Below are 115343 nucleotides of genomic sequence, written 5' to 3' on the forward strand. Positions count from 1 at the left end.
CAAAAGGCCGATACCATATGGTTGGCCAGCGATGAGGACCGGGAAGGAGAAGCCATTTCTTGGCATTTGGCGGAGACACTGAATTTGGACAAGGATAAGGTAAAGCGGATTGTTTTCAACTCCATTACCAAATCAGCAATCCAAAAAGCGATAGAGAATCCAAGAGAAATCAATTACAACTTGGTAAATGCCCAGCAGGCCAGAAGGGTCTTGGACCGATTGGTAGGGTATGAACTTTCTCCGGTATTGTGGAAAAAGATAAAGCCGGGACTCTCCGCAGGTCGGGTACAGTCGGTGGCGGTTCGGCTGATCGTGGAACGCGAACGCGAGATTGATGCCTTTACACCCGAAGCATCCTTCCGAATTAAAGCTGAATTTAAAACAGAAGAAGGAAGTGTTTTTTCGGCAAAGCTCAACAAGACCTTTCCAAGTAAGGAAGCAGCAGAAGCATTCTTGAAACAAAATATGGGAGCCGATTTTTCGGTGGCTAACTTGGATAAAAAGCCGGCCAAGAAATCGCCAGCACCACCATTTACCACTTCCACTTTGCAACAGGAAGCTTCCCGTAAGCTGTACTTTTCGGTGAGCAGAACCATGCAAGTGGCCCAACGCTTGTACGAAGCGGGTCTCATTACTTATATGAGAACGGATAGTGTAAATCTTTCCAATGAAGCTTTGGCCGCGGCCAAGGATGCCATTTTGGAGAATTATGGGGAGGATTACAGTCAGGTGCGGAACTATACAGGAAAAACGAAAGGAGCGCAAGAGGCCCATGAGGCCATTCGCCCTACAGATATGAAATTGCAGTCCCCTTCGTTGGAGCGGGACCAGTCAAAATTATATGAACTGATTTGGAAGCGAACCCTTGCTTCGCAAATGAGTGATGCCCAGTTGGAACGTACCAATGTTAAGATTCAGGCGAATACACACCAAGAAGAATTTACCGCCAATGGAGAGGTGGTTAAGTTTGATGGTTTCCTTAAAGTGTATTTGGAAGGAACCGATGACGAAGACAGTGCTGAGGAACAAGAGGGAATGCTTCCAGCCATGAAAGTGGGCGAAGCATTGCAAAATGTTTTCATTTCTGCCACCGAACGATTCACAAGACCGCCGTATCGATACACGGAGGCTTCCTTGGTAAAAAAACTGGAAGAATTGGGAATCGGACGACCATCCACTTACGCACCGACCATTTCAACCATTCAAAACAGGGGGTATGTGGAAAAAGGAAGCGTGGAAGGTTCAGAGCGGAACTATATTCAATTGCTTTTGGAAGAAGGCAAACTTGCTGAAAAGAAACTATCTGAAATGGTGGGTTCCGACAAAGGAAAATTGGTGCCAACCGATATCGGAATGATCGTGAACGATTTTTTGGTGAGTCACTTTACCAAAATCCTCGATTACAATTTTACGGCACAGGTAGAAGAAGACTTTGACGAGATTGCTTCGGGCGAGGAAGATTGGCAACACATGATGAAGTCTTTCTACAAGGAGTTTCATCCCAATGTAATCGAAGTTGAGGAGAATGCGGAACGTGCCAGCGGGGAACGTGTGTTGGGTACGGACCCAAAATCGGGCCGACAAGTGGCTGCAAGGTTGGGCCGTTTTGGCCCCATGGTCCAGATAGGAACTGTGGATGAAGAAGAAAAACCATTGTTCGCAAGCTTATTGCCCGATCAATCCATCAATACCATCACCTTTGAAGAAGCCATGGAGCTTTTCCAATTGCCACGCAAGCTCGGTGTTTATAAAGGAGAAGAGGTGGAGGCCAATGTAGGCCGTTATGGTCCTTATGTTCGATTTGGGAAAAAATTCATTTCACTCGGTCAAGGAGAAAGTGCTTTTGATGTAGATTTGGATAGGGCCATTGAATTGATCAAGGAAAAGGAAAAAGCAGATGCCCCTATCGCAAGTTATGAAGGGAAGGAAGTTACCAAAGGTAAAGGTCGATTTGGACCGTTCATCAAATGGGATGGAATGTTCATCAATGTGAACAAAAAATATGATTTTGATAATCTTTCCCAATCCGATATTGAACAACTCATTGAGGACAAAAAGAAAAAAGAAGCCGAAAAGGTAGTGCAGGAATGGCCAGATGAAAAAATTAGGATTGAGAAGGCCCGATGGGGAAGACACAATATTATTAAAGGTAGGGTAAAAGTGGAATTGTCCAAAGATGTGGATGCCACCAAAGTTTCGTTGGAAGAAGCCAAGGCCCTATTGGAAAAGAAAACTCCTAAGAAAAAAGCCAAGTCAAAAGCTAAGAAATAATATGGCATTCGATTTTTTGGTTCCTGTGAAGGATAAAGTGTTGGCACATTCTGAGTTGCTGCCGGAACAGTCATTGGGCAAAAACATCCACGTACATACCGAAAAGGATGGACTCCCAGTGTTTGCCCACGCCGATGTAGCCATTTTTGGCGTATTGGAATCTAGAAATGCATTTGAGAAAAAAACCGAGCTATTGAATGTGGATGAAATCCGGATTCAGCTCTACCGCCTTATGATGGGCAATTGGAACTCCACTATCATCGATATTGGGGATGTGGAAGAGGGTGATACCGTGGATGACACCTATTTTGTGGTGAAGGAGATTGTAGCAGGCCTACTTGAAGAGAACATCATACCTATTATAATTGGTTGCACCCAAGACATCACCTTTCCTACCTATCGGGCGTTTGACAAGATCAAGGAAATGGTGAATCTGGTCTCCATAGATAGTCGGTTCGATTTTGGCGAGGATGACGAATTGATTTCTTCGCATTCCTATATGAGTAAGATTATTACGGATAAACCCAATAATCTTTTTAATTTTTCCAACATTGGTTACCAGAGCTATTTCAATGCACAAGAAGAGATAGATTTAATGGAGCGTCTGTTCTTTGATGCCTATCGCCTGGGAGACATTGCTGCCAATTTGGAGCTGACCGAACCGGTTTTACGAAGCACGGATATTGTTAGTTTGGATTTACGTGCCATTCGCGCCTGCGAAATGGGATTGTCCAAAAACTTTTCCCCCAATGGTTTTACTGGAAGGGAAATCTGTACCATTGCCCGATATGCTGGTATCAGTGACCGTGTCTCCTTGTTTGGCATCTACGAAGGGGAGAATTCCCATCAGGCGTTTCAAATGATTGCCCAGATCATTTGGTACTTTATAGAGGGGTTGAGCTTTAGGATCAAGGAAACCCCAACTTCAAAGAGTGAGGATTTTACAAAGTTCACCGTACCCACCGATACCGAGGAACTGGTATTTTATAAAAGCCATGTTACCGAAAGATGGTGGGTAGAAGTCCCATCAATTTTACCTGAACATACTAAAACAAATTCGGTTGCGTTATTACCTTGCACCGAAGGGGACTATTTGGATGCTTGCAACCAAAACATTCCAGAAAGGTGGTTCAAGGCCTACAGAAAGGGCTTTAACTAAACAAATTAATTTTTGAGCATTAATTGGTTTTACACAATAATTCATTCAAAAAGTAGTTTTGAGAGTAATGAATTTGTGTAGAGCAGTTTATAATCTTGAATCGAATAATTTAACCTAAAGTATGAGAAAGCTATTCTTATCATCTATAGCACTTGTTTTTTTACTCAGCAGTTGCGGGTCTAAATCAAGGTCAAAAGGTGAGTTAGTTGGGGCCCCTGGAAAAAAATGGCATCCGGAGAAACCATATGGAATGGAACTGATTCCTCGAGGCGCCTTTGTTATGGGAAAAGCCGATGAGGATCAAGCAAAAGTTTTGAACGCACCTACAAGAACGGTTACCGTACGTTCATTTTATATGGATGATACGGAAATCACAAATAGTGAGTACCGTCAGTTTGTAGAGTGGGTAAAAGATTCCATTGTTAGAACCAGATTGGCCATTTTGGCCGATGAATTGGGCATAGGCCCAGAAGATGAAGGTATTGGTGAGTATGCTTTTAAGGATACGGACACCACCGAGCTTTCTGTGTATGACAAGTATATGCTCGATAACTATGCCGGAATGGGAGCCACAGGATATGAAGGCAGAGCATTGAATACTGATGTTGATTTGGTATGGGATACGTCTGAATACCCAGATGAGTACTATGCCGAGGTAATGGATTCCATTTATCTTCCAGAAGAAGAGAGCTACAATGGGTTAAGGTCTATAGACGTTACCAAATTGAAGTACAAATACAGCTGGATGGACATTGAGGCTGCTGCCCGTGCCAGAACCGGAAGTAGAAAGGATTTCATAAAACATGAAGAGCTAGGGATTTATCCAGACACCACCGTGTGGATCAGGGATTTTGAATATTCCTATAACGAACCCATGCACAATGATTATTTTTGGCATGATGCGTACAGTGATTATCCCGTTGTGGGGGTAAACTGGATGCAGGCCAAAGCATTTTGCAATTGGAGGACCAAGTTTAAGAACGATGACCAAAAAAGCCGAGGAAAGCAATTCGTGAACCAATTTAGGTTGCCAACCGAAGCCGAATGGGAATACGCCGCCAGAGGTGGAATTGAAGGAGGAACATACCCATGGGGTGGACCGTACGTAATTAGTGATACGGGATGCTTTATGGCCAACTTTAAGCCTCAACGTGGTGATTACGCAGCAGATGCTGCATTGTATACCGTGGAAGCAAAATCTTTTGAGCCCAACGATTACAACTTGTACAACATGGCCGGTAACGTATCGGAATGGACAAATTCAAGTTTTGATGCAGGTGCTTACGAATATTTGTCCACCATGAACCCGAACATCGGTTCCCAGAACAATCAGCGAAAAGTGATTCGTGGTGGATCTTGGAAAGATGTGGCCTACTTCCTGCAAGTAAGTACACGTGATTATGAGTACCAAGATTCAGCAAGAAGCTACATCGGGTTCAGAACCGTTCAGGATTACATGGGAGAGGAAGACTCCACAAACGGAGCACGAAGCGGATTATAACAGATTAAAAGAAAAAAAGAACACTATATAAATAAACCAGTAACCAAATACTTATTTATATAACTTAATTAAAACTAGAATTATGGCACAGTCAAAATCAACAAAAAAGCTGTTTAACATGGCCTACGGGCTTGGAGCATCGGTAGTAATTATTGGTGCATTGTTCAAGATCCTTCACTGGGAGTTTGGACCACTTACAGGTGGACTTCTTCTTGCAGTTGGACTTATTACTGAAGCATTGATCTTTGCGATCTCTGCATTTGAACCAGTAGACGACGAATACGATTGGTCTTTGGTATACCCAGAATTGTCTGGTGGTCAAGCAGATTCTAAAAGAAAGCAAGATGCTAAAGACGCCAAAGAAGCTGAAGGAATCCTTTCCAGAAAATTGGATGACCTTTTAAAAGAGGCCAATATTGATTCTGAGCTTTTCTCAAGCTTGGGTGAAAGTATCAAGAGTTTTGAAGGTGCTGCCAAGAATATTGCTCCTACCACAGATGCAATCCAGCACACCAAAAAATACTCTGAGGAATTGTCTCATGCCGCTGCTCAAATGGAATCTTTGAACAGCCTTTACAAAGTTCAATTGGAAAGTGCTAGTCGTCAAGCTTCCATCAACGAGGAAGTAGTTCAGAATGCTGGTGCATTAAAAGAGCAAATGGAATCTTTAGCTACCAACCTATCTTCTTTGAACGGAGTATACGGTAATATGCTAACTGCCATGGGCGGAAGAAACTAATTAGGGTTTTTAGTTGATATACCAAACCCCAAATCAAATTAATTTATAATTCTAATTAGATAAACATGGCATCAGGAAAACAAACGCCACGTCAGAAGATGATCAACCTTATGTACTTGATCTTCATCGCGATGTTGGCCCTTAATATGAGCAAGGAAGTACTTGCCGCTTTCGGACTTATGAATGAAAAGTTGGAAACTTCCAACACCAATATGGACGAAAACAACTCTAACTTTTTTGCAAGCTTGGAAACCAAAGCTTCAGAAAACGAGGAGGAGTATGGCGAGCTGTACAAAGACGCTCAAGAGATCAAACAACTTTCAGATAACTACTACAGCTATTTGGAAGGATTGAAGAAAGAAATGACCGCAGATTTGGAAGATCCAAAAGACTATGTGGTTATGGATAAATCAGACTACTTGGACCAGAAATTTTTCCAGGGTGACAATTTGGGCCCAGAAGGAAAGAAGTTCATGGACCAAATCAATGCCTACCGTGAAGGTGTGATCAACGCTTTGCCAGAAGGTGAGTTTGAATCATTAAAATCTGCAGTAAAAGCTCGTTTTGCTACTGGAGATGAAGATGGTAAAGTTGAGAAAAGAGACGGTACACGTCAAGATTGGATCAACTATCACTACGAAGGTTTCCCATTGGTAGCCTCTTTAACAAAGATGACCCAGTTGCAGGCCGACATTAAAACCACTGAGCAAGAGGTATTGAAAACCCTTTTGGAAGGTGAGTTGACCGAGGCTGTATCCTTGACCAACTTTGCCAGTGCATTGTCTGCTCCAAAAACGGCTTACTATTCAGGCGAAAAGTATGATGGTAAGATCATTGTTAGCAAAACTGACAAGACGTCCACTCCTGTAAAAGCTGAATTGACTTTGGACGGAAGACCCTTGACCGAAGGTAAAGATTACGAATTGGAAGCTGGTGGGATCAAAATGTTGATCAGTGCTGGTACACCTGGTGATCATACCATTAAAGGAACCATGACATACATGCAAGATGGTAACGAGGTGCCTGTAGAAGTGAACAATACTTTTGCAACCATCTCCATGCCTAACGCAGCGGTTATCTCTGCTGATAAAATGAACGTAGTGTACCGTGGTGTGGCCAACCCAATGACTATCTCCATCCCTGGTATTCCTGATAACAAAGTGAATGCTTCTGCACCTGGTCTGACCAGAAGAAGCGGAAGCCAGTATGTGATGAACCCAGGTACAGGTAGAAGTGTAACCATTACTGCTTCAGGAACATTGCCTGATGGTAAAGGTATCTCTACCAAGTCTGAGTTCCGTATCAAGGATATTCCAAGACCAGCAGGTACTGTACGTGGTGAATCCGGTAGTATTCAAATGCCAAGAAGAAACTTGGAGATTTCTACCATCGGAGCCATGTTGGAAGACTTTGATTTTGATTTGAACCTAGCCGTTGGCCAGTTCAAGTTCAAAGTACCAGGTCAACCTACAGTAGTGGTTAACGGTAACAAATTGGACAACAGAGCTAAATCTGCCTTGAGTAGAGCTGGTAGAGGTGATGCTGTTCAGATTTTCGATATCCAAGCTTACATCACCAACAACAAGACGTACAAGTTGAAAAAGGTATCTCCTGTTGTGGTTGAGATTACAAACTAATAAAGTATACAAGTGATCATGAATTGGAAAAATGCATTAGTAATTGGATTGTTGGCGGTATTACCCGTATCAATGATGGGACAGGCAAATATTTTAAATGCCAAGTTGCCCGAGGATATCGGTAAGAAGACCAAAGCTCAAATTGAGCAAGATGCTGATGAACCCCTGCCTTATGGTTATGTGGATGATAGGGATATCCTTTGGTCCAAGACCGTGTGGGAAATCATCGATCTTGACGAGAGAGTAAACTTTCCACTATATTACCCTACCGATACCATAGGTATTGGAAAGGACAGAAGGTCGCTCTACCATGTTTTGATGAAAAACATCAGAAATGGTAAACTGACAGAGGTCTACACCGACTCTTACTTTACGGAAAAGCGAAAGTTGGAGGACCTATCAGCAACCTTGAGCAAAGTGGATACCACAGACCTTGGGTACGAGCAATACAATGCCGGTGAGCAAATTTCTCCTGAGTTTATCAACAAAAGAGATCTTACCGCCGCAGATATTGAAGAGTACCGAATCAAAGGAATCTGGTATTTCGATAAACGCCAAGGAGAGCTTAAATATCGTTTATTGGGAATTGCACCCGTTGCACCCGATGTAAACTTCATCGATGATGAATCCATGAATCCAGGGCAGAACAAAGTAGAATTGTTCTGGGTTTGGTACCCTGCAGCAAGACAAATTCTGCACGATGCCAAAGTTTACAACCAGCAGAACTCTGCAAGACCCATTTCCTTTGATATGTTGTTGAATGCGCGCCGTTTCAACGGAGTGATCTACAAAGAGGAAAACGTTCACGAAGATCGTGAAATAGACGATTATATTTTTGACAATGCATTGTTCCAGCTCTTGGAAGCTCAACGAATTAAAGAGCACATAAGAGACAGGGAGCAAGATATGTGGGCATATTAATAACGCTCAACTTTGAAAGCCCTCTGGGGGATCAAAGTTGTTTGTTAGCAGAATTAATCCCGATGAAAATCGGGATTCCCACCAAATAATTTCCAATTCAATACAACTAACGCCGCACGAAAGTGCGGCGTTTTTTTTGCATTCAAGATAAAACTGTCATTTCGAGCTGTCAGTCTGAGCGCCCGCCTGCCAGACGGGCAGGTAGTCGAAGACAAAAGCGAGAAATCAGAAAAAGAGGAAAGTTTAAGGAATAGGAAAGGGGTAATTGGTAGTACAGTGCTCGTTCGTCAATTCTAGCTGGATATTTTCCTTGAAAAATGCTAACTTCAATTTTCTCTGCCTAAAGGCAAATAGCCGAAGTATTAAAACGGATCATATCTTATAACGTTGCAAGAAATGTTGAAAAAACTCAATTAAAAATTAAAATACTATGAGCATTAGAATTAAAGACTTTGGAATTAACTTAAAAACTGTTTATTGCCCGAAATGTAATACTGAACAACCTAAAATAAGAAAACCAAAAGGATGGAAGGAAATTTTATGGGGTGGAAATACCTGTAAAAATTGTGGTTGTAAAATGGATAAATATGGAAAGGAAAGGAAATAAAATTTAGCAGGTATCGGAATTGCTTGCTCAATCGGAATAAAAAACAACAAAATCACCGATCTGTTGCACCCATTACTTATCACTCAAACATCCAACATTCGTGACGATTGGTGTAGTTCGTGTCCAACCATAAAAGGACCCACCTCCAAATAAGCAACATTTACTTGAGATTCCTACTTTTGCACCATGCATGATTACTTGGTTGTTGGTTTGGGTTTGGCCGGAATTTCCTTCTGTGAGGTGCTGGAAAAAGAAGGTAAAACCTTTACCGTGGTTTCGGATAGTTCCCAGCAGGCCTCCCAAGTGGCCGGAGGGCTCTATAACCCAGTCATTTTAAAACGGTTCACCTTGGCGTGGAAGGCCAAAGTACAAATGGAACTGGCCCAACCCTTCTATGCAGATTTGGAGCAAAAATTGGGTCAGAAATTGGACTACAAAGTTCCTGTGCTGCGTAGGTTTGCCTCCATCGAAGAACAGAATGCATGGTTTGAAGCTTCTGACAAGCCCGGTCTCGACCACTTTTTGTCCACTACCATCGTTCAAAACAAAAATTCAAGTATTGATGCCCCCTTCGGATTTGGTGAGGTAAAGCACACTGGAAGGATTGACACGGCCACTTTGGTGGAATCCTACCAAGGGTATTTGAACAAGAAAGGTCTTTTGACTGAAGAGTCTTTCGATTTTTCTTGTTTTGAGCATCAAGAGGGACATATTTCATACAAATCGATACAAGCCAAGCAAATTGTATTTTCTTGCGGCTATGGCCTCAAAAACAATCCATTTTTTGACTATCTCCCCCTTAATGGGACCAAAGGGGAGCTGTTGACGATAAAAGCGCCGGACTACAACGAAGAAAATGTGATAAAATCTTCGGTTTTCAGTATTCCATTGGGTGACGACCTTTACCGAATTGGTGCTACCTACAAATGGAAGGACAAGACCAATGAACCTACCGAAGCATCCAAAAAAGAACTGTTGGACAAATTAAAAACGTTTCTAAAATGTGATTTTGAGGTCGTGGACCATGTGGCCGGCATTCGCCCTACCGTTGTGGACAGACGACCTTTGGTCGGGCAACATCCAGAACACAAAAATCTTTATGTTCTGAACGGATTTGGGTCCCGCGGTGTGCTTATAGCACCCTACACTTCCGCCCAGTTGTTCAATTTTATCGAACGCAAAGACTCAATAGACCCTGAAATCGATATCAAACGGTTCACAAAGAAATACTACAACCCCTGACTTAATCGTCAGTTCGAGTTTTTCCGAAGGAAAAGTACCGAGAACTTGCTTCTTCCGAAGGAAGGACTTTCCTACAGTAATCAGATGTTGGGAGTTAAGTTTTTGATGGAAAAAGAATTATTTCATTTCATGTTCCAAAACAGCTTTGCTCTTGGCCGCACTGGAATCATATTTGATGAAGAAATTAATCCAAATATTTCGCGATAGTCGAATAATTACGGGCATAAACACCACCAGGGTGCCCACAATGGCAATAAAGGCAGTCTTCAATGAAGTCCCCAGAAACAAATACGAAATTACAAAAGCGGCTACTGCAAACGCAATCCCAACCCCATAGCTCACATACATGGAACCATAGAAAAACGAGGGCTCAATCTTGTATTTTGTGCCGCAGTGCGAACAACGTTCGTGCATTTTAAATAATTGGGAAAGGGCATAAGGATTGGTGTTTTTATACATGCTCTCCTCATGGCATTTGGGACAACTTCCTGTTAAAATACTGTACAGTTTGCTTCCTTTTTTTAACATTTGCAGCGATTTTGATGCAAAAATACGGATTCACCGAGTTTTGCTGTGTAATTCAAGTCACATTAAATGCTAAATATTCATAATCTTTCAGTAGCCTTTGGAGGTGAATATCTTTTTGAGGAAATCGCGTTTCGCTTAAATGGAGGGGACCGGGTTGGTCTTATCGGAAAAAACGGTGCCGGTAAATCTACATTGCTCAAATTATTGGCGAAGGAAATGGCTCCGGATGAAGGAACCATCGCCATGGAAAAGGATATAAAGATTGGATTTTTAAAGCAGGATATTGATTTTGAACAGGGCCGAACCGTTTTGGATGAATCCTACCAAGCTTTTGCTGAAATCAAATCCTTGGAGGGTAAGCTGGAGGAAATCAATACGGCATTAGCCGAACGAACGGATTATGAAAGCGATTCCTACCACCAATTGATGGTCGACTTGAACGACGTAACCCACCATTATGAGATCTTGGGCGGCTACAACTATCAGGGCGATACTGAAAAAGTGCTGTTGGGCCTCGGGTTTAAAAGAGCCGATTTCAACAAGTTGACCGATACGTTTTCCGGTGGATGGCGTATGCGGATTGAATTGGCCAAGCTCCTCCTTCAAAACAATGACGTATTGTTGTTGGATGAGCCCACCAACCACTTGGATATAGAATCCATTATTTGGCTGGAACAGTTTCTTAAAAGTTACCCGGGAGCCGTGGTAATCGTATCCCACGATAAAATGTTCTTGGACAATGTCACCAACCGCACTATTGAAATTTCCTTGGGCCGAATTTATGATTACCCAAAACCGTATTCCAAGTTTCTGGAATTGCGAAGCGAAATCAAGGAACAGCAGCTCAGCGCCCAGAAAAACCAAGAAAAGCAGATTGCACAGACCGAAAGACTCATTGAAAAATTCAGGGCCAAGTCCAGTAAGGCCAGCATGGCACAATCGCTCATAAAAAAGTTGGACAAGATGGAACGGATTGAGGTGGACGAGGAGGACAACAGTGTTATGAATGTCCGCTTTCCTGTCTCTGTTAACCCAGGGAAGGTGGTAGTAGAGCTGGATAACCTGTCCAAGAGCTATGGAAAAAATGAAGTGCTTCGGGACATAGATCTATTGGTTGAACGTGGCAGTAAAACTGCATTTGTTGGTCAGAACGGACAAGGAAAAACCACTCTGGCCAAGATAATTGTGGGGGAATTGGACCATACGGGTGACGTGAAAATAGGTCACAATGTGCAATTGGGCTATTTTGCACAGAACCAAGCTGAATATTTGGATGGGAACAAAACCATTCTGGATACCATGACCGATGCCGCCAATGAAAAGAACAGAAGTAAGGTTCGGGATATTTTGGGATCTTTTCTTTTTCGGGGGGATGAGGTAGAAAAATATGTAAAGGTGCTTTCCGGTGGGGAACGAAACCGATTGGCATTGGCCAAAATGTTGCTGCAACCGTTCAATGTGCTGATCATGGATGAGCCTACCAACCACCTGGACATCAAATCCAAGAATGTGCTAAAGCAGGCCCTACAGAACTTTGAAGGAACCTTGATTTTGGTTTCCCACGATCGAGATTTCCTACAAGGACTTACAAATCGGGTATACGAGTTCAAAGATGGCAACATCAAGGAATATTTGGGAGATATCGATTTTTATCTGGAGCAACGCAAAGCCGAGGATTTCAGAAAAATTGAGAAAGGTGAGAAAAAAGTAGAGGCAAAAGTTCAGGCAGAAGAGAAAGAAAGCGATTATCACACCCAAAAAAAGCAAAAATCATTGAAAAACAGGCTCAGTGGGGTGGAAAAGAAGATTTCAGAGTTGGAAAAGGAAATCAGTGAAATAGATCATGAGCTGCTCATGGATTACGATAAAACCATCGCCAAACCTAATTTTTTTGATAATTACCAAAAGAAAAAGAAGAATTTGGAGTCATTGATGGAGGACTGGGAGAAGCTTTCCCACGATTTAGAATTGTTGAACTGACACCAAATACAGTTTTTAAACCACACTTTTGAGCTAATACACAACAATTTACTATCATTTCGCCGATTTTATTTGTAGGTTTTTACGTATTCTTCTTACTTTGTAGGTAAATTCTTTATACGTAAATAAGTATTCAATGATTCGATTGGCCATTTTTTTCATATTCTTGATGTCATCCCAAAGTCAAGTTTCTGCCAATGTGGAAGTTTCCCAGAAGGAGAAGGATGCCCTAATAGATTTGTACAACAGTACCAATGGGACTCAATGGAACACCACGTGGGATTTGAAAGCACCTGTGCATACCTGGAAAGGTGTGGAGGTAAAGGATGGACACGTTGTGGAGGTTAAGTTGTTCATGAACAACTTGGAGGGAACTATTCCCGAAAGCATTGGAAAACTAAAGTACCTTACCCGTCTTAATTTAGCATTCAATAGCATTACAGGGGTTCTGCCTAAAGATATTGTGAAGTTGGAGAACCTTATTGAACTACGATTGGAAATGAACCGCATTAAAGGTTCTATTCCCAGTGGTGTTGGGAAATTGCGTCAAATTCAGGTTTTTTCCATGTTCAATAACTTTTTGACTGGCCCCATACCTGAATCTTTTGGAGAGTTGAAAAACCTGAAAGAGCTTAATCTATCCAGTAATAATTTAAAAGGCATTATACCCACGGCTATCGGAAACCTCACGAAATTGGAAACCTTGGGACTTTTTGAGAATAGCTTGGAAGGTACCATTCCACAAGAAATTGGGAAATTGGGGAAACTGAAGGAGTTGGTGTTGGCCAATAATCAATTGGGAGGTGAAATTCCTGCTGAATTTGGTCAGTTGGCAAGCTTACAGATACTTCAGATTCAGAATAATAGATTCGATTCATATACCGGACTTCAAACAATGAATACCGATCAGTTTTTGGTATTCGATTCCGATGACAAAAGCCTATCACCGCGATTCAAGGAAATTCAGTTTGAGCGCACGCGAATGGCAGATACAAAATTCGAAGACGAAAATGAGTAGTTAGTTAATACTTTAGTTTGTTTGGTTTGGGGATACAGGCGTGTATCCCCTTTTTTTTGTCAATAATTATGAAATATTTAACCATTGAAGAAAGGTCTAGGGAATAGCTTTGCATGGACTAATTTTCCGAAACATGCGTAAAATTCTACTTTCCATTTTGGGGGTCGTTCTCATATTGTTATCTTTTTTTGTGGCGAAACAGATCATTGCCAATAAAAAAAGACCTCAGTCGCAGGTGCAACGATCCATAAAAACCGTTTTTGTAGATTCCGTTCAAAATACATCCGTTCCCATAATAATTGAATCCAATGGAAACCTTGTTGCCAAAAATAGAGTAGAACTGTATTCTGAAGTGCAGGGAGTTCTCCGGTCAAGTTCCAAACCCTTTAAACCAGGGCAGTTGTTTAAAAAGGGGCAGAGCTTACTTCGTTTAGACGATACTGAATTTTACTCCTCTGTAAAGGCGCAAAAAAGCGAGTTCTACAATCTTTTGGCGGCAACCATTCCCGATTTAAACCTCGATTTTCCCGAAGTAGCACCAAAGTGGCGTAATTATTTAAATAGTTTGGATGTGAACAAAGTATTGCCCGAGCTTCCAGAAATGTCATCCGACAAAGAAAATTATTTTATCAACGGAAGAGGGATTGTGTCCAGTTATTACAATATCAAAAATTTAGAAAACCGTTTGTCCAAATTTCAAATTAGGGCGCCTTTTGATGGCATTTTGACTCAAGCTTTGGTAAATGAGGGAACCTTGGTTAGAAATGGACAAAAGCTTGGAGAGTTTATAGACCCCAGTACCTACGAACTGGAAGTTGCCATAACCAAAACCTACGGAAATTTATTAGAGGTGGGTGAGCCCGTGGAACTGAGCAATTTGGAAGGAACCCAAAAATGGAATGGAACGGTGGTACGGGTCAATGGACGCGTAAATCCAGAAACCCAAACGGTAAGTGCTTTTGTTGAAGTAAAGGCGGAGGACTTAAAAGAAGGTATGTATTTAAAGGCATCCGTGAACGCTAAGGAAGAAGAAAATGCCATTGAAGTGCCAAGAAAACTATTATTGGATGACAATGAGGTCTTTGTGGTCAAAGACTCCATATTGGATGTTCAAAAAGTAACCCCTATTTATTTTACAGAAAAGAACGTGATCTTGAAGGGCCTACAAGATGGAACGGCATTGTTGGCAGAACCAGTGCCAGGAGCTTACCCAGGCATGGTCATTCGCATAGGTGATCGAAGCAGAAGGAATGCCAACACGCCTCAAAATACAGCCTTAGATCAATGAGAAGAGTCATTCAATATTTTATTAAGTACGGGGTAGCGGTAAACGTGATCATACTGGCTTTCGTCATTTTTGGGGTTATTGGGGCCTTGCGGTTACGATCTTCCTTTTTTCCACTTGTCGACTCCAAAATAATCACCATTAATGTAACCTACCCTGGAGCAGCACCACAAGAAATTGAAGAAGGTATTGTCATAAAAATTGAAGATAACCTAAAAGGAATAGAGGGGATAGATAGGGTCACTTCCACCTCCAGGGAAAATGGAGGAAATATTACTGTTGAAATCTTAAAAGGCTACGACATAGATTTCATGCTGCTAGAGGTAAAAAATGCCGTGGACCAAGTACCCACGTTTCCTGTTGGCATGGAACCATTGATTGTAGGGAAACAGGAAGCTGTCCGTGAAACTATTAATTTCACGGTGAGTGGAGAAAATGTGTCCTTGGCCACGCTCAAGAGCATTGCAAGGGATGTTGAAGATGATCTCAGGGGTTTTGAGGGTTTGTCCAAAGTGGAGATTACAGGGTTTCCTGAGGAAGAAATTGAGATAGCGGTACGCGAGTTGGACCTTTTGGCCTATAATCTAAGCTTTAATGAAGTTGCACAAGCCGTGGCCAGCAACAATCTGTTGGTTACAGGGGGAAATATCAAAACGGATTCAGAGGAATATTTGATTCGTGTGAACAATCGTTCCTACTATGGGGATGCCTTGAATAACATCATCTTAAAAGCACAACCCAACGGAAGTAAAATACGATTGGGTGATGTAGCTGAGGTACGGGACCGTTTTGCGGAGAACCCCAACGCACTTTATTTTAACGGCAATCTCGCTGTAAGGGTAACCATCAATAACACCAACAGTGAAGATTTAATTCCCACTGCGGACAAGGTCAATGCCTATATTGAGGAATTCAATCAAAAGTATAACAATGTTAGGCTCGATGTTGTTTCGGATTCCTCCACCACCTTAAAGCAACGTACGCAACTCCTATCTGAAAATGCGGTGGTCGGGATTATTTTGGTACTTGCATTCCTTTCTGTATTTCTGAACACCCGATTGGCTTTTTGGGTAGCCTTTGGCCTTCCCATATCTTTTCTGGGGATGTTCATTTTTGCGGGTACTTTTGATGTTACCATAAACGTACTTTCGCTTTTTGGAATGATCATCGTAATCGGTATTTTGGTGGACGACGGTATTGTAATTGCCGAAAATATCTATCAACATTATGAAAAGGGGAAATCAAGGGTGAATGCAGCCGTTGATGGCACCATTGAAGTAATGCCTCCCATATTATCCGCTATTTTAACCACGGTCTTGGCATTTTCCACCTTCCTGTTTTTGGATAGTAGAATAGGGGAGTTTTTTGCCGAAGTCTCCACGGTAGTTATCATTACATTGGTGGTTTCCTTGTTTGAGGCCCTGATAATACTGCCGGCGCACATTGCGCATTCAAAAGCTTTGGTCCCTTTGGATGAAGACAAGGCCAAAGAGGAAAATGGGATCAAAAAGTTTTTTGCCAAGATGCGCTCCATCAACAAATATGGAGATCGCATTATGGAATACATGAGGGATAAGTGGTACGGCCCCACGCTCAAATTCTTTCTGAGAAACCAAATATTCGGGTTCGCCATTTTTGCGGTACTGTTGGTGTTGACTATCGGTTCCATTGGAGGTGGAATCATAGGAACCACAATTTTCCCGAGTATCGCCAGTGATCGCGTCTCCATTGATCTATTGATGCCCGAGGGCACCAATCCAAGAATTACGGATTCCATCATAACCATGGTTGAGGAAAATGCATGGAAAGTGAACGAGAAGTTTACCAAAATGCAAACTGACAATAAACCCGTGGTCGAAAATATTATCAAAAGAGTCGGACCGGGTACGAACAAGGCATCCTTGGATGTAAACCTGCTGCCTGGGGAGGAAAGGGATTTTGAATCCTTTTTGATTTCAAACAATATCAGGGATACGGTTGGACTGGTGTATGGTGTAGAGCGGCTGACCTTTGGTTCTGGAGGGAATTTTGGAGGTGCCCCAATATCAGTATCTCTATTGAGCAACAATACTGAAGAACTCAAAGGGGCTAAAGATATGCTTCGGGCAGAGCTTGAGAAAAATACGTTGCTGAAGGATGTAGTGGACACCGACCCAGAAGGAATCAAGGAGATACGACTACAACTCAAAGAAAATGCCTATGCCTTGGGCATGGATCTACAAGATGTAATTGGTCAGGTACGGGCTGGATTTTTTGGATTTCAGGCGCAACGTTTTCAACGCGGACAGGATGAAATCAAGGTTTGGGTTAGATATACCGCTGAAAATCGGTCTTCAGTGGACAATCTAGATAAAATGCGCATCATTACACCAGATGGAAGCAGGGTGCCATTGGCTGAGATTGCTGATTACTATGTGGAGCGCGGAGACGAATCCATTCAACACTTGAATGGTGTTCGTGAAATTCGTGTGGAAGCGGATTTAAAAGACCCCAACCAAAGTACCACGGACATTCTTGAAAGTATTCGAAACAGCATTGTTCCAGAAATACAGTCCATTTACTCAACGGTAAAAGTATCGTATGAAGGACAAAACAGGGAGGCGGGAAAACTCTCTGCTTCCGCAGGAAAGGTATTCCCTGTGGTCATATTTTTAATTTATGCGGTAATTGCATTCACCTTTAGAAGTTATAGTCAGCCTTTCTTACTGCTATTGATGATTCCATTTAGTTTAATCGGGGTAGGTTGGGGACATTTCATCCATGGTTTTCCTATAAATGTATTGTCCATGTTGGGTATTATAGCACTTGTAGGAATAATGGTGAATGATGGATTGGTGCTCATCGGGAAATTCAATAGCTATTTAAAAGAGGGAAGTAGCTACGCTGAAGCTATATTAATGGCCGGAAAATCGAGGTTTAGGGCCATATTCTTGACCTCATTAACCACCATTGCGGGATTGGCGCCCTTACTTTTGGAAAAAAGTCGTCAGGCACAGTTTTTAAAACCCATGGCCATTTCTATTTCTTACGGAATTGCCATGGCCACATTCTTAACGCTGTTAATGTTACCGGTCTTACTTTCCATCAGCAATAACATCAAGGTAGGTTCCAAATGGCTGTTTACCGGAAAAAAAGTAGCTCCAAAAGAAGTGGAGCGGGCCGTTAAAGAAATAAAGTTGGAAGAACATGGGGTACACTAAAGCGTTTGTCACCATATTACTTGTAATACTGGCGGCATCTGCCAATGCCCAATTGGACAAATTATCCAAGGATGAGGCAACAAAACTGGTCTTGGAGAATAATTTTGGCATTTTGATCGCAAAGAACCAGGTTGCCGTGGCTGAAAACAATAAAAGTGTCCTGAATTCAGGATTTTTACCGACGCTCACGGCCAATGCAGGAGCTGATTACAATCGAGATGACAGTGTAATTGAATTTCCCGGTCAGTTCAATGACGATGGTTCTCCCCGCGAGGATTTGGAAATCAATCAGGCAGAAAGTCAACGCTATAATGCCGGATTGAATCTCAACTACACCTTATTTGATGGTTTGGGAAGGTATTATGACTATAAAGCGTTAAAAGAGCAATATCAGCTAAGCGAGCTACAAGCCAGAGAAACCATTGAAACCACAATCGTGCAAATGTTCTCTGTGTACTATGAGGTAGCTAGGATTACCGAGAATATAGAGGTTTTGGAGGAAACCTATCAAAATACTTCAGAGCGGTTGCAAAGGGCTGAATACGCCTTTGATTATGGACAAAACAATAAATTGGACGTATTGAACGCTGAGGTCGATTTGGTAAATGACAGTATCAGTTTAATGAACGAGCGCCAATTGCTGGAGAACACAAAACGGGATCTAAATGTGGTATTGAACCGGGAACTAGAAAATAATTTTTCGGTGGATACCACAATTACGTTTGTTGAGCCGCTTTTGCTTGATGACATTATGGAAAATGCTGAGGCAAACAACGTTCGCCTACTTCAAGCTGAATCCAATATGACCATTAACGATTATTCATTAAAGTCCGCTAAGTCGGTTTTTCTTCCGACCATTGGCTTGAATGGCTCTTACGGATGGAATTTAAACCAAAGTGCTGCATCTGCCTTCTTTCCAGGGGTCAATAATACAACCTATTCCTTTGGTTTAGGGGCCAGCTTAACTTGGGACTTGTTTGATGGTGGAAGAGGTGTAACGCAAATCAAGAACGCCAAAATTCTATTGGATTCCCAAGATCTATTGCAAGAGCAATTAAAACAGGAAGTACGGCGCGATATTGCCAATGCAAAGGGAAACTACATCAATCGGCTTAACATTTATCGCCTTCAGGAGAATAATGTGATTACGGCGACAAATAATTATGAGCGTTCTAACGAAAGATATAAGTTGGGTCAAATCACCTCTGTTGAGCTTCGTCAGGCGCAAATCAATCTTTTAAATGCCAAAACGAGTAAGAATTTGGCAAAATACAATGCGAAATTGGCTGAGCTCCAATTACTTCAATTAACAGGACAATTACTTAACACCGAACTATAGGCTGTGTTCGAACACTTTTTTCAATGCCCTTATTGCTGGGAAGAGATATCTTTTCTGTTGGATAGCTCCGTGTCTGACCAAACCTATGTGGAAGATTGTGAGGTCTGTTGTAATCCCATTGAAATCACTGCCCGATTTGAATACCATGAATTAACCGCTTTTGAGGTTCGTGAGCTGGGACAATAACAATCGTTTCCCATCACAAAAAAGATGAAAAAAGCATGTTGATTTATTGGAAAAGAAAGCCTTACCCCCAAATCAATTCATATTGCACCCCTTTTTAGTTTGGTTGGCCAAAATCCTGAATCCTCTGGAGTTCAATCAACGAAGCAACACTTTAATGCGAGAAAATCGGTGATGCACGGTACATAAGATTTTATACATACATGTGTTTTGAAGCCAACACAACAAGTTTGGGTTAATGGGTTCAATGCCAAATAGATGAACACAGACCACATTAGACAACATAATATCAATTACTGTTAAGATGATATTATGGAACGGCCTCAATGTGCAATACCTTTAAGGTGTTTTAATTCAATGTAAGTTATCTGAAATACCCAAAATGACTCAATTGATAATTTTCAATGAATCATTTTTACAGGCTTCGGCATAATTCTAATATCAAACTAACTAGCGGAATGAGAACTAAAAGAATTTTATGGATTGCGTATTCAATTTTAATGATAGGGTCAATCCCATGGTCTTTAAATGCACAGGCAAAACAAGAAGCACTATATGTGCCATGCGAGGAAATGCCAGATTTAATGACCAAATACAGTGCGGATTACAGTTCGTTAGTTCGTTTTTATGCACCTGCATCCCGCGGTTACTGGGGAAGAACAAACGATCCCGGAGGTTCCCCAGAACGAAGGGAAAGAATGACCAAATTGCGAAACGACTATTTAGCCAAATTAGAACAATTGGACTTCAATGCTTTGCCACAGGAGTGTAAGGCCGATTATGTATTGTTCAAAAGAGACTTGGAAAAGGAGAATGCCGAGGCAAAAGAGCAAGAAGCTGTTTATCAAAAAATTAAAAAATGGTTTCCCTTTTCAGACCATATATATTCCTATTTAAAAGCTCGTCGAAGAGGTTATCAGCCAGATGCTACAAAGATGGCTAAGGACTGGAATTCAGTTGTGGAACAAATGGCGAGCTTGCAAACAAAGCTTGAGAGCACACCGTCCTTGGGTAAAGATGAGGTAGAAGAGGCAGTTAGAGTCATCGACGACTTGAAAAACTCCGCAGAAAGCATCTACACATTTTACAACGGATACGACCCACTTTTTACTTGGTGGATACCCAAGATTTATGATGAGATGGGTAAAGGCTTCGATGCCTATTCCGAAGCGTTCAAAAATAAGGTCAATAAAGGAAAACCTGTTGATGAAAGCGGTATTGTGGGGAATCCAGTAGGTAGGGAAGAGTTGATGAAACAATTGGAGTATGAAATGATTGACTATACTCCCGAAGAATTGATAGAGTTGGCCAATGAAGAATTTGCTTGGTGCGATGCCGAACTTCTAAAAGCATCACAAGAAATGGGATTTGGCAATGACTGGAAAGCGGCCCAAGAAAAAGTAAAGAACGCCTACGTTGAGCCAGGAAAACAACCCGAGTTGATCTTACGACTTTATAACGAAGCCATTGACTTCTTAAAAAAGAACGATTTGATCACTGTTCCACCATTGGCTGAAGAAGTTTGGGGCATGGGAATGATGTCTCCTGAGCGTCAATTGGTGAATCCATTTTTTACTGGTGGGACCTCTATTAGCATATCATACCCTACGGATGAGATGTCCTATGAGCAACGCATGATGAGTATGCGTGGTAACAATCCTCACTTTTCCATGGCAACGGTACACCACGAATTGATTGCGGGCCATAATCTTCAAGGTTTTATGAACAACCGTCACCGTACCTACCGTAATTTCCGCACACCATTTTGGACCGAAGGTTGGGCTTTGTACTGGGAGCTTTTATTGTGGGACAAAGGATTTCCCAAAGGTCCTGAGGATCGTATAGGAATGTTGTTCTGGCATATGCACCGTTGTGCACGTATTATTTTCTCATTGAATTATCATTTGGGTAAATGGACACCACAAGAATGTATCGATTTCTTGGTAGATCGTGTTGGACATGAGCGTGCCAATGCCGAAGGTGAGGTTAGACGTTCCTTTGTGGGCAATTATCCTCCATTGTATCAATTAGCATACCTTACTGGAGGCCGTCAGTTCTACGCTTTACATCAAGAGCTTGTTGATAGTGGCAAAATGACCAACAAAGAATTCCACGACAGGATTATTACCATGAACGCCATGCCGGTTGAGATGATCAAAGCCATTATGACCAATCAGAAAATTAACAAGAATTACAAAGCCAAATGGAAGTTCTATGATCCTCCAAAACCATAATTGGGCACGAGCATAAATCTTGGTTATTAGTATTGCCCCATTATGAATGGCTTAGGGAGCTATCCAAAAATGTGGAGGTTTTTCTGGTCAGAAAACTTATGCTTAGGCAGATTTAGAGTATCTGTCCCTCCATTTTTCAATGGTAAACTTTCTGTATTGGGTAGGGGTAACACCTTTAAGCTCCTTGAACTTGCGATTAAAATTGGCAATGTTCAAAAAACCGCACTGCTCAGAAACTTCTGAGATGGGTAAATCATTATCCTTAAAGAGCAAACGACAAGCATGCTCAATTCTAATTTCTATCAAAAATTGGAAAAAGGTCTTGTTGGTACGTTTTTTAAAATATCGGCAAAAGGCATTCTTGCTCATGTTGGCCTTTTCAGCTACCATTTCCAAAGAGAAGGGTTCGTGAAAATTACTCAGTGCGTAGTCAATTACATTATTCATTCGGTTTCCTTCATCTTCAGTATATTTTTTGCGGTATACAAAGGTTGACAAGGGTTGTTTTTCCGAAGAAATCATGATGTCCAGTATATTCAAAAGGGTGGCAATCCGCTGTATACGACTTTGATTTTTTAAGCTGTCGAAAAGTAAAGTGAGCCTATCGTTCTGGGAGAGTATTTTCATACCATATCCAGACTCTTCAAAAAAATTCTGAAGCCGTGTCATATCAGAAAGGGTAAAGAATTCTTTCCCAAAAGACTCCTTGGTAAAGAACAAGGTATACATAACAGATTTGGCCGAGGTCTTGGAATCGCTCCTAAAAACATGGGGAACGTTTTCACCGATTACAAGAATGTCATTGGCTTTAAAGTCACTAATGGTATCACCCACCACAATGGAGCCTTCGCCCGAAACAATATAACTTATCTGAATTTCTTCATGCTGATGAAGCTTGTCGTAAAAAAGAATGCCAGAATCTTCTTGGTACACCAGAGCTTCTTGCTCTGGTTTTGGAATTTTAAAAGGTAAAATTTTCATGTTCGGAGGTCTTTATCAGTTGCTTTGTAAAAAAGTACTAACATTTTTCCATTCATGCAATTTTATGGATAATATAGTATAGGTATTGGGTAATAAATTAATGTCTTGGAAGTAAAGGAGGCAAATTTTGCGTAAAATCATCTCAAAAGTCCCACAAGTGTAAATAGAGAATTAGTCTTTGTTTTTGACTTGATGCTGGCCGCCAATTAATTTATGTGCTAAATGAGAAATTAAAGTCGGAGGACTTTACTTTGGAGCATAAGAGTTATGATAAAATCCGTAATTTCACAAGTGTAGTTAAAATCAAAATCAAAATCTGAGTACAATGAAAAGCTTATTCGTAATGAATTTGCGTGCATTGTTGGTGCCCGTGACTGCACTGACCATCTTTTCAGCATGCAAAAATTCCAATACTCCAAAATGGTCTGCAAAAAACCAAGAACTGATTTCGCAGCATGAGTTGGAGGTAAGAAATTTATCTGATTTACCAGAGAATGACATCGCCCCGAACCTTAAAATAGGGGAGGCGGTAAATCTTGGAGATTTAAATCCTTTAGAAATTCAACCCGGCGTCAGTGGTACGGTTTTTTGGTCAAAAGGAACCCTTACAAGTGTTCTGGATTTGGAACCAAATGCCACCGTGGAAGAGGAAGAATTACCTGCAGACCGTTTTCTTTTTGTAATGGACGGTACCATTGAACAATTAATCAACGGGGAGTTTGTTCCTATGATTTCCCGTGAACGAGAAGAACCAGATGGGACCCACAGTGTTACCCCAAGAACGGATTTTGTGTTCTTGGAAAAAGGGAGTGTAAGCGCTATCAAAGCGGGAGCTGATGGAGCTAAAATCATGGAAATTTATAGCCCTTATCGTTTGGATTATCTGGAAAAAGCAGGCGTGGAAAACTTGCCTTCAAGCTTGAAAGATTTAGAAGAAATGTATCCACCAAACATTGAACCCGGAAAGGTGTATGACTTTTATGACATTCAATTCACAAAGATTGGAGAAGGGGCCCATGCCCGAATCATTTCTGGCAGAAACATGCAGCTGAGTTTTGTTGCCATGGACCCCCTTATCGAATCGCCACCGCACATTCACCCGCAGGAGCAGATTACCTATGTGTTGCGCGGAAAATTGTCTGGAAAAGCTATGGATACATCTGTGGCTATGGATGTCATGGATGCCCTTTTAGTGCCTGGCAATATGGTGCACAGTGCTTCGGTAAGCGATGTGGGTTCTGATGTCTTGGACATTTTCTGGCCTGTGCGCAACGATTACTTGGAAAAGAACAAGGCTTCTCTACAGGCCTATCACAAAATCATTCCAGAGGATGCAAAACCGGAATTATTGGTGGATGGCTCCAAGACGGAACCCAAATTATACTTTAGTGAAGGACCAAAATGGTTGAATGGGAAGGTCTATTTTTCCAATATGTATTTTGACCAAAATTGGAACGGTGACCCTGCCCAAAGCTCCATTGTGGAACTGGACCCAGACGGTTCTTACCGTACTATTACCAAAGGTAAAATGCAGGCCAATGGATTATATCCGTACAAAAATGGAAACTTGCTTGTATGTGATATGATGGGGCATCGGGTGCTGGAGATGACCACTGAGGGTAAAGTTGTTCGCGTTATTGCTGATTCGTATGATGGAAAACCCATTGACGGGCCCAATGACATCATCACTGATGGCAAGGGTGGTATTTACTTCACCGACCCACAATTTACAATGGAATCCGAAAAGTCTCAGCCAGGCAGGGGGGTGTACTACATCACACCTGATGGCAATGAGGTAAAACGATTGGTGGAGCCCAACGAATTTGCCATGCCCAATGGAATTCTTTTATCTCCGGATGGAAAGACACTTTACATCAACAATTGTTATGACGACGAGGAGTGGTACCCCGTGGACAGTGAAAAAGAAAATTTTATATGGGCTTATGATGTGAATGAGGATGGCACCATTGCCAACGGGCGCAAATTTGCCAAATTGTTCCTTACCGGACCTGTTTTGGACCGTAAAGGAAAATCATCAAGTGCTGATGGAATGGCCATTGATACGATGGGAAATATCTATGTGGCCACATATTATGGGGTGCAGATTTTTAATTCCGAAGGAAATTATATAGGTATGATCAACTTGCCAAGTTTTCCCGTAAGTCTTTGTTTTGGGGGTGAGGATATGAAAACTCTTTATATGGTGAGCTATGACAAAGTATACAAGATACGCACCAACATGGAAGGCTTTGTACAATATTTGTAAATGGCCCACCAAGTTGGCGCATGCCCCATCTTTTAATGGAACTGGGTTCTATTGCTCATCGTCACCCATAACAAAATACCCGCGCCATTTGAACTCTTTGGCCAAGGCAGTTGCAGCAGGCCACGCAATTTGATGCTGGTCACTCGCTACCCAATTCCGTCTTTTTTGTTCAGTTTCAAAAGAGATAAGGATTTGATAATTGTAGGTAGTGGGTTCTGCTTGGATTTCCTTGGCCTCATCGGGAGAATAAAGTCGCAATAATTTTGAGCTTAAATACCCGTCCTGTACGATCATGGCGGGTACGTAGATGGAATAGTACATTTCTTCAAAAGCTTGCGCATTTTTCTTTTCTACCACAAAATCCATCTCCAAAACCATGGCTTTGGGCTCTTTTAATGGCCTTTTAATATTCCATTTTTTGGAAGCGGAGATTTCAATGGCTAACAATTCCACTTCCTCATTCCCAGTATTGTTGAACGTGATATGTTCTCCAACCCTTCCAAAAAAAGCATCGTCCTTGCCGAATGTTCCCGACTTACCATCAACCGTTACCGTTCCGGAGCCGTTAATTACGTAGTAAACAGCTTCCATACCTTCCAGTTGGTACGGGTTGGTTTTGGTGCCTTTGGGAATGGTCAAATGGTCCACAGAGTTCCAATCGGTGGTAAAGACAGTAGGATTCAGAATCCGTCTATGAGACACTCCCTTTCCAGTGATTGGTGATCTTTCTGTTTTGAGCAATGCTTTATCTAATTTTCCTGAAACAAAGACAGGTATTGGATCTAGGGTGGCTCCAACGCGGTCATCCCCCAAATCAAAAGCGCCTCCACGTCCTTTAACCGTGCTGACCGCAAAATTGAGCCATTGCACAGGTTGGTCCGTAGCATTGTAAATGGCATGCGAGTCCCCCATTTTACAAGGAACAATGGCCGGAGCTTCTATTTTGGAGGTTCTACCATTAATGGTAAACTCGGCCTCTCCTGATAACAGCACATACATTTCCTCAATATCGTGATGAAAATGGTGCCCAATTCCAGATTTACCAGCAATAGTACCCGTATGCAGGTACAGGAAATTGGAAGATAGTTCTTTTCTGCCTATGAGCTCGGTGAATCCCATACTGCCCGCACCTGCATGTACCGAGGTTAAATCTCTATAGGTGGATGGGTCATTATGAACGATACGATTCTGTATCGACTGTGCCGAAAGGCTGCCTGTAAGTATGACTAAAAAGATTACAATATGTGCTCTCATGCTATTGGAATGTTTTGGTTTTAAATTCAAATGTGTAACAATTGATGACTGAACTATTCCTCTGGTAAAGCGTACACCACATACCCCCTAGGTAAAGCACCGGGTTTCTTGGATTGGTCATAGGTGCCTCGAAAAAAGTTTGAATTTGCATTTACTACCAGATATTGTTTTCCATTTAAAGTATACATACTGGGCTGTGCATTGGATTCATGGTTCATTGTGGTCTCCCACAAGGTTTCCCCAGTCTCCTGATCGAAGGCATATAATTTTGCACCCTTGGCAGTGGCAAAGACCAAACCTGTTGAGGTAACGACCATACCTTTTCGCTGAACCCCCTGTGGGGCCCCTTTACTCGGGTCACCTTTGGCATAAAGTGAATCGATGCCTACAGGTTTTCGCCATTTAATAGTACCTTCATTAAGATCGTAGGCGACCACCGATGACCAAGGTGGGTCTATAAGTGCAGGCCAATCCAGCCCATATTCTGTGGTGTATTGGGCATCAGGATGGGCAGAACCTTCGGGATATTCTCTCATGGGAGCCCCTCTTTGCAAATCAGGTTTTATTGGCGCGCCTCCAGATGCAACAACTGGCCCTTCAGGCATGCTTTCTTCAGCAGTTGCTCTTCTAAAAGGCCTACTTACGGGATTCCCACCCAAAAATTTGAACAGTGCTTTCAAAGATTCTTCATCTACATGCACCAGTCCTGGCATTTGACCCTTGCCATTGACTACAACTTCCTTAAAATCGTCATAAGCCATGTGGTGTCCAATATTCAATAGTGATGGTCCGGCGCCACCCTCCATGTTTTGACCATGACAGGCAATACATGTGGAACTGTACAGGTTTTCCACCCTTTCTACATCATTTTGGGAAAGATCTTCTTTGGGGGGTTCCACCTTGTTTAGTCGATAGGTCGAGGCATATTCCTGAGTCATGATGTACATCATTCCTTTGTCTGGATTTCCAGCGGTATTTCCGAAATTAACCCCGCCCAGTGCCCCGGGCATGGCAACTATCTCATATTGGTCGGATGGAGGAAGATATAGCTGGGACTTTGTGGAATCCAAACGTTTTACCCAAGCCTTCTTTATGCTATCTGGAAAGTAAGGATTAAGATTGTCTAGATTGACTTCATGTCTGGTGAAATCTGGTAATGATGGTATGGGTTGTGTTGGCCATGCTTTTTCACCAGGCATATTGCTAGGAGGAAAGGGTTTTTCCTCAATAGGGAAGACGGGTTCACCTGTCACCCGATCAAATACAAAAACGAACCCGTTTTTGGTGGCAATGGAAACAGCATCAATGGATTTTCCATCCCGTTGAACCGTAATTAATTGTGGTGCACTGGCAAGATCGTAGTCCCAAAGGTCGTGGTGAATGGTTTGATAATGCCAGAGGCGTTCCCCGGTCCGTGCATCTAATGCAACCAGTGAATTGGCAAAAAGATTGCTCCCCAATCGGTCTGCCCCATAGTAATCATAGGTGGGAGAACCAAGAGGGATGTAGGCGATACCGCGCTCCACGTCAACGGATATTTCACTCCACGCATTGGTGCCGCCAACATATTTATAGGCATCCTTGGGCCATGTATCGTATCCAAACTCGCCGGGTTGCGGAATGGTATGAAATGTCCATTCCAGTTCTCCTGTTTTTACATTATACGCTCTAATATGACCAGGTGGTGAGAAATACGTTTCCCCTGTTGAGGATCCCAAAATGAGCAAATCATCATAGAGTACGCCAGGCATCATGGCCTGAATCCGAACGATGGTTGTTGGATCTCTACCTAAATCTTTCCTTAAATCTACATAGCCATCCTCTCCAAAATCCATGATGGATTTTCCTGTGGTGGCGTCAATGGCCTGGAGGGAGCTGTTTAAAGTAAAGATTAAGCGTTTGTCCTTTTTATCGGCGCTTTCCCAATAATTGATTCCTCTTCTGGTAATTCCCTTAAGGTTGGCGTGAATCCAAATTTCCTCGCCTGTTCTGGCATTTAAGGCAATCAGGGAGCTGTTTTTTCCAAGAACATACATGGTGGAATCAGCTACAATGGGACTGAAAAAGTTATACTCCTCCCCAGTGGGATAGACCCATGCAACCTCTAAGTCACGAACATTTTCTTTGGTGATTTCTGAAGCATCAAAAAATCTGGACTGGTCGGGAGAGCCGCCATAATGTGTCCAAGTGCTATGAGGGTTTTCAGTTTTCTCGGAACTACATCCGACTAAGAAAAGAAGTGTAAAAAGTGTAAATAAAGAAAATTTAGGTTCAGAGTAACGTGCATACATTGTTTGTAAGAATTATCAATTCTTATGGCATGGGCCCTTATTGTCGTTGCTCTGGAATAAAATACCTAAGGGCGTTTAGGTAATTTACAGGGCGAAAAATACAATTTATTTGGGAAATGACAGCAACTTTAGGTTTTAAAAGGACACACTATTGACAATGAGGAACATAAAGATAGGATAACCTTAATCTGTTAAAAATTGAATAGCTTGCAGGGCTATAATCAAGTGACAGAACAATGAAAAGAAGCTTTTTGATCTTATGCCTTTTAAGTGCAATTTTTGGCACTAATGCCCAGACGATAGATGTTATTTCGTATAACATCCGATATGACAACCCCAACGATAAGCCAAATCATTGGGAGAATCGGAAAGATTTTCTCATTTCGCAGCTTAACTTTTATTCTCCTGATGTCTTTGGCACCCAAGAAGGACTTGCACATCAATTACGGGCCATTGATGAAGGCATGGACAACTACACCTATTTTGGTGTGGGTAGAGATCATGGGGACGATAGGGGTGAGTTTACGGCCATTTTCTACAATACAGATAAGCTAGAAGTTTTGAAAGAAAGTACGTTTTGGCTTTCTGAAACGCCTGGTGTTCCATCCAAAGGATGGGATGCAGCCTTACCGCGGATATGTACCTATGGACTTTTTGAAAATAAGGAGGACGGCAGTAAATTCATGGTATTCAACACCCATTTTGACCATGTTGGAGAAAAGGCACGCGAAGAAAGTTCCAAATTGATTCTAAAAAAAGTAAAGGAGTTGAACACTGGTGGATATCCAGTGGTGGTAACAGGTGATTTCAATCTGGAAAGTGAAAGTGGGGGCGTTCAGGCTATCTTAACAGAAATGGAAGATGCCCATATTGCCGCGGGGAAGAACGCCTTTGGCCCTGATGGGACTTTCAATGGTTTTGATATCACTAAACCTGTTGAGCGAAGAATAGACTATATTTTTGTATCTCCCGATCGTGTTGAGGTACTAAAGAGTGCAATTTTGAGCGATTCCAAGGATTGCAGATATCCCTCCGATCATTTACCGGTATTTGCCCGATTACGGTTAATGGACTGATAATACCTTAAAAGCACTGGTTGTTTTCAAATCAGGCGTAACCCCTTAAAAATAAAAGGGTTTCATAAACGTTTAAGGATTAAGGAATTGAGTAAACATGTTTTTTGGCATGTTTGTTGTTTTACTCTCATTCTCAAATTCTTACTATTATGAAAAAACCTCTACACTTCGCTTTTTTGTTGGTTTGTATTAGTCTGGCTTCATGTGCCAGTTCTGGATATGTGAATTTGGATTATCCACAAGATCCTCAATTAATTTTGCCGGAAGATATGGATGATATCGCAGTCGTTAACCGGTCTTTGACCAAGGAAGAAGATGCCTCGAACAAAACTTTGGAATCCATTGCCACGGGAGAGATTGCAGGCTCTGATAAATTGGCTTCCGATGAAGCTATAAAGGGTATTTTTGATGGCATACAGAACAGAGGCCATTATAAAGTAGTGATACCTTCTGAAACACGTTTGTATGGTACGGGAACCCGACAAACTCCTGAACTATTGAATTGGGACACAGTAAGGGAAATCTGTGATGAATCAGGAGCAGACGTTCTTTTGGTTCTAGAAAATTTTGATTCCAATTCAGATTTTATTTTTAATGCCGCCATGGAGCAAGTATCATCCGTGTTGCAAACAGGTAAAGCCAGTGGAAAAATTCCAAGAGGTGCTCGTGTCAATGTAAAAAGTTACTGGAGATTGTACGATCCAGCCAGTAAAACCATTATAGATCAGTTTCAGCAAACCCATCTTATGGATTTCGACTTGTTGAACGGAGCATTACCTTTTTCTGCGCTTCCGGAAACTGCTTATGACGCAGGGCTTCAATATTCCAGTCGATTTTTCCCAAGTTTTTATAGGGTGAGACGCGATATGTTTAAAAAAGGTAGAGGACGAGATAAACGACTTTTTGATGCAGGTTGGAGAAGAACCGAAGTGGCCAACTGGAAAGAGGCCATTGAAATCTGGACAGAGATAGCCAATAATCCATCGAGCAAATCCGCGGGAAGAGCTGCCTATAATATTGCTGTTGCCCATGAGGTGTTGGGAAATACTGACCTAGCTTTGGAATGGGCACAACGCTCTTATCAGGATTACGACGAAAAATTGGCTCGGGATTATGCTAAAGTATTACTGCGAAGAAAGCGTTGGGACTATTAACAGTTGAATTTGAATACGATAGGTAAAAGGCAAGGTTCCCCAACCTTGCCTTTTTGAGTTAAGAATTAGTTGCATCACATCAATGTAAAGCATTTGGATGAGATACTTTTACTAAGTATAATAGAAAAACCTAAGATTATGAGAGCTTTACTCTGGCTAGTAGCCGTTATTTGCATTATTGTATGGGTTTTGGGATTCTTTGGCATTGTAGCCGGAATTGGAACAAGCAGCCTAATACATATTCTTTTGGTAATTGCCATTATTGCCGTTTTATATAATATTATTTCAGGACGAAGACCTCTATAGGATGACAGGTCATGTAATTTGAAATTAAACTGAAACGCGTTTCAATGCTTAACTGTTTCCTGATGGAAGCAATTTTAAAAGCCTTAAAAGACTTATTCCGCTATTTTAACGAGATACATGGAATAGTTGTCCTTGGTAACGTCTTTGGCATAGGCAAGAATTTTTGATTTTATTTCCTCCGCTGATGCTTGCGATTTAAACCATTCCAAAATCTCTTTTTTGGTCAAGGTTTCCAGAATACCGTCGGTGCACAAGAGGAAAAAATCATTTTTCTTCACCTCTGAGACTATTTTTTGATCAATCCTTGTTGGATTGGCACCATTTATCGCTCGGGTAATAATATTCCGCTTGGGATGCGTCTGCGCCTCCTCTTCAGTAATTTCACCCATGTCTACCATACTTTGTACTACAGAATGATCTTTGGTCTGGAAAAGGATTTCACCATCCCGTATGTGGTATACCCTACTATCGCCAACCCAGCCGATTAAAGCCTTTTCCTCCTTGTCGGGAATTAGTAAAAGCGTTAATGTGCTGGCCATTCCAGTAGCTTCAGGATGTGCTTCAAGATAGTCGCCCATATTGAGTTCTACTTGTTGAAGCGCAGAAGTTAAATAAGTTTCATCTTCAATGTTCTCAATAGGGTTTTCAAGGATGTAGTTGGAAAAACCCCGACAGACCATCGAAGAGGCCACTTCCCCTTTAGCTTGGCCACCTACACCATCACATACTATAAACAATCTGGTATGTTCTGTCGCTACTGAAGGGTAAATGGTATCCTCGTTGTTTGATCGCTGCCCAATTTCATGGCAATGCACGGGTGAAAAAAGCTTCATTAAAATTTATTTAATAATTCTTCTTTACAAAATTGCAAGCTGATTGATACCCTGCAGTACAGGATTTATTAAACCATGTCTTTGCTATAACCTTGTTGGTGGATACACCTTTGCCATAGTAATAGCACAACCCCAAATTATACATGGCCAAAGAATTTCCATTGTTGGCAGCTTGTGTGTAATAACTGAAAGCGGTTTTCAGGTTTATTGAAGGTCCCCTTCCAAGTTCATACATAACACCTAAATAATTTTGTGCGTTGGCGTTATTTTGATCAGCGGCTTTTGTGAACCATCTTTTGGCCAAATTGTAATACTTGTCATTATAATCTATCAATCCTACCATATATTGAGCCTCGGCGTCACCTTGGTCAGCGGCTTTTTTATACCATGTGCGTGCCACTATCTTTTTTTGTCCAGAAATTTTTCCATTATAGATCAAACGACCCAATGCTTTTTGGGCATTTAGATAACCTTGATTAGCCGATAATCTATACCATTTTTCTGCATCTTTATAATCAACTGGCCCCTCTATGCCATTTTCAGACATCACACCAAGCATATATTGGCCTAAATAGCTATTCTGATTGGCAGCCTTGATGAAATATTCCTTGGCGGTTTTCCGATTTTTGGTTTTTCCTTTCCCATCATAAAACAATCTACCCAAAGCGTATTGAGCCGAGACATTATTTTGGCCATCGGCCAACTCGTACCACCGTATGGCACCTTCAAGGTCAACTTTACCATCATCCCCATGTTCTAGAATGTCTCCCATTTTGTATTGTGCCTGTGAGTACCCTTTATTAGCAGAGACCAGGAACCATTTTTTTGCTTCAGCGATATTTTTTGGAGTACCCAGTCCTTGAGAATGGATTAACCCTAAGTTATAAGCTGCAAAAGCATTCTCTCGATCGGCCGCCATCTGGAACCATTTTCTGGCTTCAACATATTTCTTTTCATCATAAAAGATGATACCGAGTTCATTTTGTGCATTTAAATAGCCACGCTCAGCTGCTTTTGTATACCATTGCACTGCCCTCAACCTATCTTTTTCGGTCAAGATTCCATTGTAGTAGAATTTCCCCAATGAATACTGCGAGACCACATCATTGTTTTCGGCGGCACTGGTGTACAGTTCAAAAGCCTTTACAGTATCTTTGGCAATACCACGACCACTCCGGTACATTTCAGCCAAACCGCGGTAACATGAATACCTGTTGAGTTCCTTTCCCTTTTCATACATTTTAAAAGCGTCTTCATACTTTTTCTGCATGCTGTATAAGATGGCCAGATTCTCTATGGCAGCAGGGTGATTTTGATCAGCAGCCTTTTTGTAATGTTCTTCAGCTTTAACATGATCCTTGTCCACAGCGTATCCATTCCATTCCATTAGACCAAATACATTTTGTGCTTCTGGGTCACCTTTCTGACTTCGCTTTTTGACTTCATCCAGAACCTCTTTAAAATATTCCAAAGCCTTTGCAGTATCCTTTTCCACACCAAAGCCATTTTGATAGGCCCATGCGTGTTGAAAGTTTGCCATGTCGAAACCCGATTCCATTGATTTATTGGTATATTCCCGTGCTTTGATGTAGTCCACTTCAGTGCCATATCCATAATTGCTCATGGTGGTTAGAAAGTAGTTGGCCTCACCAGAATCATATTCTGCGGCTTCTTGATAGAGGTCGTAGGCTTTCTCATGGTTCCCGGTCTTGTAGGATTCCCATGCATCAGCTAACAACGACTTTATTTTAGAAGCTTTGAAAAAGGCATATCCCCCATAACCTGCACCCAAAACCAAGACAGTGGCCAGCACAATGGGCCAGACTTTTTTCTTCTTTTTGGATTTAGGTTCCGCTTTGGAAAACTGTGTTTCATTTCCTCCCATAAACACCGTACCACTTTCATTGCTTTCCCCGTTCACATCCCGGATGAAATCGGATACAGAAGTGTACCGGTCAGAAGCATTTTTCTGCAAACAGGTTTTTATGCAGTTTTTGAATCTTTCCGGAACTTCAGAATAATTAGGCTCTTCCCCAACTATGCCATCTCGAATGAGTTCGTAATCTTTTTTATCATGTCCAAAGGGCAACTTTCCTGTCAATATTTTATAGAACATAATGCCAAGGGCCCAGATGTCAGTGCGCTCACTAATCTCCCCATTCAGTCCGAATTTCTTTTTAAAGAATTGCTCAGGTGCCATATAGTGCGGTGTTCCCACACCTTCTGTCATGGACTGTTGTATTGTCTTGTCGGATAATATATCTTGACTGATACCAAAATCGGTCACCTTTGAGACTTTGTTTCCCTTTCGGTCTTTGGAGAATAGCACATTCCCAGGTTTTAAATCCCTATGGATAATGCCTTGTTTGTGTAGATAGTCCACTGCTTGGGCTACTTCCACAATAATGTTCTTTCCTTCATCCAAAGAGAGTTTTCGCTGTATGGCCTGACCCAAGGTCCCCTCCCCGGCATATTCCATTATCAATACAGGATAACTGACATTTCTGCCCATGGCGTCCTTATGGGTAATGTACTCAAGACCATAATAGGTGATGAGGTGGGTATGCGAAAGCCCGTCTATTTTGGAAAATTCCTGTTCCAAACTATATTTTTTCTGCCCAGTGCTCCCAGAAGTGCCTCTTGACACAGCTTCTTTATAGATTTTAAGGGCTACATATCTTCCTTCAGCATTTAAATCTTTGGCTTTGAACACTTCTGCAAACCCACCTTCTGCTATAAGGTCTTTTTCGGGATCCCATTCGTAATGTGATAGTTTCATGATGTTCGGTGTAATTGAATTTGGTTACTGTTTGGTATTGATTTTAATTAACTGGCCTGTTGGATATGGTTCACCATTTTGCAGGCATTGGCATGTCCCTGATCACAGGCTTTTTTGTACCAAGCTTCAGCCTTGATCATATCTTTGGTCACTTCATTGCCATTATAATAGAGGTTCCCCAAGGTTACATTGGCATCTACGTACCCTAACGTGGAGGCTTTCTTCAGTAATTCAATGGCGCCGTCCACATCTTTTTCCGTGCCTTGTCCAGAGAGGTTCATTACCCCTAGGTTGAATACAGCAGGGCCATATTCTTTTTTGGCCGATTTTTCGAAGTAGCGCATGGCCTTTGGGTAATTTACCGGGGTGTTTTTGCCAAAGTAATATTTACACCCTTGGGCAAAAAGGGCTTCTTTATTCTTTGGGAAGAACCAAATTACGACAATAACAGCAAGCAGTATCCATAAGGAAAACCCCCACAGCCATTCTGTAAATTCTATTTTGTAGGCTGGCAGAGGGGTGGGTAAAGCACCGCTGGCCTGAAAGTTTTTTAGCTGTTCGTCACTCAAGGGGTAATAGGTGTTAATACTTCCTTTTACGCCCAGTACATAACCATCGTCTGTCATGTAGACTCCCATAAAGATGAATAGGGATGTAGTTTTATGGGCCAAGTAAAGGTCTTCGCCATTGGCGCCCTTTATATCAACGTCGGTAATTTTTTGGATTCGTTCGCTCTTTCCAAATAGTCCACCAACCCGTCTAGCAGAAGCCAGGTTTGGAATCAAGGTGAGCAAGGCAATCAGGAATAGTAATTTTTTCATTTTGTGATGAAGTGTTAAGGTTGAAAGTAATGATATATCTTATTGTGCCTGAACCTATTCGACAGTCAGCACTAAAAATAGGCATATGAAACTTTTTATACCAACATTTTTAAGTCTTGGTGTCAAATACGTTTTCGGATTTACATAATAATAACATTGTAGCTGGTTTGTTTAAGGTTTATTCTGTTAGGGTTGGTAATTCAACCGAAATGTTGTTTTCACCCATAGCATTGACCTTAAAAGGTGCTCTCACATTTTGTGGGATTTCTTGCCAAATGGCATCTGCATTTTGTTTGGATTCAATTTGAATGGTAACAACTCCATCCGAAAAGGTTTTGGAGGTTTTCTTTGTACCATTTTTCTTTGAGAGTTCATTGTACAGGGTTTGTACATTTTCATCTCCATAAGCAACAGCGTCTATGAAAATCAAGACTTTGTTCTTGCTTTTTTCCTTCTTTGAGCCGAACAGGATACGGCCTACTTTTTCAACGGTTTCCTTTGTACCTTCAATGGTATTGTCAATGCCTTCTACCGTTTGGTCAATATCATTGTTGGTGTTTTGAACGGTCTGGTCCACTTGATCTATTTGATCAGCGGTCTTACTGGTCATTCCTCGGTTTCTTCTTTTGGTAGCATCTGAATTTTGTGCATTTACAAAGCCACAGAAAAAGGCAATGAGAATAAAGGTGTGTACTTTTTTGGATGTCATTTTTAATCGTTTTGGTTATACATTCTATGGGTATATAACCGTAGATGGTCAATGTCATCTTTTTTATATAATTTTTTCTAAAAAATTATTTGGTACACACGTACTGGGAAGGATGGACGGTCCATGAACATACGAGTCTCGTTGTTCTTGGCAAAATCAATTTCTTCGAGTGGGGTGTTTTCAGTGGCGTCAATGTTCAACGGGTATAACGCATTATTATGAATCAAATAATAGGAGTTGCCTTCACTTTTTGAAACAACAATAACCGAAACAGAATCACTATTCATGTTTGCATCTATGACCAAATGTTTTTTGCCATCCTGTTCCAAAAAGAAATAATTTTTGTCGACCGATGCATTCTCCCTTACCGATACGGTAAAACCAGAATAGGGCAGCGAATTTTCCATAAGGGGCATTACTTTCACTTGTACGTTCTCATCCTGTACTTCTCCAAACGTATATCCTTCTTGGACTTCTTTCAATTTATTTCTCTCTGGCGAAGTGGTCAAATTGAACAATTTGTCCCCATATTTTAGATAATACTCCCCTGCTTTATCCTTCCCTATTTGTAATTGAAGTCCGGAAATCCCTGAATCTCCATATAGGACCAGTTGCTGGCCATCAAAAGAATAGGAGAGAGGCGAAGGCTGCTTTACCATACGTATGGATTCTGCCGGAACAGATTTTCCATCTGAAAAAGCGAATTGTATCTCATCTTGGGGATTACCATCCCATTCGTCTTCGGACAAGTCTTCTTTATCCGTTATCTGGGTGTTATTTTTTTCCAGGATGACACTATCCTCCGCTTGTTTTTGTATGGAATCCGCATCAACCACATGGGGTGTGTCATTGATTATGGGACCTTCTCCTTTTGACCTGAAGAGATAGAACAATGTTCCCAAAATAATGCATGCCGCTGCGGCTCCACTGTAAATGATCAATCTTCGGTACAGGCCCTTGGGTTTTTGTTCCCGTGACTCCTTATAATCTGCGTATAAAAGGTCTAGTTTGGCCCTGAGTTTTACGTCTTCTTTCCATTCAATGCCCTTGTAAATCTGTTTAAAAATCTCAAGTTCCTTTACAAATTCTTCGTCTTCATCGAGCAACCGTTCAACTTCCCTTTTTTCATCATCATTGAGACGCCCGGTCAGGTGTTTATCAATCAAATCAATATGTCGTAATTCTTCCCTCATGGCTGTTTTAAACGGATAATGACATCATAGGAAACCTCGCCCCGTAATTTTTGAAGGCACCGCAATTTCTGTTGACTAGCAGAACGGGCACTGGAGTAATTGAACCTTTCGGCAATATCCTCCATACGCATCCCCAAAAATATGGTGGCTTCCAAAACCGATTTGCAGGGTTCTCCAATCTTGGTCAGGGCTTTTTCAAGATACTCCCTAAGATTAGGCCCCTTTCGAGTAATTTCTGGGCTTATGGATTCATGGCCTTCTTGTGAAACACCAACCTCACTCTGTCTGTTTTCATATTTTTTTCTTCGGTTAAGTTGATTGAGCCATTGCCGTTTTGAAATTTCGAACAGATAGGTGCTTATTTTACTTCGGAGTTCATAATTTCCGGCCATCACGTTTTTGTAGAACACAATAATCGCCTCCTGAAAAACGTCCAAAGCATCATCTTCATTACCGTTGTTCTGCCCTACCCAACTTTTTACCATGCCCATGTGCTGGTACAGCTGTTGTAGGCAATTCTCGTTTCCTTTTTTTAATTGATCTATCAGTTCTTGGTCGGTCATCGAGGTTTTTTCTGAAATGGCTACAATCCTATTTCCACATAATCTTGTATGGGCACGTTAAATTCATACTCCTGAATTTTTATTTGGGCCTCGCCTAAAATAGTAAAATTGGCTTTTTGGTTGGTAAGCCATGAGAACTTCATTTGTTTTAAAATATCAAAATTGCTCAGGGTAACATCAATGGGAATAGTAGTAGATTGTAATGCTTCTTGAAAAAACGGTTCATCCATGGTCCACGCTGCCACATGTCCTTTGTTTTCATCCAAATAAAACTCAAGTTTCATGGTATTGATGGTATAGGCAATGGGCAATCTGTTGAGAGTTTCAACTCCTAATTTCAAATGGGTTTTGCTCAGTGAAGGCAATCTGTTACTGGAAATGGACCGAATTTTAAAATTGTTGCCATAGTCCAAATTTTTACTGATTTCCTCTAAAATGGCCTTTTTGGTGTTCAGATGTATCTTATCATCCAGCGCAATGGTGAAAGAATTTAGCAAAAAGCTCACCTTGCCATTGCCCTTCAGGGCAAATTCAGTGGAATCTGATGCCAATAGCTCGGGATAAAAAGAGTTGAGACTTTTGAGTTCTATCTCACAGGTTACCGGTATCCGAATGGTATCATTGGCCGCCAAGCTCATTTGTTCGTTTAAAAAGCCCTTTCCCACTAAAGAATCCTTGTAAAAAATCTCCATGCTGGATTGCCTCAGCTTTGTTTTTACATTGTTGGGATTGTATACAACATAATCCATTCCCACCACTAGGGCATTTTCCGTGAGACCTTTTATGGTAACATGGTCTATGGCTACAAATTCTGGTTTTTTGCTACATGACATAAAAAAAAGGAATGTGCCAAGTACTAGTGCTATTTTTTTCATGGTGTTGGGTTTAAATACTATCCTTCTTTTTAAGCGAAACATAAATCAAAACATAGAACATGACATTGAGCACTGCGATGACCGCAACGTTCATGTCAAAACTGTTGAAGACATCACCAATTAAGGTTCCATCCTCAACTAATTTTTTATTATACAGGTCGAGTAGTTGCACTGCTGAAGTCGATGCGGTCTGCGAGCCCACTTCTGGTGCAGGGAGAGGAACAGAGGTTAGAACAGCTTCAACCGTGTCTGGATTGAACTCAGAAGCTGGAGAGGCATCGTCCTGTAAGCGGGCAAAACCTTCAGTGCCCCATCGGCCCAAAGTGAAAAAGCTCAAAATTTCTACCAAGGTATTGTTGATTTTTGTCATTACCCCGGCCAACATGATTTGAGGCATCAAAGCAATGGGCACTACGGTCATCACTTTTTCGGTGGTATTGAAGGCAGAAGAAAGCCATAATCCAATAAGTGAAGCAGAAATGGAAACATAGAACATGAACAACATGCTATGACCAAAAGGCCTCAGGTACACTTCCTCAAAACCTTCAAATGGGCTTAATTTGAAATTGAGGTAAATGATACTCACAAATAGTACGGTCTGTACCAATGCAATGAGTGAAAGTACCAACCATTTTGAAAGAATATAGGTGTTGATGTTCAGGTTGAACATACGCTCTCGTTTATAGACCGTAAGTTCACCCACAATTTCTTTGGCCGCGTTGCTCACCCCAAACCAAATGGCCGAAATGGCCATCAAGAACATGACACCAATCTGAAATTTGTTGAACACCAAACAGACCAAACCCGCTATGATCACGGGTTGTGCCAATAACAAGACCAAATTTCCTTTGTCGTTTAGTTTGATATTGAAATACCTTGAGACCAACCAATACAATTGTAGCCAGTATGAGTCAGGTTTTTCTTTTTTTACATCTGGATTGTTGACAGCCTTGAACCCAACCTTGTTCGGTTTTTGGTAGTAAGAAGTCACTGTGCCTATATCGCTCATTTTACTGTAGACCTCTACAATATTCTGAGCCTCAAAATGGGAAGTCAATGCGTTGGCAGGTCCTTGAAATACCAAATGTCCCTGAACCCCTAAAAATATGGCCTGGTCCACATAGTTGAGGTCTTCCGGTTTGTGGGTCACCATTACAATTGTGGTTCCAGAATGGGCCAACTTTTTAAGACTCTTTAAAAAGCTTTCAATGGTCTCTGGATCTAAGGGAGAGGTGGGTTCATCTAAAAACAGGATGGTGGGCTCTGTCAAAAGCTCTACCGCAATGGACACACGTTTGCGCTGACCACCGGAAAGATTCCCCACTTTTATGGTTCTAATGTCTTTTTCCTTGTCCTGATCTAAATTCAGATCGTTGATTACCTTATCAATTCTTTCATTGATTTCTGAAACGGTGGTATCATCGGGCAAACGGAGTTTGGCCGCATAGAACAAGGTTTTATAGACGGTCAACTCCTTATGGATGATATCGTCTTGGGGGACATAACCGATCTTTTTCTTAATAAGACTAAAGTTGTCGGCCAATGAAAGTCCGTGTATGAACACCTCTCCGGAGGTAGCAGGATTTTCTCCGTTCAAACATTTCAATAGAGTGGATTTTCCACAACCCGAAGGTCCCATCAAAGCCACAAAAGTGGAATGGGGAATGTTCAAGGACATATCTTGCAATCCAATCTTATTGTTCGGATATTTTTTTTGAATGGCCAAAGCTTTTATGGCACTACTTTCCTTTCGAAGATCTTTGGCACCATCTTTTAAGGTAATGCTATAAAAGGATATGGTAACCGTATCACTTTCCTTGAACTTGGTCTTGGACTTTACCTCCTTGCCATTGAGATAGGTCTTATTGGTGGAACCCAGGTCCTCAATCCAAAATTCACCTTGCGAATAGGAAATTATGGCGTGTTCCCGTGTTACCGTAGGATCGTCCAGAACAATATCGTTATTTTCAAGGCGGCCAATTTTGTAAGCCCCTTTAGCAACAATTTTTTGTTTGAAACCCTTGAACTCTTTATGGGGTTCTGAGGATTTTGGCGTCTTCTCTTTTGGAACATCAGTAACAACCTGTAGCTTTTGCGATGCGACACTGAAAACTTCTTCAGGTAAAATCTTGACCCAAGTGCTGGTGGCTATTGGCTGCTGACCGACCAAGGTTCCGTTTGAGCTTTCAAGGTCCATGATATAGATCCCGTCCGTCCTTGCTTCAATTTGTGCATGTTTTCTGGAAGCAAGTCTGCTGTCTATCTCAACATGGGCGCCATGGCCCTTTCTTCCAATGGTAACAATTTCATTTTTAGGCAGCGGAATGGCCTTTCCTTTACAGATTAGGTACATTTCGGATGTCATTTTATTGAGTGATGTAAGATTGGATACATTTTTTGCGATGTTCCGCAAAAGGGTGTGTGGAAGTTAACTTCTTAAGGAGGTCTTGTTTTTGGTAACGTTCCAATTTCCTGAAGAAATCTGCAAATCTGTTTACATCATATCCAGCAGCTTTGGCCAATTCAAACCCAACTTTGTCAGCTTCATACTCATCAATCTGATCAAAAGGGGGTGAAAAGGTTCTATTTATTTTATTGGCGATATCGGTGAAACCTTCCATGCGGGTCATTCCTTCAAGGTCTGTTGAGAGTGTAAGTTTAGTAACTTTTCTTTGCGTGTGGAGTTTGTCCTCATGGGCCACTTCATGTCCTATGATGAATGCCAATTCATCGTACGAATCAATAAAATTAAGTAAACCTGTGGTAATGTATAGGTAACCGCCCAAAGTAGCAAATGCATTGATTTCTTCAGATTTTAAGATGCTTATCCGATAGGATACATCCTTGCGGGACACGTTTTTAACAATACGTTGCAATATTTCTTCAACCTTTGGTTTGGCAAAATGAGAGTTGTCCAATTGGCCAAGGGCAGCATATCTATTGTACATATCCCTTCCAATGTTTTTTTTGGAATCACTTGAAATGTTTAGCGCAAAATCCAACCAGTTGTTTTCCACTTGCTTGTAAAAAAATGCAGGCCCGTCAAAAGCATGTCCACAATCTTGGAGCACGGCTGCATGTTCAATTTTGGAAGTGTAGTCAGAAAGGGCGTCCTCCAATTTTTCAACGGAGATTTCTTGAGCCATGGAAATCTGTAAAAAGCAGCAGAAGAAGAAGGCTGATAATGTGTGTCTCATGATGTTTTTAGTGTATATAACCAAATGTAACAAATGTCATCTTTTTAAGGTCAAGGATTTCGGTTTTATGGGGTTAAAGAGTGTTGAACGGTTGGTTTTCATCAATTTAGTACTGATGTGTTTCATTGTATTTTATGAAGTTACTTGGAGATTTTATGCTACATCCGCAAGGGAAAACAAGGCCTGGCATAATGATAATGGGACAGGATGGAAGGGTGAGGAAGGCCACATACGGATCAGGTAGATAAATCCAAATAGATTTATGTAAAAATACTTGCATCTTGAACAAGCATTACCCTGTACCTTTGTGGCTTATTTAATTAAGACCAAAAAAGAGAAACAATTGAATACACCTTCCAATTCAACAAACACCAAAGCCTTGTTATCCTTAGCCGTAGGTGGTTTCGGTATTGGCCTAACAGAATTCGTGATTATGGGGATTCTGCCCAATATTGCTGATTCCATGGCAATTTCCATCCCCAAAGCAGGGCATTTTATTGCTATTTATGCTTTAGGTGTGGTGATTGGTGCTCCCTTTATGGCGAAGGTGACCTCAAAATTGCCTCCAAAGAGAACACTACTGTTCTTGATGATTTGGTTTACGGTTTTCAATACACTTTCAGCATTTTCGGGGAACTATTGGGTTATGCTGTTGTTCCGGTTTTTATCAGGTATGCCCCATGGGGCCTTTTTTGGCATCGGTGCGGTGGTTTCGGGGTACTTGGCCAAACCTGGAAAGGCTGCCCAAGCCATGGCAGTTATGTTCTCTGGGCTTACCGTTGCCAATGTGGTAGGTGTTCCGCTTGGTACATATATTGGCCAAGAATGGCATTGGAGTTATTCCTTTATGCTTGTTGGTATTGCAGGCATTGCAACCTTGACAAGTTTGTACTATTGGATGCCGAAACAGTCTTTGGAAGAATCAGAGCCCGATGAAAATCAGGAACCGTCAGCTGGAATGAAAAGTAAAAAACTTTGGGCCTTAATTGCATTGACCACCATTGGAACGGGCGGTTTCTTTGCTTGGTACAGTTATATAGCACCCTTGGTCATCAATGTAACCAAGCTGCCTGAAGCCTATGTAGGGTATGTAATGATTGTTGCAGGAGTGGGTATGTTCTTCGGAAATTTTCTGGGAGCCCGGATGGTAGAAATTTTCACCGCGCAAAAATCGGTTGTCATTAGTTTATTAAGCATGGCCGCAATACTTTTGATCAACTCCCTTTTGGCCAGTAGCAATATTGCCATCTTTATCGTTAGTTTTATAGTTGGGATTATCACTTTTTCGTTGGCAGCCCCTATTCAGATATCAATAATTAGGGCGGCAAAAGGAGCGGAGAAACTCGGTTCTTCAATGAATCAAAGCGCCTTTAATATGGCAAATGCTTCTGGAGCTTATTTAGGTGGAGTTCCTATGATTTTTGGATTTTCAGTTACCTATGCGAGTGTGGTTGGTGCAATATTGGCTTTTACAGGAGCTTGTATTGGAATCGCCATTCTATATGTACAAAGAGCGGAGGAACGAAAAAAGAAAAAAGAATCACTCTGTACTTGATCTCAAATGGTATGGTAATGATTGCAGAGCGAGAAGAGATATGATATAGATTAGCTGTTTAATACTGATGGCAGCTGGAATCCTTTCAACTTTACTCAGGATAAACCTGTTTGCCTAGAATACAGTCTGACAGTTTAGTGCAGTCATATTGCAAAAAAAGCCTCACCTATTGGATGAAGCTTTTTCTTAATAGTAGCGGGGACTGGACTCGAACCAGTGACCTTCGGGTTATGAGTTCCACTAAGCCCCTTATTTTATGCTGTTTAGGGTGTATTTTTCCAAAAAACGTGTACGGTATCGTGTACGGTTATTTTCGCTAAAATACATAAAAAAATATAAGGTGAATATGTAATCAAGGTTATTCCATCAGCTGTAGGTGGATTGTAGCCTGTAATGAGGATTTACCAGTCCTATAGTCCTTTATTTTTTCAAAGCCCATATGGGTAATGGCCCCAAAACTTCCTTGGTTCTCCAGGGAGTGGCCTATCTTCAGTATACCACTGAACGGCCCTTCCAGGACAAAGGTGAAGGTCTTGGTTGAGGTATTTCCGTTTTCAATGGAATGTGGCGCATTGAACCCTATCATTTTCACTGCATTTGATAAGGTGTGTTCGTTGAGAAACCTCAATAGGTCGTTTTGAAAGTTGGTCGACTCGAGATCCAGTCCCTTGAACTGGATGTCCAACTGTTTTTCCCTTTGGGCAAGGGTGGCCAATTGAAGCGGGATGTTTTGGGCCAGTTCCTGTTGCCCGATATTGGACAGATAACCGCTTTTGAGCACCAAGGTTTTTTTTATGGCCAGTTGATAGCTCAGGAAGAGCAGAGCCATGAAGCTGCCCAACGCTATTTTATTTCTGTTGTTCAACTTCATTCAATGTGATTTTAACGGTAAACCTGTCCAAGGAGTTGGATACATATTCGTAGCCAATGATCTTTACATTTTCGACCCATCTTTTAGACTCCATGCTTTCTGTCCATTGGGAAAATTCAGTCTTGTCGGAGGCATTGCCGCTCACCAAAATGTTGTTCTCCAAAATTTCAATTGGGGTATTGTCCCTAACCGGTTTTGCCAAAGGTTGGTAAACCATGATGTCCAATTGTATGCTATTGGGCAGGTCATGTGCAATTCGGTCCAGGTAGAATGTGGAGACAGAGTTTCCCGATGCCATAAGCGACTTCAAACGGTCCTCTTTTTCCAGGACCTTGGCCCTTAAGGTTTCAAGGGCCCTGTTCTGTTGTTCAATACTGGCACTGGTCCCCATACCGAGGGTCCTGTTATGATAATAAGAAAACAAAAGAAAGTTGGAGAGCAAGATGACCAAGATAATGGACAATCCCCATTTCACACCGAGGTCAAAAAAGCGCCTGTTTTGAAATTCGTTTGCCGCCTGTCCATTGATATCGACAAGGTTGGATTCTTTCTGGTCACTTCCCAAATGCCCCAATATGCTGGCAAAGGGAAGAAGACCGGTATTGGTCAAGGTCAGACCATTGAGTTCCAGATTATCATTGACAGGGTTATTTCTGGATGACATTATGTATTCGGAATCCTCACTTGTGGAAAGAACAAAATTGGAACCTTGTATGGCCGTTCCTTTAAAATAGGGCAGTAAGTTGCCCATATTTGAAATGCCCATGGAAATAGAACAAGGAAAAATCCCATGGGTTTCCAGCATTTCCAAATGCTCCACAATGTATTCTTTTTTGCTTATAGAGACCATCCGTAGGTTTTGGTGGTCCAATACCTCGAAATAAAAGTTTTCCAAGGGGAGATTTGGATAGGCCTGGGACACGACCTGTTCGGCGGTGCCCCTTTGTTCAACACCAATTTGTTTTTTGAGGACCTTGGAGGTGTTCAAAGTCAAGAACAGGGGCTGTTTCTTATCGATATGGGGAACCAGGTCCTCCACACGGCCATATACCCCTTCATCAGCTTTGACAAGTTCATCCTTAGTTTTTTTGAGCTTCAATAAGGAGAAATAGACCGTATTGTCCACCTCAAAGATTTCCAGTCCTTGGTATTGTGAGCCTTCGAGTATATTTTTGAACCAGCTTTTCAATTTCAATAGATTACGGTGGGTTTTATCAAGATGGTGAGTTTCTGTTTGGTGTCCTCGCGTCTTCTTTGGCTGAACAACCATTTGATCACTGGGATACGCGCAAAAAAGGGCACCCCACTGCCGGAGTCGTTCTTTACTTTTTCCTCCAATCCTCCCAAAATGGCCAGATCTTGGTTCTGCATACGGATGATGGAACTGAACTCCCTAGAGGTCAGTCCCGGAGGGGCATCCTCCTCGATGCGATCGCCACTGAAATCCGATTGTATCACATTGATGTCAAGGGTGACCTGTCCGTTCCCGGAGACCAACGGTTTGATGCTCACGCCAAGCTCGGCGTCGATGGGAGCATAGTTCCGTATTTCAGAAGTGGTGGGCACCTGTGACCCAAAAAAGTTCTGGTTGGTGATTACATAATAGGTGGTCTCCCCAATGGAAAGATTGGCCCTATGCCCGTTCAATGTGGATAGCTTAGGGGTGGACCTAATCTTGATGTTCCCATTTTCCTCCAAGGCCTTTATGGTTGCAAAGAATTCAGGGACCACCCTACCGATGTTGAAGGAGCCAAACCCGTCAAACCCACCGATGACCTTATTGACCGTCTTGGCCCCAAGGGTAAGGTCGGCACTGGGGAAAAGGTTTCCACGGGTCCCAACGGGATCCTCACCAATGCCCCAGCTTATCCCCGTCTCAACTATGGACGATTTTCTGACCTCGATGATCATTACCTCAATGAGCACCACGGGCACGGGTCTGTCGATTTCCGCGATGAAGTTCTTGAAGCGTTCAATGTTGGCCGAGGGGCCGCTCACAAAAAAACTGTTGAGCTCAAAATCCACTTTTATGTCCAGTTCGGCCTTGATCTCATCCGGTAGAATGTTGACAATGGCCTCCGCAGTATCTTGATAGTCCGCAAAACTGTCATTGCGTGTATTGATGGTCCTTTGGTTGTTGTAGTTTTGAGGCCCACCTTGAAAATTGGAACCTTGGCCGTTGGAAATATAATTCACGTTGCCCGCGTTGGTCCTTCCGGCCTTGCGATATCCCCCTGAGTGGGATGAGGGGTCGTTCAACAGCTCCACGGAACGGTGCATCATCTGTACGATCTCCACTTTTCGCACACTGAGCTGGTCCGCTGTCCCAAAAAAGTAAATGTTGTTTTCCTTTTTGAAGGTAAAATTCGTGGATGGCGATAGGTCTGTATTGCCATTGGCGTTCGCGTAATTTCCGGGCCTGGTACGACCATTTTGATTGTTCTCCTGTAAAGGCTGGGTTTGACCGGTCTGTTGGCTCTCAAAAATATGGGTCAAAAGATCATCAAAATATATATTCTTGGCGTTGAAGGTCACCTTCCCTGCCTGTTCCAATGGGGTGGCGGTATAGACATCCAACTTAAGGTCCATCGCCAAGGATTCCACGATACCGGCCACCGGGGAATCATTGAAATCAACATTGAGGATTTTGTTCACGGTGTCCAATACCTCATAGTGCATTCCCGTTTTGAACCCTTTGGGCCGATAGGCCCCCTCTTGCGCTTCTGCTGCACTGAACAAATGGAACCCGTCCCTTGATTTTGAATGGACCAATCCGTTCAGTTGGGCAATCTTTTCCATGGCCGTGTCGAAGGGAACGTTTTTCAAATAGATGTTCAAGGGTCTGCTCTTTAGGTTGTTGGCATAGAGCAGGTTTTTTCCAGAGCTGTCCATTATCCTGCGGAAGACCCGTTCCAACTGGATGTCGTTTACATCAAGAGTGATATTCTGGGATGCTGGGTCCACTTGGGCCTCAAAAGTTTTTTCGACCGCTTCGGGAGGTGGTGGGTTATAACGCTTAATGGCCAAAATACTTCCGGTAAAGTCTATGGTCAGGTTATATTCCTTGCATAGGAAGACCAATAGATCAGAGATGGTCACATTTGAGAAATTGTTGACAATGTTGATGTTCGCAATATCATTGGATACGCTGAGATTGAGATTATGGACCTTGGAAACGGCTATGAGAAAATTGGGGAGGGTAACGTTGGAAACGTTGACCTCCAGCTTCAAGGTCTCATTGTAAGAAGGGTTGTCCACGGCAAGAAGTTCCAGATTGTTCTTGATGTTCTGGATCCGGTCGTCTTCATATTGGGCCGTGACCAGACTTCCCATTAAAAATAATATGATGTAGATGGTTCTTTTCATAGATCAATGGCTTAACAGGGCATAGACCTCCTCGATGGACGTCAACCCTTGTGCTACAAGGTCAATTGCGTTGCCCTGTAAGGTGGAGAGGTTGTTTTCTTGGATATATTGGTCAATCTGCAGTTCATTGTTCTTGATGGAGGGCTCCAATTTTTTGTCTATGGGCAATATCTCATAAATGGCCTTTCGTCCCTCATAGCCGGTATGGTGGCAATCATTGCAGCCCACCGGTACATAATGGTGGGCAAGGTCATTGGGGATGGAAAAATTTGCTGGAAAATATTTCCTGTCCACGGTCTCTTTCTTTTTACAGGTATTGCAGAGCTTGCGCACCAGTCGCTGGGCGACGCTCATGTTGAGCGTGCTGGCTATCAGAAAGGACGGGACGCCCATGTCGATTAATCTCGAAACAGTGGCCCAAGCGGAGTTCGTATGTATGGTGGACAATACCAAGTGGCCTGTCAGTGCAGCCCTAATGGCCATGTTGGCCGTCTTTACGTCCCTGATCTCGCCCACCATGATGATATCCGGGTCCTGTCGCAAAAAGGTTCGGAGGGAACTTGCGAAATCCAGCCCGATGTTTTCCTTCAATTGTACCTGGTTGATGCCCTCCAAGGTATATTCAATGGGATCCTCTATGGTGAGTATGTTGGTGGCTCCATCGTTGAGGAGTTTCAGGGTGGCATAAAGAGTGGTGGTCTTCCCGGAACCCGTGGGCCCCGATATCAATACTATCCCGTTGGGCTTTTTTATGCCTTCCCTATATTGGGCCAGTTCCATATCTGTCATGCCCAGACCGTCAAGTTCCACCGATCCAGTGTCCCGGCTGAGTATACGAAGAACCAACTTTTCACCGTTCAGGGTGGGAAGGGAGGAGACCCGTATATCAAATTCCTCACCATTGGAACTTACGGTGATGCGGCCATCCTGGGGCAACCTTTTTTCCGTGATGTCTAGGTTGGCCCGAATCTTTATTTTGTTCACCATGGTGGGATAGTCCTGCAAGGGAATGGCGTAGTACTCCAATAGTTTGCCGTCCAGCCGCAACCGAACCCTGCACTTGTTCTCGTAGGGCTCAAAATGGATGTCACTGCTCCCGATGCCCTTGGCCTCCAAAAGCATCTTTTCCAAGAAATCATTGGTATAGGCCAGTTGGTGGGCGACCTGTTTCTTTCGCTGTCGGTAGTTGGTCGTCAGGTATTGCTCCAGTTCTTCGGAAGGACATTGCTCCAATGAGACCTGGGAGTCCAACACGATGTTCAGCTCGTCCAAGAGTTCCTGTAGGGAGGTGCTGTCGGTTTTCAGGACAAGGCCATTTTCACCAGTGGAAACGGGTACGATCCTGTAGTGAAAGGCTTGGTCGGCAGAGATGCACTGTTGCAGATCGGGCGGTATTTTATATTTTGATATTTGCATCTAGATAATGTACAGGGATGGTGAAAAAGGGAATTGGTCCAATAGAAAAATGGCTATCAGATAGACGCCCATCAGCCCGGCCAAGGGCACCGTTTCCATCTTTTTTACACTTCTCAGTAGGGTAAAGGAAATCAATGAGAAAAAAATGGATCCCACAAAGAGCAGGATAAAGGTCATGGTGGGAAAACCAAGGGCAAAGGCATACATAAAGAGCATGTCGCCCAATCCGAAACTGACGTCCAAGAAACGTTTCTTGAAGAAATATCTGGTCACCAGGAACAAGGTCAGGAGTACACAACTGACCAGAATGACATTGCCCAAAGCAAAGAACGTGAAAAGTTCCATGCCCACATGTGCCATATGGATGCCGGCCAACAACAGGGCAACGATGGGAAAGCATATCCATAGGACCGCACGTTCCCTGAAATCCTGAAAGGCTATCACCGAGCATCCCGCCATGGCAAGGAGTTCTAGGACCAACATCAGTCTTTGATCAGCTGTTTGGGATTTCCATTTTCATCGATCTCCCATACATTGAGGATGCCATCACCGTCAAAGTCGGTCACGGCCTCCGCCCTTGCCTTAAAGGAGGCATTGTCGGCCGACACAATCTCGTACCGATAGTTGGCCGTGCCATTTTCCTTAACTGTTTTTGGGGCCACAAAATCCAGTTCGTTCACATCCGCGGTATACTTGCTGTACATGTAGCGATAGGTGGTCTGTGAATTGTAAAGGGCCTTTAACTGGGTCTGCGCCTCGATACTTTTGGCCTTTGAGATAAGGGGCATTAAGTTCGGTAGGGCCAAAAGAAGGAGTATTCCAATTATGGCCAAAACAATAAGGGTTTCTTGAAGGTTAAGAGATATTACCCTCCTCTTCCATAAATGCATAATTGTAGGTCATTTTGTAAGATTGGGGGGTGCTGAGCAATAGAATAATAGCAAATATTGGTTTTTTTTTTGAGAATGAAAATCTCTTAATGTTAATTCCAGTTTTAATAAATAAACATGGTAATCATAATCAAGGGTTTATGGAAGATGGTGAGGTCAAAAAAATTATTAACAAAATAAAAAATATCAAGTATTTGATTTTTAAACATTTACATTTAAAATTTTCAAGATAGCTTCAGTAAATAAGAACAACATGACTGATTTTTTAACATGGTTTTAAAATAAAACAGTAATTTTTGCCCAGATTTCATCGAAAGCATAGCCCCAAATTAATATTTGATAATAACAGATTTAATCTACGACGCTATGTTTTTTTTCATTTCAAATTTTTTATTGAAGCTCGGAAAATTGCATTTTACCTCAAATGCAAAAATAGTCCCGTGCCATTTTTATGGTTTAAACAATCACGAATACCTTCAGTTCGATTGTAAACAGGACATATACCAGCTAGGTTAATAACTGGTAGCATTTGCTTTCCTGTCTTAATAATTGGCAGAAATCGCCTCATTAAATTCCCCCATCATAATAGAAATTTAAAGTTTGTTCGTCATTGATTAGATGGATTAATCGGTGTTGGAAACAATTACAAATAAAACAATTTAAACAGAATATAGAATTTAATTGATGCCTTTATAAAAAAGGAACAAGTACCCAAAATCAAAAACAAACCTACTATGAACAATCGTAAAATCCATGCTATTGGTAAAGGGGCAATTATAATTTCCGTATTGGCCCTAGTATCCAGTTTAACTACATTTTTCATCTCGCAACCCAAGTCAGAGTCGGTTTATGTGGATGTCAATAGACTCCTTGAGAACTATGAGAGGACCAAAGTGGACAGAGAGGCTTTTACTGAAAAGGCAAATGTCATGAAAGCCAATGTTGACAGTCTTATGACCGATTGGCAAGATGAGCTCAAAACCTATGAAAAAGAACGCTCTTCCATGACAAAAAAAGAACTGGCCCTTAAACAGGAACTACTACAAAATAAACAGCAACAAATTAACAACTACCAACAGGCCATTCAAAAACAGATTCAGGAAGAAGACCAAAAAATGACCCAAACAGTTGTCAATGACATCAATGACTTTGTCAAAGAGTATGGAAAGAAATATGGTCACCGTATCATATTTGGGGCGCAGGGAAATGGTAACATTATGTATGCTGAAGAAGGGGCGGACCTCACTGATAAGATTTTAGAAGGTTTGAACCAGCAGTACCATGGGAAATAGAATTTCCGTCCTGTTGACTTTTATATCCTTGGTGTTGCTAGTTTCTGCATGCAAGTCAAAATCCTTTGATTCCAAGGAAGCGTTGCTGATCTACCTCAAAGATGTGGAGAATGGCTATCATTTTCAGAAATCTATAAACGGAATTGATTATGCGTTGACCTACAGGCCTACGGATTTACTGGTAAACCAATCGATTGGTGAGGGCCATCAAACTGAAGAAGTGGCCAAGCTCAGAAAAAAGTATGCCGATTACCTCTATTTCAATCTGAGCTTAAGCGCCAATGGGCAGGAGTTATTGAACCAAAACTTAGGAAGTCGAGCCGAGTTTGGAGCCCGGGTCAATCAATTTTCCTTTGGGATGGCCGAAAAAGTGAGCCTCATCACCCAAAATAGAGACACAGTACCACTACTGGATTATGCCTATCCAAGAATGTACGGTATGGGAAATAGTACAGATATGTTATTGGTTTATGAAAAAAGGCCTAAGACCTTGAAGCAAGATTATTTGCTGTTTACTGTAAAAGACCTTGGTTATGGCACAGGCGAGGTGACTTTTAAGATAGACACCAAGAAAATAAATCAGCAGCCCCAATTGAACTTTTAAAAAACTGGACAAAATATCTTCCCAAGTCATAAACTAACCGAAAATTACACTTTAATGAAACTGAAAACCACAAAACCGTCTCACAGAATCATCGCCGTATTCCTGACCTTGAATTTTTTGACCACACTATTGCCCATCAATCTATTGTATGCCTCCAACAATGGGCCCAATGCCCCAGAAGCGGCCAGTTTTGAGCCGGTGGATGCCACCGATATGGTGAATCTGGCCACAGGGGATTTTAGTTATGTGTTGCCGTTGTTAAATGTCCCTTCCCCAGAAGGTGGTTATCCTTTGGCACTTTCTTATCATGCGGGCATAGGCCTCGACCAAGAAGCCTCATGGGTGGGATTGGGTTGGAACATTAACCCAGGGGCCATTAACCGTAGAGTAGTGGGCGTTCCGGATGATTGGAAAAATGGTTTGAAATCCAAAATTTCCTTTGACGCTGGTGGAACAACGACCATTGAAAACCTTAACATGGGGATTGGTATTTCGGATGAAATTAGTGTTGGCCTTAACGCAACTTGGGTTACAAATAAAACAGTTGGAGGGGAAAGAAGTATTGATTTTGATTTCGGATATAATATAGGTTACTCTAAAGCTTTTAATACTACTGACAATAATGGAGTCAATCATCAAAATTCTATTGGTTTTTCTGTTGGTAATAATGGTTTGTCATTTGGTTTGGGGCGGGATGGAAATAGAATTGGTTTAACACATGGTAAATCAGGAACGGGAATAAGCTTTCAATCAAATTCCAACGGAACGGATATTCGTGGTAGTATTTCTTTCTCTGACCTAACTAAATCTTCATCAACGTATTCAATAGTTCCAGATGGGGACTCTTGGTATATAAATTTTTTCGGGGCCGAGTATTCAAGAAAAAAACTAAAATATTGGCAATATGATGAAAAAGATTTTTGGGCAACAGGAAGTTTATATGCGGGTAAAGTGGATGAAATCAACGCTTCTGACCCATTATATTACTTTAATGAGTTCGATGCAACAGAAAGCCCTGATAGTAGAATTGAGGGAACATCTTTTACAAAAAACAACCCATCATACATTACTTATGATATTTATAATATAGATGCCCAGGGTCTAAATATAAGTGCATCACCTAAATTGTTAGAATTGGGGAAAATACATTCCCCTTGGGATGAATTGACTAAAAACTCAATTTATATCCGTGCAAATGATAACTCAGAAAGGTATTTAACAGGTATTCGTGCATACCAATTTGACATGAATTATTTTGGTGAGGGAAGTGGTGAAATCAAATCTGTACTCTATGAAAAAAACTTGGAGAATCCAATTGACAGACCAAATTTTTATATAGAAAATGAATACTCTTCATACCATCAGACCAATGTTACAGGAAGAACCGATTTTTTAACGGATCAGAATGAAGCTGATTGGTTTGACCTCATGTATCATATAGGATATGCTACAAATGATTTATATAACGGCTTTAACATCAATAATAAGAAACTCAAAAAGAGTTCCTACATTGAAGTATTTACAAATCAAGAGATTCAAGATAACGGAAATGTAGTTTTACAAGTTCCCAACCTTAACAGAAATGGAATGCCCGTAGATGGAATCGGCGCTTATAAGATTACTTCTGCTGATGGTAAAACCTACCATTATTCCTTACCGGTCTATCAAAAAGAAAAAGGGAGTGTCATCACGAAATCTGACGAAGACATAGAGAACCACTATTTTGAAGAACACAGTTTGCAGCCGTACGCAACTCATTGGCTGTTGACTGGAATTACTGGCCCTGATTTTATTGATGATGGGGATAACATAATCGATCAAGGGGATGTTGGTTATTGGGTGCGATTCGATTATGGTAAATGGTCGGATGGATATACTTGGAGGATGCCAAGAACTGGATTTAATTATACTGATAATGCAAAAAGTTTTTCATGGGGGGCCAAAGATGTATACTATCTAAACAGTATTGTAACCAGAACGCATACCGCCTTATTTGTGAAAGACGTGAGGAATGACAATCATGCTTCTTCTATATCGAAGAAAGACAATCAAGGAGATGCAATATATAGAGAAGCTGTTTTTCAGGGAGGATTAGCAACAGATATTATTTCTTTAGGAACGGATGGTAACTTTTATTGGGCAGGAGCCTACGAAAGATTGGAGCCATCGAACAATGTTTGGGCAGCAAGCACTAATGATAACACAGTCGTAAGTGAAAATTGGTTTTATTATGATTCCAGTTCTGCCCCTACGCTATCGCTAAAAGAGATTATCCTTTTAAAAAATGACAAGGTGCCACAAAGCATGAGCAATCTTTCATTGAGCGATGGAAATAAAAATCAAAATAACCCCATAAATTTTGAGATTAAGTTTGAAGAAAAAAATACATATCAATATCTCACCAACAATCAATTGATTGTAAATGAATCACAGAAGGAATCTTATGTTGATAATGTGTATAGAGGAGAATACTATGGGAATGTCCTAGATGTGGGAGACTATGATTTTGATAATTTAAAACAAGATGCAGTTAAGAGTGTTGTTTTTGGGTATCAATACTCCTTGGGTGATGATAACATAGGTTCAAAGCTAGCATTAAAAAGTGTCGTAACAGTAGGAAAAGAAGGTGAATCGCTAATTCCCCCCTATAGGTTTTCATATTATGATGAAAACTCCCTTTCAAATATATCTCGTGAGGAGTTTGATGATTGGGGATATTATAGTAGCAAACCTTACATATGGAGCTTGAAAGAAATTCAAGATCCTCTCGGTGGAAAAATCCTTATAGAGTATGAATCTGATAACTTCTTTGAAAAATCCGTGGCATCGGCATATTTAGATCATAATCTGCAAATAAAATTTGAAGGAACCAATAAAGGAGCAAAGTATGTTTCCATAAGACAAGATCCGGAAATAGAGCCTGAACAGGTTCTCGATTTGACCGACTATTTTAGTATCGCGGATGAGTGTGAATTGGATATCCAATATTTTTATAACCCTAATCACAATGGTGATAATTGGATTGCAGATGTTGCAGGGCAAGGGCTTGTTACCGATGTTTCAAGCACGGTTGTCAAATTTCAAATACCTACCAATTCCAACAAGGGCTGGGTTCGTTTAAAAACAAACTGTCATAAAAAGAATTGGGTGTATTATCAAAGTGGAGAATACAACCATGTAGTGGACAAGACTACCAATTGGAAAGGAGAAAATAGGGAGTTGTATTGCCACCAACCTGAAGATGAGGAAGAAACAGTTAAAATAAGGGTGCATTTTAACCAAAATGCCTTTTCTCAAATAGGAGGAGGTATTCGAACTAAAAAAATCACTGTCCAGAGTGAAAATGGAGATACATATGAAACTCAATATCAGTACAATCAACGTGGGATTAACAATTCGTTGACCGATATTACTTCGGGTACTACATCTTATGCTCCAGTTCGGAAATATCAAAAAGACATTCCATATATAGATTTACAACCATCCCCGGGTGTACTTTATCAAAATGTGAGAGTAACCCATCCTTCTGGCACATATAGTGATTATACCTTTAATGCTTTGACAGGCTATACATTGGACAATTCAGGATATGAAAGCAATGTTCTAAAACTAGCCATAAATCAGGGATTTTCATCCAATATAAAGGTAGAAGATGAACCGTTGTATTTTTTAATTGATGAAAAGTTTTATGAAGTTGAAAACAAGTTGTCCACTCTTGGAACATTAGTTTCAAAAAAAGAATACAACTCGCATGGCCAGATGACCAATTCAGTTGTCAACAGTTACTTTGATGCACTGGATTTTCAAGATAAGTTTATTTCAGAATCCTATGTAAAAGAGGAAACCATGGGCACCCATGATACTTATGACATTCCCGTCAACCTTTCTACCACTAGAATATCTTATTTGCCATCCGTTTTAAAGGAAACGATAGAACTTGCCCAAGCGCATTCTTTTGAGAGAAAATATGAAAATTTTGACCTTACCACAGGTAAAGCCACAGAGATTAAAACCTCAAATAGCAAAGGAATTGAAATAAAATCTAAGAATTATCCCGCCTACACCCAATACCCCCAAATGGGCAGCAAAGTAGACAATCCCAACAACAAGAACATGCTGGTACAAGAAGCGGCTACCTACCACTATCAGAACAACAATGAGGATTGGGAAATTGTCAACGTGGGCGTACAGACGTGGCGAGATTGGGGCGACAATATATGGCGCAAGCATAAGACCTACCGTTGGAACGGGGACCGAAAAAGCACAGGGTATTTTAAGAGTTTCGATGAGAAAAACCACGATGGGTTCAATTGGAACACCACCCTAGGCGGTGATGACCAGAACAACAGTGATTGGGAACAAGTATCCGAGATTACCCAATACAATGAATACTCGGCGCCTTTGGAGGTAATGGACATCAACGGTAATCTCGCTGCCACCAAAATGGGCTACAACAACACCAAGACCATCGCCGTTTGCAATGCCGGATACGGAGAAACCTTTTATTCTGGAGCCGAAGACGATGACGGCCAGGGTAATTTTGGCGGAGGGGTCCAAAAAGGAACAGCCAGCGTCATCAACGATGCCCATACGGGCGCACATGCCCTTTTGATCAACAACGGACAAAACGGGTATCACATAACGGTGGATCACGCCCAAAATACAGCGAAAAAATACAAGATATCCCTATGGGCCAAAAGTGATAATCATGACAATGTTAGAGTAAGTGTCGGAGGCGATATTAAAACCCACAACCCCGCCGAAGTGGTGTTGGCCGGTGATTGGGCAATGCTAAACTTCTATGCCGACATCAATCCCGGCACTGCGGTTCATGTAACCACAATCAATGGGGGTGTAAAAGTGGACGATTTTAGGGTGCACCCCATAGCATCTACCATGACCTCCTATGTCTATAACCAATGGGACGAACTCAGCGATATTTTAGGTCCCAACAATTTGGCCACCCATTACGAATATGACGAGGCCGGTAGGTTACTTCGTATTTACAGCGAAGTGCAGAACGTGGACCAAGTGCTGGCAGGCGGCTTTAAAAAAGTAAGGGAATATGCCTATACCTATAAATATGGGGATTTTGACCCATCCGACGATGAGGACGAGGTATATGACGACCTGTACCTAAGTGGTCTGAGTGTGAACAACCATAATACAGATTTTGCCAATGTGGTCGCCAATGTCAGTGGTGGTAGCGGCCAATACGAATACCAATGGTCTTTAAAATACTGCCAAGACCCTGAACCACAAGACCCTAATGTATGCCCCGGAAACTTACAGCCCACCTATGGGAACTGGACACCGCAGAACACTATTCAAATCCACACAGACTGTCAAGGCACCCGGGCCGTCTATTGGTGCAGGGTAAGGGACACCCAGACAAATGAGATAGCAGAGCACCAAAGCAACCACAAGCGTGGCGGATGCAACGGCAATGGTGGCGGTGGCGGAGGTCAGCAAAATCAGCCCTAAACAAACACCCAAATCACAAAAACACATAACCAAAAGAACAAACCATGAAACTTACGTTAACGCTAACCATGCTTATACTGGCGGGTATACTATCGGCACACGCCCAAGTAACCCCTGCAGAAAAACAGGCCTTGCAAGACCTCTACAATGCCACCGACGGCCCCAACTGGGCCACGGAGACCGACAACTATTTTGTGGACGACTGGGACTTCTCTGGCAACGTTACCAGCGACTGGTACGGGGTCACCGTACAGAACGGCCATGTGGTGGAACTGGACCTGGAATACAACGAACTTACCGGAACTATTCCCTCAAGTATTGGCGATTTGGTGCATTTGACCTACCTGAACCTATCTGTCAATAACCTAGTGGGAAGTATTCCCTCTGAGATTGGAAATCTGACCCTATTGCAAATACTTGACCTCTACAATAATGATTTCTCAGGAAACCTCCCCTCAACCTTGGGTAATCTGACAGATCTTACCAATCTCAACCTTTCGGGCAATGAATTAAGTGGTGCAATCCCTCCGGAATTGGGTAATCTGGTAAATTTAATTCATCTTTATATTTACTATAGTGGGCTGGAAGGTTCAATTCCTCCAGAGCTTGGAAATCTTTCCAACTTGCAAAATCTTTCTATTTATGGTAATGAATTTAGTGGGGTCATTCCCCCCGAACTGGGTAATTTGACAAATCTAACCCGTCTTAACCTTTCTAATAATTTTTTTAACGGCTCTATTCCTCCAGAACTGGGAAATTTGACAAACCTCACGCATTTAGATATTATTAATACTACAATAAATGGCCCATTACCAGCCGAATTAGGAGACCTTTCAAATCTATTGTGGCTTGATCTTAGTAACAACAATCTAAATGGAACACTTCCCTCAGAACTTGGAAACCTTTCGAGTCTGCAATGGCTTCAGCTAAGTAACAATGTATTGAATGGGGCTATTCCTTCAGAGTTACAAAATCTGGCTAACCTGAGATATCTTTATGTTGATAACAATATGCTAAATGGCCCTTTGCCCGCCGAACTTGGAAATCTTTCCAACTTACAATATCTTGACCTTTCTAACAATGAAATTGATGGCAGTATTCCCCCAGAACTGGGGAATATGACAGCCCTTGGTACATTAAATATTGCAAACAATGAACTGAGCGGAGCTATTCCCCCAGAACTAAGCAATCTCCCCTTAGGTTCGCTAAACCTTCAAAACAATAACCTTAGTGGCTCCATTCCTCCAGAACTGGGGAACTTTCCGTGGTTGGAAAATCTTTTTCTCAATAATAACCTGTTTAGTGGTCCAATCCCTCCAGAACTTGGAAACTTAACAGGTTTAATGGTACTTTCTTTACAAAATAATCAACTAAGTGGATTTATTCCAAGTGAACTGGGCAATCTTTCAGGATTAGTAGTGCTTTATCTTCAAAATAATGAATTGACAGGGGAAATCCCTCCGGAATTGGGAGACTTATATATATACTATTTTGATGTTTCAAATAATGAATTGAGTGGTGTCATACCCGTTGAACTAGGTAATCTTACAAATTTAAGACTTTTAAAGCTTAATAATAATTCTCTTAACGGAACTATTCCTACAGAGTTTGGCAATCTTACAGATTTGGTGGAACTCCGCCTTGATTATAATGAGCTAGTTGGGTCAATTCCTTCAGAATTGGGCAATATTTCCAACATGGAGAACCTTTACCTCAATGATAACGACTTGAGCAGTGATATACCTATGGAAATAGTTGACAATACCTATGCTTCTATTTATGTAGAGAACAACTTGTTCGATTTTGGAAACTTGGAATACACCTATCAAAATGCTTTTGAACATATATTTACCTACACCCCCCAACAAAAAACCGACCAGCCCCAAGCCCTTCAAGTCATCGAGGGCGAGGACATCGTCCTGTCTACCGCCATATCTGGCAGCCAAAACCACTACGTCTGGTACAAGGATGGCCAGCCCATCAACGGTGCACCCGATGCGCCGGACTACACCCTTGTGGGGGCCACACAGCAAGATGCGGGCACCTACCACTGCGAAATGACCAGCGATATCGTGGCCAACCTTACCCTGATTCGGAACGACATTGTACTGGAGGTCTCCGAAAGTCAAGAACAGCCCGAAGAGGAAAACTGGAACATCATAACCGTGTGGGACTATGATATGGACACCAACCTAAAGGCCAACAACCGCCGTTACTACAACGAGCTGGGCAAGCACGTACAGACCCAAAGCTGGGACGCCGTTACCCAGGCCATCTGGGGCCAGGCCACCCTGTACGATTACCAGGGCCGTCCCGCACTCTCTACTCTCTCCGCGCCCCTGCCCGGGCAGACCGAGTTCCAGTACCATCACACCTTTATCACCGATGATGCTGGTGACGTGTATGATGCCAAGGATTTTGACCATGACCCCTTTACCCCGGACCGCGTTTTGGACCATGGCCCTTTGGGCCAATATTACAACGGGCTCACTTCCCACCAATACCAAGACGTGACCCAATACCCATTTGTCCGTACCGTGTTCAGCGACCTCAATCCCGATACGCCACGGGCCACAGTGGGCGGCAACAAGACCGATACCGATGGCAAAAACGGCATTACCGAGGCGGACCAATGGCCCCAGGCCTACACCTTTACCATGCCCGCCACCGATGAACTTTCCTTGGATGTGGCCTTTAACGACGTCGCCTACACGGGTATACAGACCCTAAAGACCGTGACCCGAGACGTGCACGGCAACGAAAATGTGGTCTTTACCGATACCGATGGCAAACTATTGGCCACCGCAAGGTCCGGGGACCAAGGCGTGGTCTCCCCGCAAATGAACCTGCCCATTGGCGCACAAGGTTGGGTGGATGTCCATATCCCCCAAGGCGTAACCGGCATTTCCATGGGCGATCAGGGTGGGGTCACCGTCTATAATCTGATTACCGATGCCGTGGAGCAGACCCCCATGGCCAACCTGCCCCCCGGATTTTACCGCGTGGCGGTGAACGATCTGGAGAACTACACCCCCAATTCCCTCTCCGTGCGCTACCATGTTACCTATTATGATTACAGCCTTAACGAATATGATGAAGCCAATAGGCTGGTGGCCTCCTACCAGCCCGTAACCGATGGTAACGGCGACAAACTCGTCACCACCTACACCTATAATACCTTGGGGCAATTGGTAAGCACCACTAGCCCCGATGAGGGCACCGCCAATTTTAAATACCGGAACGATGGGCAGATACGCTATTCCCAGAACAGCGAACAGGCTTTGGTGGGTGAGGTCTCCTATACCGATTACGATACTTTTGGCCGCCCCGTGGAAAGCGGTGTGCTCCTCAATGTCTTTTTTGCCACTTTGGACCCCGATGCCCCCCTGCCGCAGGCCAATAAAAAGGAGACCGTGGCCACGGTCTACGATTTTCTGGACGACGACGACCATGATTTCTTGAACAACTTGGACCCCAATTACCAACATCCTTCCTTTTTGGCGGGCAATGTGGCCAAGACCTCCAATGCCCAGTCCACCACCTACTACAGTTACGACGGCTACGGCCGGGTACAATGGCTGGTACAGCATATAGATGGACTGGGCACCAAGACCTTGGACTATGCCTACGAACCCCTTACCGGAATGGTACAAAAGGTCACCTACCAAAAGGGCGAAGCGGACCAATTTATCCACAGCTATACGTATAACCAAAGAGACCAGTTGGTACAAGTGCAGACCTCCGTGGACGACAATACCTTTGCCTTGCAGGCGGAGTATACCTACAACGATGCCGGCACCTTGGTACGTACCGAACTGGCCGACGGCGCCCAAGGCTTGGACTACGTGTACACCCTGGCAGGGCAGCTCAAGAGCATAAACCACCCCACGCTAAGCCCCAGTGAAGACCCCGGTGGGGACCTCAACGACCTGTTTGGCATGCAGTTGGATTACCATTTGGGGGATTACCAACGTACCCAAAACACCAATATTACCACTGCCCCCCAGGGCACGGACCAGTTGAACGGGAACATAAAGGGCATTCGCTGGCAGACCGCCACGCAGGGCTCAAAGGAAAGCCAATATGTGTACAGCTATGACCGCAACAATTGGCTCATCGCCGCCGATTTTGACCCCGATGATAAGAACAACAAAGAATATGATTTGGAAAGCCTAACCTACGACGCCAACGGCAATCTACAGAGCCTGGTGCGCAACAAGAACGAGGAAAACAACAGCACGGCCATGGACGACCTTAGCTATCATTACAACGAGGACAAGCCCAACCAGTTATTGTGGGTGAACGACGTAGAGGGCGATGTGCCCAACGCGGATGATATTGGGGGCCAGGCCCAAGGGAACTACCAGTATAACAGTATTGGCCAATTGACCCATGACAATTCACAACAGATTACCTATATTTATACGACCAGTGGACTGGTGGCCGAGGTGCAACGCAATGGGAAGCCTTTGGTGAAGTTCTTTTATAATGACAGGAACCATAGAGTGAAGAAAGAGACCTATGAAAATGGGCTTTTGATGGCAACGACTTACTACGTAAGGGACGTGGCAGGGAGCGTGATGGCGATTTACAGTGACTTCTCTGGAGAGATGCAACTGGCGGAACAGCCCATTTACGGAGCAGGAAGAGTAGGTGTGGCTTACAATGGCATGAATGATGAAAAGACATACGTGTATGAGTTGACGGACCATTTGGGCAACGTGCGCGCCGTGTTTACCAAAAATAACAACGATGCTAACTTAGAAGGCTATACCGATTATTACCCCTTCGGGATGCCGATGCCTAACCGCACACTTTTGGGGCCGGAGGGCTACAGATATGCCTTCCAAGGCCAAGAAAAGGACCCCGAGACGGGGAAGGAAGCTTTTGAACTACGTTTGTGGGACAGCAGAATAGGAAGGTGGTTGACCATCGATCCGTTTAGGCAATTTGCTAATCCATACCTTGGTATGGGAAATAGTCCAATAAAGTTTATTGATCCCGATGGAGGTACCTGCGTGGACTCCCAAGGTAATGCTATCCCATGCCCCAACGGTTACGAACAATTTAATGGGCCAACTCCAGAAATGTTTGAAGTCTGGGATGATGGAACTGTTTTTGAGTTAACGGCTCCAGGAGTAGACGTAACTCATTATACATTGAATATTACAAGAGATGTGGAAACGGTCAATTCTACTACAAGCACTTTTGATTTTGGGAATGGCCTTGTAACGGGTTTCTTTTTGGAACCTCCCGGGCCAGACACTTTTGAAAGAAATCAGGATAGAAGAATTCCAGAAGGCATTTTTAACATAAGGGATCACAATGGTAATCGCTTCCAAAACGTATTCAATATTTATAATGACGGAGTACCTCAAGATCGGTTCATTTTGATTCATGGAGGTAATACAGCTGATGATACAGAGGGATGTCTTTTGCCTGGTTGTACTAGGTTGACAGATAAAGTAAAGGGGAGTCAAACTAAATTAAGAGAGCTTAGAACAGTAATAAATGCTGTTGGTGTGCAGAATGTTACTGTAAGAATTCAGAGTAACTACCATGATTACATTAATATTATTCAACTTAGAAATTAATTTTTGAGCTATGAGATTATTACTTGTTGTTAGTTGTTTGTTTTTATACATATCATGCAATGAGCAAAAAAGAAAAGATACTCCCAAAGAGATTGATAATTCGACAAGCAATTTAAAGACCACATTGCCTGATTCTACAAGAAAGCCTATGGTACAACCTGTTGAAAAAGATACTGTTGAGAAGATAGTTGAACTAGATTATTCCATAAAGTTATCTGAATTGAAAAACCAACAAGACAGTATATTATTTTTGAAAAAGTACTATGATCAGTTTGAAAAAAACAATGACTCTATAAGTGAAGTCAAGTTCTTTAGTGGTTTTCCATCAACATTCAAAGAATTTAATGCCCTTTATGGTTATGATGATGAAAAGGGAGAAATGCCGCTTTATTTTGATGGAGATAAACATTTAGAAAAATATTCTGAAATACGTAAATATGTCAGTGATTCTGTATACTATGATAAGTTAATCAATATTGCTTGCCAAGGAGAATGGGAAGCTGATAATGTAAACTTTTTACAGGATATTCTTATTGAAAAAATGAAAGACAATCCCCAAACCATTATTGACTTATTACAGTCTAAAAGTCAAACAGAGGTGCTTTCTTTTTGGAAATTTTATTTTGATGGCCCTCATCCTGTCCATGAAGTTCCTTCCTTTTTAAAAGAAGCCATAACTCCTGATATGTACCGTATTGTTAGCGAAGCATTGCAAAATGTTCAACAAAAATGGAGGAATCATTAAAATTCATTGATCTCAATCCCCAAAAAGGCTATACTGACTACTACCCCTTCGGGATGCCGATGCCAGGGCGGTTGCTGAGCGGAGCCGAAGCATACCGCTACGCCTTCTAAGGACAGGAAAAGGACCCCGAAACTGGTAAGGAAGCATTCCAATTGCGATTATGGGATGGAAGGATAGGCAGATGGCTCACTACGGATCCGTATGGACAGTATAGTTCTCCTTATCTTGGAATGGGGAACAACCCTATTTCTATGTTTGATTCTGACGGAGGTTTTGCATATTGCCCGGATTGTCCGGGATATGGTGACACCGAAGCCGCTGGATACACCAATGGGGATACTTGGCTTTCCAGAGATGGGAACACTTATACTTACTTAGGAAGTTTTGGATGGTCCAGTGCGCCAGAGGTGATTTTAAGCCCAACAGAAACATTTCTTTCTTTTGATGCAGAAAGATCGCCAGGGAGCTATAGAATTGATGGCACCTTGAGTATAATAAGAACTTGGCCAAATCAAGAGGATTTTACTGTCGATGAATTTTCAGCTCTTTCTGGATCTAGAAGGCTCTTGCCAATTCCAAATGGGAATGATTGGCAACTTAGCAATTTAAATTATAGAGATGAGAGGGGTAATCGCTAAAACAGTAGAATGATTCGGGATGATGTTGGTTTCAGTATTGATATTACCCCAGACCCTAGATATGGACGTTCTTTATTAAGAGTACATCCTGATGGTGGGTCTCCTGGAACCCAGGGCTGTATTGGACTGACTTCGAGTGGAGATAGATTAACAATATTTGAACAAACGATGGAATCACTTTTGGATGTTCATAGCACCTTACGCCTAGAGGTTACAGGAAGCTATGATGGCCCAGATAGAGGATGGAATGATAATTCTATAAGTTTAACCCCACCAATAAGAAATTGATGAGACTATTAGCATTCTTGATTTTACTGTGTTCTTGCAATAGACTTCAAAGGAGTACATCCGAATCTATTTCTGCACCTAATGATACTATTCCAAGCATAACAAAAATCCAAAATCTTCCTGTAAGTGATACCACAATATCGGAACCCCGTTTTTTAAGCTCTGCCAGAAATAAGCAGCTTCTGCTTAAGTTTTATGGCTTTTTTGAAAAAAAGAGTATCAGTATTTCAGATTTTGAAGAAGTATTTGGCTCTTTTTTGGTGGAGGAGGAAGAATTGTTTTTTACAAAGTGCCTTATGACAAACAGTGAAAAATCTTGTAATAGTGAGTTTGATAACTGCATCATCAATAGAAATGAATGTCAATCACTATTATTCGAAGAGATTCGCAAATATGATGCAGAGCTTTTAATGGGAAAAGATTATGATTATGTCAAAATTAACTATCTAGATAAAATTGATGATGCTAATGATTCTGTTACAATTGGAAACGTAAAGTTTTTGTTTTCCAAATCTGAAGACTTGAAAGCCCAAATAATTAGTCAGATAAAAATTGGAGACAAGCCGTTGTTCGAGTTGATACGGGAAGAATGGTAATTGATAATCGCCTAGAAAATGTCTCAAATAACGATATATGCACAAATTATTAGTGTTTTTGATTTTTATATCCTGTAAAGGAAAACCTGAAAACACCAAAAGTGGTCAGTTAATAGATCCCAGTTCTGACTTTCAAGAAAAATTTGAAAATGTAAGTTTTCAAAGTAAGGAATTGGTAGCTGTATTTTATCAACATTTAATGGAAGACAGTTTTTTGAGTACCAAAGAGTTTACATCAATCTTTGGACATACGTATGACGAAGCAGACATATATTTGAAAAGGCAATCGGATAAGAAAAATGATCATTATGAAGGGTGCGATGAAATATCAGACGACTGTACATCATTTATTTTTATCTCAATGAAGCAAAGGCTTCATGAAATTTCATACGGATATGAAATGGATGTGATTCAAAACGCAATTAACAATGGAGATGTTCAAGGAGATTCCCTGATTCTTGCATTCCCCAATAATGAAATAGTGACTTTCTATTTCAAAGAACTGGAGAGTGTAAATTCTTTTAATCTGATCATTTCTAATATTATGACTCAGAACAGATCATTTTTATCATATTATGAGGAATGAAAATATGTTTAAATATCTTTTAATTCTCTTTATGATTTTAAGTGTGTCATGTAGAGACAAGAAGGTCGAAGAAATTAGAAAAGAAGAACCAATAGTATCTAGTAAAGATACTGTTCGGCAGGGAACAGAAGTAATTCAAGAGAAGATAGACTGCAATAAATATGTTACTTCCAAGGGACTTATCCAAGTTGACCTTGAGAATTTAAGAGTTACAGGGGATAGTTTGAAAATCTTAAATAAAGAAGGACAATTTTTAGGAAGCATATTTGAAAACGAAGAGGAAGAAATAGTAAGTCCCATAAATAGAAGAGGATTCAGGGCTTTCTATGATGATTATGACATACTTTACATAGATTCAGATGGTCTAAACTCCAATAATTCCTATGACACAAAAATTGATTGTAACAAATATGAAATTGGGGTTTCAAGTTTGGTTAAGTATTATTCGTGGGATGAATTTTTAATAAATAAAGCTTTTTTAAAATTAAATGAAGACTCCCCTCTTTATTTCAATAAATCAGATAAGTCAGAAATTGTAGAGATTGATTACCATTATTTCTCTTTTGAAGTGATATTGGTTGAAGGCAATTGGGTAAAGGTAAAGTGTTCAAAGGATTGTGAAGGTTGCGGGGAGAGCCAGAAGGAAATTACTGGTTGGGTGAAATGGAAAAATGAGGATAATGAAATATTGGTCTACCTATACTATTCATGCTAGCTTACTTTATCCCGGCGGGATGGCGATGCCCAACCGCACACTTTTAAGTTCAGATAGTCGGTAGTGCCATAACTTAGGTCAAGTTAATTTCAGAATGTACTTATATGCCGAGGGTATTTTGGGATTTAAATGCAAATATGCCCATTTTAGTACAGCATTTTAATGCAAATCAACCAAAATCGGTATCATTCAACACTCTTTTTGCTTGCTTTTCGATTGATGAAAACTATTGCTGCAATTATCAATAGTGCTATAATTACAAAAACAACGGAGCCAAAAAGAAATAAAGAACCAATAGAATAGCTTGAATTTGCATTGTCCCAACCCTTATTCGTATTGGTTGAAATCATATATCCAATGTTCTTGTCCAGCTTCACCATTTCGTCATAAAATGTATTGAAAGCCGATGCGGGAACATGATCGCTCTGATTTTTATAATAGTAGCTTATATTCAGCGTATTTGATGAGATATCATAGGTTGAATTGTAGTTGTAATAGAAAAAATCGGAATTAATTGTGAACTCTTCTGGTCGTGCCAATATTCTTTCGGGCAGTTTTAATTCAAAATGATGTTTTCGAACCATGGGATAGCTCAGGGCGTAAGGTGTGGACCGATCCAATTGGGTGGGCATGGACAATGCTGAGGTTAAATTAAATGGAATGATGGTTAGGTTTACAGAATTTGGATTTTCCATTGATTTATCCCAGATAGAGTCCAGCTTATATTGTTCTAGTACCACAATTTCATTTTTTAGGGAATCGTCCACAACTGTAAAGGGAGCTTTTGAAGCTAATCTTCCATAATTATGGGTGGCAACAGAAAGTAATTCTTTATCAATAATGTCTTTGCTATTGTTCTTTAATATACTCCGCATATAATCAGCTTCCCCATCGTGGTAATGCGATCTTATTTCTAGGTCGGCTCCTTTTCCTATTTCAACAATTTTAAATGTGCTAAACTTCTCCACCATATTATTTTGGAAGTTTGAAATCGTATCCAAATAGTTTAGACGAGGATCCAGAACAAGCCCAAATTGGTAATCAGGAATAAATATATCGTTAAAACTTCCTCCTTGATTAACCAGAGTGGGGTCATACCAAAGATTGGTGCCTTCCTTATCAATGACCTTTACAATGCAATGATCAAAGACTTTTGATGAGGGCATCATGGTTGAAAGAACATGGGCTAAACGCGTATTTACCAAGGTGGGATAGGCTTCAATGCCCATTTTGTGCAGTAGTGCCGCAAACAGAACACTTTTATCTTTACAATCGCCAAATCTTTGTTCAACTACCTTATTTGGAGAGTTTGGTTGATATCCACCAATACCTGAATGCAATGCCAAATAGCGTATTTCATTTTGGACAAACTTTAAAGCAGCGGTGATCCGGCCACCTTCGGAAGGATGCTTGGCCATGATGTCATCTGCAATGGCAATTAGCTCTTTACTATAAGGTTCGTTAAATGTGAACAACTTTTCTCCCCATGCTATCACATCGTTCCAAGCTTCATATTCAGAAACAAATACGGTTGCATTTTGTATGAACCAAAAAGGGATGTTTTCATCCATTTTTATGGCAGGTACTTTTTCCTGGGCCCATGAGTAATGCGTAATGCCCTTCCTTGTATTTTCTGATGTAGAAACATCAGAATTGATAATTTTAAAATTTAGTTTTCGAGTACTGAAAATGTGGGCTGAAATTCTGTCCAGGTATTTGGGCGAGCTAAGAACAAAACTTGTCGAGAATTTATTTTTTTGGATGGGATTGAATCCTTTGATCGAGTAGGAGAAAACCGTAATGTCTCCTGTTCTTACATCCGGAATATTCATGAATGCGGTAATAGTGCCATCATAAATAAAATTTTCAGAGTTTCGTTCACGTCTTGCCGTTTGTATGTCCTCTAACCTAAGCCGGTTTATGGTCTTGCCGTTTCGAACTACATCAACATTGTGAAATCGCAATTGTTGGTAGCTTGGATCATAGTCTGCAGATACACTTGAAATACTTTGTATTCCATTGAAGTCCACCGCTTTGCCAACGCTTTTAAAGTAGACTTCTTCCAAATCTACATTAACCTGCTCGGTATAAAGAAGAACTTGAGAACCATCGGCAACTCCATTTTCGGGTATTCCACTATTAACATCATACTTTTCTTGCACAATCCAATAAGGTTCTTTTTCAATGGTAACCTGAGAAAGTGCGAATTGAAAAAAAAGTAAGTGTAGAAATAGTAGAGTAATCCTTGATTGCCGATTAGTCACATTTGCGTTCTTCCTAAGGCAAAATTGAAACTGATAAGACATTTGGTTCTGGTCGATGGTTTCATTCATAAGATTTGGGGATGGTTGGTTTTGTTCAAAGTTAATTATTTTTTATCATGGTTATGGTCCTAAGAACTATTTAGAATCTACAGAATTGAACTGCTTATACAACACCATTGTCCAAATATCAATTGATATGGCAAATCCGTCAATTCTCCTCCAAATATGGTCGATCATATAAGTACACTTGCAAATCATTATATCGATTGTTTTCCAAATTGGGTAATGTATTTGATATGCTTTTTAAAGAATCTCAAACTTTAAAACAGAAAGTGAAAAAAACCAACCTTCTTATCGCACTCGCAATAGTAATTTGTACAACAGCCTCGGCACAATTCAACAATGCAGTTGGCATTAAAGCCGGGGCTAATTATTCCCAATTTAGGCCAGATTTTAAAATTGAGGGGTATAAGGTTCTCGATTTTCAAGCAAAAATGGGCTACTATGCTGGAGGCTTTTTCAATGTTGGAGTTTCAGAGAGAGCAAGTATCAGACCTGAGTTGCTCTTCGCCAATCAAGGAACAAGAACATCTAGTGAAATAGTTTTTGAAAAGCCTAATGAACCCCCTATGGCAGGTGAAGTTGTAACTATTTGGAATGAATTAGTGTTATTGTTGCCCATTAATTTTCGATATAAAGTGGTTGAACGTCTTTATGTGGAAGCTGGTCTACAGGCTGGTTATGCCATAAAAAGAACAGAAGTTGTTAAAAAAATTGACTTTGATCCTTCATTGGAAGGTCATAAAGAGACTCATTCTGATATTGATCGATTCGATTTAGGATTAAATGGGGGATTGAGCTTTGATGCCACGGATATATTGGAGCTACACTTTAGATATAGTTATGGCCTGTTGGAACGAGACAATACCTACAAAACCTCTGTATTTAACCTTGGCCTTGGGATTAAGATATAGGCCAATAAAAAGCAGCAATAACCAATAGTAATAAATTATCAAACCAAAACTTATAATGACAAAACAAGTACTATTTGCCACTGTTTGTATGCTAATGTTCTTTAATACAAGTGCGCAAGACGGCGGAGATTTTGAATTTGGAACAAATGTAGGACTAAACCTGGCCAGCGTATCCACTGTGGACGGTCTAAACGATACCAAAACAAGAATGGGATTAAACGTTGGTGCTTCTGCAGAATACTATTTTTCTGATAACTGGGGTTTGAAAATGAAGCTTATTTATGATGGCAAAGGGTGGGCAGATGGATTCATCGATGGAGAAGACTTTGGTAATATGACCACCAACTTCAGGCTTAATTATGTCTCAATACCCGTAATGGCAAACTGGCATTTAGGTCGTAACAGGAATTTGTATTTGAACTTTGGACCCTATGCAGGACTTTTATCAGTGCTACTGACTCAGAGTTGGAAATTGATGTAAAAGATGCGTTCAAAAGCACCGACTTTGGTATAGCCCTTGGAATAGGATACAAATTTCACGTAAGTGATACTACTAAATTGTTTTTTGAATGGGATATCCAATCCGGATTGACTGATATTTTTGAAGAAAATTTAGGAGATATGGTTAGAAATAAAAGAAGTAGCCTAAATTTTGGAGTCTTGTTTAATCTGTAACCCATGGTGACTCTTGCCATCTTTTTGAAATAGGATTGGAGAGTGAGGGTGGCGCCCCAAAAATTTGATTGCACAAAAGATGAACTGTCTGCACAAAATCTTACGTATGAAACCTACAATAGCAATCATGCTGATGGCATTGGTGTTTCATGCCTGTGCGCCTTTGGTACATATTTCAAAAGCAGGAGCCCCCATACCCTGTCTTGGTGCTATAGGAAAACAGCGGTCCACACTATTTGCAAAATACTTTCACAAAGTGGGCGAACCCACTTTATCTGAACCTATTGCGATATCGATACAATCTGTCGCCTTTACCCCAGGCCAACTGGTTAAGTACACCAAACGCCAAGAAAGCCAAGGCAAAAAATCCAATATATCCAAAGGGGATTCCACACAAATCCAACAACAGTATTATATGGCAAAAATAAGTGACGCCATAGGTTTGACCACCCAATTGAAAAGTTCAGAAAATCAGCCCATAATTGATTATTTGAAAGAAGATAAGAACTTGGTCATGTTGACTGGAATTTCATTTATGGCCAATGAAGAAATCAGCCGCCAAATCAATACTACAGGGCATTATTACATCAATAATGTCAATGGCAAACTAACCTTGGAACTCAACGGTAATGCAGGCAAGTATCAGGTTGAAATGTCAGACCTCCAAATCTTTGGTTTTGAGACCTCCAATTTCTGTTGGAAGCGCAACAAACTAGGCCAGGTGGAAATCGCCCATATTTTGATGGATGGGAATAGCTGTCCCGGAGAAACCAAAAACAACCCGAACAAATTGGACCCAATCCTAGATTATTCAAAGTTATGATGATACAAAAGACACTATATGTCGTTTTGGCTGTTTTGGTGACCCTTTCAAGTTGTGAAGATATTTTGGAAGTACCGGACATTTCCAATCAATCCGTTTCCATTTTGGCTCCCACGGAGGGCAGTACCCTCACTACCAATACGGTTGTTTTCAACTGGGAAACTGTGGAAGGTGCCACAGGGTACAACATCCAAGTCGCCACCCCGAATTTTGAGAACGCAGCGCAATTAAACTTGGATACCATAGTGCGAGTTGATACGCTGGGCAAAGTGTTGACCCAAATAAACCAAAATTTGATGAATGGAACTTATGAATGGCGCATAAAAGCCTTTAACAGCGATTATGAAACAGTCTACACCATAAGTGGCTTTCAGGTAAACGGGGATGATAACAAAACCAGTGGAACCATGAAACGTACTTTTGAACATTGAGCAAGAATCTAAGGACATACGTGCTCTTGGCCCTTGTATTGATTTTATGGGGCATCATTGGTTTTAAGGTGATAGGGACCCTCTCACCAGAGCCGCAACCTGAGATTGTGGTAAAGCGAACCTCGCAAGACCTGAAGTCGGTCAAAAAGAGGGACACCTTCAGCTTGATCGCCGATTACCGTGACCCTTTTTTGGGAACCCTTCCCCCGCGGAAAAAGAAAACGGGGAAAAGACCTGTTGCAAAAAAAGAAATGCCCAAAAAAAATATCGTGTATTCAGGATTGGTTTCCCAGACCGGTTCGGGCAGCACCCTCTTTTTTATCTCCATTGACGGTAGACAATATACCCTGTCCAAAAATGAGGAGGTGGACAATGTCCGTTTGCTGAGGGGAAACGAAGAGAACATCAGGGTACGTTATAACGGAATCACTGAAACCATTGCACGGGCCGAATGATCTGGAACCGAAAAATAAAGGCCGGGGCACTTCAGTTTGTGCTCTTCATAGGTGCGATCATTGCCGTATTGCTCATGTCCTTCGTGCTGATTTCCCATACCCATACACTTTTTAAGAAGAAAACGGATGTCACCGTTGCATTGATCCAAGCTGCAGATCAGGGATTGGCGTATTCCTTTGAACAATCCGTGCAAAATGGGGATTTGCTCCAAGTTCCTGATGACGATGGAACTGGAATCGCCACAACGGTCCAAAAAAAATATTGGGGCCTATTGGAAATCCGAAGCGTTTTGGCAAAAAAAGGAAAGTTGGAGTTTGAGAAAACTGGTTTTGTGGGATATGGCCAAAGTGAGATTTCCGCACTTTACCTAAAGGAGAACCAACGGCCCATGGTCATTGCGGGCGATGCAAAAATTACCGGAACTGTCCAATTGCCAGAACGGGGCATCAAAATGGGAAATATAGGGGGCTTAGGGTACACAAGACCACAGTTGGTCTATGGAAGACAACAAAGAAGCTCCTCTACATTGCCCAAGTTGGACAGGGAATTCCTCCAACAACAGGAAAGGCTAAGCAATCCCTATTTTGTACCCCAAGGAGAAGAAGTGGATTTGAAACCTGGAACGGTACTCAAAAACAGTTTTAAAGAAGAAACACAGCTGATCAAAGGATTTACAATCGATTTGGAAAAAACGGCCCTTTCTGGAAATGTCATGGTCTGGGCCTCCCAAAAAATAATGGTCCATCCATCCACGGAATTACATGATGTGGTATTGGTGGCTCCATATATTGAAATCAAGGAGGGGGTACGAGGAAACTTTCAGGCCGTGGCCAGTGAACGGATTTTAGTGGGGAAGCGAGCCCAGTTGGGTTATCCCACGGTGCTATCGGCAAATGAGTCCAAGAACACAAACAAGGAGCTGGGCGGTTCCCGTATTCCCAACATTTTGGTGGAAAACGGTGCATCCGTAGCTGGGATTGTTCTGTATATGGGGCCCGATGAAACCAAGGATGTCAGGCCGCATATCAAAATAGAAGAGAATGCCCAAGTGATCGGAGAGGTGTATTGTTCCAGAAATTTGGAACTGAAGGGAGATATCTATGGAAGCGTCACAACCGACGCCTTTATAGCGTTGGAAAACGGCAATGCCTATCAAAACCACTTGTTCCATGGAAAGTTGGACGCAACAATGCTCCCGTTGGGGTATGGAGGTCTTTGTTATGAGGATAAACAAGCCAATAGAATACTAAAATGGTTGTACTGAAACGCATAAGATCGTCCACATTGATGGAAACCTTGGTGGCAACCGTACTCATTGTTGTGGTGTTCATGATGTCAAGTATGGTGTTGAACTCCATGTTTGCGGGCAGCATTGCGCAGAATGATGAACCCATACGGCAAGAGTTGTTGCAATTGCAGTACCAATACGAATATGGAAAGCTGCAATTGCCCTACTATGATGAAATGGGTCCATGGCATATCGAGGTGAGAAATGAGGTATGGAAGTCATCCCACCAGATCAATTTTTCCGCGGTGCATGAAACCAATAAAAAAGAAGTCACTTTTAAATTGTTGAATGAACAAAAGCGCTAAGAAAATAAGGGCCTTTACGCTCAACGAGATGCTCGTTGTCCTGCTGATTACAAGTTTGCTCGTTGGCATGGCCTTCAGTGTCTTGCGGTTGGTACAACAACAGATGAACGGCATCACCCATAATTATGAAAGGAACACGGAACTCAATTTGTTACGTCAAAGCCTTTGGATCGATTTTAACCAATGTGACGGGGTTTGGTATGATTCAAGCAGGCAAGAATTGTTATTTGCGAATGAATTAAGGAAGGTTGAATACCAATTTCACAAAAAATATGTCATAAAAGAGCGTGACACGTTCTTCATCGACATGGAGGAACGAAAAACATACTTTAACGGAGAGCTAAAAGGACAGGGTGAGATTGATGCCATGGACCTGCGCACCTCCCAAGAAGGAGGGGGAAGAATTTTTGTGTTCAAGAGGAACTCGTCAACCAGTTATGTAAAGCAGTAATGGGGTTTAAGTTGGAACATACATTGGGGGAAACTACTTCAAAGGCAAATAAACGGGAAGGGTTGGAAGGTCTTTTGAAGAAGGAAATCACCCTTTTTGGAAAGTTCTTTAACAATAAAAGAAAGGAAGAATTCTATAGCGAGCTTGCCGTTTTGTTGAAAGCAGGTGTTCATTTAAGGGATTCCTTGGAACTGTTGAGGGATAACCAAAAAAAGCAGAAATTCCAGGATTTCCATACCCAAATGTTGGATAAACTGGATGTCGGCCATAGTTTTTCGGAAGTCTTGAAGTCACAAAAGGACTTCACGGAATACGAATATTATTCAGTACAAATAGGAGAGGAGAGTGGCAACCTGGTCAAGATTACCGAGGAACTGGCCGTATTTTTTGCCCAAAAGAACGAACAAAGAAGAAACTTAATCAATGCATTGACATATCCTTTGATCATTCTTTGCACTGCGGTACTCGTGGTCATTTTCATGCTTCGGATGGTCGTTCCCATGTTCGAGGACATCTTCAGACAGAACGGGGTGGAACTGCCCACGATCACTAAATGGATAATAGCGGCATCCAATTTTATCAAACACTATGGATGGATGGTCCTTTTGGGATTGTTGGCATTTTTGATCTTGAGAGGACCACTTTTGCAAAAGGAATCCATCAAACGAAAATGGGACTATTTGCTGCTTAGGGTTCCCTATGTGGGGAACTTTATCCGTTCGGTCTATCTGGCCCAGTTCACCCAAGCTGTGGCATTGTTGACCTCCTCCAGGGTCCCTATGTTGAACAGTGTTCAAATGGTCAAGAAAATGATAGGATTCTATCCCTTACAGGACGCCCTTAACACTATGGAAGTGAAAATCATGAAAGGGTCAAGCTTGCATGAAAGCCTTAAAGGAGGCAAGATGTTCGATAATAAAATGGTCTCGTTGGTCAAAGTGGCGGAAGAGACCAATCAAACCGAGTTCATTTTTGAGAAACTCAATCAACAATACACCCTTGAAGTTCAACAAAAGTCCAAACTGCTGTCAATAATCATGGAGCCCTTGATCATTGTTGTGATAGGGATTTTCGTTGGTGTTATCTTGGTATCGATGTACTTGCCCATGTTCAGGCTGAGCAGTGTTTTGGGATAATGAGGGAACAGATTTGAAACGTTTTTAATTACAAAAAAAAGCCTCACCTTTTGGATGAAGCTTTTTCTTAATAGTAGCGGGGACTGGACTCGAACCAGTGACCTTCGGGTTATGAGCCCGACGAGCTACCTACTGCTCTACCCCGCGGTTTATATTTTAAAGTTACCTGCGTTGGCAACTGTTCTATTTCAATCTTTCAAGGCGAGGAGCCCGACGAGCGAACCCTGTCCTGAGCTTGTCGAAGGGGTACTGCTCTACCCCGCGATGTGGTCGGCAAATATACAACGATTTTTAGGTCATTTCCAAACGAAAATCAATATTCCTAATATCATGGGAGACAATCCAGCCTAAAATCCATAAATTCGGCATTTTGACCCTATGGAAGCAATCAACAAATTTATATCCTCCATGCTGCCCTACACCGAGTGGCCCATGTTCATTTTGCTCATTGGGGGCGGACTTTTTCTTGCATTTTACTCCAAATTTGTTCCCTTCCGGTATTTCGGCCATGCCTTAGCCGTAGTTTCAGGAAAATATGACGATAAAAATGCCAAGGGAGATGTGAGTTCGTTCCAAGCACTTTCCGCAGCGGTGGCCGCAACGGTGGGCTTGGGAAACATTTCCGGTGTGGCCATTGCCATTCACGATGGTGGACCCGGAGTGGTATTTTGGATTTGGATGACTGCACTTTTGGGCATGGGCATTAAATTTTATTCGGGGAGTTTGGCTATTATGTTTCGCACAACCGATTCCGAAGGGAAACTTCAAGGAGGCCCCATGTTTTATATCACCCAAGGCATGGGAAAATGGGCCAAGCCCATGGCCATTTTTTTTAGTATTTGTGGACTTTTCGGATTTTTAGGGGTTTTTACCGCCAATCAATTCACGGAAGCTTTTATGGGTGTGGTGCAACCGCATGAAACACTTTTCGTCACCAGTGAGTTCAATTGGAAATTGGGTATTGGTTTCTTTTTGGCGATTGTTACCTCTGTTGTGATTTTTGGCGGACTTTCCAAAATAGCAAAGGTGGCATCGGCCATTGTGCCTTTTATGGTAGGGGTTTATCTACTAGCAGTATTGTTTGTGATGATTAATAATGCATCCGAAGTGCTCCCAGCACTAAAAATGATATTAGTGGAGGCTTGGAATTTTGATACTATCGTCACGGGCGGATTCTGGGGTCTAGTGATAATTGGGGTGCGACGGGCCATGTTTTCCAATGAAGCGGGTCTGGGCAGTGCGCCCATGTACCACGGTCAATCCAAGAATGATGAACCCACCAAAGAAGGACTGGTGGCCATGCTGGGACCTTTTATCGATACCATCATGGTCTGCACCTTCACCGCTGTGGTCATTATTTTAAGTGGAGCTTATCTTGAAGAAGGTAGTGGCATCACCATGACCATGTCCGCTTTTGAGAAAACCCTGTTTGGTTTTGGCGATACCCTTTTGATGGTAATTGTCACCGCTTTTGCGTTGTCAACCTTGTTTACCTATTCGTATTACGGGGTAAAGAGTCTTTCTTTTTTGACGACCCCAAAAATTGGCAAATGGTACAATGTTTTCTTCGTGATCATGATTATTTTTGCTGCGGTGGCCTCGCTGCAATTGGTAAAGAACCTAATAGATCTTTCATACGCCCTCATGGTGATTCCCAACATGATGGCCGTATTATATTTATCACCAAAGGTGAACGAAGCATCCAAAAAATACCTTCAAAAACTAAAACAAGGTGGCGCATAAAGCAGGTTTTGTAAATATTATTGGAAATCCCAATGTGGGTAAATCTACCTTGATGAACGCTTTTGTGGGCGAAAAACTGTCCATTATCACATCCAAGGCGCAGACCACCCGTCATCGTATTTTGGGGATTGTCAATGGGGATGATTTTCAGGTCATACTTTCCGATACCCCTGGAATCATAAAACCAGCCTATGAACTCCAAACTTCCATGATGGATTTTGTGAAATCCGCTTTTGAGGATGCCGATGTACTGCTTTATATGGTTGAGATTGGGGAAAAGGCTTTGAAGGACGATGCATTTTTCAAAAAAATCCAGAACAGTAAGATTCCTGTTCTACTTCTGTTGAATAAGATTGACACTTCGGACCAAGAAATCTTGGAAGCACAAATGCAACACTGGCAAGACTTATTGCCCAAGGCTGAAATTCATCCGATATCGGCCTTGGAAAATTTCAATGTAAAAGAAGTGTTCAATCGTATTCTGGAGTTGTTGCCCGAAGCACCTCCGTATTACCCCAAAGACCAATTGACGGATAAACCAGAACGTTTTTTTGTCAACGAGACCATTCGGGAGAAAATATTGTTACACTACAAAAAGGAAATCCCGTATTCTGTTGAGGTGGAGACTGAAGAATTTTTGGAAGATGACGACATTATCCGAATTCGGTCCGTGATCATGGTGGAGCGCGATACCCAAAAGGGAATCATCATTGGACATAAAGGGAGTGCCCTAAAAAGAGTAGGGGTTGAGGCACGAAAGGATTTGGAAAAATTCTTTGATAAACAAGTCCACATCGAACTCTATGTGAAGGTCAACAAAAACTGGCGGAGCAATTCCCAGCAGCTTCGAAGATTTGGGTACAACGGCTAAAGAGCTACTCCCGCTGAAACCCAGAAATCTTTGTTCGGATAAACGTTTTTAGCTGCTCAGTTTGAGGTTTTCCCTTGGCCCTTCCCATGCGACCAAAAGCATATAGCGCAAACCAAATCACCACCAAAAAGAATATGCCCACCAGCCAAAAGGTGATGTCATGGCCTAAAGAGTAGTTGGAATATGCAAAAATACCTAAGATGATAAACAGGGTGCCCACCCCAAAATGCAGGAACATAAAAAACGTCCAAAGCGTTGGATTGGGACCAAATACTCCGTGGATCTTACTCACACCTTCCTCAAATGACGTAAGTTCCAAATGCAGTTGGGGTGACCAAAACGTTATTTCCGAGTTTCTGAACTTAATATAGATGTGCTCATCCAACCGTTTTACCACAAAAGATTCTTCTTCCGTTTGGTCAAAAACAGCTTTCAATTCATCCATATCGGTTTTTAAGGCGACCTGAAATCGGGGACGCAATACAATTTCATTGGCGAAATCGGTCATAACAGATTGAAATAGATGAAAAAAGGTATCATTTTTTCTTCATAATAAATGGTACTTTTGCCAAAAATAAAGGCAGATGGGAGCTATTGTGGCCATTGTGGGGAGACCCAACGTAGGAAAGTCTACATTTTTCAATCGATTGATTCAGCGCCGTGAGGCCATCGTGGATGCCGTGAGTGGCGTTACCAGGGACCGCCACTATGGAAAAAGCGACTGGAACGGCAAGGAATTTTCCTTGATTGATACCGGGGGCTATGTCTTGGGTAGTGATGATGTCTTTGAAAAAGAAATCGATAAGCAGGTAGAACTGGCCATTGATGAGGCCGATGCCATTATTTTTATGGTGGATGTGGAGTCTGGTGTAACTGGAATGGATGAGGATGTGGCCAAGCTGTTACGAAAGGTGGACAAACCTGTTTTTTTGACCGTGAACAAGGTTGACAATGCCCAACGTATGGCCGATGCGGTTGAATTTTATGCCTTGGGATTAGGCGAATACTATACCCTCTCCAGTATTAATGGCAGTGGAACCGGCGAACTGTTGGATGCCTTGGTCAAGGTGCTTCCTGAAAAGCCTGAAGAAGATAGTGAATTGCCCCGTTTTGCTGTGGTGGGACGACCCAACGCGGGAAAATCTTCTTTTATCAATGCCTTAATTGGGAAGGACCGGTACATTGTCACCGATATTGCAGGAACGACTCGGGATAGTATCGATACCAAATACAATCAGTTTGGGTTTGAGTTCAATTTAGTGGATACCGCAGGTATCCGACGGAAATCCAAGGTCAAGGAGGATTTGGAGTTTTACTCCGTAATGCGTTCCGTTCGGGCCATTGAGCATTGCGATGTCTGTATTTTGATGTTGGATGCCAATCGAGGCTTTGACGGACAGGTGGAGAACATTTTTTGGCTCGCCCAACGGAATAACAAAGGTATCGTGATTCTCGTCAATAAATGGGATTTGGTGGAAAAGGAAACCAATTCCGTGAAAGAGTATACTGCCAAGATCAAAGAAGCCATTTCCCCTTTTGAGGATGTGCCCATTCTTTTTATTTCGGTATTGAACAAACAACGGATTTTCAAGGCCATTGAGACCGCTGTGGACGTCTACAAAAACCGTTCAAAGAAAATCGTCACCCGAAAACTGAACGATATCATGTTGCCCATTATTGAGCATACACCACCTCCTGCGTATAAGGGAAAATATGTAAAAATCAAGTTTTGTACCCAACTGCCAACACCCTATCCACAGTTTGCCTTTTTCTGCAACTTACCGCAATATGTGCGTGACCCGTACAAACGTTTCTTGGAGAACAAACTCCGTGAGAATTTTAATTTTACCGGGGTACCCATAACCATTTTTATGAGGAAGAAGTAGAAGGGAACAGGACCTTAGGATATAAGTGAGCTATAGTAAGAGGTTGACCTTAATCATAAAAGCATAAATTACTATGACAAAGAGTATTTTTATTAGTGTTTCATTTTTGTTTTGTACAATAACCTTTGGACAGAACAGTGTTGATGAAAAAGACAGCTATTTTCCACTTACCAAAGGAATAAGTAAAACTTTGACATGGTACAATAATAAGTACAGAGAAGTTGTTGAGGATACCATCACTTTTGAGGGTAAAGTCTATACCCGGGTAGCTCAGATTTTTCCGCCTGATGAAACCATCAACATGTATTACTTCAAATCAAATGATACGATTTATTATTTCAATGAGGTAAAGAGGAAGCACACTCCTTTTTTTAGCATAAACCCAGTTGAAGGAGAAACAACTGCAAATGGAACAGTAAAGAAGGTTGGAGCTACTTTGAAAACCCCTAAAGGAAAACTTACCAATTTACTGGTTATAGAAATGGTATACGTGAGTGGACAAAAAGACACTAGATATTATAAGAAAGGTCTTGGACTGGTTGCTGTAAAAAATAACGGCCGATTAGTTTGTTATTATGTCCCTGATTAATTCTCCGAAGCACGTCGAACCTCCATCTGTTGTTGCATTCGATTACCTTCACTATCCACTACCGTCAAGGTGTAGTTTCCAGGTTGAATGTCCAAAAGTAGTTCATGGAAATTTTCAGTCTTGCCCACATAGGTTTCATCCAAATACCAATAGACAGTGGCATCAGATTGTTGATGGGCCAATTTCAGGATAACATCGGAAGTGGTAGTGCCCAAATCCTTGGGAAGGAGCACCGCTTCATTTTTCTTCGGATAAAGAAATTCCATACGTTGGTTTTCCAATGAGGAACACCCTGCCAAATAGTGCGGTAAGGGTTTGTAACTGGGATTGGAAGAGGTATAATAGTATTCCAAAACCGGAGGTAGCACAAACCAGTTTTTCGCTACCATATTTTCCAAGGGATAGCAATCCGAATTCACCCGAAACCGCTCTGAAGCATCCAAAAATAATTGTTGATGATAGGGACAAGGCCCGCTCCGGGTGCCATGGGTGGGGACGAGTTCTTTTTTTGTTACATCGCAATATACGGAAGCACGATACCCACTTTCAGCACAAACCTCCACTTCCACCAAATCATCAAACGGTTCTGGGAACCAACCACTTTGGGGCAGAGCATCCAGAACATCAAAAAGCAGGGGAGCAGCAGCAGTGATTCCGGTCAATCCCGGTCTGCCTTCGCCATCCGCGTTTCCGGCCCAGACGCCAATGGCATATTTTGGGGTGACCCCTACCGCCCAAGCATCCTTAAAGCCGAAACTGGTCCCTGTTTTCCACGCAATGGGTTGGGAAGAATCAAAAAAGTGCCAATTCTCGTCTCCTTCAGGGCGGTTGACCTCATACATGGCTTGAAAGGTGCTGAAAATGGCACCCGCCCCCAAAATGGGCGGGTCAAACTGTTGCTCGCTAAAATCTGGGACTTGGTTGACTAAATAGGTTGGCTGAACGAACTCATTTGGACAATAAGTACTGCTATTGCCTACAAAATGGTTCAAGGTAGAGGCAAGTGATGCGTAGGTCTGGGTGATTTCCCAAAGGGAACTTTCCGCTCCTCCAAGAATTAAAGAGAGTCCATAATAGGAGGATGGCTTATCCAAGGATTCCAATTGCATTTTGTGGAGCTTGTTATAGAATTTTTGTAGGCCGTATTCCCGGAGCAATCGAACTGCAGGAACATTCAACGAGCGGGAAAGTGCCCTACTCACAGGAACCGCACCCACATGTTTTCTATCAAAATTTTGTGGATTATACCCATTGATGACGGTGGGGACATCCTCCACCAAACTATGGGGCAATACGTGGCCTTCATCCAACAAGGAGGCAAACAAAAAGGGTTTCAAGGTGCTGCCCGTACTCCGATTCTTGGTGATAATATCCACATAATTGCCATGCGCTTTCCCCGAAGTGGAATTTCCCACGTACCCCAACACTTTTCGGGATTCCACATCCAAGACCAAAATGGCCAAGTTGTGGATTTCATTGCTTTTTAGTTGCTGATAATGGCGTTCCGCCAACAAATTGAGTTGTTGCTGCAACGGTCTTTGGATGGAGGTAGTAATCCGTTCCCCCGGATGTTCAATCCGTATGCGCTCTGTAAGATGCGGAGCGACATCAGGCAACGGAAAGGGTTTTAGGGGCAGTGGTTCAGCCACTGCCAATTCGTAGGTTGTTTGATCTAGGATACCTTTGTCCTGTAATTTTTCCAGCAAACGGTTTCGTTTTTCGAGGAATTCCTGTTCATTCCGTCCGGGGAAAATCAAGGCGGGCGCATTGGGCAGAACCGCCAAGGCTGCCGACTGCCCCCAACTCAATTCATGGGCCGGAATCCCGAAATACCGCCATGCTGCGGTTTCCAAGCCCACTACGTTTCCGCCGTAGGGCGTATGCGAAGCGTACAGATTCAAAATTTCTTTTTTGGAATGACGTAGTTCCAGTCGCGTAGCCATAAAAATCTCAATGCACTTTTCCCAATAGGTCCTGCTTTTATTCTTTCGGCTGAGGCGAACGACCTGCTGGGTGATGGTACTTCCACCTCTTCGGGTCTTTTTGGTGAGATTATGCCCAATGGCCTTGATGATGGAAATGGGATTGAAACCGGGATGTTGGTAAAAATATTCATCCTCGAATAACAGAATGCATTGCTCAAAGCGGGTTGGGATTGAATCCAATTGCGGAAATCGCCACTGGCCATCATCGGCAATCCGTGCCCCTATCAGGCTACCATCTGACGCATTGACCACAGTTGAGGCAGGGTCTTGAAACAGATTTTTGGGCAGGCAGAACAACCACAAAATCAAAAGGGTGCCCAACACCCCCAGCTTGATTTTGTGTTTAGCTGCTTTTTGTATTACTGGCGACCAAAAATCCTTCATTCACATCGCATCACTGAACCACTTTAATCCAATTTCCTTTGTTCCGTGCTTGGTAGTTGTTGTCGTACATCGCTTCAGCTTGGGCTCCGGGCAAATAATAATCGCCCAAGAATGAGGCATTCAATTTAATAGTAAAGGTTTTGGATTTTCTGGCCCCTAAATCAAAATACAGATGGGTGCGGTCATCACGGGTATCCACATAATCTGCTTTAGTTGCATTGGAATTGTTACCATCGGCGTAGGAAGTATCCACAATCTCCCATCCACTAGGTATAATATGGGTCAAGGCCAAATTATCCACATAATCGTTGGAACTATTAAAAACCGTAATCTGCGCTTGCAATTCGGTACCTTGCCGTAATTCATTTACATTAATGGAATTACCAATGGCATCCAAATAAGCTACCGAAAGGTTTAGGTTTTGCTGCTGGGCCAATTCTTCACCCACGGGTAATTTCCCCGTCTGCGTCAAGGTGGCGTAAATGGTATTACCTTGCTTATTCTTCACTTGGATTTCCTGTTTAAAGGATGAAATGGTTAGCCCACGCTGCGCAATGGCTCTATCCGTTTTTACCGAAACTTCTTTACCATCGTTGGTAAATGTTAAATCGATGGATTTACCCCCATTTTTTTGCACCATTTTAGCCATGGACAAGAGGGCAAAAGCGGTTTCCTGGGTGCTATACCAGCTTTGGGACGAGAGGTTCTTCGCCAACGAGACAGCCAGTTCTCTTTGTTTGGAATCCCCAAGAATAACCATGGTTTCCAAGGCCATGGCCCTATTTCGGAACACAGAACCGTAGGTTCTATAATCGTAATTGTTGGGTGTAAAGTTGATGTTTGCTTTTTGCGCAATGGCTTGTGCCACTTCTTTCTTGCCAACCAAAGCGTAGGCTGCCGCCAGTCGCCATTTGGCCTCATTGCTCAAGTTTTTGGATTCCCGAAGTCGGTTCATGGAAGCCAATTCAGGTTGTTGCGCCAGCGCCAAAGTGTATAAACGGTAGGCCTGAGCAATATCATTGTTATAGCTGGTAGCGGCATTGCTCCATTGCCGGGCCGCGTTTTTCTGGTAGCGCAGCCAGTTGCTCAAGAAAGTCAGGGGCAATTGGTAGCCCTGCTGCTTGGCTTCCAACATAAAATGACCAGCGTAGGAGGTGCCCCAATCATCAGCACTTCCATATCCGGGCCAATAGCTTAACCCGCCATTTGGCGTTTGAAAATCCCCCAATCTGTTGATGGCCGCCTTTATATTTTTCTCGATGTCCTTTTTTCGTTCAAAAGTGATGTCCAACACATCAGCCAAGAACAATTGTGGAAATGCTGCTGATGTGGTTTGTTCCACACAACCATGGGGATAGCGAAGCAGGTAATCCATCCGTTTTGAAAAATCCATGGGCGGCAAAGTCGAAAATTCGATAAAGGCCTCGTTAGTGCCCGAAGTACCAAAAGTTTCTAAGGAAATGGTCTGCGAACCATTGGCATCAATGGTGTACAACTCGCTTCTTGTGGTGATGGGATTAGGGTTTTCCACATCAATTTCGGTTTCACTGCTGGCACTTTCACCAGCGCCCGAAGCGGTCACTTTTATCGTTTGAAACGCAGCCGCAGGGTTAACCTTAAAATCAAAATTCACAATCTGCTCCCCAACCGAATTGAATGTGATGTTTTTGGAAGTTTCTCCGATGGGTTCCAAAGCCTTCCCTGCATTGATGGAAACTTTTACATTTTTCACTTTGGATTCCATGGCAAAGACCGTGACGGGAATGGTTACGGTCTCTCCGGGAGACAATTTCCTCGGAATCGAGGTCAACACCATCAAAGGTTTGCGCACGGGCGTGGTTTTTTCGGTATTGCCGTAGGCGCTATTCAAGTTTCCGGCCACCACCATGGTACGCACAGAGCCCACATAATTGGGCATGTTTATGGTATGCGAAGCTTTTTCACCGGGTTTTAGCGTAAATGGGCCCAAATAGGTGACTACAGGTTTGAATCGTTGTGCTTTTCGGTTTTTGGCACCGGCACCAATGCCACCACCCCCAATTGCGTAAATGTTGTCCACACTAATGGAGTAAGCGCCCATGACATCATCAAAAATATCGAAGGTTTTTACACCCAATGCTTGCCTTGCATAAAACGAGCTGTGGATGTCAGGGGTTTGAAATCGGGTCAAATCCAATAGACCTTCATCCACCACAGCCAAAGAATAGGTCATGGGTTTTTTATTGGTTTCGGAAACCGTCACTTTAAAGGATTTTTCAGGTTCCAACACATCGGGCATGGAAAGTTGAGGTTCCAAGAACGTGGATGGGTCATTCACCAAAAGGGGAACCACTCCGTACAATCGAATGGGTAAATCGTTGGCGACTTGTCCGTGTGGCTGGAGCAATGAAATATTGATATAGGCATTCGGGGCCATTTCCGTCGTGATGGGAATGGTTGCTTTCGTTTCTTTGGCCGAAGTTTCTATCCATTGCTGGGACAATACTTCGGTGCCGTTTTCTATGCTGATAAGGGCACGGCCCCCTCTATTTGAAGGGAAGGTGACGATGGCCTCTTCTCCTAGGTTATATTTTTCTTTGTCGGCCGAGAAAACCAAGATTTTGGAACTTTCTGCATCGTTGGAAGCAGGTCTTCGCCACCAGTTTCTGTAGAAATAAGCGGTACGCCCCGTAGCGTGACCAGAAACTTCATCGATAACTCGAATCAAAAATCTACCTCCATCGTCATCGGGAATATTGATGTTGAAGTTAGCTTTTCCATTGGCATCTGTGGTGATGTTCATTTCCTTGAATGGACGGTGAACGGTGGCATTTTCATAACGGGAGAGGTTATCATACCCCCGGTTCCACCACCAGCGCCATTCAATTTTAAACACTTGTACTTTTAGTTTTCGGTTGCTGGATGCATTTCCTTGCGCATCCACACTGACCACATTAAATGAGGTGTTTTCATCGGTCAAGAAGGAGCCATATTGCTTGGCTTCGGGCGATTTTAATCCCGCAAAATGGGAAAATGGGGCCAAATTCTTGGAAAATACATCAATGGAAAAATCTCCGCCTCCTTCAAAAACTTTGGTGGTGAAGGTGGCTTGAAGCATGCCAGGTGCATTGCCATTCACATTTATTTTCTCGTTTATAGGCAAAATCCCATTGGCATCCAATTTGGAAGAAATCCACTGCAATTCAGTCTCATTGAAACTGCGCACAGGATCTTGAAAGACGTAGTCTTTAAATTTTGGGAAAGCGGTATTGGTTTGCCTTAAGGTAGCATTAATATCGATTTTGAGATTTCGAGCGGGTGCACCATGCAACCATTGCACCGTGGCTTTCCCTCGGTTATTGGAATTGGCGGTCAGTACGTCATCATCAAAGGCAAAATCGACCTTTAAGCGATTGGGTTTTACGGTGGCGACTTTTAGACTTTTATTGAACTGCGCTCCACCCACCACAATTTTGGCATTCCATGTTCCGGTTGGGGCATTGGCTTGGGTGGGAACTGGGAAATAATAGAATTTTTCTTCTTTTTTGGCGTACAGACCATCAGACACGGGAGTAGTTCCTTCCGTTAGTACATTGCGCTGCACCAATTTGCCTCGTGCATCGGTAACTTCAAGCGTTACAGGATGACCTTTTGGAAGTGGGTTGGCGGCATCGTCCAAAACAAAGGTAAGGTGGACCACATCACCGGGGCGGTGAACCCCTCTTTCGGTATAGATAAAACCTTGAAGGCCGCTCTGCAACTCTTCTCCAGAAACATCAAATTGACTCAAGGAAAGGGCATTTCCATCCATCAATTTGGCATAGGCAAAATTATTGTCCTTTTTGGCCACAGCAAAGGCAACAGTCTTGTCTCCGTCATAAATGGCAAACCCAGAGGCGCCTGTGGTTACCTCTCCCAATAATTGCTGTTGGTAGTTGTACAGCTTTATTATAGTACCGGCCTCTGGTTTGGTGGTCAATAAATTGGTGGCCGTAAAATGGTAGGAGCGGTTATTTCCTTTTTTAACGATAAGGCCCAGGTCACTACCCAATAGATTGGTAAAGGCAATTCGGGTGTCATTGTAGTAGGCGGAATGGCATGGATTGTCACGTTCTTCCCAATTGTAGTCGTAATTACGCCAATAATAGATTTCATTGTCCCAATACTGCTCTTCCAAGGCCTCATCACTTGAGTTTTGTGAGGCGTAGTCAACAGAGGTTTCTTCAGCACCACCCCCAGCTTCACAGGCATACGTAGTATGTTCTTTTTTAAAGCTGAATTCCACCCGGTACATAGACCCTGGGTGTACCTTGATCAATTCGGAAAGGTTCAAAGCATGTGCTTTCCAGTAGCTGCTGTTTTCTTCCCCGGTTTCAGACAGCGGAATGACTTTATAGGCTACTCTACGACCCACGGGCCTTAAATCGGATAAGTATTCGTTGGCTAAATTATTGTTTTGAAGGTACTGCAACATGTTGTTTTCATACACTTGGATGACCCGAACTTCCACAGCGGATAGGTTTACGGTTTCAAAATAAATGGGTGTGGAAGCTGCATTGGGCAAAATGGTCCCTTTGGAAATTAATCGGACATTGGGTTTTAACTGTTCAAAAGAGACAAGCTCTGAAAAGGTTTTGCTGAGGGTGAATCCATATTCACTTTTAATGCCTTCAAAGGCATTGACCCGTACCTCGCCCAAAATTCGGTTGGAAGGGTAGACCTTGAGTACATTTCCATCAATTTCGTATCTGAGGCTCTCGGCATTTTCAATGGTCACCAATCCATTCAGGTTTTGGTCTTGCTTTAGGGGTTCTGAAAAGTTGAGCGTTAAAACAGCATTGGGTGCAGATGTGCTGGTTGCATCCACAATTACAAATTTGTTGAGCCCGGGAATCGGGTAAGTTTCCGAACCTTTGTTGTCAATTCCCAGATTGTTTCCATTCCATTTTATGGTAAGTTCGCTATCATCGGTTGCCCGGGCAATACTATCTATCTTGAAACTGAAATATTGGGCGTTATCAGAAGTGTTGTCCCATTTTACGGGAACTTTTTTGTTACCTTGCTGTACAGAAAGAACGCTATTTATTTTGGAGGCATCCAAAACATCGGAGGCATCCAAGGTCCCGGTCAAATATTGCCACTCACGGCTATAGGATTGAAGGTTGCCCAAGTTAATCTTAAAATTGGGCGTTATGGTCTTAAAACTGAAAGTGTATTTTTTAAAATCACTTTCGATGTCCTCCATGAGCCTGTTCAAGGAGAGGGTGACCACATACTCCGTATCCGGTTTTAGGTATTCCGAGGGTTGAAACGTAAGTTCCCTTCCATTTTCAATCATCAGGGTTCCCTCAATATTTGGAGAAATTTTAAGGTACTCCGAAGGTAGTTCTTGATTCAATTCATATTGTGTCAATTGTTGCGCCAGAACAATTTTAATGGGGGTTGAGATGCTTTGGTTTCCATGGGTGTGGTAACTGATGTAATCTTTGAATTTAAAGAGATTGTCCGTATCGTTTTGATCTGTCTTGTTTTTACAGGAGACAGCAAAAATCAATAAGAAAGCAATGGATATTCTGAAAAGCCTTGACATGCCGGATTGAAATTAATTAGACAATAAAATTCGCCATAGCCAAGATAGCTAAAAATAGGTAGGGGGCTTATTCTGATTTACGGATGGTACATTAGGATTTACGGATGGATGTTTTGGTAAAGATGTCTCATTGTGAAACATTTATGATTTCTCTAAGAAGTATGAAATGATAAAAGAAATATATTCATTCCATCAACAACCATCAACAACCATCAAAAAACAATCACGTCATGATTTCAAAACACATTCTACTTTTTGTATCCGTATTAGCTTTTGGAACAGCTCAGGCCCAGTCCGATTACCAATTGGTTGAACAGACGGTAAATTATTATCTGGATGGAGGGACCAACAATGATTTTGAAACCCTGAAAAAGGCATTCCACGAAACGGCTACCATGAAATTCATTGGAAAAGAGGGCTATACCGAGGTGAACGCCATCGAATTTTTTCAAAAAGGAATGAAGCCTGGCCCCAAACAGAATAGGAAAACCCGGATAGCGGACATCACTATTGCGGGGAATGCGGCCAATGCCCGTTTGGAGATCGACTATCCCGATTTCACTTTTATTGATTTTATGAACCTATTGAAAGTTGACGGAGAATGGAAAATCGTAAACAAGATTTTTTATAGAAAAGTGGAGTAAGGACTACCAACCTCCAGAGGCGCCACCGCCTCCAAAGCCACCACCGCCGAAGCCGCCGCTAAATCCACCGCCGCCTCCGAATCCTCCACTGCCAAAACCACCGGAGGAGCCAGAACTACGGCCCATGTTGCTGAGTATGATCATGTCCCAAATGTCCAAACCGCTGCCTCGGCGTCCACCACCTTTGCCACCACCCTTGTTTTTGCGGCTCCAAAGAATGATCATGATGACAATAAAAATAATGAAAGGCAGTAGTGCTCTAAGCGGAAATCTTTTCTCACTGCCAAAGGTGCGTTCTTCCTTAAATTCTCCATTCAGAACTTGAAAAATAGCATCAGCGCCTTTGTCTAGTCCGGCATAATAATCCCCTTTTTTAAATTCAGGAATGATTATGTATTCAATGATGCGTTTTGACATAAAATCGGTAAGGGTGCCTTCCGTACCATAGCCGGTATTGATGGCAATCCGCCTATCGTCCCTTGCCAGCAGGACGAGCACGCCATTGTCTTTATCCGCTTGCCCAATGCCCCATTTCTGACCCCATTGCGCTCCTAAATAGTTAATGTTTTCACCTTCGGTAGAACTGATGATTGCCACAACAATTTGGGTAGAGGTGCTATCCGAATACCGAATCAATTTTTGCTCCAGGGCATTGCTTTGCGAAGGGGACAATAGGTTTACATAATCATAAACACTGGTCTGTTTTGGGGCTTTTCTGGTATGATGAACTGCCCCCAACTTATGGAAATACATAAAAAAGCAAGTAGAAAAAGGCTAGCCTTTGGATATAGCATCGCTCAACTCATTGGTGTCGTTATGGTCCCAAGGAAAATGGGATTCCAGTTCTTTTCCGGCCATCAAGATGCCTTCCACAATACCCTGTTTAAACTGCCCTTTTTTAAAGTGGGCCGCCATGACGTCCTTTGTGGTGTCCCAAAACCCTTTCGGAACGGCGCGGTCAATGCCCGTATCGCCATAGATTACAAATTTTTTGTCATCCACTGCAACATAGATCAACACGCCGTTGCCTTCCTTGGTATTGTCCATTTTCAAAAAATGGAATAGCTGTTGGGCCCTGCTGAAATGATCTATTTTTGAGGTTCCTTCAATGTGCACACGGATTTCTCCGGATGTGTTTTTTTCAGCTTCCAAAATGGCATTGATGATTTCCTGTTCTTCATCGGCCGTTAAAAATTCCTCTACGTGCGACATACCTAATCGAACTCAAAGTTAACCTCCGGTGCGTTCTCTGCTCCGGAATTGGAAGCAAACAGTGCCACGGGTTGAAAATTGGCAATACTGGCCACAATGTTGGTTGGAATCTGATTTATTTTGATATTGTATTCTCCAGCAATATCGTTGAACCGGTTGCGCTCCACATTAATACGGTTTTCGGTGCCTTCCAATTGGGATTGCAGCTCCAAAAAGTTTTGGTTCGCCTTCAATTCTGGATAACGCTCAACGGTCACCAATAGTCGGGAGAGTGCCGAGGAAAGCCCAGTCTGGGCCTGTTGGAATTCCGCCAATTGCTCTGCGGAAAGGTTGTTGGCATCAACGGTGGTGGAAGTGGCCTTGGCACGGGCCTCGATTACTTCCGTAAGTGTCTGGCGTTCAAAATCGGCTGCCCCTTGAACGGTTTTTACCAAATTTCCAATGAGGTCGCTTCTCCGTTGGTATGAACTTTCCACATTGGCCCATTGTTTCGTGGCCTGCCCTTTCATGTTCACAAGATTGTTATTGGTTCGTATGTACCAGCCACCAATCAATACCCCCAGTACCACAAGTACAATAAGGGCGATAATGCCTTTTTTCATTTTCCTGTTTTTTAATGGTTATAGTTGATCTTTTATTTTTAAGAGTTCGGCACGTACTTTTTGAAGTTTCTGAACGACCTCGAAGGTGGAAAGTGTTTTCTGTTTTTCTTCCTTCAGGTGGATTTTGGCACCTTCCAACGTAAAGCCCCTTTCCTTCACCAAATGATAGATCAGTTGCAAATTTTGAATGTCCTGCGGGGTAAATTTCCGGTTGCCCTTGGCATTTTTTTTAGGTTGGAGTACATCAAACTCCTTTTCCCAAAAACGAATCAGGGACGTGTTCACCCCAAAGGCCTTGGCCACTTCGCCAATGCCATAATACCGTTTTTCGGGAAGCTCTACGTACATTAATCGAGGGATTGGTTCTCTTGGTTGGCCAATTTGAGCATATTGTCAAACTCTTCCGCCGTTAAACTTCCATAGTAAAAGTTAATGGGGTTAATGCGTTCGCCGTCCTTGAACACTTCATAATGGACGTGGGGTGCCTCGGAACGACCAGTGCTACCAACAAAGCCGATCAAATCTCCTCTTTTCACCTTTTGGCCCACGGTAACATTGTACTTGCTCATGTGTCCATACAGCGAAAGGTACCCATAGCCATGATCTATGCGGACGTGTTTTCCATATCCTGATGATCTGTTATCCGCACGTGTAACTTTTCCATCCCCTGTTGCATAAATGGGGGTTCCCCGCGGAGCGGTAAAATCCATACCCCAGTGCATTTTACGGGCCTTCGTAAAAGGGTCGGACCGCCAACCATAACCAGAGGCCATTCGCGTGAGGTCTTCATTACTAATGGGTTGAATGGCCGGAATGGAAGCCAATAGCTTCTCTTTTTCTTCGGCCAATTTGGCAATTTCATCCAACGATTTCGACTGTATCACCATTTGCTTTTGAATGATGTCCAACCGCTTCGTGGCATTTATGATGATTTCTGAATTGTTGAATCCTTCCAAGGATTTATATCGGTTGATTCCCCCAAAACCTGCTCTACGTTGCTCTTCCGGAATGGGATTGGCCTCAAAATATAATCGGTAAATATTATTGTCACGCTCTTCAATATTGGCCAAAACCTGCTCCATTTGCTCCATTTTTCGGTTTAGGATGTCATATTGGAGTTCATAGTTGCGAACTTCACGCTCCAGCGAGAGTTCCTTTGGCGTATTGACCCATCTTGTATTCAATAATATGATAAGTCCGAGGAAACCGAACAAGGCCGAACCTACCAGAAATAAGAAGAGATTCCGGTATCTTTTGGATTTCTTCGGCTCAATCTTCCTATAGGAAAGTGTATCCGGGTCGTAATAGTACTTAACTTTAGACATGAAGGGATTTTATCCTATTTTTGCTCACCCGTCTACCAAAAGACAGGCTCTTTTTATCAAAACAAGCAAATATAAAAATTGTTTTGCTTAAAGTGTTAAATTTAAGAAAACCCTAGGAATTCAATGACATCCCAAGAAGTTAGATTGCAATTTTTGAATTTTTTTAAGGAGAAAAACCATAAAATAGTCCCATCGGCGCCCATGGTGATGAAAGATGACCCCACTTTGATGTTCACCAATGCAGGAATGAACCAGTTCAAAGAGTTTTTCTTGGGAAATTCCATTCCAAAGTCAAAACGGGTGACCGATACCCAAAAATGTCTTCGGGTGAGTGGGAAGCACAACGATTTGGAAGAAGTTGGGAAAGATACCTACCATCACACCATGTTTGAGATGTTGGGCAACTGGAGTTTTGGGGATTATTTTAAGAAAGAGGCCATTCAATGGGCGTGGGAATTGCTCACTGAAGTATATAAAATAGATAAGGATAGTCTATACGTTTCGGTTTTTGAAGGAAGCGATGACGACAATTTGGAGCTGGACCAAGAAGCGTATGATCTGTGGAAAGCCATTGTTCCCGAAGACCGAATCATTATGGGGAACAAAAAGGACAATTTCTGGGAGATGGGCGACCAAGGTCCCTGTGGTCCTTGTTCTGAAATACATGTGGACCTCCGTTCCAAAGAAGAGAAGGCCAAGGTGCCTGGAGCGTCTTTGGTAAACCAAGATGATCCGCTTGTGGTGGAAATCTGGAATTTGGTCTTTATCCAGTACAATCGAAAGGCCAATGGGTCTTTGGAAGACCTTCCCGAAAAGCATATCGACACAGGAATGGGATTTGAGCGCTTGTGTATGGTGCTACAAGGTGTAAAATCAAACTACGATACCGATGTGTTTACCCCATTGATTCGGGAGATTGAAACCATCACTGGCCATAAATATGGTAAAAAGGAAGAAACCAATATTGCGATTCGTGTAGTGGCCGACCATATCCGAGCTGTTGCCTTTGCCATTGCCGATGGCCAGTTGCCGAGTAATACGGGTGCAGGTTACGTTATCCGTAGGATATTGCGCCGCGCCATTCGCTACGGATTTACATTTTTGGACACTAAACAACCTTTTATTTATCGGTTGGTGAACGTATTGAGTGAACGTATGGGGAAAGCTTTTCCGGAACTTCCCAAAAACCACCAACTCATAGAAAATGTTATTAAGGAAGAAGAAAACTCGTTTTTGAGTACTTTGGAACAGGGATTGGTGCTGTTGGATTCTGTGATTGCTTCATCAAAAGGTAAAACCATTGATGGCGAAAAAGCTTTTGAGCTCTATGACACCTTCGGGTTTCCTATTGACCTAACCTCGCTCATTCTTCAAGAAAAAGGATACCAACTGGATGTTGAAGGTTTTGAAAAAGCCTTGAAAGCGCAAAAAGACCGTTCCCGAGCTGCATCGGAAGTTTCCAAAGACGATTGGACAGTGCTACAGCAAGATGCTGAGCAGGAATTTGTGGGTTATGACGTCTTGGAATCCAACGTGAAACTGGTGAAATACAGAAAAGTCAGTAGTAAAAAAGAAGGTGACCAATACCAATTGGTGTTCAACCTGACCCCCTTTTATGCTGAAGGCGGTGGACAGGTGGGTGATAAAGGTTACTTGGAAGCCCCAAATGGTGACGTGGTTTACATCGTGGACACCAAAAAAGAGAACAACGAGATTGTGCATTTTGCTGAAGACCTTCCCAAGGATGTTTCGGGAACTTTTAAAGCGGTGGTAGATAAAGAACAACGTTTTCATACCGCTTGCAACCATACCGCAACACACTTACTGCACCAAGCCCTTCGGGAAATTTTGGGAACCCATGTGGAGCAAAAAGGTTCAGCGGTGCATTCCAAATATCTACGATTCGATTTTTCGCATTTCTCCAAAATGACCCCAGCAGAACTCCGTGATGTGGAAAACTTTGTCAATGCCCGTATTGCGGGTCAACTCCCTTTTGAGGAAAATAGAAATATGCCCATAAAGGATGCCATGGAGCAAGGTGCTATGGCCCTTTTTGGTGAAAAATATGGTGATACGGTGCGCACGGTCCGCTTTGGGCAATCCATTGAACTTTGTGGGGGAACGCATGTAAAGAACACAGCCGAAATTTGGCATTTTAAAATTGTTTCTGAAGGAGCTGTTGCGGCCGGAATCCGGAGAATTGAAGCTATCACCTCAGAAGCGGCCAAGGAGTTCTTCTTTAAAAACAACCAGATGTTGTTCGAGATAAAGGATGTATTGAATACTTCCCAAGATCCTGTGAAAGCCGTTGTCAGTTTGCAAGAAGAGAATGCTAGTCTAAGAAAACAAGTGGAGCAATTGTTGAAGGACAAAGCCAAAGGGCTCAAAAATGACTTGATTGCGGAGTTGAAGGATATCAATGGGATTCAATTCTTGGGCAAAAAAGTGGATTTGGATGCAGGTGGCATAAAGGATTTGGCCTTTGAAATGGGAGGTCAGGTCACTAATTTATTCTTGCTATTGGCCTCAGAAAATGATGGAAAAGCCATATTGTCCTGTTACATTTCAAAAGATTTGGCGTCCAACAAGGGACTAAACGCTGGAAACATTGTACGGGAACTGGGCAAGCACATTCAAGGTGGTGGGGGCGGACAACCCTTCTTTGCCACTGCGGGAGGTAAAAATCCCAGCGGTATTCCAGCCGCCTTGGCCAATGCCGAGGAGCTAGTTCGGGCAACAAGATAAGGTATGAGATTCTTCAAAATAAGAGAGTTCAACTGGAAGTATATCTTCGGAGAAATTTTTCTGTTGTTTGTGGGCATCAATTTGGCCATTTGGTTCAACGATTGGAACGCCTCTAAAACCATTCAGAAAAACAAGGAAATCGCTCTGGAAAAAATTGAAGGGGAAATCGAAAATAACTTGGAGCAATTGGTAAAAGACCATGAATCCAACCAAAAAATACCTGCCTTTTTTGCGGAGATGGACAGTATCAAAAGTGAAGAAGGAAGGATAATAGCTTCTCCCGAATCCATGCACTACTTCGTTAAAAAGTATCCAGAATTTGTCAGAAAATTAGATTCTATCTCTGTTGGAAATGGACTTTACCATTACAATCTAGATTCTTTCATCAATCTTGAAATCACGGACTTGAGCAGTATTGCTTGGGATGTATCCAAATCGACAGGAATTTTCCATGAATTTGGGTACGATTGTCTGTACGACCTTCAGAAGTTATACAATACCCAAGATTTGGTGAAAAATGAACTCAACAAAGCTACAGAAGCATTGCGAAATAAATCCATGCCGGATTTGATGAACACCTTGGCTATCATGAAACAATTGGAAGAGCAGTTGGAAACGCAGTACAAGGATATGCTAGAAAGCATTGATGACTGTAAATAACGTATCTTACGTTTCATGAAACTCCAAACCACAGTTCCCTTAAAAAAGACGGAGAATCCCGTTGATTATAAGAGTAAATTGCTCCTGATGGGCTCCTGTTTTGTGGAAAATATGGGAGGGAAACTGGATTATTTCAAGTTCCAACAACTGCAAAACCCTTTTGGAATTCTATTTCATCCTCTAGCTATTGAAAACTTGGTAGCACGGTCTTTGGAAAATAGACCCTATACAGAAGCTGAAGTTTTTGAAAGTGATGGCATTTGGCATTGTTTTGATGCTCATTCCGATTTAAGATCAAAGAATCCGGAAGTTTTGTTGCAATTGCTCAATCAAAGGTTGAATGAAACCAAGGCCGCTCTAACAAATGCCTCACATGTCATCATAACTTTGGGAACCGCATGGGTGTATTGGCATAAAGCAACAAATAAAATAGTGGCCAATTGCCATAAAGTTCCCCAAAAGGAATTTACCAAAGAATTACTGCCCATTGAGGTAGTAGCGACCAGTCTTCAAAATATGGTAGAAAAGGTTGCGGAAGTAAATCCCGAAGCGCAATTGATTTTTACCATTTCTCCGGTTCGACACCTAAAGGATGGTTTTGTGGAAAATCAGCAGAGCAAGGCCCATCTCATTTCAGCAGTTCACAAGGTTTTGTCACCTCGAGCGCAGTCGAGAGGTCTTAATTACTTTCCAGCCTATGAGATAATGATGGATGAACTGCGTGATTATCGCTTTTACGGAAAGGATTTAGTGCATCCCAACGCATTGGCGGTAGCATATATTTGGGAGAAGTTCAAGTCCGTTTGGATTGATGAGGGTTATTACTCCGTAATGGAGGAAGTCGATAGTATCCAAAAAGGGCTTTTACACCGACCATTTAACCCAGATTCTGCTGCGCACCAAAAGTTTGAAACATCTCTCCGGTCAAAAATTACGTATCTTCAAGAGAAGTATCCTTTCATGAAATTTTAAAAAATGAAGAAAGTACTCGTTGGGGCCATCATTGCTCTAGCTTCGGTTTTAATCTATAAATCCTGTGCCGATGAGCGCGAACAAAGGACGTTGCTCCAAGAAAGTTCCATGCTTATTCAACAGGAATTGAAGAACGTTTCCAAGCTCATTGTTACCGAAGGTCATTTTACGGAAGTCTATAACTACAAAGACTCGCGTGAGTTGTTCGGTTCTTTGGTCACGGCGGATAAAAAGGCCTTGGTGGTGGCCAATGCAGAGGTCACTATCGCATATGATCTTTCCAAAATCACCTATGATGTGGATGAGGCCAATAAAACCATCACGATTACCCAAATTCCAGAGGCGGAAATCAAGATAAACCCAGATTTTGAATATTATGATGTTACGGCGGATTATTTAAATCCCTTCAAGGCTGCGGATTACAATTTGATCAAAAAAAACGTCAACCAGTCATTATTGAAAAAGATTGAAGCCTCTACCTTGGTCTCAAATGCAGAAAACCGACTGCTCAGTGAACTTTCGCGAATTTATGTATTGACCAATTCCTTGGGTTGGACCTTGGTGTATGGGGAAGAACCTGTCAGTTCCACGGAAGAATTACTTGACCTCCGTAAAGCTATGGTCGATTAGTTCAATACCATCATCAATCAAATGCCCCACTTTGGGATTGTTTTGTTTGATGGACTCCAAATGCTCCAAGATTTCTTGCTGAAAGGCTTCATCATTTCCTTTTTTGGCCAATTCGTACAATTCTACGGGTAATAACCAATCGTTGGGATGGTTTTCTGTTAGTGCTTTAAAAACCTTATTTCGGGAAATGGTGGTGTTTTTTCCTTCCCGAAACTCCCTTACCTGTAAATAGTACTGCTCCAGCTGTTGGCGCTCTGCACTTTTCTTGTGTTTGATAGTGGTTTCGGTAATCTCATGCGTGATGAGGTCAAAACTGTTTAAATCCGCTGGGCCATTAAAGGCGGAGACCACCTGTTGTCCCACGGCCATGTGGTACAATCCCCATTCCGGTTTAAAGATGATTTCCCCGTTGTAGGTCACTGTACAATCTTGAAAGGTCACCAAAATAATTTTGCCCCTAAGATTTCGCGTTCCGGTGATGATGGTGCCTTCTACGGTCACCCCACCTTCAAATTCCAGGGTTATTTGTTCCCCTTCATAAATTTTATAGGCTTTTAGATCCCGCGGACCCATATCCTCAATGGCAATGTTGATGCCTTTCAGTTTACCGATGGGCGTCCCAAAACCTTCAGGGTGCTGGGCAATGCTATGGCCCACCAATTCTTTTTCACGATAGGCGAGGGCCGTTGGCCCTTTGGTTTGTATATAGATGGGTTTGCCCTCGTGTTCCATGACTTTGTTAAAATTCCCAGATATCTGCAATCCGGTGCTGAGCTCAATCGTGCCCAGTTCTTTGGAATTAATCAGTTTTAGAACCCCGGAAAGGCCGCCTTTACGCAAGGCCATGGTATTGGCAAAGTCTTCCAACACCTGGCTCAAAAAGGCAAAATCAGGAGTAACGAAGAGCTGCGGCTGTGGTTTGGTAATATCAAACTCAGTATGTGCAGCTTCTAAGGAATAGGGTAGCTTTTTCACTTTGTCCGTCATGCACCATGCACTTTCCCCGATAGAGGACAAAAGACCAGCGCCATAAATTTTTGGGTTTTCCACGGTGCCGATAAGGCCATATTCCACGGTCCACCAATGCAAATTTCGGATGAGGGCCATTTCACTGGGGGTGCCCATATTCTTTTGAAGGTGCTCAATATGCTTCTCGGCTTCATCAATTTCTTCCTGTGGTGTACCGGCCGCTTCTTTGATGATGGACAAATGCCGCACGGCATGGTAGAGCTCGTAATCTTTTGCGCTTGAAATCGCCTTGCAACCAATTTCCCCAAATCGCCGCAGATATTCAGCATACTCCGGATTGGCAATAATCGGAGCATGTCCTGCCCCTTCATGAATGATATCCGGTGCAGGGGTGTATTCAATGTTCTCTAACTGGCGGATATCCGAAGCAATCACCAACACATTGTACGCCTGGAATTCCATAAAGGCCGAAGGAGGGATGAAACCATCCACGGCCACAGCGGCCCAACCGATTTCCTTCAAAATCCGGTTCATGCCGTACATATTGGGAATATGGTCGATAGATATCCCGGTTTTCTTCAATCCATCCACATAAGAACTATGCGCCACCCGGCTCAAATAGTCTACATTTTTCCGCATCACATAGCGCCAAACGGCTTGATCAATAGGCGAATATGCCTCATAATGCTGTGGTTTTATAAACTGCTTGAGGTGTTTGGGCAACTTGTCCAATATGGGATTCGATTCGTAGCTCATAAACGTGTTTTCCTTTTTTTAAAGGTACAAAATCGAAATGGGTCTATCCTAAAAACCAAGGTGTGGGAAACAAAAAACCGCTCAACGAGCGGTTTGTATGTTAATTAGAGGCAACGGCTGTTGTAGGCGGATACTCCTGTAGAATTTGAGAGACAAACTCCCGGATACGCTCCTCTTTTCTTTCAATGTTCTTGGTGTTGTTCAAGGTGCCTACACCACGACCCTGCCAAACCAATTCTTTTTTGTTCGCATCGATGACATCAATATAAAGAGAACCTTCGGTGCGGGTGCTCACGTTGTTGCCACCCCAGCCCCAGCCCCAACCGGGACCCCAGACCCAAGGGTTGTAGAAACCACCCCAACCCCAGCCCCAGCCAAAGTTGTTATTGTAAACATCAACACGCTCACGTTCCTTGGTAAAAATGCTGATAAGGACATCTGGATTTTCGGATTTTACGAAACCGCGGGACCCCAATTCGTTTTCAATGGCGCGTAGAATGCGTTTTTTGTCCAAATCGGAAATTTGAGCTTGATCGATACCTGTTTTGTAAAAAGCGTAACTTTTGTACGTATTGAAGTTGGTCTGTTGGTCATAGTCGGAAACCACTCTTACAGAACTGCAAGAAGCCAATAAGATAAGGGCCATTACAGCCAAAGTGAATAATTTTACATTTTTCATAGTACTGTTTTTGAATTCGTTGAGATACTAAATACGTCACAAATATTATGCCGAATGCAATTTTAGCGTCTCATGTTTGTTTTTGCACTGTAACCGTATGGGCAATGTCGGCAACCACTTTCACAACAATACCCTCTTTTTAGGAGATATTGCTCTGTGAATACCTTATACCCCTCCTCCGAAAAGTAAAAATCACCCTCCTCCAAGGGAATATGTTCCTTCATACGTGCAACGCAAGTTCTTTACCTAAAGTTACAATTTTCAAGGGAAAAGCCCTAGGGTTTTAAGATTTCCAAAACAGGGTTATTCACCGAAATTGTTGATCGTATTATCGATAGCACCCAATTTTACCAGCATTTTGCAGTTATATTTGTAGGAAACCTTTGATAGTTTTTACGTGATATTGGTATTCAAACACTTTTTTTACAAAAACTACGTCGGACTATCGGTGTGGCCCTTTATATTTCTGAAGGAAGGGTCGCTCAAAGCGGATGAAGTGCTCATCAACCATGAGCGCATCCACCTAAAACAACAACGGGAACTTCTCATTTTACCCTTTTACATTCTTTATATTTCCGAATGGTTGTTGCGTACCTTACTTTATTTGGATAGTTACCGTGCCTACCAGAACATCAGTTTTGAACGGGAAGCCTATGCCAATGAAAAGGACATGGATTATCTTTCCAAGCGAAAAGCCTTTGGTTTTGTCAACTACTTGACACGTTAAGGGACAGATTTGAAAACAGCCAATCAGAAAATAGAGTCGCCCCTTCTTGATGAAAAAGAGGTGACCCTTCACATTAAACGAGAAGACACCATACATCCTTTTGTTTCGGGGAACAAGTACCGTAAACTCAAATACAATCTTCTGGAAGCCCAGAATCAGGGTCAGACCACCTTGCTCACTTTTGGCGGGGCCTTTTCCAACCATATTGCCGCAGTGGCTTGTGCCGGACATGAACAGGGATTCAAAACCATTGGGGTCATTCGAGGCGAAGAGTTGGAGGGAAACTGGGAAGGTAATCCCACCCTAGAACTGGCCCATAAGCACGGAATGCAGTTTCATTTTGTATCGCGAAATGCGTATCGAGATAAAAACGAGCCTGATTTTTTGCAGCAGTTAAAAGACACTTTTGGCAAATTTTATCTACTTCGGGAAGGAGGCACCAACGAACTGGCCGTAAAAGGCTGTGCTGAAATTCTGTCCGAAGATGATTCCACTTTCGATTATATCTGCAGTAGTGTGGGAACAGGTGGGACCTTAGCTGGACTTATCAATTCCACCCAACCCCATCAGACCGTTTTAGGGGTCCCTGCACTAAAGGGTGATTTTTTGAAAGCGGATATTAGTACATTTGCGCAAAATGAACGTTGGCAATTGGTCACCGATTATCATTTTGGGGGCTATGCCAAAGTAACCCCAGAGTTGGTGCAATTCATCAACCGTTTTAAAAAGGGAACTGGGATTCCGTTGGACCCCATTTACACGGGAAAGCTTGTTTTTGGTATTTTTGAACTCATAAAACAGGATTTTTTCCCAAAAGGAACCCAAATTTTGGCTATCCACACTGGCGGATTGCAAGGGATAACAGGCATGAACCAAGTGTTGGAACAAAAAAAATTACCATTATTGGACGTATGATCAGGCGAATAGGATATGTGCTGCTGGTGGCTTTTTTGCTGAGCAGTTGTGGTGCGAAAAAAAGAAGGACAACCCAGAGAAATGGGGCTCCGGTAGTGATAAAAACCGAAGAACCCGTCACAAAGACCACTACCGATGTGGAAACGGAGGTGGCCAAGGATCTCTACCCCATGCCTGCAGACCCAGGGCGGTTTGAGCGCTTTCCCATTTCTGATACCCAGGAGTATATTGAAACCTTTGCCGAGATCGCCCAATACGAAATGCGTGCTTTCGGTATTCCGGCCAGTATCACCTTGGCACAGGGTATTTTGGAAAGTGGTTCTGGGCGCGGAGAGCTTACCTTAAAAACCAACAATCATTTCGGTATCAAATGCCATACCGGTTGGCAGGGTGAGTACGATTTTCATGATGATGATGCCAAGGGGGAATGCTTCCGAAAATACAATCACCCCATGTTCTCATTTCGGGATCATAGTATCTTTTTGTCCTCGCGTTCCAGATACGCCTTTTTGTTCAATTACAGGCGTGATGATTACAAAAAGTGGGCGCATGGTCTCAGACAAGCGGGCTATGCCACGGACCGACAGTATCCACAGAAATTGATCGCATTGATTGAACGGTATAACCTGCACGAATATGACGAAGCTGTTGTGCGCGGCGGTTTGGACACGGTTCGTGAACCCAAACAATATGAAGTGTTCACCCACGTAGTGGAAAAGGGCGATACGCTCTATGCGCTTTCCCGCAAATATGAAATCTCGGTGGATGAAATCCAACGGCTCAACAATCTTAACGGCACCAACATTTCCATTGGGCAAGTGCTGAACATCCGAAAAGAAAAAGCAAAATAGCCGTCAGTTCGAGTGGCTTGGCTGTGAGGATAAGCTGTACCCGCCTACCGGTAGGCAGGTCGAGGACTGATACGAAGTTGCTGATTCTCGATACGATTCACTAAAGTGAATCACTCGAATTGACGCCAGAAGCTTTTAGTTATGAACCATGGGATGCTGAATCCCCGCCTGATGGACGGGCAGGAAGTTCAGCATGACGTAGAATGTCTTCACTGTCAGTTCGAGCGCAGTCGAGAACGACTTTCACTTCGAATACACCTCGATTTCTCCTTCGACTTCGCTCAGGAAGACATCTCATGTGACATTTAGGACTTTGTCCGTGTTGAACCAACAATTTCCGTTTCCAAGAAAGTTGCAGGATACTTACCTTTGCCTCAACTGTCATCCTGAGCACGGTCGAAGGGTCTCACAACAGCATTAGACATGTTTTTTGAGATGCTGAAACAGGTTCAGCATGACGACAGAACCCAAAGTATCAAAAATCGAATAAGAGATTCCCGTCTGCACGGGAATGACATGGATAACATAATTTATGATCTACCAACGAAGCAGTGCTCTCTTTGCAGAGGCGAAAAAATACATCCCAGGAGGGGTAAATTCCCCGGTGCGAGCCTTTAAAGCAGTAGGGGGCGACCCTATTTTTGTAAAAGAAGCTAAAGGTGCCTACCTCTATGATGTGGATGGCAACCAACTCATCGATTACATTGCCTCTTGGGGTCCGTTGATTCTGGGTCATGCCTACGAACCTGTGATCAATGCCGTGATTGAAAAGGCCAAAAAAGGGACTTCGTTTGGGATGCCCACCGAAATTGAAACCGAACTGGCACAATTGGCGGTTTCCATGGTGCCGAATATTGACAAAATACGCTTTGTGAACAGTGGTACCGAAGCTTGTATGAGTGCGGTGCGCCTCGCGCGCGGGTACACGGGCAAGGACAAGATCATCAAATTTGCGGGGTGCTATCATGGCCATTCCGACTCGTTTTTGATTCAAGCGGGGAGTGGTGCGGTAACCTTTGGGAGTCCCAATAGCCCCGGGGTGACGCAAGGCACCGCCAAGGACACCCTTTTGGCGGATTACAACGATTTGGAAGGGGTAAAAACCCTCGTGGAAGCCAATAAAGGTGAAATTGCTGCCATTATCTTAGAACCTGTGGCCGGCAATATGGGATGTATTATCCCTACCGATGAATTTATCCACGGTTTACGTAAACTCTGTACCCAAGAAGGCATTTTGTTGCTTTTTGATGAGGTGATGACTGGCTTTCGTCTCGGAAAAGGTGGTGCGCAGGAAGCTTTGGGCGTGGATGCCGATATGGTGATGTTTGGTAAGGTGATTGGGGGTGGATTACCCGTTGGAGCTTTTGCAGCCCGAGCCGAGATTATGGCCCATTTGGCCCCGGAGGGGCCGGTGTACCAAGCGGGAACCTTAAGTGGAAATCCTTTGGCCATGAGTGCCGGACTTGCCATGCTCACAGAACTGAACAACCGTCCTGAAGTTTTTACCAGTCTTGCGGACAAAACAGAATACCTCCATAACGGCATTGCCCAAACACTTACCGAAAAAGGGATAACCCACCAGATTAACCGCTATGGCAGTATGATCTCCGTACATTTTACGGACGAACCGGTGGTGGATTTCGCCTCCTCAGCCAAGGGCAACAACGATACTTTTAAAAAGTATTTTCATGGTATGTTGGAAAACGGAGTGTATTTGCCTCCTTCTGCCTTTGAAAGCTACTTCTTAAATGATGCTTTGAGCTATGCGGATTTGGACAAGACTATTGAGGCGGTCCAAAAGGTCTTCTAGTTACGTTACCTAATTGTCATTTCGAAGGAGCATGGCGACTGAGAAATCTAGATTTCTCACGCTCCTTTCAGTCAGTTCGAAATGACTTGTCCGTGTCATTTCGAAATGAGGAGCTTAGCGACGATTGAGAAATCTCACTTCAAAAAAGCTATATTTAAAAATGCTTTCACCCTACTTTATCTACATTGTTACGAATGAAAAGAAGACGGTGCTTTACATTGGGGTGACCAACAATATCCAAAAAAGACTTTCACAACATTACTTCGATAGCGAAAATGCCAAAAAATCCTTTGCAGGGAAGTATAATTGCTACCATTTAGTTTTCTATGAACCGTTTGATTCCATTGAGTTGGCCATTGCACGAGAAAAGGAGTTGAAAAAATGGCGAAGGGAAAAGAAAGATAGGTTGATTTCTTCCTTTAATCCAGATTGGGAGTTTTTGAACCATCAGGTTATTTAGTCACTTCGAAGAAGCGTAGCGACTGAGAAATCTCATTCTTCCGGTTAGATTTCTCACGTTCCTTTCAGTCGGTTCGAAATGACTTGTCCGTGTCATTTCGATATGAGGAACGCAGTTACGATTGAGAAATTTCCTTCTTCTGGATAGATTTCTCACACTCCTTTCAGTCGGTTCGAAATGACTTGTCCGTGTCATTTCGAGATGAGGAATGCAGTGACGATTGAGAAATCTCTTTCTTCTGGTTAGATTTCTCACGTTCCTTTCAGTCAGTTCGAAATGACTTGTCCGTGTCATTTCGACATGAGGAACGCAGTGACGATTGAGAAATCTCCTTCTTCTGGATAGATTTCTCACATTCCTTTCAGTCAGTTCGAAATGACTATGAGGGTAAAAGAAGATTAAAGTGGAGGGGAATGTGTTTTAAAAATTTGTACAAAAGTTCATTCATCAAAAAAGAATTCATGAATCTTAATCAAGTCCCCCCTTCCAATTTGAATGAGATTCATGGTTTCTTTTAAATAAATACCCAAAGAACGTTCATTATAGATGAATTTCATATCAGGTGAGTAATCGGTGACTAAATACATGTCTCCATCAATTTTATAAAAATCAATATTCTCCCCTTTATTGGCTTTTACACCCCTATTCACAACTTTGCCATTCAATAAGGATGTGCGAATAGTTCCTTCATCTGCTACTGCAGAAGCCACTTTTGTGTAAGAGGTCATCATGTTCAACCATTCTTCGCTATCAATCATAAACCATTTAACTTTGTTAAAGTCAATTCCATATTCATTGATCCATCCAAAACTAGTAAAGCCAAATAAGACGACTTTTTTTCCAAGTTCAGGTTCATCATCCTTAATTTCAAATTCTCTTATTTTAAAAGTAATTACCGAAGTCGCCGACATATCCTTGACCTTTTTTCCATCAAAATCAAGTGTTTTTAATGAAAACTTATTGTATTCAGGGTGATTGGTTAAGAGCCATTCTGTAGCGGTCAATTCAGCCTGTTCTTTCATTTGCTCAACAGCAGCTATGCCTGCTCCTATTGCTAACAGGCCACCTGCCGCTGCCGCAATGGCAACACCATCGTTTTGAGCTTTTGTGTTTTGAGGGATTAAACAAGTTAAAACGAGAAGGAGAATGATTGTTTTTTTCATGAGTTGATTTTAAATTTTGCATAACCGCCCCGGTTAGGAGTAATTGTGCTGGTTAGTACTGAACTTTGCAAGTACACACCAAGTAGGAAATTCCGCAAGAATTGCCAAAGTAGGCGAGAACAAGCAATTACTTATAGCCAATGTTGTGCTTAGTTATTTTCGTCACTATCTTTTTCTCTATTCTCGATAATTTTTTTGAAATATTCTGTTGGCGGAATTCTATGTCTTAGATGACTATTTTCAAATCTATCATTGGATAAACGTTCTAACCTTTCATTAATTTCGTTCAACTCATTGTCCATTTCTGCTTTTTGAATACTTAAACTATGGATATATTCTTGTATATCACTATTATCTATTCCTTCTCTCATTAATGAATTTTGTTGCTTGTCAATTTGAAAAATATTTTCTTTTAGCTCATTCTTTCTTTGTCTTAGGAACTCATACCTTTCCTTTTCTCTTAACCTTCTCCTTATTTCTCTTTCGGTTCTCCTTTTCAGCATTCGCGAATGTTCAATTTCAGCTAATTTCATTGCCTTAATTTCTTTTAAAGCTTCTTGATTGACCTGTTCTTCTAAAAAGTTTTGACCATAAGACAGAAAGCGTTCAGAGGAATACATATGAAAATCAACATTTGCCTTTTCGCTAATTTCGGCAGTTAATTCTTGCCTTGGACCCATATTACGTCCATCTTTAATTTTCCACCACCAATCTTTTTTTCTTTCGTCTGTGATAAAAATTATTGGTGCTTTGGTGTCTTTTGCCTTATCAATAACTTGACACCAGAGAATAAAGTCGCCATATTTTCTATTGCCTTCTTTATTTTTTTCATCTTCGTATCCGGGTGGTATTTTTTTATCAAATCTTTCCTGTCCTTCTTTATAAAGCTCTTCTAACTTTTTGTCATCATAAGGCTCTGAAATTTTCTTTTCAAAAAGAATTGATAGTTCATCATAAATTGGGTCGGACTTTAAATAATCGCAATATTTGTCAATACTTTCTTCAACTTCGGAATTAACTTTTTCAAAAACTTTATTTAAATCCTTGTGTACTTTTTCAGATAAAAATGGTGGTTTGCTGGTCGACTGTAAGTCCTTTTGAATTTGCTTTATTTTATCAGTAAATTCTTTGTACGCTTTTTCTTGGTCTGCAATAACTTCATATCGATTACGGTTGTATTCCAAAGCCGATTGATGAGGCAACCAAATTTTATCTTTAAATTTGGTAATTAAATCAATTATCGTTTTTCTTGTTTCATTTGAATATCTATACAAATTCAACAAAACATTTGCATCAAACAATATTGTTCCTTTTTCCCAAATTTCTTTTATTTCAGCTTCTGTTTTCTTGCTATATCCAGGGAAAATATTCTTCATAGAGTTTTTTTATAATTAAGCACAACTTGTTTATAACAGCATAAGATAGGTTCATATACACCCAAAAAGGAGCGTAACCGATACCATAAGTCCTCTTTATTTAAATAAAGGATGGTCCACTAAGACTTGAGGGAGGGAAGTTTCGAAGTGTTAAAGTACCGAATTTCAGCTAATTGCCATTGTGTAAAAACCATAAAAAAACTGGGGGAAATCTACAATTTACAATGAGCAATGAGCAATGAGCAATGAACAGTAGGCAGTGGTCAGATATCAGAAGTCAGTATTCAGTGGTTCAGTGGCCTGATGTCTTAGTTCTGACATCTGATATCTAAAGTCTGACATCTTACGTCTAAAGCTTTAGCTTTTTTTGTTAGCCGTTTTCTGTACGTCCTTGAAGTCAATGTCGTCATCCACCATATTTTTAAACGCTTCTATCCATCCATTTTTAAAGATATTGAGCACGGTGGGCCAAGTCTTGGTCTTTACATCGTTAAGGTCACCTTCAATGGGTACTTTGGTGGCGAGGGTGTTTTCTTTGTGGTTCTTCAGCACAAACTTAAAGAAGCCCACAAAGCCCTCCCACAATGTTTCCAAAAAGGCGTCTTCCTTGCCAATCAATTTGGCATTTTTAATAATGGGTTTTAGGGAACCTTGTAGATAGCCATCGGCAATGACCATTTCGCCATAGAAATTAAACTCGCCCTCGTCAAAATCAATGCCCGCGTAGTGGTCCGTAAAATCATTGAGGGCGGTAGCGTTGGCGTTTTCCAGGGAGAGGGCCAAATCCATATCGGGGATTTGCTTTACCAAGTCCATTTGGCCTTCCAAATGCAGGTTTCCTTCACCAATGGAGACGGCATCGGCCACGAGGTCGGAGGGGAGTCGCTCGCCAGTGCGTTCCACATTGCGCAGGTTGGTGGCGTAGAGTTCTATTTGGTTGAGGTGAAGGTCAATATTGGGGTCGGCGGTGAGCTGCACAAAAGCCACTTTTCCGTCATGGATTTCCAGTTTATTGATGTCAATGGGCACCAAATCCGTCAACGCCTTGGTCCAATCGTCAATATCGGCATCCTCTTCAGATTCCTTTTGTTGGTCCTCGAACACATAAATGAGCGAGGGGCGTGTCATGTTAATTTCGCTCACAATCTTGCCCTTGAAAAGCGACTTCCACTCAATGGAAATGTTCGTCTGTTCAAAATTAAGAAAGGGAATCTCCGTATCGGCATTCACCTTGTTCAAATACAGTTGGTCTATGGTATAGGCCCCAGTAATCAGGGAAAGGTCAATATCCTCCACCTGACCGTAATACCCGGGAATATCGGCCAGGACCTTGTTCACATAATTTTTTACAATATAGGGCAGCACCAACCGAAACGCCACCAACAATATAATGATGATGGCCGGAACCAGAAAGCGTTTTCTCTTGTACATGCGTTTGCGTTGTGCGGCCATACTCAGTTATTTTTCTTTTTACCACTTCCGGTCACCGTATGCAACAGTCCGGCTTTTAGGTTGATCCACAAATAATTAAAGAAGGATTTGTCCGTGTTGCGTTCCACCTCAAAATATCCGTAGCGATAGCCTTCGGGGTCGGTGTCGGAGTTTTTTCGGGCGAAGATGTTCACCACAGCGGTCAGCAGTTTGTTCACGCCCAAACGGTCCTTTTTCAATACCACAAACTCAAAATGGTCGTAGTTCATTTTCATATCCCCGCTGGCTTTTACCTCATTCCCACTGATGGTAAAGTACATTTGGTTCACGGTTCCGGTTACCTCGGCCCGGAGATTGGTTTTTAGGAAGGGGTTGATGGATTCGGTCTCAAAATCGGAAAGGGTTCCCGATGCCAAAAAGTTGTTGGCCTTGCTCTGGGGGTCAAAAGACCAATCCAATGTAAAATGACCGTCACCCATGAGTTGCGCCTCGGTGTTCACGTGAACTTTACCTTCATTTTTGCTGTGTAGATTGTTGATGTGGGCCGAAAGTTCCGTGAAACGAAGACTGTGCGGGTCTACATCGTACTCCAAACGTTCCTCGTAGGTGAGCGTGCCGTTTTGAATGGCAATAGTGTCCACCTGAAGATTTAGGGGTAAATCCCGTAGGGCTTGGTTGTACAGTTTTTTATGCGAGGTGTCGTCAGGGAGGAGTTTATCCCGGTATACTTGAAAATAAGGTTCTTGCAGGGTGATTTCTTGGATGTGAAGCTGAGGTTCTTCAGTCGTATACCCAAATTGAAACTGATTCAGGGTAATGGTGTGGATGGCAAGGTCAAAATGATCACGCTCTTTCAGCAGTTTTTTGGACAATTCGTCCCGACTGTATTTGGACCGAAGTACAAAATTGGTGATATGGCTTTCCTCTGGCCTAAACTGTAATGCATCAAGCTGCAAAAATTCGTAGGGCCCCATATCATAATACAGCTTTTGGGTGCTCAGTTCATACGAATTGTAGGTAAACGGAATTTTGTTTTGGGCGGTTTCTGGGTCGAAACGAATTTCGCTTACGGAGAAATTAAGGTCTTGGATGGACAACTGCATGCTATCTGTTTGGTTTGCCAGCACCTCCAACTGCCCCTTGTTGATGCTAAAGTTTTCAATTTTTATACGAGTTGAATCTTTCTTTTTAGAGGAGTTTGATGGGGTTTTGATGGAATCCCTTTTTTTATTCTGGAGGACCATTACGGGCTCGTCCAAACTCAAATCAGAAATAGAAATGTTCCCTTTGGTGAGTAGGGCCCAATAGCCTAAACCAGAAACTTTAACTTGCTTCGCCTGAACATTGAACAGCTGTTCTTTATGGTCAAAACTGATGCTATCCAAGGTGATACTGCCCAATAACACGTTGGTGCCCAACGAGCCATATTCCAGATGTATGTGTGCGGGTACATCTTTGGCGAGGGCAGACTTTACCTTGTTGGTGAACAGCAATTGGGCAGCGACCCCAAGTACTACTATGATAAAAATGGCCCAGAGGGCCACTTTCCTTTTTTTAATAGATTTCTGTTCAGCCATTATTGGTTTACGCATGTGTTGACTATTGTTCTTCTCCGTCCAGCATTTGGGCAATATCAGATGGTGTTTCAATACGTATGGCCTTGTCACCGTTTACCACAATGGGATTTTGGAATACGTGTGGATTTTTCTCCAAAATATGGAGCCAATCGTTCTCATCGGGAATATCTGGGTTCTCCCCATATTTTGATACAAAATCGGGGTGCTCCGTATTGATGACATCTTTAATGGGGATGTTCAACAAATCAGCCAACTCGGACCATTGTGTAGCGGTAACTTTGGTCTTGGCCACATCAATCTCCAGCACTTTTTTATTGGATGCTTTTACATAACCCAATGCTTGCTTGCCTATAGCGGAAGCGGAGTTGTAATAGAATTTTAATTCCCGTTTATTTGTTGCGATTACGCCCATGTCATCCATCAAGTTACTATTTTTTATAAAGATATCGTAGGGCAGGAGTTTGGGTTAACGCTATCCATTTATTTGCTGCCTTAAAAGGATTTAGTGGTATGAAACTAAAAAACCGGGACATTGGCCCCGGTTTTCACACAAACTAACTCAAAATTAACCACAAGGGTCGATAACAAAAGGTGCTATGGGTAACAATGAGTTTCCGAATATTTAGTTATAAAAGTGCGAACTCAAAGGCTGGATAGCCTCGAACCCCACTTTCATTGGTCAAAGCCGTAAACCTGATTTTGTATACGTTGCCATCCGTGTCTTTTAGTACAAAAAACACATCATCTTTTAAAGAAGGCAATGTACCTGGGCCTCCTCCGTTTCTCCAGTTGCTTCCAATGCCGCGTTGGTCGTTTTGGAACAATTCTTCATCCACATTCGCCAAAGTAAAGTCGGCATAAGCAGTTGAAGAAGTTTCAACCCAATAAGCGGTTGCACCACTTAGTATATTGGTTGTGATGAAGTCTGAATAGCCATAGGAGCCAAAGCCCTCTATTTCATTGGTAAATACGGTAAAATTGATATCCCATCGGTCCGCTGCCGGTTGAACATCCACAGTTTCTTCGGTATCAAAACTGAAAAAGGTGAAATGATATCCTGATGTTTTGGAAATAGTCACTTCTTCGTGTTCGGTCGCATCCAAGTCAGCATATTGCAACACATAGTCATCACCATCGCGCAAGATTCGGATTTTTTTCCAACCCCTTGGGTCACCACTTACGGCAACGGCCCCTGCCTCAGGATCTTCGGTGCCCACTTCAAATCCAAGGTTTACCAAATACACAGGGTTATCTGCATCAGTCTCAGAAATAGCTGCAATGGCGGTGCCTTCCAAATTGCCAGTTACATCATCCACGTAGGCCATGTTTGCAGCATCGAAGGTGCCGACGGCCACTTGAGGTTGTAACGTTTCCACATCAGCAGGAGTAACAGCATCAATATCTGTACTCTCCAATGCGGCCACTGCCATAAAAATGGAACCATTGATTTTTACCCTGTAGGCATCACCGCTATAGAACGCAAGGTCCCAGCTATCCCGAATGGCTGTGGTTTCGGTAAGGGAGCTCAAATCCACGTACACTTGGTTATCTTGATTTGGACCACCCACTTCTGGTGAGGTGGTACCTGATGGTGCGGCTGTTTCGGTAAAGCTAACGGCCAACTGGGTGTTCCCTTGAATAGTGGCATCCGCAACACTTACCGCAGATATTGTAAAACTAACGGACTTGGCAATACCTTCAATAGCATCTTGGAGTTTATTGAAAGTAAACGATGTTCCTGTGGAACCACCGGTAAAATTTATGGTCAATTCACCTGAAATACCAGTAGGTTCCGTGGTGAAATCTGTATCATATACTGCATTTTCAGTGGTGTATGCGATTGTAACAGAACCATCTTCGGGCGCTGTGGTAGAGAATACCAGATTGATTTCTTTTTCGGTATCAACCGCATCGAAACTCAATGACGGATTTTGAAAAGCAACCACAAATTCCTGTGGGGTATTGCCACCGCCGTCATCGTCACTGCAACTGGTGCCCATCAACAAAAAGGCCAGCGATAGTACATATAGAACATAATTTTTCATGAAATTGGTTTTAGGATTAAATATTTAGGTTATATAAAAGCTTTACAAAAAAAGACCTGCCATAGCCCAGCAGCAGGCCATTGTTGGGTGACGAGTGCACGCCGCCACTGGATACGGTCGAGGTGTTGATTCTAGTGATATCCAATAGGTTTCTGGCCCCTAAAGTGAGGTGCAGTTTGTTGTCCATAAATGTTTTTCGGATAGAACCGTCCATCCAGCCGTAGCCGTCCCTTTTAGACCGAATAAAACTGGGGTCTTCTTGGTTGGTGTCCAAGACAAACTGATATTCTGGACCATTGTACTTAAAGAATAGGGAAAGGGTGGTGTTGATTTTTGGAATTTGATACCCGATATTCGAACTGACCTGAAGGGCATAGAGATAATCATCGTTGAAGGACTCTTCACTGTTAAGCACTTTGCTCTCCCCAGAGAAGGATAGGCCTAAATCAAATTGAAGGTTGCCATGGACCAATTTGTTGGTAAAGGAAGCACCCCAGTTGCGATATTCATCAATATTGTTGTATTGAAAAGCCAATGGACTTGGATTGACTATGGTTAGCTCAATACGGTTATCCACATTGAGGTACCATGCTGAAACTTTAGAGCTTAGACGCCAAGCAAGGTCTTCTGGGAAAAAGTTCTTTTTAAGGTGAAGAAAGGATGATATGCCTCGCTCTGGACTTAAATTGGTGTTCCCACGAACATCATGGTTAACGTCTACAAAATAGGTGAACAGTTCGTCAAAATTGGGATTTCGTGGCGATGTTCCCAACACGGCCCGGAGCTGATACCCATTGTCAAAAGCATACTTGGCACTCAGGGAGTGGGCCATCTGTGTTTTAAATTGTGAGGAGAACATGGCCCGTGTGCCCGGTCTAAATGAGAATCGTTGGCCCAGTTCAATTTCTGCTGTTGCAAACGCATCATATGCTTCCAATCTGCGGTCTATGCTGTTACCGCTGAACGTACCCGCCAAAGGGGAGGAATACCCTTTGATGTTACTCAGTTCGTAGCCCAATTGTAGGCCTACTTTCTCCGATTGAAAAAAATCATTGAAAGTTCCCCTCGAATAAATGCCTTTTCTGGACTCATATTCTTGGGAATCCACATCAAATTTTTCTCTAGTATTTATGCGGAAGTTATACTGCTCCACATCTCTTTTCTGTTGTTGATACGATGCCGAAATGTCATAGGTAATGGCTTGCAAAAACTTTCCGGCGATATTAAAGTGGTTAAAGATTCTTTGAGAAGTGAATTCGGCATCGGTAGCAGTGGGGTTGCTGGTTTGGGTAGAAGGATTATAGTTTTCCCGAACCACTGAATCATACCGCTGTACACGTTCATTGAAATACTCCATGCGGTAAAACGACCTAAAGTTTTTTCCGGAATAATTCACCAGCCCTTTACCCGAGTATTGTGTCTTTGGAAGCCATTCGTACCCTCTGAGACCATCGTTCAAGGGATGAAATTCGCCTTCACGATGGTTGTAATGGCCCGTAAAATTATTGTGGGAAACATTTCCGTTGACATACCATTTATCTGAAAAGCGATGTCCAACCGAAAGAGATTGAATATGCCTTCCCTGATCAAAAAAACTAAATTCATTTCCAATGGTCTCTTCCTGTAGATACGGGGTGATTTCCCATTGGTATTCTGAATCTTTTCGGGTAATGATATTAATGATGCCAGAAACCGCATTAGAGCCATATTGTACACCCATGGAACCTTCCACAATCTCTACTTGCTCAATGTCATCCAAATTTATTTGGGTGAGATCGGCATTGTTTCCAAACCCTTCATCGTTGATCAAGGGAATATTGTCTACCAGAACTTTAAAGTATTGGCCATCCAATCCGAACAGCTCTACACTGCTCTTTCCCGTGGAAGGATTGGGTTGAATACTTATGTTGAGGGATTGGTTAAGGACATCTGCCAAGGTATTGCCGGCCAAGCGGTCCATGGTTTCTCGTGGAATCACTTTTACCTCAAAAACCGATTTGTCCACACTCTGTTTGTTGATTTGGCCCGTGAGCACCACTTCTTCCAATTGCTGCATGGCCATTGAGTCTTGTTCCACCGTTTCAGATTCTTGTGCAAGTGCTAAAGCGCAGAAAAAAAATGAAAAATAAATGAGAAACTTATTTTTATTTAGACTCATTCTAGTTAGATTTGTCGCAAATATATAAGTTATTTTAATTCAGTCTAAATAATATTAATATTTTTGTCAAATCAGTTTTAGAGCAGTTTAACTAAATAACACCATGAAGAAATCAATCATTTTTACCACACTTGCCCTTGCAGTGACATTGGCAATGCAAGCCCAAGAGAAAAAGGAATTGGACCGTAATGCCATAAAGGAGATGTGCGGTTGTTTTGAAATCACATTCAAGTACACAGAGACTTTTGCACCTGAAATCGACTATGAAAAAAAACTGGATTACACGGCCAAGGCTTTGGAGTTGGCCATTCCCATTGTAGATGAAGAGAACAAAATTTCGTTGCAGCATTTGTTGGTTGTTCATGATACCGTGGTGATCAAACACTGGAGGCAGGATTGGTTGTACGAAAATCAAGATGTTTTTTATTATGACAAGGACAATAATTGGACTTTTCACAAGCTCCCTGCCGATGCAGTAAAAGGGCAGTGGACCCAAAAAGTATATCAAGTGGATGATAGTCCTAGATATTCCGGATCGGCTACTTGGGTGCATTTTGATGGTAAACATTTCTGGGAAAATGATACCGATTCCCCACTTCCTAGACGGGAATATTCCAAACGCAGCGATTACAATGTCATGAAAAGGGGCAATCGTCAAGAAATTACTTCATACGGTTGGGTACATGAGCAGGATAACGATAAAATCATTCGTAAAGAAGGGGAGCCAGATGTATTGTTGGCCCAAGAAAAAGGGATGAACATTTATACCAAAGTTGCAGATGAAAAATGCAAAATAGCCCAAGACTGGTGGAATCAGCACAAGGACTTCTGGGCTAAGGCACGAGCATCTTGGGACCAAGTTTATGATAGAAGCACAGACTTGACCTTGCTCAAGCAAGTGGATAACACGCCGCTTTTTATGCACTTCTACAATTTGGAAGAAGTCAACGCGGGTCAAGACAAAATATCACAATTGATACAAACATTTATTGTAGATAAAAAAGCATCTAAAAATGCAGAGGGG

Annotated in this window: 91 protein-coding genes, 1 tRNA gene and 2 pseudogenes (3 of these 94 running past the window's edge); 55 read left to right on the forward strand and 39 right to left on the reverse strand. The window is 42.2% G+C overall.

Annotation, left to right across the window (positions count from 1 at the left end; translation table 11 throughout):
• The 8 genes from topA to ACFOWS_RS13305 all read left to right on the forward strand — a co-directional run.
• A protein-coding gene (gene topA, locus ACFOWS_RS13270) for a type I DNA topoisomerase (protein ID WP_379765304.1) crosses the window boundary here: on the forward strand, positions 1-2271 show its 3' portion. The gene continues 213 nt to the left of window position 1, outside the view; only the last 2271 of its 2484 coding nucleotides appear in the window; the start codon falls outside the window, past its left edge; it ends in the stop codon at positions 2269-2271.
• A 1-nt stretch (position 2272) separates the two neighbouring features.
• Positions 2273-3430, forward strand: coding sequence for a formimidoylglutamase (locus tag ACFOWS_RS13275; RefSeq protein ID WP_379765306.1), 1158 nt, complete (start codon positions 2273-2275; stop codon positions 3428-3430).
• A 121-nt stretch (positions 3431-3551) separates the two neighbouring features.
• A complete protein-coding gene (porK, locus tag ACFOWS_RS13280; protein ID WP_366587425.1) occupies positions 3552-4931 on the forward strand; it encodes a T9SS ring complex lipoprotein PorK/GldK in 1380 nt (459 codons plus the stop codon).
• 82 nt (positions 4932-5013) lie between these two features.
• Positions 5014-5670 carry a type IX secretion system motor protein PorL/GldL gene (porL, locus tag ACFOWS_RS13285; protein ID WP_366587427.1) on the forward strand — a complete coding sequence of 219 codons (657 nt, stop codon included), beginning with the start codon at positions 5014-5016 and terminating at the stop codon, positions 5668-5670.
• A gap of 65 nt (positions 5671-5735) precedes the next feature.
• On the forward strand, positions 5736-7307 hold the full coding sequence (gene porM, locus ACFOWS_RS13290) for a type IX secretion system motor protein PorM/GldM (RefSeq protein WP_379765309.1): 1572 nt from the start codon (positions 5736-5738) through the stop codon (positions 7305-7307).
• An 18-nt stretch (positions 7308-7325) separates the two neighbouring features.
• On the forward strand, positions 7326-8228 hold the full coding sequence (porN, locus tag ACFOWS_RS13295) for a type IX secretion system ring subunit PorN/GldN (RefSeq protein ID WP_366587433.1): 903 nt from the start codon (positions 7326-7328) through the stop codon (positions 8226-8228).
• Between the two features lie 430 nt (positions 8229-8658).
• Positions 8659-8835, forward strand: a complete 177-nt coding sequence (locus ACFOWS_RS13300) for a hypothetical protein (protein ID WP_379765312.1) — start codon at positions 8659-8661, stop codon at positions 8833-8835.
• Between the two features lie 186 nt (positions 8836-9021).
• Positions 9022-10077, forward strand: a complete 1056-nt coding sequence (locus ACFOWS_RS13305) for an NAD(P)/FAD-dependent oxidoreductase (protein WP_379765313.1) — start codon at positions 9022-9024, stop codon at positions 10075-10077.
• A gap of 117 nt (positions 10078-10194) precedes the next feature.
• Here the strand turns inward: ACFOWS_RS13305 and ACFOWS_RS13310 are convergent, their stop codons facing one another.
• Positions 10195-10605, reverse strand: coding sequence for a DUF983 domain-containing protein (locus ACFOWS_RS13310; protein WP_379765314.1), 411 nt, complete (start codon positions 10603-10605; stop codon positions 10195-10197).
• Between the two features lie 66 nt (positions 10606-10671).
• Between ACFOWS_RS13310 and ACFOWS_RS13315 the strand changes: the two genes are divergently transcribed.
• The 7 genes from ACFOWS_RS13315 to ACFOWS_RS13345 all read left to right on the forward strand — a co-directional run bounded on the left by ACFOWS_RS13315 (position 10672) and on the right by ACFOWS_RS13345 (position 21844).
• Complete coding sequence (locus tag ACFOWS_RS13315; RefSeq protein WP_379765315.1) at positions 10672-12585, forward strand: ABC-F family ATP-binding cassette domain-containing protein; 1914 nt, start codon at positions 10672-10674, stop codon at positions 12583-12585.
• Positions 12586-12721: 136 nt separating this feature from the next.
• Entirely contained in the window at positions 12722-13603 is an 882-nt protein-coding gene (locus ACFOWS_RS13320; protein WP_379765317.1) for a leucine-rich repeat domain-containing protein, read from the forward strand.
• A 133-nt stretch (positions 13604-13736) separates the two neighbouring features.
• Positions 13737-14891: an efflux RND transporter periplasmic adaptor subunit gene (locus ACFOWS_RS13325; protein WP_366587447.1), complete on the forward strand. Its 1155-nt coding sequence runs from the start codon at positions 13737-13739 to the stop codon at positions 14889-14891.
• Positions 14888-18088: an efflux RND transporter permease subunit gene (locus tag ACFOWS_RS13330; RefSeq protein ID WP_366587449.1), complete on the forward strand. Its 3201-nt coding sequence runs from the start codon at positions 14888-14890 to the stop codon at positions 18086-18088. Before ACFOWS_RS13325 ends, ACFOWS_RS13330 begins: the two co-directional genes overlap by 4 nt.
• Positions 18075-19427: a TolC family protein gene (locus ACFOWS_RS13335; RefSeq protein WP_379765320.1), complete on the forward strand. Its 1353-nt coding sequence runs from the start codon at positions 18075-18077 to the stop codon at positions 19425-19427. The genes ACFOWS_RS13330 and ACFOWS_RS13335 overlap by 14 nt, the downstream gene beginning before the upstream one ends.
• Before the next feature lie 3 nt (positions 19428-19430).
• Positions 19431-19613: a CPXCG motif-containing cysteine-rich protein gene (locus tag ACFOWS_RS13340; RefSeq protein ID WP_379765322.1), complete on the forward strand. Its 183-nt coding sequence runs from the start codon at positions 19431-19433 to the stop codon at positions 19611-19613.
• Positions 19614-20068: 455 nt separating this feature from the next.
• On the forward strand, positions 20069-21844 hold the full coding sequence (locus ACFOWS_RS13345; RefSeq protein ID WP_379765324.1) for a DUF885 family protein: 1776 nt from the start codon (positions 20069-20071) through the stop codon (positions 21842-21844).
• Between the two features lie 102 nt (positions 21845-21946).
• On the opposite strand, the gene ACFOWS_RS13350 is transcribed toward ACFOWS_RS13345, so the two are convergent.
• Positions 21947-22825, reverse strand: a complete 879-nt coding sequence (locus ACFOWS_RS13350) for an AraC family transcriptional regulator (protein ID WP_379765327.1) — start codon at positions 22823-22825, stop codon at positions 21947-21949.
• A gap of 325 nt (positions 22826-23150) precedes the next feature.
• Between ACFOWS_RS13350 and ACFOWS_RS13355 the strand changes: the two genes are divergently transcribed.
• On the forward strand, positions 23151-25091 hold the full coding sequence (locus ACFOWS_RS13355; RefSeq protein WP_379765330.1) for an SMP-30/gluconolactonase/LRE family protein: 1941 nt from the start codon (positions 23151-23153) through the stop codon (positions 25089-25091).
• Positions 25092-25139: 48 nt separating this feature from the next.
• Here the strand turns inward: ACFOWS_RS13355 and ACFOWS_RS13360 are convergent, their stop codons facing one another.
• The gene (locus ACFOWS_RS13360; protein WP_379765333.1) at positions 25140-26345 is read right to left on the reverse strand and encodes a cupin domain-containing protein; all 1206 of its coding nucleotides are present in this window, start codon (positions 26343-26345) and stop codon (positions 25140-25142) included.
• A 53-nt stretch (positions 26346-26398) separates the two neighbouring features.
• Positions 26399-28636, reverse strand: coding sequence for an outer membrane protein assembly factor BamB family protein (locus ACFOWS_RS13365; RefSeq protein WP_379765336.1), 2238 nt, complete (start codon positions 28634-28636; stop codon positions 26399-26401).
• Positions 28637-28872: 236 nt separating this feature from the next.
• Here ACFOWS_RS13365 and ACFOWS_RS13370 point away from each other — a divergent pair, with 236 nt between their 5' ends.
• The 3 genes from ACFOWS_RS13370 to ACFOWS_RS13380 all read left to right on the forward strand — a co-directional run bounded on the left by ACFOWS_RS13370 (position 28873) and on the right by ACFOWS_RS13380 (position 31172).
• Positions 28873-29712, forward strand: coding sequence for an endonuclease/exonuclease/phosphatase family protein (locus ACFOWS_RS13370; RefSeq protein ID WP_379765339.1), 840 nt, complete (start codon positions 28873-28875; stop codon positions 29710-29712).
• Positions 29713-29861: 149 nt separating this feature from the next.
• Positions 29862-30866: a DUF6340 family protein gene (locus ACFOWS_RS13375; protein ID WP_379765342.1), complete on the forward strand. Its 1005-nt coding sequence runs from the start codon at positions 29862-29864 to the stop codon at positions 30864-30866.
• Positions 30867-31004: 138 nt separating this feature from the next.
• Positions 31005-31172 carry a lmo0937 family membrane protein gene (locus ACFOWS_RS13380; protein ID WP_366587468.1) on the forward strand — a complete coding sequence of 56 codons (168 nt, stop codon included), beginning with the start codon at positions 31005-31007 and terminating at the stop codon, positions 31170-31172.
• Positions 31173-31264: 92 nt separating this feature from the next.
• Here ACFOWS_RS13380 and ACFOWS_RS13385 read toward each other — a convergent pair whose 3' ends face one another.
• The 9 genes from ACFOWS_RS13385 to ACFOWS_RS13425 all read right to left on the reverse strand — a co-directional run bounded on the left by ACFOWS_RS13385 (position 31265) and on the right by ACFOWS_RS13425 (position 42142).
• Positions 31265-32005 carry a PP2C family protein-serine/threonine phosphatase gene (locus tag ACFOWS_RS13385; RefSeq protein ID WP_379765346.1) on the reverse strand — a complete coding sequence of 247 codons (741 nt, stop codon included), beginning with the start codon at positions 32003-32005 and terminating at the stop codon, positions 31265-31267.
• Between the two features lie 10 nt (positions 32006-32015).
• Positions 32016-34784 carry a serine/threonine-protein kinase gene (locus ACFOWS_RS13390; protein WP_379765349.1) on the reverse strand — a complete coding sequence of 923 codons (2769 nt, stop codon included), beginning with the start codon at positions 34782-34784 and terminating at the stop codon, positions 32016-32018.
• Between the two features lie 47 nt (positions 34785-34831).
• Positions 34832-35605 (reverse strand): tetratricopeptide repeat protein, encoded by a 774-nt coding sequence (locus ACFOWS_RS13395; RefSeq protein ID WP_379765352.1) that lies wholly within the window; start codon positions 35603-35605, stop codon positions 34832-34834.
• Between the two features lie 178 nt (positions 35606-35783).
• The gene (locus ACFOWS_RS13400; protein ID WP_379765355.1) at positions 35784-36314 is read right to left on the reverse strand and encodes a hypothetical protein; all 531 of its coding nucleotides are present in this window, start codon (positions 36312-36314) and stop codon (positions 35784-35786) included.
• 77 nt (positions 36315-36391) lie between these two features.
• Positions 36392-37507, reverse strand: a complete 1116-nt coding sequence (locus ACFOWS_RS13405) for a hypothetical protein (RefSeq protein WP_379765358.1) — start codon at positions 37505-37507, stop codon at positions 36392-36394.
• A complete protein-coding gene (locus ACFOWS_RS13410) occupies positions 37504-38070 on the reverse strand; it encodes an RNA polymerase sigma factor (protein ID WP_366587480.1) in 567 nt (188 codons plus the stop codon). The genes ACFOWS_RS13405 and ACFOWS_RS13410 overlap by 4 nt, the downstream gene beginning before the upstream one ends.
• Positions 38071-38090: 20 nt before the next feature.
• Positions 38091-38945 carry an LEA type 2 family protein gene (locus ACFOWS_RS13415; RefSeq protein ID WP_379765362.1) on the reverse strand — a complete coding sequence of 285 codons (855 nt, stop codon included), beginning with the start codon at positions 38943-38945 and terminating at the stop codon, positions 38091-38093.
• 10 nt (positions 38946-38955) lie between these two features.
• Complete coding sequence (locus tag ACFOWS_RS13420; RefSeq protein WP_379765365.1) at positions 38956-41298, reverse strand: ATP-binding cassette domain-containing protein; 2343 nt, start codon at positions 41296-41298, stop codon at positions 38956-38958.
• A gap of 13 nt (positions 41299-41311) precedes the next feature.
• The gene (locus ACFOWS_RS13425; RefSeq protein WP_366587486.1) at positions 41312-42142 is read right to left on the reverse strand and encodes a M48 family metallopeptidase; all 831 of its coding nucleotides are present in this window, start codon (positions 42140-42142) and stop codon (positions 41312-41314) included.
• A 307-nt stretch (positions 42143-42449) separates the two neighbouring features.
• Here ACFOWS_RS13425 and ACFOWS_RS13430 point away from each other — a divergent pair, with 307 nt between their 5' ends.
• Positions 42450-43697 (forward strand): MFS transporter, encoded by a 1248-nt coding sequence (locus tag ACFOWS_RS13430; protein ID WP_379765368.1) that lies wholly within the window; start codon positions 42450-42452, stop codon positions 43695-43697.
• Positions 43698-44055: 358 nt separating this feature from the next.
• Here ACFOWS_RS13430 and ACFOWS_RS13435 read toward each other — a convergent pair whose 3' ends face one another.
• The 6 genes from ACFOWS_RS13435 to ACFOWS_RS13460 are packed head-to-tail and all read right to left on the reverse strand — an operon-like array spanning position 44056 to position 50240.
• Positions 44056-44568, reverse strand: a complete 513-nt coding sequence (locus ACFOWS_RS13435; RefSeq protein ID WP_379765371.1) for a hypothetical protein — start codon at positions 44566-44568, stop codon at positions 44056-44058.
• Positions 44546-45757 carry a hypothetical protein gene (locus ACFOWS_RS13440; RefSeq protein ID WP_379765374.1) on the reverse strand — a complete coding sequence of 404 codons (1212 nt, stop codon included), beginning with the start codon at positions 45755-45757 and terminating at the stop codon, positions 44546-44548. Before ACFOWS_RS13440 ends, ACFOWS_RS13435 begins: the two co-directional genes overlap by 23 nt.
• A 2-nt stretch (positions 45758-45759) precedes the next feature.
• Positions 45760-47934: a type II secretion system protein GspD gene (locus tag ACFOWS_RS13445; protein ID WP_379765377.1), complete on the reverse strand. Its 2175-nt coding sequence runs from the start codon at positions 47932-47934 to the stop codon at positions 45760-45762.
• A 3-nt stretch (positions 47935-47937) separates the two neighbouring features.
• Positions 47938-49350, reverse strand: coding sequence for a GspE/PulE family protein (locus ACFOWS_RS13450; protein WP_379765380.1), 1413 nt, complete (start codon positions 49348-49350; stop codon positions 47938-47940).
• On the reverse strand, positions 49351-49833 hold the full coding sequence (locus ACFOWS_RS13455) for a hypothetical protein (protein ID WP_379765383.1): 483 nt from the start codon (positions 49831-49833) through the stop codon (positions 49351-49353).
• Positions 49833-50240: a hypothetical protein gene (locus tag ACFOWS_RS13460; protein WP_379765386.1), complete on the reverse strand. Its 408-nt coding sequence runs from the start codon at positions 50238-50240 to the stop codon at positions 49833-49835. Before ACFOWS_RS13460 ends, ACFOWS_RS13455 begins: the two co-directional genes overlap by 1 nt.
• 734 nt (positions 50241-50974) lie before the next feature.
• On the opposite strand from ACFOWS_RS13460, the gene ACFOWS_RS13465 reads away from it, so the two are divergent.
• From ACFOWS_RS13465 to ACFOWS_RS13510, 10 genes and pseudogenes are all read left to right on the forward strand, one after another.
• Positions 50975-51532 carry an OmpH family outer membrane protein gene (locus ACFOWS_RS13465; RefSeq protein ID WP_379765389.1) on the forward strand — a complete coding sequence of 186 codons (558 nt, stop codon included), beginning with the start codon at positions 50975-50977 and terminating at the stop codon, positions 51530-51532.
• Positions 51522-52136: a hypothetical protein gene (locus ACFOWS_RS13470; protein ID WP_379765392.1), complete on the forward strand. Its 615-nt coding sequence runs from the start codon at positions 51522-51524 to the stop codon at positions 52134-52136. Before ACFOWS_RS13465 ends, ACFOWS_RS13470 begins: the two co-directional genes overlap by 11 nt.
• A 54-nt stretch (positions 52137-52190) precedes the next feature.
• Positions 52191-57620, forward strand: a complete 5430-nt coding sequence (locus ACFOWS_RS13475; protein ID WP_379765395.1) for a hypothetical protein — start codon at positions 52191-52193, stop codon at positions 57618-57620.
• A 44-nt stretch (positions 57621-57664) separates the two neighbouring features.
• Positions 57665-63214, forward strand: a complete 5550-nt coding sequence (locus tag ACFOWS_RS13480) for a DUF5675 family protein (protein ID WP_379765398.1) — start codon at positions 57665-57667, stop codon at positions 63212-63214.
• Positions 63215-63224: 10 nt separating this feature from the next.
• Positions 63225-63959, forward strand: a complete 735-nt coding sequence (locus ACFOWS_RS13485; RefSeq protein WP_379765401.1) for a hypothetical protein — start codon at positions 63225-63227, stop codon at positions 63957-63959.
• Between the two features lie 122 nt (positions 63960-64081).
• Positions 64082-64597 (forward strand): annotated as a pseudogene (locus ACFOWS_RS13490) (hypothetical protein); the annotation flags it as partial.
• A gap of 9 nt (positions 64598-64606) precedes the next feature.
• Entirely contained in the window at positions 64607-64885 is a 279-nt protein-coding gene (locus ACFOWS_RS13495) for a hypothetical protein (protein WP_379765403.1), read from the forward strand.
• Entirely contained in the window at positions 64885-65481 is a 597-nt protein-coding gene (locus ACFOWS_RS13500) for a hypothetical protein (protein ID WP_379765405.1), read from the forward strand. Before ACFOWS_RS13495 ends, ACFOWS_RS13500 begins: the two co-directional genes overlap by 1 nt.
• A 37-nt stretch (positions 65482-65518) precedes the next feature.
• Positions 65519-66067, forward strand: coding sequence for a hypothetical protein (locus ACFOWS_RS13505; protein ID WP_379765408.1), 549 nt, complete (start codon positions 65519-65521; stop codon positions 66065-66067).
• A 31-nt stretch (positions 66068-66098) separates the two neighbouring features.
• The gene (locus ACFOWS_RS13510) at positions 66099-66782 is read left to right on the forward strand and encodes a hypothetical protein (RefSeq protein WP_379765411.1); all 684 of its coding nucleotides are present in this window, start codon (positions 66099-66101) and stop codon (positions 66780-66782) included.
• A gap of 185 nt (positions 66783-66967) precedes the next feature.
• Here ACFOWS_RS13510 and ACFOWS_RS13515 read toward each other — a convergent pair whose 3' ends face one another.
• Positions 66968-68944: a DUF3857 domain-containing transglutaminase family protein gene (locus ACFOWS_RS13515; protein WP_379765414.1), complete on the reverse strand. Its 1977-nt coding sequence runs from the start codon at positions 68942-68944 to the stop codon at positions 66968-66970.
• Positions 68945-69342: 398 nt separating this feature from the next.
• Between ACFOWS_RS13515 and ACFOWS_RS13520 the strand changes: the two genes are divergently transcribed.
• The 9 genes from ACFOWS_RS13520 (at position 69343) to ACFOWS_RS13560 (ending at position 75585) form a co-directional block, all read left to right on the forward strand.
• Positions 69343-70020 (forward strand): porin family protein, encoded by a 678-nt coding sequence (locus ACFOWS_RS13520; protein WP_379765417.1) that lies wholly within the window; start codon positions 69343-69345, stop codon positions 70018-70020.
• 55 nt (positions 70021-70075) lie between these two features.
• Entirely contained in the window at positions 70076-70501 is a 426-nt protein-coding gene (locus ACFOWS_RS13525; RefSeq protein WP_379765420.1) for a porin family protein, read from the forward strand.
• 300 nt (positions 70502-70801) lie between these two features.
• Positions 70802-71518, forward strand: coding sequence for a hypothetical protein (locus tag ACFOWS_RS13530; protein WP_379765423.1), 717 nt, complete (start codon positions 70802-70804; stop codon positions 71516-71518).
• A complete protein-coding gene (locus ACFOWS_RS13535) occupies positions 71515-71949 on the forward strand; it encodes a hypothetical protein (RefSeq protein WP_379765426.1) in 435 nt (144 codons plus the stop codon). Before ACFOWS_RS13530 ends, ACFOWS_RS13535 begins: the two co-directional genes overlap by 4 nt.
• The gene (locus tag ACFOWS_RS13540; protein WP_379765429.1) at positions 71946-72404 is read left to right on the forward strand and encodes a hypothetical protein; all 459 of its coding nucleotides are present in this window, start codon (positions 71946-71948) and stop codon (positions 72402-72404) included. Before ACFOWS_RS13535 ends, ACFOWS_RS13540 begins: the two co-directional genes overlap by 4 nt.
• On the forward strand, positions 72401-73669 hold the full coding sequence (locus ACFOWS_RS13545; protein ID WP_379765432.1) for a hypothetical protein: 1269 nt from the start codon (positions 72401-72403) through the stop codon (positions 73667-73669). The genes ACFOWS_RS13540 and ACFOWS_RS13545 overlap by 4 nt, the downstream gene beginning before the upstream one ends.
• Positions 73657-73998: a hypothetical protein gene (locus ACFOWS_RS13550; RefSeq protein ID WP_379765435.1), complete on the forward strand. Its 342-nt coding sequence runs from the start codon at positions 73657-73659 to the stop codon at positions 73996-73998. Before ACFOWS_RS13545 ends, ACFOWS_RS13550 begins: the two co-directional genes overlap by 13 nt.
• Positions 73982-74449: a PulJ/GspJ family protein gene (locus tag ACFOWS_RS13555; RefSeq protein ID WP_379765438.1), complete on the forward strand. Its 468-nt coding sequence runs from the start codon at positions 73982-73984 to the stop codon at positions 74447-74449. Before ACFOWS_RS13550 ends, ACFOWS_RS13555 begins: the two co-directional genes overlap by 17 nt.
• Complete coding sequence (locus ACFOWS_RS13560) at positions 74449-75585, forward strand: type II secretion system F family protein (protein ID WP_379765441.1); 1137 nt, start codon at positions 74449-74451, stop codon at positions 75583-75585. Before ACFOWS_RS13555 ends, ACFOWS_RS13560 begins: the two co-directional genes overlap by 1 nt.
• A 74-nt stretch (positions 75586-75659) precedes the next feature.
• Here the strand turns inward: ACFOWS_RS13560 and ACFOWS_RS13565 are convergent.
• A tRNA-Met gene (locus ACFOWS_RS13565) sits at positions 75660-75732 on the reverse strand.
• 231 nt (positions 75733-75963) lie between these two features.
• On the opposite strand from ACFOWS_RS13565, the gene ACFOWS_RS13570 reads away from it, so the two are divergent.
• A complete protein-coding gene (locus ACFOWS_RS13570; RefSeq protein WP_379765444.1) occupies positions 75964-77328 on the forward strand; it encodes an alanine/glycine:cation symporter family protein in 1365 nt (454 codons plus the stop codon).
• Complete coding sequence (gene era / locus ACFOWS_RS13575; protein ID WP_379765447.1) at positions 77318-78199, forward strand: GTPase Era; 882 nt, start codon at positions 77318-77320, stop codon at positions 78197-78199. Before ACFOWS_RS13570 ends, era begins: the two co-directional genes overlap by 11 nt.
• A gap of 4 nt (positions 78200-78203) precedes the next feature.
• Here the strand turns inward: era and ACFOWS_RS13580 are convergent, their stop codons facing one another.
• Entirely contained in the window at positions 78204-78707 is a 504-nt protein-coding gene (locus tag ACFOWS_RS13580) for a GTP-binding protein (protein ID WP_379765451.1), read from the reverse strand.
• 76 nt (positions 78708-78783) lie between these two features.
• On the opposite strand from ACFOWS_RS13580, the gene der reads away from it, so the two are divergent.
• Both der and ACFOWS_RS13590 read left to right on the forward strand, forming a co-directional pair.
• Complete coding sequence (der, locus tag ACFOWS_RS13585; RefSeq protein ID WP_379765454.1) at positions 78784-80085, forward strand: ribosome biogenesis GTPase Der; 1302 nt, start codon at positions 78784-78786, stop codon at positions 80083-80085.
• A gap of 73 nt (positions 80086-80158) precedes the next feature.
• Complete coding sequence (locus ACFOWS_RS13590) at positions 80159-80674, forward strand: hypothetical protein (RefSeq protein ID WP_379765457.1); 516 nt, start codon at positions 80159-80161, stop codon at positions 80672-80674.
• Here ACFOWS_RS13590 and pbpC read toward each other — a convergent pair.
• A complete protein-coding gene (gene pbpC / locus ACFOWS_RS13595) occupies positions 80671-83043 on the reverse strand; it encodes a penicillin-binding protein 1C (protein WP_379765460.1) in 2373 nt (790 codons plus the stop codon). The genes ACFOWS_RS13590 and pbpC overlap by 4 nt on opposite strands.
• A gap of 10 nt (positions 83044-83053) precedes the next feature.
• Complete coding sequence (locus ACFOWS_RS13600; protein ID WP_379765463.1) at positions 83054-88612, reverse strand: alpha-2-macroglobulin family protein; 5559 nt, start codon at positions 88610-88612, stop codon at positions 83054-83056.
• A 230-nt stretch (positions 88613-88842) separates the two neighbouring features.
• On the opposite strand from ACFOWS_RS13600, the gene ACFOWS_RS13605 reads away from it, so the two are divergent.
• A complete protein-coding gene (locus ACFOWS_RS13605; protein ID WP_379765465.1) occupies positions 88843-89256 on the forward strand; it encodes a nuclear transport factor 2 family protein in 414 nt (137 codons plus the stop codon).
• A 3-nt stretch (positions 89257-89259) separates the two neighbouring features.
• Here ACFOWS_RS13605 and ACFOWS_RS13610 read toward each other — a convergent pair.
• From ACFOWS_RS13610 to ACFOWS_RS13630, 5 genes and pseudogenes are all read right to left on the reverse strand, one after another.
• Positions 89260-90050: pseudogene (locus ACFOWS_RS13610) on the reverse strand (TPM domain-containing protein).
• On the reverse strand, positions 90031-90468 hold the full coding sequence (locus ACFOWS_RS13615) for a TPM domain-containing protein (RefSeq protein ID WP_379765468.1): 438 nt from the start codon (positions 90466-90468) through the stop codon (positions 90031-90033). The pseudogene ACFOWS_RS13610 and the gene ACFOWS_RS13615 overlap by 20 nt, the downstream one beginning before the upstream one ends.
• Positions 90469-90470: 2 nt before the next feature.
• Complete coding sequence (locus ACFOWS_RS13620; RefSeq protein WP_379765471.1) at positions 90471-91070, reverse strand: LemA family protein; 600 nt, start codon at positions 91068-91070, stop codon at positions 90471-90473.
• A gap of 18 nt (positions 91071-91088) precedes the next feature.
• Positions 91089-91418, reverse strand: a complete 330-nt coding sequence (locus tag ACFOWS_RS13625; protein WP_366590928.1) for a MerR family transcriptional regulator — start codon at positions 91416-91418, stop codon at positions 91089-91091.
• Positions 91418-92395, reverse strand: a complete 978-nt coding sequence (locus ACFOWS_RS13630; RefSeq protein ID WP_366590927.1) for a M23 family metallopeptidase — start codon at positions 92393-92395, stop codon at positions 91418-91420. Before ACFOWS_RS13630 ends, ACFOWS_RS13625 begins: the two co-directional genes overlap by 1 nt.
• A gap of 123 nt (positions 92396-92518) precedes the next feature.
• On the opposite strand from ACFOWS_RS13630, the gene alaS reads away from it, so the two are divergent.
• The 4 genes from alaS to ACFOWS_RS13650 are packed head-to-tail and all read left to right on the forward strand — an operon-like array spanning position 92519 to position 97402.
• Positions 92519-95140 (forward strand): alanine--tRNA ligase, encoded by a 2622-nt coding sequence (gene alaS, locus ACFOWS_RS13635; RefSeq protein WP_379765475.1) that lies wholly within the window; start codon positions 92519-92521, stop codon positions 95138-95140.
• 3 nt (positions 95141-95143) lie between these two features.
• Complete coding sequence (locus ACFOWS_RS13640) at positions 95144-95800, forward strand: hypothetical protein (protein ID WP_379765478.1); 657 nt, start codon at positions 95144-95146, stop codon at positions 95798-95800.
• Between the two features lie 15 nt (positions 95801-95815).
• Positions 95816-96772, forward strand: a complete 957-nt coding sequence (locus ACFOWS_RS13645; protein WP_379765481.1) for a GSCFA domain-containing protein — start codon at positions 95816-95818, stop codon at positions 96770-96772.
• A 3-nt stretch (positions 96773-96775) separates the two neighbouring features.
• A complete protein-coding gene (locus ACFOWS_RS13650; protein ID WP_379765484.1) occupies positions 96776-97402 on the forward strand; it encodes a DUF4230 domain-containing protein in 627 nt (208 codons plus the stop codon).
• Here the strand turns inward: ACFOWS_RS13650 and ACFOWS_RS13655 are convergent.
• The 3 genes from ACFOWS_RS13655 to ACFOWS_RS13665 all read right to left on the reverse strand — a co-directional run bounded on the left by ACFOWS_RS13655 (position 97370) and on the right by ACFOWS_RS13665 (position 100030).
• The gene (locus tag ACFOWS_RS13655) at positions 97370-99127 is read right to left on the reverse strand and encodes an aromatic amino acid hydroxylase (protein WP_379765486.1); all 1758 of its coding nucleotides are present in this window, start codon (positions 99125-99127) and stop codon (positions 97370-97372) included. The genes ACFOWS_RS13650 and ACFOWS_RS13655 overlap by 33 nt on opposite strands.
• Positions 99128-99227: 100 nt before the next feature.
• A complete protein-coding gene (locus ACFOWS_RS13660; protein ID WP_379765489.1) occupies positions 99228-99806 on the reverse strand; it encodes a DUF4136 domain-containing protein in 579 nt (192 codons plus the stop codon).
• Positions 99807-99868: 62 nt separating this feature from the next.
• The gene (locus ACFOWS_RS13665; RefSeq protein WP_366591242.1) at positions 99869-100030 is read right to left on the reverse strand and encodes a DUF5522 domain-containing protein; all 162 of its coding nucleotides are present in this window, start codon (positions 100028-100030) and stop codon (positions 99869-99871) included.
• A gap of 173 nt (positions 100031-100203) precedes the next feature.
• On the opposite strand from ACFOWS_RS13665, the gene ACFOWS_RS13670 reads away from it, so the two are divergent.
• The 5 genes from ACFOWS_RS13670 (at position 100204) to ACFOWS_RS13690 (ending at position 104569) form a co-directional block, all read left to right on the forward strand.
• Entirely contained in the window at positions 100204-100533 is a 330-nt protein-coding gene (locus tag ACFOWS_RS13670; RefSeq protein ID WP_207096583.1) for a hypothetical protein, read from the forward strand.
• Positions 100534-100542: 9 nt separating this feature from the next.
• Positions 100543-101448, forward strand: a complete 906-nt coding sequence (locus tag ACFOWS_RS13675; RefSeq protein ID WP_379765493.1) for a 1-aminocyclopropane-1-carboxylate deaminase/D-cysteine desulfhydrase — start codon at positions 100543-100545, stop codon at positions 101446-101448.
• Positions 101445-102299, forward strand: a complete 855-nt coding sequence (locus tag ACFOWS_RS13680) for a glucosaminidase domain-containing protein (protein ID WP_366591240.1) — start codon at positions 101445-101447, stop codon at positions 102297-102299. The genes ACFOWS_RS13675 and ACFOWS_RS13680 overlap by 4 nt, the downstream gene beginning before the upstream one ends.
• Positions 102300-102831: 532 nt before the next feature.
• Positions 102832-104109 (forward strand): glutamate-1-semialdehyde 2,1-aminomutase, encoded by a 1278-nt coding sequence (gene hemL / locus ACFOWS_RS13685; protein WP_379765496.1) that lies wholly within the window; start codon positions 102832-102834, stop codon positions 104107-104109.
• Positions 104110-104233: 124 nt separating this feature from the next.
• Positions 104234-104569, forward strand: a complete 336-nt coding sequence (locus ACFOWS_RS13690; protein WP_379765499.1) for a GIY-YIG nuclease family protein — start codon at positions 104234-104236, stop codon at positions 104567-104569.
• A gap of 440 nt (positions 104570-105009) precedes the next feature.
• Here ACFOWS_RS13690 and ACFOWS_RS13695 read toward each other — a convergent pair whose 3' ends face one another.
• The 7 genes from ACFOWS_RS13695 to ACFOWS_RS13725 form a co-directional block, all read right to left on the reverse strand.
• The gene (locus tag ACFOWS_RS13695; RefSeq protein ID WP_379765502.1) at positions 105010-105732 is read right to left on the reverse strand and encodes a hypothetical protein; all 723 of its coding nucleotides are present in this window, start codon (positions 105730-105732) and stop codon (positions 105010-105012) included.
• A 149-nt stretch (positions 105733-105881) separates the two neighbouring features.
• On the reverse strand, positions 105882-107108 hold the full coding sequence (locus ACFOWS_RS13700; protein ID WP_379765505.1) for a PIN domain-containing protein: 1227 nt from the start codon (positions 107106-107108) through the stop codon (positions 105882-105884).
• A gap of 357 nt (positions 107109-107465) precedes the next feature.
• Positions 107466-108560 carry a DUF748 domain-containing protein gene (locus ACFOWS_RS13705; RefSeq protein WP_379765508.1) on the reverse strand — a complete coding sequence of 365 codons (1095 nt, stop codon included), beginning with the start codon at positions 108558-108560 and terminating at the stop codon, positions 107466-107468.
• 2 nt (positions 108561-108562) lie between these two features.
• Complete coding sequence (locus ACFOWS_RS13710) at positions 108563-110131, reverse strand: DUF748 domain-containing protein (protein WP_379765512.1); 1569 nt, start codon at positions 110129-110131, stop codon at positions 108563-108565.
• A gap of 7 nt (positions 110132-110138) precedes the next feature.
• Positions 110139-110537, reverse strand: a complete 399-nt coding sequence (locus tag ACFOWS_RS13715; protein ID WP_379765616.1) for an arsenate reductase family protein — start codon at positions 110535-110537, stop codon at positions 110139-110141.
• A gap of 205 nt (positions 110538-110742) precedes the next feature.
• A complete protein-coding gene (locus tag ACFOWS_RS13720) occupies positions 110743-112161 on the reverse strand; it encodes an HmuY family protein (protein WP_379765515.1) in 1419 nt (472 codons plus the stop codon).
• 16 nt (positions 112162-112177) lie between these two features.
• A complete protein-coding gene (locus tag ACFOWS_RS13725) occupies positions 112178-114319 on the reverse strand; it encodes a TonB-dependent receptor plug domain-containing protein (RefSeq protein WP_379765518.1) in 2142 nt (713 codons plus the stop codon).
• A gap of 103 nt (positions 114320-114422) precedes the next feature.
• Here ACFOWS_RS13725 and ACFOWS_RS13730 point away from each other — a divergent pair, with 103 nt between their 5' ends.
• On the forward strand, positions 114423-115343 hold the 5' portion of the coding sequence (locus tag ACFOWS_RS13730) for a DUF6607 family protein (RefSeq protein WP_379765521.1). It continues 6 nt past the right edge of the window; only the first 921 of its 927 coding nucleotides appear in the window; the start codon lies at positions 114423-114425; its stop codon lies beyond the right edge, outside the window.
• Positions 115333-115343 carry the beginning of an FMN-binding protein gene (locus tag ACFOWS_RS13735; protein WP_379765523.1) on the forward strand. It continues 544 nt past the right edge of the window, so only the first 11 of its 555 coding nucleotides appear in the window; it begins with the start codon at positions 115333-115335; the stop codon falls past the right edge of the window. The genes ACFOWS_RS13730 and ACFOWS_RS13735 overlap by 17 nt, the downstream gene beginning before the upstream one ends.

Source organism: Flagellimonas marina (assembly GCF_042651185.1).
Classification (GTDB): Bacteria; Bacteroidota; Bacteroidia; order Flavobacteriales; family Flavobacteriaceae; genus Flagellimonas; species Flagellimonas marina.

Excerpts from the sequence above, each read along its gene's own strand:
- porL (WP_366587427.1), top strand. The coding sequence starts at position 5,014 with ATGGCACAGTCAAAATCAACAAAAAAGCTGTTTAACATGGCCTACGGG.
- ACFOWS_RS13435 (WP_379765371.1), bottom strand. The coding sequence starts at position 44,568 with ATGAAGTTGAACAACAGAAATAAAATAGCGTTGGGCAGCTTCATGGCT.
- ACFOWS_RS13660 (WP_379765489.1), bottom strand. The coding sequence starts at position 99,806 with ATGAAAAATGTAAAATTATTCACTTTGGCTGTAATGGCCCTTATCTTA.
- ACFOWS_RS13300 (WP_379765312.1), top strand. The coding sequence starts at position 8,659 with ATGAGCATTAGAATTAAAGACTTTGGAATTAACTTAAAAACTGTTTAT.
- ACFOWS_RS13620 (WP_379765471.1), bottom strand. The coding sequence starts at position 91,070 with ATGAAAAAAGGCATTATCGCCCTTATTGTACTTGTGGTACTGGGGGTA.
- ACFOWS_RS13360 (WP_379765333.1), bottom strand. The coding sequence starts at position 26,345 with ATGAGAGCACATATTGTAATCTTTTTAGTCATACTTACAGGCAGCCTT.
- ACFOWS_RS13500 (WP_379765405.1), top strand. The coding sequence starts at position 64,885 with ATGAGACTATTAGCATTCTTGATTTTACTGTGTTCTTGCAATAGACTT.
- ACFOWS_RS13385 (WP_379765346.1), bottom strand. The coding sequence starts at position 32,005 with ATGAAGCTTTTTTCACCCGTGCATTGCCATGAAATTGGGCAGCGATCA.
- ACFOWS_RS13390 (WP_379765349.1), bottom strand. The coding sequence starts at position 34,784 with ATGAAACTATCACATTACGAATGGGATCCCGAAAAAGACCTTATAGCA.
- ACFOWS_RS13510 (WP_379765411.1), top strand. The coding sequence starts at position 66,099 with ATGATTTTAAGTGTGTCATGTAGAGACAAGAAGGTCGAAGAAATTAGA.
- porN (WP_366587433.1), top strand. The coding sequence starts at position 7,326 with ATGAATTGGAAAAATGCATTAGTAATTGGATTGTTGGCGGTATTACCC.
- ACFOWS_RS13395 (WP_379765352.1), bottom strand. The coding sequence starts at position 35,605 with ATGAAAAAATTACTATTCCTGATTGCCTTGCTCACCTTGATTCCAAAC.
- ACFOWS_RS13655 (WP_379765486.1), bottom strand. The coding sequence starts at position 99,127 with ATGAGCTACGAATCGAATCCCATATTGGACAAGTTGCCCAAACACCTC.
- ACFOWS_RS13410 (WP_366587480.1), bottom strand. The coding sequence starts at position 38,070 with ATGACCGACCAAGAACTGATAGATCAATTAAAAAAAGGAAACGAGAAT.
- alaS (WP_379765475.1), top strand. The coding sequence starts at position 92,519 with ATGACATCCCAAGAAGTTAGATTGCAATTTTTGAATTTTTTTAAGGAG.
- ACFOWS_RS13330 (WP_366587449.1), top strand. The coding sequence starts at position 14,888 with ATGAGAAGAGTCATTCAATATTTTATTAAGTACGGGGTAGCGGTAAAC.
- ACFOWS_RS13505 (WP_379765408.1), top strand. The coding sequence starts at position 65,519 with ATGCACAAATTATTAGTGTTTTTGATTTTTATATCCTGTAAAGGAAAA.
- ACFOWS_RS13665 (WP_366591242.1), bottom strand. The coding sequence starts at position 100,030 with ATGAAGGAACATATTCCCTTGGAGGAGGGTGATTTTTACTTTTCGGAG.
- ACFOWS_RS13400 (WP_379765355.1), bottom strand. The coding sequence starts at position 36,314 with ATGACATCCAAAAAAGTACACACCTTTATTCTCATTGCCTTTTTCTGT.
- ACFOWS_RS13315 (WP_379765315.1), top strand. The coding sequence starts at position 10,672 with ATGCTAAATATTCATAATCTTTCAGTAGCCTTTGGAGGTGAATATCTT.
- porM (WP_379765309.1), top strand. The coding sequence starts at position 5,736 with ATGGCATCAGGAAAACAAACGCCACGTCAGAAGATGATCAACCTTATG.
- ACFOWS_RS13715 (WP_379765616.1), bottom strand. The coding sequence starts at position 110,537 with ATGGATGACATGGGCGTAATCGCAACAAATAAACGGGAATTAAAATTC.
- ACFOWS_RS13470 (WP_379765392.1), top strand. The coding sequence starts at position 51,522 with ATGGGAAATAGAATTTCCGTCCTGTTGACTTTTATATCCTTGGTGTTG.
- ACFOWS_RS13590 (WP_379765457.1), top strand. The coding sequence starts at position 80,159 with ATGACAAAGAGTATTTTTATTAGTGTTTCATTTTTGTTTTGTACAATA.
- ACFOWS_RS13380 (WP_366587468.1), top strand. The coding sequence starts at position 31,005 with ATGAGAGCTTTACTCTGGCTAGTAGCCGTTATTTGCATTATTGTATGG.
- ACFOWS_RS13615 (WP_379765468.1), bottom strand. The coding sequence starts at position 90,468 with ATGTCGCACGTAGAGGAATTTTTAACGGCCGATGAAGAACAGGAAATC.
- ACFOWS_RS13480 (WP_379765398.1), top strand. The coding sequence starts at position 57,665 with ATGAAACTTACGTTAACGCTAACCATGCTTATACTGGCGGGTATACTA.
- ACFOWS_RS13320 (WP_379765317.1), top strand. The coding sequence starts at position 12,722 with ATGATTCGATTGGCCATTTTTTTCATATTCTTGATGTCATCCCAAAGT.
- ACFOWS_RS13560 (WP_379765441.1), top strand. The coding sequence starts at position 74,449 with ATGGGGTTTAAGTTGGAACATACATTGGGGGAAACTACTTCAAAGGCA.
- ACFOWS_RS13525 (WP_379765420.1), top strand. The coding sequence starts at position 70,076 with ATGACAAAACAAGTACTATTTGCCACTGTTTGTATGCTAATGTTCTTT.
- ACFOWS_RS13580 (WP_379765451.1), bottom strand. The coding sequence starts at position 78,707 with ATGACCGATTTCGCCAATGAAATTGTATTGCGTCCCCGATTTCAGGTC.
- ACFOWS_RS13495 (WP_379765403.1), top strand. The coding sequence starts at position 64,607 with ATGATTCGGGATGATGTTGGTTTCAGTATTGATATTACCCCAGACCCT.
- ACFOWS_RS13325 (WP_366587447.1), top strand. The coding sequence starts at position 13,737 with ATGCGTAAAATTCTACTTTCCATTTTGGGGGTCGTTCTCATATTGTTA.
- ACFOWS_RS13725 (WP_379765518.1), bottom strand. The coding sequence starts at position 114,319 with ATGAGTCTAAATAAAAATAAGTTTCTCATTTATTTTTCATTTTTTTTC.
- pbpC (WP_379765460.1), bottom strand. The coding sequence starts at position 83,043 with ATGAAGGATTTTTGGTCGCCAGTAATACAAAAAGCAGCTAAACACAAA.
- ACFOWS_RS13710 (WP_379765512.1), bottom strand. The coding sequence starts at position 110,131 with ATGCGTAAACCAATAATGGCTGAACAGAAATCTATTAAAAAAAGGAAA.
- ACFOWS_RS13605 (WP_379765465.1), top strand. The coding sequence starts at position 88,843 with ATGATTTCAAAACACATTCTACTTTTTGTATCCGTATTAGCTTTTGGA.
- ACFOWS_RS13445 (WP_379765377.1), bottom strand. The coding sequence starts at position 47,934 with ATGAAAAGAACCATCTACATCATATTATTTTTAATGGGAAGTCTGGTC.
- ACFOWS_RS13520 (WP_379765417.1), top strand. The coding sequence starts at position 69,343 with ATGCTTTTTAAAGAATCTCAAACTTTAAAACAGAAAGTGAAAAAAACC.
- ACFOWS_RS13460 (WP_379765386.1), bottom strand. The coding sequence starts at position 50,240 with ATGCATTTATGGAAGAGGAGGGTAATATCTCTTAACCTTCAAGAAACC.
- ACFOWS_RS13570 (WP_379765444.1), top strand. The coding sequence starts at position 75,964 with ATGGAAGCAATCAACAAATTTATATCCTCCATGCTGCCCTACACCGAG.
- ACFOWS_RS13465 (WP_379765389.1), top strand. The coding sequence starts at position 50,975 with ATGAACAATCGTAAAATCCATGCTATTGGTAAAGGGGCAATTATAATT.
- ACFOWS_RS13450 (WP_379765380.1), bottom strand. The coding sequence starts at position 49,350 with ATGCAAATATCAAAATATAAAATACCGCCCGATCTGCAACAGTGCATC.
- ACFOWS_RS13345 (WP_379765324.1), top strand. The coding sequence starts at position 20,069 with ATGAGAACTAAAAGAATTTTATGGATTGCGTATTCAATTTTAATGATA.
- ACFOWS_RS13550 (WP_379765435.1), top strand. The coding sequence starts at position 73,657 with ATGGTTGTACTGAAACGCATAAGATCGTCCACATTGATGGAAACCTTG.
- ACFOWS_RS13535 (WP_379765426.1), top strand. The coding sequence starts at position 71,515 with ATGATGATACAAAAGACACTATATGTCGTTTTGGCTGTTTTGGTGACC.
- porK (WP_366587425.1), top strand. The coding sequence starts at position 3,552 with ATGAGAAAGCTATTCTTATCATCTATAGCACTTGTTTTTTTACTCAGC.
- ACFOWS_RS13365 (WP_379765336.1), bottom strand. The coding sequence starts at position 28,636 with ATGTATGCACGTTACTCTGAACCTAAATTTTCTTTATTTACACTTTTT.
- ACFOWS_RS13700 (WP_379765505.1), bottom strand. The coding sequence starts at position 107,108 with ATGAAGAATATTTTCCCTGGATATAGCAAGAAAACAGAAGCTGAAATA.
- ACFOWS_RS13335 (WP_379765320.1), top strand. The coding sequence starts at position 18,075 with ATGGGGTACACTAAAGCGTTTGTCACCATATTACTTGTAATACTGGCG.
- ACFOWS_RS13310 (WP_379765314.1), bottom strand. The coding sequence starts at position 10,605 with ATGTTAAAAAAAGGAAGCAAACTGTACAGTATTTTAACAGGAAGTTGT.
- ACFOWS_RS13555 (WP_379765438.1), top strand. The coding sequence starts at position 73,982 with ATGAACAAAAGCGCTAAGAAAATAAGGGCCTTTACGCTCAACGAGATG.
- der (WP_379765454.1), top strand. The coding sequence starts at position 78,784 with ATGGGAGCTATTGTGGCCATTGTGGGGAGACCCAACGTAGGAAAGTCT.
- ACFOWS_RS13420 (WP_379765365.1), bottom strand. The coding sequence starts at position 41,298 with ATGTACCTAATCTGTAAAGGAAAGGCCATTCCGCTGCCTAAAAATGAA.
- ACFOWS_RS13485 (WP_379765401.1), top strand. The coding sequence starts at position 63,225 with ATGAGATTATTACTTGTTGTTAGTTGTTTGTTTTTATACATATCATGC.
- ACFOWS_RS13600 (WP_379765463.1), bottom strand. The coding sequence starts at position 88,612 with ATGTCAAGGCTTTTCAGAATATCCATTGCTTTCTTATTGATTTTTGCT.
- ACFOWS_RS13720 (WP_379765515.1), bottom strand. The coding sequence starts at position 112,161 with ATGAAAAATTATGTTCTATATGTACTATCGCTGGCCTTTTTGTTGATG.
- ACFOWS_RS13355 (WP_379765330.1), top strand. The coding sequence starts at position 23,151 with ATGAAAAGCTTATTCGTAATGAATTTGCGTGCATTGTTGGTGCCCGTG.
- ACFOWS_RS13625 (WP_366590928.1), bottom strand. The coding sequence starts at position 91,418 with ATGTACGTAGAGCTTCCCGAAAAACGGTATTATGGCATTGGCGAAGTG.
- ACFOWS_RS13350 (WP_379765327.1), bottom strand. The coding sequence starts at position 22,825 with ATGAAAATTTTACCTTTTAAAATTCCAAAACCAGAGCAAGAAGCTCTG.
- ACFOWS_RS13275 (WP_379765306.1), top strand. The coding sequence starts at position 2,273 with ATGGCATTCGATTTTTTGGTTCCTGTGAAGGATAAAGTGTTGGCACAT.
- ACFOWS_RS13545 (WP_379765432.1), top strand. The coding sequence starts at position 72,401 with ATGATCTGGAACCGAAAAATAAAGGCCGGGGCACTTCAGTTTGTGCTC.
- ACFOWS_RS13630 (WP_366590927.1), bottom strand. The coding sequence starts at position 92,395 with ATGTCTAAAGTTAAGTACTATTACGACCCGGATACACTTTCCTATAGG.
- ACFOWS_RS13370 (WP_379765339.1), top strand. The coding sequence starts at position 28,873 with ATGAAAAGAAGCTTTTTGATCTTATGCCTTTTAAGTGCAATTTTTGGC.
- ACFOWS_RS13695 (WP_379765502.1), bottom strand. The coding sequence starts at position 105,732 with ATGAAAAAAACAATCATTCTCCTTCTCGTTTTAACTTGTTTAATCCCT.
- ACFOWS_RS13425 (WP_366587486.1), bottom strand. The coding sequence starts at position 42,142 with ATGAGACACACATTATCAGCCTTCTTCTTCTGCTGCTTTTTACAGATT.
- ACFOWS_RS13645 (WP_379765481.1), top strand. The coding sequence starts at position 95,816 with ATGAAACTCCAAACCACAGTTCCCTTAAAAAAGACGGAGAATCCCGTT.
- ACFOWS_RS13375 (WP_379765342.1), top strand. The coding sequence starts at position 29,862 with ATGAAAAAACCTCTACACTTCGCTTTTTTGTTGGTTTGTATTAGTCTG.
- hemL (WP_379765496.1), top strand. The coding sequence starts at position 102,832 with ATGATCTACCAACGAAGCAGTGCTCTCTTTGCAGAGGCGAAAAAATAC.
- ACFOWS_RS13415 (WP_379765362.1), bottom strand. The coding sequence starts at position 38,945 with ATGAAAAAAATAGCACTAGTACTTGGCACATTCCTTTTTTTTATGTCA.
- ACFOWS_RS13705 (WP_379765508.1), bottom strand. The coding sequence starts at position 108,560 with ATGGCCGCACAACGCAAACGCATGTACAAGAGAAAACGCTTTCTGGTT.
- ACFOWS_RS13405 (WP_379765358.1), bottom strand. The coding sequence starts at position 37,507 with ATGAGGGAAGAATTACGACATATTGATTTGATTGATAAACACCTGACC.
- ACFOWS_RS13305 (WP_379765313.1), top strand. The coding sequence starts at position 9,022 with ATGCATGATTACTTGGTTGTTGGTTTGGGTTTGGCCGGAATTTCCTTC.
- ACFOWS_RS13650 (WP_379765484.1), top strand. The coding sequence starts at position 96,776 with ATGAAGAAAGTACTCGTTGGGGCCATCATTGCTCTAGCTTCGGTTTTA.
- ACFOWS_RS13455 (WP_379765383.1), bottom strand. The coding sequence starts at position 49,833 with ATGTTGGTCCTAGAACTCCTTGCCATGGCGGGATGCTCGGTGATAGCC.
- ACFOWS_RS13640 (WP_379765478.1), top strand. The coding sequence starts at position 95,144 with ATGAGATTCTTCAAAATAAGAGAGTTCAACTGGAAGTATATCTTCGGA.
- ACFOWS_RS13530 (WP_379765423.1), top strand. The coding sequence starts at position 70,802 with ATGAAACCTACAATAGCAATCATGCTGATGGCATTGGTGTTTCATGCC.
- ACFOWS_RS13680 (WP_366591240.1), top strand. The coding sequence starts at position 101,445 with ATGATCAGGCGAATAGGATATGTGCTGCTGGTGGCTTTTTTGCTGAGC.
- ACFOWS_RS13475 (WP_379765395.1), top strand. The coding sequence starts at position 52,191 with ATGAAACTGAAAACCACAAAACCGTCTCACAGAATCATCGCCGTATTC.